Source organism: Pseudoalteromonas sp. LC2018020214, from assembly GCF_016598755.1.
Taxonomy (GTDB): domain Bacteria; phylum Pseudomonadota; class Gammaproteobacteria; order Enterobacterales; family Alteromonadaceae; genus Pseudoalteromonas; species Pseudoalteromonas distincta.
This window is the reverse complement of record NZ_CP066804.1, coordinates 3,574,890-3,690,232: the sequence shown is the minus strand read 5'-3', so window position 1 is coordinate 3,690,232 and position 115,343 is coordinate 3,574,890. Positions and strand designations below refer to the sequence as shown.

The following is a 115,343-nucleotide window of genomic DNA, read 5'->3' as shown; positions in this document are numbered from 1 at the left end:
TAGAAAATATTCAACGTGAAGACTTAAATGCCATGGAAGAAGCGGTTGCGTTAAATCGCTTACTCAATGAGTTTGAACTAACACATCAACAAGTAGCAGATGCGGTTGGCAAATCACGCACTACAGTAACTAACTTACTTCGTTTAAATAATTTAAACAGTGATGTAAAAATTCTGTTAGAGCATGGCGACATTGAAATGGGGCACGCTCGTTGTTTATTAGCCCTTGAGGGAGAAGCACAATCAGATGCTGCTCGTTTAGCTGTCGCTAAAGCACTAACTGTTCGTGAAACCGAAAAGTTAGTTCGTTCAATTTTAGAACCAGTGCCAGCTAAAGAAATAGCTGAAAAAGATCCAGATGTTAAACAGTTAGAGCAACAACTCGCTGAAAACCTAGGTGCCAAAGTAGAAATAAATTACAACAAAAAAGGCAAAGGTAAGCTTGTTATTTCTTATACTAATTTGGACGAACTTGACGGCATTTTAAATCGCATTAATCAAGACAATACCCACCATTAGTTTTCTACATGTCTAAAAAGGGACATTTGTAGCTATTTCGTGTTACAAAGCGTCTACTCAAGTTGCAAAACTGGCAGGATTAAGTATAATTTCGCCAGTTTTCACACCCTAACAATTAGAACGCAATAAAGGTTAACTAAACGTGACTGATAAGTTAGCGAGTCCATATCGACTTGCCGTATTAAAGTTAATTTGCCTTCAGGGTGTTGTAGCATTAGTTGCTGCTGTAATTATTTGTTTTAGTTCGGGAGTCAATGCCGCGCTTTCATCACTCGCTGGTGGAGTTGTCGCAGTACTTCCGCACTTTGTATTTGGTCTTTATGCATTCAGACATATGGGTGCAAGTCGAGCAAATCAAGCGTATGCCTCGTTGAAACGCGGCAACGGATTAAAATTTATGCTAACAATTGTATTGTTTGCGCTAGTACTGAAGCATTTTCCGGTAATTTTATTACCCTTTTTTAGTACTTATATACTGGCGCTCTTTACTGGATTGTTCGCACCCGTTTTTTTTAAACATTAACTTTGGGATATAACATGGCAGCAGAAGAAGTTACTCTATCTGGCCATATCCAGCACCATTTGACCAATGCTAAGATGTGTTCGACCGATACAGGTCTCGCCTTCAATAAAGCATGTACGGATAGTGGTTTCTGGACATGGCATATAGATACCCTCGCATGGTCTATCGGTTTAGGTCTTATATTTTTATGGATCTTTCGTAGTGCCGCTAAAAAATCAACACTAGGTGTACCTGGAAAATTTCAGTGTTTTATTGAAATAATCGTAGAATTTGTTGGCGACAACGTACGCGATACTTTCCATGGTAAAAGCAAACTTATTGCACCATTAGCCTTAACGATTTTCGTTTGGGTGTTCTTAATGAACTTAATGGATTTAATCCCAGTTGACTTTTTACCAGCATTTGCAGGTTTCGTTGGTGAAACAGCATTTGGTATGGATTCACATGATGTGTACATGAAAATTGTACCTACTACCGATATTAATATGACTTCAGCGCTAGCGCTGGGTGTATTTATACTAATGGTTGGCTTTTCAATCAAAATAAAAGGTATTGGCGGGTTTATTAAAGAGTTAACGCTTCATCCGTTCAGCTCAAATAACATGTTTGTTCAAATTATTTTGATACCATTTAACTTATTACTTGAACTGATTGCACTCGTTTCTAAACCGTTTTCATTAGCACTACGTTTGTTTGGTAACTTATATGCTGGTGAGTTGATTTTCATCTTGATCGGCGCTATCGGTTTTATGCAACTACCGTTGCACTTTGTTTGGGCAGTATTCCATATTCTAGTTATTACATTACAAGCATTCTTATTCATGATGCTTACGATTGTATACCTAAGCATGGCAAGTTCAGATAATCACTAATTTTTACAACCTTTAATATTTAACTTTAATTTACAATTGAAACTTTGGAGAAAAAAATGGAACTAGTATTAGGTCTTAAGTATATCGCAGTAGCTTTACTAATCGGTTTTGGTGCAATCGGCACTGCAATTGGTTTTGGTAACATGGGCGGTAAATTCCTTGAAGCATGTGCGCGTCAACCTGAGCTTGCACCTTCGCTACAAGTTAAGATGTTTATTCTTGCTGGTCTAATCGATGCTGTAGCAATGATTGGTGTTGGTATCGCTATGGTATTGTTGTTCGTACTTTAATTTTATTTTTTGAACAGCTTACTATTTAAGGAGGAGCGGTTGTGAATTTAAACGCCACTCTTATCGGTGAATTGATTGCGTTTACGGTGTTCGTATTATTTTGTATGAAATACGTATGGCCACCACTAAACGGTGCAATTGAAGCTCGCCAGAAAAAAATCGAAGATGGTTTAGCTGCCTCTGATAGAGCCGAAAAAGACTTAGAACTTGCGCAAAAGAAAGCTGCTGAACAGCTTAAAGATGCAAAAGCTCAAGCGGCTGATATCATTGATCAAGCTAAAAAGCGTGCAGTGCTAATTGTTGACGAAGAAACACTTCGTGGTCAGCAAGAGCGTGAAAGTATCATTGCTCAAGGGCACTCTGAAGTTGAGTCTGAACGTAATCGCATAACAGAAGAGCTACGTAAGCAAGTAGCAACTCTGGCAGTGATTGGTGCAGAACGTATTTTAGAGCGTGAAATTAATCAAGCCGCACATAGTGACATCGTTGAAAAACTTGTCGCTGAGCTGTAATTAGGAGGGTATGAGCATGTCTAATTTGACTACTATCGCTCGCCCATACGCTAAAGCGGCTTTTGAACTTGCCGTTGAGAAAGGCACTCTAGAAAGCTGGAATGATATGTTGTTCTTTGCAGGCCACGTAGCCAGCAATGAACAAGCATCATCTGCTTTAGCAGGTATGCCTACAGCTACTGCACAAGCTGAATTATTTATTCAACTTTGTGCTGAGCAGCTCAACGAACAAGGTCAGAACCTAGTTAAGGTGATGGCTGAAAATGGACGTTTGACAGCTCTACCTGACGTTGCTGAGTTATTTGCTGAATTTAAAGCAGAATACGATAAAGAAATCGAAGTAGATGTGATTTCTGCAACTCCTCTTGTTGCTGCGCAACAAGAGTCATTGGTAGCGGCACTTGAAAAACGTTTCGCACGCAAAGTTAAGCTGAATTGTAGTGAAGACGCGTCAGTGGTTGGTGGACTTATTATTAGGTCTGGCGACACTGTAATCGACGGTACTATTCGCGGTAAATTAAGCCGCTTAGCTACAACACTACAATCGTAATTGGGAAAAAGAGCATGCAACTTAATTCCACTGAAATTTCAGATCTGATCAAACAACGTATTGAGAAGTTCGAAGTTGTAAGTGAAGCTCGTAACGAAGGTACTATTGTATCTGTTACTGACGGTATCATCCGCATCCACGGTCTTGCTGACTGTATGCAAGGTGAAATGATTGAGCTTCCTGGCAGCCGTTATGCTATCGCACTAAACCTTGAGCGCGACTCAATTGGTGCAGTAGTAATGGGTCCGTACGCTGACCTTACTGAAGGCGTAAAAGTATATACAACTGGTCGTATTTTAGAAGTTCCTGTTGGTCCTGGTCTACTTGGTCGTGTTGTAAACACACTAGGTGCTCCAATCGATGGTAAAGGCGCTTTAGATAACGACGGGTTTGAACCTGTAGAAAAAATTGCACCAGGTGTAATCGAGCGTAAATCAGTAGATGAGCCAGTTCAAACTGGTTATAAATCTATCGATGCGATGATTCCAGTTGGTCGTGGTCAACGTGAACTAATCATCGGTGACCGTCAAACAGGTAAAACTGCACTAGCAATCGATGCAATCATCAATCAAAAAGACACAGGCGTTAAGTGTGTGTACGTTGCGATTGGTCAAAAAGCATCTACTATTGCAAACGTAGTTCGTAAATTAGAAGAGCATGGTGCACTAGCAAATACTATCGTAGTTGTTGCATCTGCTTCTGAATCTGCGGCACTGCAGTACTTAGCACCGTTCGCGGGCTGTACTATGGGTGAATACTTCCGTGACCGTGGTGAAAACGCATTAATCGTATATGATGATTTGTCTAAGCAAGCAGTTGCTTACCGTCAAATTTCATTACTACTTAAGCGTCCACCAGGCCGTGAAGCATACCCAGGTGACGTATTCTACCTTCACTCTCGTCTTTTAGAGCGTGCATCGCGTGTAAACGCAGATTACGTTGAAAAGTTCACTAATGGTGAAGTGAAAGGTAAAACTGGTTCATTGACGGCATTGCCAATCATTGAAACTCAAGGCGGCGACGTTTCTGCGTTCGTACCGACTAACGTTATCTCTATCACCGATGGTCAGATCTTCTTAGAAACTGACTTATTCAACTCAGGTATCCGTCCGGCAGTAAATGCTGGTATCTCGGTATCGCGTGTTGGTGGTGCTGCACAAACTAAAATCGTTAAGAAACTAGGTGGCGGTATTCGTCTAGCCCTAGCTCAGTACCGTGAATTAGCTGCGTTCTCGCAGTTCGCGTCTGACCTTGATGATGCTACTCGTGCTCAACTTGAGCATGGTGAGCGTGTAACAGAGCTAATGAAGCAGAAACAGTACGCGCCAATGTCTGTTGCTGAAATGTCTTTGTCGTTATTTGCTGCTGAAAAAGGCTTCCTTCAAGACATCGAAATTTCGAAAATCGGTGACTTTGAAGCAGCTTTACTTTCTTATGCAACTAGCACATACGCAGAGCTTGTGGCTCAAATCAATGAAACTGGTAACTTGAATGCCGAGATCGAAGCGCAGCTTAAAGAACTTCTTACGAAGTTCAAGTCTACGCAAACTTGGTAATTTAGTTATTAATGGTGCGCTTTAGGAAACTAAAGCACACCTTGATTCGGAGAGAGAGTCATGGCCAGCGGAAAAGAGATTAAAAGCAAGATCGGGAGTATTAAAAATACTCAAAAGATCACTAGCGCAATGGAAATGGTTGCTGCGTCTAAAATGAAAAGGGCGCAAGAACGCGTTGCTTCAAGCCGTCCATACGCTAATAAATTACGTGAAGTAATTGGTCGTGTTGCTCAAGCAAATCTTGATTTTACTCACCCGTTCTTAAAAGAACGTGAAGTGAAACGAGTTGGTTATATTGTTATCTCTACAGACCGTGGTCTGTGTGGCGGTCTAAACTCAAACGAGTTTAAGAAAGTTGCACTTGATGTTAAAGCGTGGAAAGAGAAAGGTGTTGATGCTGAATTTGCTACTTTAGGTAGTAAGGCAGCAGGCTTCTTTCAACGTTTTGGTGGTCAACTACTCGCTAAAAAAGCGGGCCTAGGAGATAAACCTTCAGTACAAGACGTTATTGGTCCTGTAAAAATTATGCTTGATGCATTTTCTGAAGGCAAAATAGACCGTTTATTCTTGGTATATAACAAATTCGTTAATACCATGAAGCAAGAGCCAATTATAGATCAGTTACTCCCTTTGCCAAAAGCTGAAGAAGAAGTATCTGCTCACACATGGGATTACTTATACGAGCCAAACCCAGAGGCTATTTTAGAGTCTTTGTTAGTACGCTTTATTGAGTCTCAAGCATACCAAGGTGTGGTAGAAAATGCTGCCTCAGAACAGGCTGCTCGTATGGTTGCAATGAAAGCTGCAACTGATAACGCAGGTGACCTTATGGACGAGCTACAGCTTGTTTATAACAAGGCTCGCCAAGCAGCAATCACACAAGAAATTAGTGAGATTTGTTCTGGCTCAGCAGCAGTTTAATGCTTCGGGTAAAGATTAACGAGAGGAATAGACATGAGTTTAGGTAAGGTCGTCCAAATTATCGGCGCCGTTGTGGATATTGAATTTCCACAAGATAGCGTGCCAGCGGTATACCACGCACTAAGAGTAACAGATGGCGATTTAGCTGGTTTGACTTTAGAAGTTCAACAACAGCTAGGTGGCGGTGTAGTGCGTACTATCGCTATGGGTACTACTGATGGTTTACGTCGTAGTGCTTTAGTTATGAATACAGGTGAATCGATTCAAGTTCCAGTTGGTAAAGCAACACTTGGTCGTATCATGAACGTACTTGGTGAGCCAATCGATGAAGCAGGTCCAATCGGCGAAGAAGACCGTATGTCTATTCACCGTGCAGCGCCTTCATACGAAGAGCAATCAAGTTCAGTTGAGCTTTTAGAAACTGGAATTAAGGTTATCGACCTTGTATGTCCGTTTGCTAAAGGTGGTAAAGTTGGTTTATTCGGTGGTGCCGGTGTTGGTAAAACTGTAAACATGATGGAACTTATCCGTAACATCGCAATCGAGCACAGCGGCTACTCAGTATTCGCAGGTGTTGGTGAGCGTACACGTGAGGGTAACGATTTCTACCATGAGATGAACGATTCAAACGTACTTGATAAAGTATCGCTTGTATACGGTCAGATGAACGAGCCTCCAGGTAACCGTTTACGCGTAGCGTTAACAGGCCTTACTATGGCTGAAAAGTTCCGTGATGAAGGTCGCGATGTACTTTTCTTCGTAGATAATATCTACCGTTATACACTTGCTGGTACAGAAGTATCTGCACTTCTTGGTCGTATGCCGTCAGCGGTAGGTTATCAGCCTACACTTGCTGAAGAAATGGGTGTGCTTCAAGAGCGTATCGCTTCAACTAAGACTGGTTCAATTACATCAATCCAAGCGGTATACGTACCTGCGGATGATTTAACAGATCCATCTCCAGCAACTACCTTTGCTCACTTAGACGCAACAGTAGTACTTTCACGTGATATCGCATCACTTGGTATCTACCCAGCGGTAGACCCACTTGATTCATCTTCACGTCAACTTGACCCACAAGTAATTGGTCAAGAGCATTACGATACAGCACGTGGCGTTCAAACAGTTCTTCAGCGTTACAAAGAACTTAAAGACATCATTGCAATCCTAGGTATGGACGAGCTTTCTGACGAAGATAAGCAACTTGTATCTCGTGCACGTAAAATCCAACGTTTCCTATCTCAGCCATTCTTCGTGGCAGAGGTATTTACAGGCGCGTCTGGTAAATACGTATCACTGAAAGATACAATTGCTGGCTTCAAAGGCATTTTAAACGGCGAGTTTGATGAGCTTCCAGAGCAAGCGTTTTACATGGTTGGCTCTATCGAAGAAGCTCAAGAAAAAGCCAAAGGCATGTAACTAGGAGGGTAGTATGACAGCTATGACTGTACATCTTGACGTAGTAAGCGCAGAGCAGAGCTTGTTCTCTGGTCTTGTTGAATCGATTCAAGTATCTGGTAGTGAAGGCGAGCTGGGTGTAAACCTAGGTCATGCTCCACTACTAACTGCCCTTAAACCTGGTATGGTACGTTTAGTTAAGCAATATGGTCACGAAGATGTGTTATATGTTGCTGGCGGTACATTAGAAGTTCAACCAAATCACATCACGATTCTTGCAGATACTGCGGTTCGTGGTGAAGATTTAGATGAAGATTCTGTACAAAAAGCTAAACGTGAAGCTGAAGAACATATGGCGAATTCGTCAGCTGTTGAGTTTGATTATCAACAAGCGGCTACGCGACTGGCAGAAGCAGTTGCTCAGTTACGCGTAATTCAGCAATTACGTCACAAGTAAGCCTATCCGGTTTTGAAAAGCCCACTTTATGTGGGCTTTTTTGTGTCTGTAATTTAAACATGGTGTATCGCTTATTTATAATTGTTAAATAACAGGTCTATCAGACTATTATCTGTGCTTTATCACTTATATCCTTCACCAATCCTCGCTACAATAACGTCATCCAATTAAGTGTGTTTTTCAGTCAAGATTCAGTACGAATAAACTAACCTACTGAGTATCTGCACAAGAAGTGATTTACGTAATCTTCTGCACAAACATAATACTTATTTAGCTAAAACAACGGAAAAAGGAAATTGTTTTAATGGCTCTAACAACTGTTATTCTTGCTGCGGGTAAAGGTACTCGTATGCGCTCTGCTCTACCTAAAGTTTTGCACAATGTTGCAGGTAAACCAATGGTACAGCACGTTATTGATAATGCGATGGCATTAGGTGCAACGACTACAAACTTAGTTTACGGACACGGCGGCGATCTATTACAACAACAACTTGCCGATAACGATGTAAATTGGGTACTTCAAGCAGAACAACTCGGTACTGGCCACGCAGTAGCGCAAGCCAACTCTCATATTAACGATGAAGACACAGTATTGATTTTATACGGCGATGTACCGCTAACAAAACAATCAACTCTAGAGCGTTTATTAGCTGCAACACCTAAAAATGGTTTAGCGGTATTAACGGTAAATTTGGTAAACCCAAATGGCTATGGTCGCATGCTTCGTGTTGGTGGTAAGTTAGTCGGTATTGTTGAGCAAAAAGATGCAAGCTCAGAGCAGTTACTTATTAACGAAGTAAATACAGGCATTATGGCTGTTAACGGTAAGCTATTAAAAACATGGTTAGGTAACTTATCTAACAATAATGCACAAGGCGAGTACTACTTAACAGATATCGTTGCAATGGCTCACAGTGAAGGCGTAGAGATCACTTCTGCGCAACCAGATCATGCAATGGAAGTTGAAGGCGCAAATAACCGTGTACAACTTGCAGGCTTAGAGCGCGCTTACCAAGCATGGCAAGCAGAAGAGTTAATGTTAAATGGCGCAACACTTGCCGACCCTGCCCGTATAGATGTGCGTGGCAATGTTAAAACAGGCGAAGACGTATTAGTTGATATAAACGTTATCTTTGAAGGTAATGTGACCCTTGGTAACAATATACAAATTGGCCCTAACTGTGTACTTAAAAACTGTACCATAGGCGATAACGTGGTAATAAAGGCGAATACCTTAATTGAAGATGCAAGCGTAGCTGCTAAATGTACGCTGGGCCCTTATGCTCGCCTTCGCCCTGGCGCTGTTATGGAAGAAGACTCACACATTGGTAACTTTGTTGAGATGAAAAAAACCCGTTTAGGCAAAGGCTCAAAAGCCAACCACTTAAGTTATTTAGGTGATGCTGAAATTGGAGAAAAAGTGAATATTGGCGCTGGTACTATTACCTGCAACTACGATGGTGTTAATAAATCAAAAACTATTATTGGCGATAATGCTTTTATTGGCTCTAATTCATCACTTGTTGCCCCAGTAAATATAGGTGCAACTGCAACAATTGGTGCAGGCTCTGTGATCACCAGTACCGTTGAAGATGACCAATTAGCAATAGCACGCTCTAAACAGCGTAATTTAACGGGTTGGAAACGCCCAGTTAAAAAATAACAATTAGAGGCTACTTAGGTAGCCTTTTTTATTTTAGTTGAAGTTTAAATTGCTCTTTATAGCGTCTAGATAGGTTTAGTACTTTACCTGTAGTTAATTTTATTTCACTGTCGCCACTGGATAGTGGTGTAATAGACTCCACTTTATCGAGTTTTACGCCATGGCTGCGGTGAATTCTACAAAACCCCTGCACTTCAAGTTGTTTACTTAATGCTGTAAGCGTTGCCCTTAACGGATATATACGTGAGCCTATATGTAGGTTTACATAATTACCCGACGATTCAAGCCAATCAACATCCTCTATTTTTATAATGAATTCTTTTCCGAGCTTTTTAACTAATAGGCGGTTTATGGTCGATGTTGTTTGCTGCTCACTTTCTTCAATTGAAGAAGCTTCACCTAGTAACTGCTGCACCACATATTGATATACTTTGATAAGTACGATGAAAAACACAAAGCTTATAGCGTCTTTCTGGTATTCATAAATAAGCTCAAACCAGCTAAGTCCAAAGTTGTAAGACCCATCATTCAACAAATATATGAATTTACGAACCCCTACCATAATACCAACGTGTAACACGCTAAATATAATAGAAGCAGCAAAGTACATACCTAATGAGGCCGTAATATTTTGCCAATTAAAAGATAAGTGTCTTAAAAACCAAATTAAAATAGGGAATATAAGCAAAGTACTCAAGGCACTTGAATACTCCCAAACAAATGGCTCCCACATTAAAAAAGTTAAAGCCCCTTCTCTTTGGGCTTCCATTATTTGGGTTGTAGCGTTTACTGTATTATTAATTAATACGTAAGCACACAGTAATACTGATGCGTAAATGCTTTGACAACGTTGAAAGTGCTGTAGGTTCATAAATGTATGCTTATTGCTGACGTGGCACGCTTATCCCTGTATACCACCTTTTATCACTATTGCTTGTAATATAAGCACTTGTAGATAGTTTTAGCGAGATCTTTAGGTATGAATAACGCATAAAATTCATAAAGTAATAAAAGCATGAGCACTCAAGTACAACAACTTTCATTAGTTAATTCGCGTAAATATTATCTTGATTGGCTTAGGGTAATCGCATTTGCGTCGCTAATTTTTTATCACATTGGCATGTTGTATAGCGAAAACTGGGGATTTCATTTTAAAAGTAATTACACATCACAGTATGTTGAATATTTAATGTTGGTGTTTTCACCTTGGCGTATGTTGCTCATTTGGTTTATATCGGGTGTAGCACTGCGTTTTATGATTGATAAAATAAGTGGCTTTAAGTCTTGGTTACATTTCACTTTATACCGCTCTATTTTTTTACTATTACCCTTGCTGGTGGGTTTATGGTTAATAGTGCCTTTACAGCTGTTTGCAGAAATGTCGCAGCACGATGTTATTGATATTAGTTATTGGCAATTCTATTTAGCTTTTATAGAGACTAACAATACGCTTTTTGATAATTATCAGTCTGGAGTGTGGCCGAATGTGGATGTAAATCACTTGTGGTATTTGCGCTCGTTGTGGCAATTTATGCTGATCATTATTGTTTTAACTCTTTTTACACGCTTGCCCTTTATTGCGCCTTTAAAAACATTTGTTAAGGGGGGTGTGTCATTTGGGTTTTTAATTACCTTGCTCACTATTGCCACACTATTTACAAGCCATTACTTAACTGGCGATTCAATTAGAGAGACTAACGGCTTAATACTGCTACTCGCAGGATACATACTTGCTAAAAACACTTACTTTTGGAACTGCTTAAATAAAAAATTAGTATTACTAGCTTTGAGTTTTGCGGTTTTGTTTGTACTTATAATATTAAGTTATCAGAAGGTGTTTAATCTTCCTCATTTTATTTTAAGCGCTAGCTACAATATTCAACGTGTTGTAGGTGTATTTTTTGTACTTGCGCTCGCTCACCGATTTTTAAATTTTAATACTTACTATTTAAAACAGCTCAATGTATGGGTGTTTCCCTTTTATTTATTGCATCAAAGCATTTTGATTATTTTGTGTTTTTTACTACAGCCTTTAAGTTTAGGGCCTGTTGCTGAACCATTCATCATTATTACAGGGACTTGGTCTTTTTGCGGCGTTATTACATGGGGTATTACACGTATTGATGTACTTAGACCTTTGCTAGGGGTTGCAATTAAACGAGATTATTCCCCGACTGTAAAAATGCTTGGTTATACGGCCGCTTTAATTTTAATTACTCCGCTAGCGTATAAGCTAATTACTTAGGCTAAGAGGCTGTATTAAAACTGCCATAATCTTGTCATGCCTGTGTGTTGATATTTAGCAAATACAATACTAAGGAAAATCACATGTTTAAAAAATCAATTATTGCGCTGTCACTTATATCTGTTCTTACTGGTTGCTCACTTGATGGTGACGATGGCCAAAACGGCTCTCAAGGATTACAGGGAGAACAAGGCGCAAATGGCATTAATGGGATAAATGGTGTAAATGCTAATTCAGTATTAAATATCAGCCTCGTAGGAAGAGGAGTATTAAATGCACAAAGTCCAGAAGGTGCCGCTGAAATAGTTGCTTACCAAGCATCTAAAAAATGGATTTACGCTATTAACAGTTCAGGCGATGACTCTGTTATTAATATTTTACCCGCCGACACCTTTGATACTGCCGCACTTGTTAAAGATAACGAAGGGGTTATCAGCGCCACAAATTTAACGTCCGTTATTACGTTGTCTTTAAACGAGCATACCCAAGGCGATGCAAACAGCATTGCTATTGATGAAAATAATAATTTACTAGCGGTCGCAATGGCTGCTAAAAGCACGGGTGATGCAGGTCAAATTGCTTTTTACGATATAAGCGGCGACTCACCTGTATTTATTAAAAATGTTACAGTCGGATTTTTACCAGACATGGTGACGTTCACCCATGATGGCGCAAAGGCAGTGGTTGCTAACGAAGGTGAACCAAGTGGCGACTACAGCGTAGATCCTGAAGGTTCTATTAGTATTATCGATATAACAAATAATGTAATAGCCGATACAGCACTAAATATTTATTTTAAAGCCTATAACAACAAACAAACCGAACTAGAAGCGCAAGGGGTCGTTTTTGCAAACCCCAATGGTCGTACTATTAACGGTAATCTGATAAATACCACAGTAGCTATGGATTTAGAGCCCGAGTACGTTAGCATTTCTAAAGATAACAAATACGCTTATGTATCTATTCAAGAAAACAATGCACTTGCAATAGTTAACCTACAAGACAACAGCCTTGAGCTAAAGGGCTTAGGCTTTAAAGATTGGTCAAGCTTACAACTTGATGCCTCAGATAAAGATGGCGGCGTTAATTTTAAATCATACCCAGGGCTCTATGGTATGTACCAGCCCGATACTATCTCAAGCTTTAGTTGGAAAGGCGCTAACTTTATAGTCACTGCCAACGAAGGTGACGCAAGAGAATACTTTTTTGATACAACGGATGAAGCAGACTGTATAGCAAAGGGCGGACTTGATTACGATAAAGACGACGGCTGCTTAGCATATATAGATGAGAGCCGCGTTGAAGACTTAACGCTTGCAGCTAATTTTGATTACTTAAATAACGACGATAACGATATTGGTCGCTTAAAAGTAACAACAATAAAAGGCGATACTAATAACGATGGTCAATACGAATCGCTTTATGCTTATGGTGCACGTTCGTTTACCATTTGGGACAGCAATGGGCTGGTGGTGTTTGATTCAGGCGATGATATAGGTCGTATTACTGCATCGGTTCATGGTGAAGCATTTAACAACAATGAAGATGAAAACAAAGGTGACTCACGCTCAGATGATAAAGGCGCAGAGCCAGAAGCGCTGACTATTGGTAAAATTGACGATCGTACATTTGCTTTTATAGGGCTTGAGCGTATGGGTGGGATTATGGTTTATGATATTACCAATCCATATAATGTGCAGTTTGAAGACTACTTCTATAATAGAGGCTTAATTAAAGACGCTAATATTACAGGCGATTTAGCGCCTGAAGGAATGGTATTCGTTCCAGCTGAGCAAAGTGCCACAGGAAACCCACTCTTAATCGTTGGAAATGAAATATCAGGCTCTATTGCCGTATGGGAAATAGCATCTAAATAAACCTTTAATTTAAAATAAAGCTGTGTGTTGTTTGTTTAACATACAGCTTAGTTTAAACCTTACTAATACCTCATCAATAGATACTTATATTGTGCGTGTTTTTTAAACTAAAAGTATCCTGTAGCCCTTTATTTGTATAGCTTTCATACTAAATTCATTTAATTGTCAAAAAGCTGAAATAAAACATTGACCCCCGCTCGAATCTCCCTATAATGCGACCCCACTGAGACGGGAAACGCCGAAGCATAGCGAGGCACGAACTACTCAGAGAGTTAAATAAAACTTCGGTTTTAAATTGTCGAAAGAAAGTTTAAAACAAAGTGTTGACTCGAAAAATAAAGGGTGTATTATTCGCATCCCTTGAGGCGCTAAAGCGACTCAAAACGTTCTTTAACAATATAAAGCAATCATCTGTGTGGGCACTCGTACAGATTGAGTTCTAACAGCCAAACTACTTAGGTAGCGAGGCAAACAAATTAGAGTCTCAATTGAAAACTGAGTGACCAACAGAATAGTTATTTCGGTAATTATTCGGCACAGTCAATTCAATATCGAAAGATATTAAAAAATTCAGAATTCATTGAGCTGTCGAAAGACATAAAACTTTTTAATTGAAGAGTTTGATCATGGCTCAGATTGAACGCTGGCGGCAGGCCTAACACATGCAAGTCGAGCGGTAACAGAAAGTAGCTTGCTACTTTGCTGACGAGCGGCGGACGGGTGAGTAATGCTTGGGAACATGCCTTGAGGTGGGGGACAACAGTTGGAAACGACTGCTAATACCGCATAATGTCTACGGACCAAAGGGGGCTTCGGCTCTCGCCTTTAGATTGGCCCAAGTGGGATTAGCTAGTTGGTGAGGTAATGGCTCACCAAGGCGACGATCCCTAGCTGGTTTGAGAGGATGATCAGCCACACTGGGACTGAGACACGGCCCAGACTCCTACGGGAGGCAGCAGTGGGGAATATTGCACAATGGGCGCAAGCCTGATGCAGCCATGCCGCGTGTGTGAAGAAGGCCTTCGGGTTGTAAAGCACTTTCAGTCAGGAGGAAAGGTTAGTAGTTAATACCTGCTAGCTGTGACGTTACTGACAGAAGAAGCACCGGCTAACTCCGTGCCAGCAGCCGCGGTAATACGGAGGGTGCGAGCGTTAATCGGAATTACTGGGCGTAAAGCGTACGCAGGCGGTTTGTTAAGCGAGATGTGAAAGCCCCGGGCTCAACCTGGGAACTGCATTTCGAACTGGCAAACTAGAGTGTGATAGAGGGTGGTAGAATTTCAGGTGTAGCGGTGAAATGCGTAGAGATCTGAAGGAATACCGATGGCGAAGGCAGCCACCTGGGTCAACACTGACGCTCATGTACGAAAGCGTGGGGAGCAAACGGGATTAGATACCCCGGTAGTCCACGCCGTAAACGATGTCTACTAGAAGCTCGGAGCCTCGGTTCTGTTTTTCAAAGCTAACGCATTAAGTAGACCGCCTGGGGAGTACGGCCGCAAGGTTAAAACTCAAATGAATTGACGGGGGCCCGCACAAGCGGTGGAGCATGTGGTTTAATTCGATGCAACGCGAAGAACCTTACCTACACTTGACATACAGAGAACTTACCAGAGATGGTTTGGTGCCTTCGGGAACTCTGATACAGGTGCTGCATGGCTGTCGTCAGCTCGTGTTGTGAGATGTTGGGTTAAGTCCCGCAACGAGCGCAACCCCTATCCTTAGTTGCTAGCAGGTAATGCTGAGAACTCTAAGGAGACTGCCGGTGATAAACCGGAGGAAGGTGGGGACGACGTCAAGTCATCATGGCCCTTACGTGTAGGGCTACACACGTGCTACAATGGCGCATACAGAGTGCTGCGAACTCGCGAGAGTAAGCGAATCACTTAAAGTGCGTCGTAGTCCGGATTGGAGTCTGCAACTCGACTCCATGAAGTCGGAATCGCTAGTAATCGCGTATCAGAATGACGCGGTGAATACGTTCCCGGGCCTTGTACACACCGCCCGTCACACCATGGGAGTGGGTTGCTCCAGAAGTAGATAGTCTAACCCTCGGGAGGACGTTTACCACGGAGTGATTCATGACTGGGGTGAAGTCGTAACAAGGTAGCCCTAGGGGAACCTGGGGCTGGATCACCTCCTTATACGATTTAGAACTTATTTGTTCGTAGTGTCCACACAGATGATTGTTAATTAGTGCTTGTTCTTCGGAATAACTAATTAATATGCTCTTTAAAAATTTGGAAAAGCTGATAATAAAATTCTGATAGATACATTGTATTTATCAAGAGTTTTCAAAAGTAAAAAAAGAATGGTAGCAGTACCATTCAGTGCCATTTAATTAACTCTTATGAGTTGATTGATTGGTATCTACTTTAGTATTCAATATTAACTTCTGGCGAAGTTAAACTGTCACAAAACAAAGACCCGTTTGGGTTGTATGGTTAAGTGACTAAGCGTACACGGTGGATGCCTTGGCAGTTGGAGGCGATGAAGGACGTATTAACTTGCGATAAGCCTAGTCAAGCTAGTAAAAAGCGCTTGAGACTAGGATTTCCGAATGGGGAAACCCACCTGCTTGCAGGTATCGTTAACTGAATACATAGGTTAACGAGGCGAACGCGGAGAACTGAAACATCTAAGTACCCGTAGGAAAAGAAATCAACCGAGATTCCGAAAGTAGCGGCGAGCGAAATCGGAACAGCCCTTAAGCTTATTATGTGTTAATGGAAGGCTCTGGAAAGTGCCACGATACAGGGTGATAGTCCCGTACATGAAAAGACATTTTAAGTGAAATCGAGTAGGTCGGAGCACGTGAAACTTTGACTGAATATAGGTGGACCATCATCTAAGGCTAAATACTCCCAACTGACCGATAGTGAACCAGTACCGTGAGGGAAAGGCGAAAAGAACCCCTGTGAGGGGAGTGAAATAGAACCTGAAACCGTGTACGTACAAGCAGTAGGAGCCCACTTGTTGGGTGACTGCGTACCTTTTGTATAATGGGTCAGCGACTTATATTTTGTAGCGAGGTTAACCGAATAGGGTAGCCGTAGGGAAACCGAGTCTTAACTGGGCGACTAGTTGCAAGGTATAGACCCGAAACCCGGTGATCTAGCCATGGGCAGGTTGAAGGTTGAGTAACATCAACTGGAGGACCGAACCCACTAACGTTGAAAAGTTAGGGGATGACCTGTGGCTAGGAGTGAAAGGCTAATCAAACCGGGAGATAGCTGGTTCTCCCCGAAATCTATTTAGGTAGAGCCTCGGACGAATACTTACGGGGGTAGAGCACTGTTAAGGCTAGGGGGTCATCCCGACTTACCAACCCTTTGCAAACTCCGAATACCGTAAAGTAATATCCGGGAGACACACGGCGGGTGCTAACGTCCGTCGTGAAGAGGGAAACAACCCAGACCGCCAGCTAAGGTCCCAAAGTCATAGTTAAGTGGGAAACGATGTGGAAAGGCCCAGACAGCCAGGAGGTTGGCTTAGAAGCAGCCATCCTTTAAAGAAAGCGTAATAGCTCACTGGTCGAGTCGGTCTGCGCGGAAGATGTAACGGGGCTAAACTATGCACCGAAGCTGCGGATTCATCTTAGGATGAGTGGTAGGGGAGCGTTCTGTAAGCGGTTGAAGGTGTACCGGGAGGTATGCTGGACGTATCAGAAGTGCGAATGCTGACATGAGTAACGATAATGGGAGTGAAAAACTCCCACGCCGGAAGACCAAGGGTTCCTATCCCATGTTAATCAGGGTAGGGTAAGTCGACCCCTAAGGCGAGGCCGAAAGGCGTAGTCGATGGGAAACAGATTAATATTTCTGTACTCGATATAATTGCGATGGGGGGACGGAGCAGGCTAAACAAGCATGGCGTTGGTAGTCCATGTGAAAGTGAGTAGGTTGGCGACTTAGGTAAATCCGGGTTGCTATTAAGACTGAGACACGAGACGAGTCACTACGGTGATGAAGTTGTTGATGCCATACTTCCAGGAAAAGCCTCTAAGCTTCAGATTATATGGAATCGTACCCCAAACCGACACAGGTGGTCAGGTAGAGAATACTAAGGCGCTTGAGAGAACTCGGGTGAAGGAACTAGGCAAAATCGTACCGTAACTTCGGGAGAAGGTACGCTCCTATCTGTGATGAGACTTGCTCTCTAAGCGGACGGGAGCCGCAGTGACCAGGTGGCTGGGACTGTTTATTAAAAACACAGCACTGTGCAAAATCGCAAGATGACGTATACGGTGTGACACCTGCCCGGTGCCGGAAGGTTAATTGATGGGGTTATCCTTAGGGAGAAGCTCTTGATCGAAGCCCCGGTAAACGGCGGCCGTAACTATAACGGTCCTAAGGTAGCGAAATTCCTTGTCGGGTAAGTTCCGACCTGCACGAATGGTGTAACCATGGCCACGCTGTCTCCACCCGAGACTCAGTGAAATTGAAATCGCAGTGAAGATGCTGTGTACCCGCGGCTAGACGGAAAGACCCCGTGAACCTTTACTACAGCTTGGCACTGAACATTGAACCTACATGTGTAGGATAGGTGGGAGACTTTGAAGCAGCGACGCTAGTTGTTGTGGAGTCAACCTTGAAATACCACCCTTGTAGTTTTGATGTTCTAACGTTGGCCCCTGAATCGGGGTTACGGACAGTGCCTGGTGGGTAGTTTGACTGGGGCGGTCTCCTCCTAAAGAGTAACGGAGGAGCACGAAGGTTGGCTAAGTACGGTCGGACATCGTACGGTTAGTGTAATGGTAGAAGCCAGCTTAACTGCGAGACAGACACGTCGAGCAGGTACGAAAGTAGGTCATAGTGATCCGGTGGTTCTGAATGGAAGGGCCATCGCTCAACGGATAAAAGGTACTCCGGGGATAACAGGCTGATACCGCCCAAGAGTTCATATCGACGGCGGTGTTTGGCACCTCGATGTCGGCTCATCACATCCTGGGGCTGAAGTCGGTCCCAAGGGTATGGCTGTTCGCCATTTAAAGTGGTACGCGAGCTGGGTTTAGAACGTCGTGAGACAGTTCGGTCCCTATCTGCCGTGGGCGTTTGAGAATTGAGAGGGGTTGCTCCTAGTACGAGAGGACCGGAGTGAACGAACCGCTGGTGTTCGGGTTGTCATGCCAATGGCATTGCCCGGTAGCTACGTTCGGAACTGATAAGCGCTGAAAGCATCTAAGCGCGAAGCAGGCCTCGAGATGAGTTCTCACTAGACTTTTAAAGTCTCTGAAGGGCCGTTGAAGACTACAACGTTGATAGGCAAGATGTGGAAGTGGTGTGAGCCATTAAGCTAACTTGTACTAATTACCCGTGAGGCTTAACCATACAACGCCAAACGCGTTTTATGCGACAGTTTAGACAGAAGTTAATATGACTAAAGTAGACATTACTTAGAAAGACTTAAAAAATATTATCAGATATTTTCCAAATTCAGTTAGTGCGTAGAAATACGAATTAACGCCCAAATTTGCTTGGTGACAATAGCGTTTTGGACCCACCTGACTCCATGCCGAACTCAGTAGTGAAACGAAACAGCGCCGATGATAGTGTAGCATTTGCTATGTGAAAGTAGGACATTACCAGGCTTCAAATTGTAGAGAGCCCGACTAGAAATAGTCGGGCTTTTTTACGTCTGCAGAAAAGTGAAATACGCGCAATTAATACACACTCATATCGCGACACAAAGAGAGTGTAGCATTTGCTATGTGGCTCTCCACCGCTGTGGGCACTACGACACTACCAGACTTCAAATTGTAGAGAGTCTGACTAGAAATAGTCGGGCTTTTTACGTCTGCAGAAAAGTAAGATACACACTCATTTAAACTCACCACGTAGGTCGGTCGAGCGTAGTGACTCCCGACGCTAACATCACATCGGTAATAACTATAGTGTTCTTATTTCACGAGCTGGATTACCCGCTACTACGGTATTAGCCATTACATTTTTAGTTACTACAGATCCTGCACCCACAATACTATTTTCGCCTATATTAACTCCAGCAAGAATAATAGCGCCTGCGCCAATCCATACGTTATTGCCTAACGCGATAGGTGCTGCAAAGTTTTCCTTATTAAGCCTTTCTGCTGGATTAGTAGCATGTGACACAGCTAAAAGCTGAACGTTCGGGCCTATTAAGCAGTCATCACCAATGGTGATTGAGTAATTGGCTAATGGCGAATCGAGAAGTGTGCAATTAACATTTATAAAAGTACGATCACCAATAACTATATGATTGCCGTAATCGCAATGAAAACCTGATTCTATAATTACCTCTTCACCGCATTGTGCGAACAGCTCTTTAATACGCTTTAAATTACCTTTGCTCGGGCTTTTATTGAATAATCGGCATATCTCGCCTGTTTGTTTTCTTTGCATTAAATATGGCTTAGTCACGCTATTAAATAATTTCATTGAGTTTGTTATTCATTTATATACATACATTATTAAGTATTATCTCATGCTTATATATTTTACTGAAAAGTTGTTATTACCTTTTTGTATGGGCTAAAAAGGTTTTAAACAAATTTTGACTTTTATTATATTCCTTTTTAAAAAAGCTTTAATAATGTAAAATTCATGTTACAAGGAGTAAGTAATGAAATTAAATAAACTAACTAAATTATTCTGTTTAACAATTATTTTAGCCGGTTGTGGGGGAGGGGGTAATGATGCCAGCCAACCTGCTAATAATGATTCTGGTTCTTCTGGAAAAACTAAATTTGTTAAGCCTGATTATCAAAATACGCCTACCTATGACGGTGAATTATCTTTATTCGAAATAACAGCAAGTAATGTAACTCAACTAACAACTCAGTACTCATATCTAATAGATAGCCTAAATTCCATAGTATTTGGAGAGGATTATCAAAATCTATTTCTCCACGACCCAGTGCTAGATAACCAATCTGATAATTTCGGTTGTGTTACTGGCTCTGCTGACATGAAAGAGGAAGAGGCTAATCAGCACTATATAATTACTTATAACAATTGCTCTGCTGCTGGGTGGGTTTTTAATGGGCAATCTGATATTTATATCGAAAACTCTAACGCTGAATTTGTTTTAGAATATGGGGTAGTACCTAGTTTAACAATTAGTAACGAAGTGCTTGGGGTTACCTATTTAACAGAAGGTTTTGCTATTGCTAATAGTCAGGGAGTAAATAGTGACAGTAGCGCTACTGTGAATATTCAATTTAAAGGTGCTGATGAAAATTCGCTTGATATTTTATTCTCTAATGTAAGGCTTGATGCTGTTTTAGATGCAACCAATGTTGGGTATGGTGTTGGTTTTAATGGTGAAGTTTATTTTAGTGATTTAGGAAAACTAACAATAAAAACTGATGAGTTTTATCCAACCAATGATATATCTCTGCCTTCAATAATAGGAGCAAAGTACACCCTAATATCACAAAATACTGCTAGTGTAGATCTCAAAGCTAATGGTATTTCGACCATACATCTATCTAATGAATTTTTGCCTCTAGAGTTTTATTTAACTGACTTAGATAATGTTTATAACAATACTGCCAACTCTATTCCTATAGCAAGTATTTCAGGCTCGAACAAAGCTCTACGACACTCTATTCTTACTCTTGATGCAACGCAGTCCAAGGACCCTGATTTTGAACCATTAGGTTATGAGTGGAAATTAATAACTTTTCCGCAGAATGCTAGTTGGCAACTTGGCACCGGTAGCAAAATTGACTTTATTGGAGACCTACCTGGCCTTTATCGTATTTCGTTAACAGTTGTAGACCCAAGTGGTGCAGAAAATACTGTGGAGCATGAGTTTAAATTAGAAAAACTGCCAGCAATTGTTTCTGACATTACTGCATATGATGAAATAGAATTAGGTGAACACTATACAGCCATTATTAACTTATCTAATGATGAGTTCGATGGTCCTTTTGAATACAAAATTGCTTATGGGCCAAGTAATATCTCGATTTCAGAACAGGGAGAGATTAATTGGTTAAGCAACGCGCCTGACTTTGGTAGTAATTTAAACGTAAATTTTGCTGTTGATATCTCAAACTCTGACAATCAAATAAGAATTAAGCACCAAATCAACCTTCAATCACTCGGTGGCGTAGATAATCGCTCAGTTGGTTATGTGAACAACTCAACATCCAGTGTAGCTTCAATTAAGCTTTCGAACCAAAAAAGGGGTGTATTACGCGGTAATGATAATTATATCTTAAGTCTCAGTGAGACAGGGTTGCTAGAATACAATAAATGGATACCTCCCTTACCTTCAAATGTTGAGCATGTAGGTGCATTTCTTAATCAGTCAGGGACGCAACTAAATTGGCTAAGTATTACTTACAACCAAGAGGCAGCTAAACATCAAATATTTTTAACTAATGAGGGTTCAAGTAGTTTGCTGATAGATGATGTTTCGGCTGAGAATTATAACTCTATGGTATTTGATTATAACGGCGATGGTATTGAAGATATTCTTCTTTCGGCGGGGCATTCGTATGATAGCTATCTTATTAATGGAAATGATCTTTCTATCACTACGCTTATTGTTGCGCCGGACCTTTCACTTAATTATTCAAATAGCTTGATTCAAGTTTGTGATTTGAATAACGACGGCTTTAAAGAGTTAATTGATAGGGAAAGTATATTTGATGTCAAACAGAACAAATACCTGATAGGACCCTACTCTGAATATAAATTTAAGGCATTTACCAGTGGTGATAATTGTCGTGTAACTAGATATAAGGCCTCCGAACATTATAGTGAACTAATATGGTGGGAAGATGGTGAACTGCAGGTGGGTAGTGAAAAGTTTGAGACTAATTTCAATGATGGTATTTCGATTAGCCTTGAAGTAGATAGTCCTTATAGTCATGTTTATTTTTCTAATTCAAAAGAGCTTTATTACTTTGATCAGCAGTGGCAATTGTTCTCTGTATCTATTGCTGAAAACCCCATTGGGAGAGTAATAGGAGCTGTTGATTTTGATAATGATGGAATACAGTCATTATTAGTAAGCAAAACAGATAGTTTAGAAGGAAGTTATTTATACGAAGAATATACGATGCAAAGCTTTAGCTATGAGAATGGGCTATGGCAGCTTGAGTATTCATCAGTGGCTCAAGGTCAACTTCCTAATCTTCATATTGTTGGTGCTGTTGATGATACGGTTAGCATTTCAGATTTTGGCCGTTCGGCTAAGGTAACGCACAATAATGCACCTGTTACTTTCACTGGAGAGATGCTGTTAACGCAAGATAATGAAAATCAAATTGAGTATTCATTAACTCAAATTAACAACGAGACATTTATTGTTAAACGCAATACAGGTTCAACCAGTGTAATTTGGCAAACTAGCGTTGCAGAAGTGACTTTTTCTAATTCGTATGATTTTGCTTTTACAGAGTCCGAAACACACTTGAGCTTTAAAAGTGATATTAGATATTACACAATCGCTAAACAAACAGGAGAAGTCGTATCAAGAGCCTACTTTCCTTACTTGCCGTCTGAGGAGTTGTCAAAAATAATAATAGGTTATTACGATTTAGGTATAGCTTTTTACGAAAATCCAAGCTTATCACCCATTTCAATTGACAGTAGCAATTGGCCTGTACCTTTAGATTTCTTACAAGAAACAACAAGTCATGTAGCGCATGTACACGCTACTCAGCTAGATTCAGATCCTCAACTAGAGCTAATAATTGATTATCGTACTTTTGGAAGTTTCGATGAAGAAGGTGGTTTAATAGTATTAGATACGAAAACGAAAGCATTAGAAATTTTGGACGAACAACAAATTAAGGGCTTTACAATTTACCACAAAGAGAAAATCCTCGATGAAACTATAGGTGGCGTTTATGGCCGAAACTATCTGGCGCATTACTCTATAGAAAAAACAATTAGCCTAGTGGATAAGTTATCAAATCAAGTTATTTGGGAGAGTCCACAAATCTCGAATAATTACCACGATGTATTAATTCAAAAAGATGAGCGTGATTCTTGGAGTTTATATATTTTAGGTAGTGAGTTTTTAATATATCCTTATTTGAACTAAAAAATAATAGCGTGCTCAGTAATCTAGTTTCTAGCTCACTGGGCAAGTTAGAATGTTTCACCACATCTACATGCTGTTAAATTAAAAAGCGCACATTGCGCTTTTTTTACTCATTCACTTGCCATTTAGGTTGTTTCGTTTAAAATCGCATAACTTTCGAAATGAAACTTAATTCACGAGCTTTATGACTAAACGAAACACACAGCAGCGTCGTCACAATATACTGGTTCAAGTTAATGAATTAGGTGAAGTAGCCGTTGAAAAGTTAGCACAGCAGTTTCAAACATCTGAAGTAACCATTCGAAAAGATTTAACCTCGCTTGAAAAAAGTGGCTTATTACTTCGCCGCTACGGTGGTGCTATTGCACTACCTAAAGAAATTGTTAGCGATGAAGTAGATTCAAAGCGCAAAGTCGCAATAGCTAAGGCTGCAGCAAAACTTATAAAAGATCATAACCGCATTATTATTGATAGCGGGCGTACTACTGCTGCGATGATCCCCGAGCTTGCTGATAAGCGTGGGCTAGTTGTAATGACAAACGCAATTAAAGTAGCGAGTCGTTTATTAGCACTTGAGAACGAGCCAACACTTTTGATGACCGGTGGGACGTGGGATCCGCATTCTGAGTCGTTTCAGGGGCAAGTTGCCGAAAATGTATTATGCTCTTACGACTTCGATCAGCTCTTTATTGGTGCGGATGGTATAGATGTAAAACGTGGCACAACAACCTTTAATGAGTTAGTTGGTTTGAGCCAAGTAATGGCAAAAGCGGCTCGTGAAGTAATTGTAATGGTTGAATCAGATAAGATTGGCCGAAAAATACCAAATTTAGAATTACCGTGGAAAATAGTAACCACATTAATAACCGATGATGGCTTGGCAGACGAAAAGCGCAAAGCAATTGAGGCGTGTGGTGTAAAACTAATTTGCGCAGAGATTATTGAATAGTAACTACAAAGTGAGTTACTAGAATTAAAAAATTAATGGAGACACTATGTGTGGAATAGTTGGGGCAGTTGCAGAACGTCCAGTAAACAAAATTTTAGTTGAAGGCCTTAAACGTCTTGAATACCGTGGTTATGACTCAGCAGGCGTAGCATTGCTTGATGGCAACACACTTAATACTGTTAAAGCAGTAGGTAAAGTAGTAAACGTAGAAGCTGCACTTAAGAAAGCAGGCGTTAGCGGTCATACAGGTATTGCACACACTCGCTGGGCAACACATGGTAGCGTTACAGAAGAAAACGCACACCCGCATGTATCAAACAACCAGCTAGCACTCGTGCACAACGGTATTATTGAAAACCACGCAAGCTTACGCGCATCGCTTAAAGAAGAAGGTTACGAGTTTCTATCTGAAACCGATACCGAAGTAATGGTGCACTTAATTCATAAGCTTCGTAAGCAGCACACTAGTTTACTTGCAGCAGTAAAGGCAGCTGTTAAGCAATTTGAAGGTGCGTTTGGTACAGTTGTATTTGATAAAGCAAACGACAACGAAATCATTGTAGCGCGCTCAGGTAGCCCTCTTGTTATTGGTTTAGGCCTTGGCGAAAACTTTATAGCTTCTGATCAGTTAGCACTATTACCTGTTACTCGTAGCTTCATCTTTTTAGAAGAAGGCGATGTAGCGCGTATTACACGTGATACAGTAGAAATTTTTGACGAAAACGGCGACGCAGTTGAGCGTGAAGTGATTGAGTCAAACATTACGCAAGATGCATCAGGCAAAGGCGATTACCGCCACTACATGCTAAAAGAAATCTACGAGCAGCCACTTGCAGTACGTAATACCCTTGAAGGGCGTTTAAACGACGACCGCGTAGCAATTGATGCGTTTGGCGAAAGCGCTCAGCAAATATTTAAAGACGTAAAACACGTGCAAATTATTGCCTGTGGCACGTCTTACCATTCAGGTATGGTTGCACGTTATTGGCTTGAGCAATTTGCAGGCGTTAGCTGTAATGTAGAAATAGCTTCTGAATTTAGATACCGTCAGTCGTTTGTTCATGAAAATAGCTTACTTGTTACTATTTCTCAATCAGGTGAAACTGCCGATACGCTAGCTGCATTACGCCTAGCTAAAGAGCAAGGTTACATGGCCTCAATGACCATTTGTAACGTACCTGGTTCATCGCTTGTACGCGAATCAGACCTTGCCTTTATGACCAAAGCTGGTGCTGAAATAGGCGTGGCTTCTACTAAAGCATTTACAACGCAATTAGTTGGTTTGTTAATGCTTACTGCGTCTATAGCTCAAGAAAAACAGCTTGACCAAAGTGCTATTGTAAATGCTATAAAAGTACTACCTGCTAAGCTTGAAGAAACATTACTGCTTGCAGATGGCATTGCAGACCTTGCAGAAGAATTTGCCGACAAGCATCACTCACTGTTTTTAGGTCGTGGCTCACAATATCCAATCGCAATGGAAGGTGCGCTTAAGCTTAAAGAAATTTCGTACATTCACGCAGAAGCCTACGCAGCGGGCGAGCTAAAACATGGCCCACTCGCACTTATTGATGCTGACATGCCAATTATTGTTGTAGCACCAAACAATGAGTTATTAGAAAAGCTTAAATCAAACGTAGAAGAAGTACGCGCACGTGGCGGCATTATTTACGTATTCGCAGATAAAGATTCACACTTTGAGTCAGACGATACAATGCGTGTTATCAACGTAAACCACACTGACGACATTATTGCGCCAATTGTTTACACACTGCCATTACAGTTACTGTCGTACTACGTAGCGGTAATTAAAGGTACCGACGTTGACCAACCTCGTAACTTAGCTAAATCTGTTACGGTTGAGTAAAATCAATAGGTTGGTAATTACCTGTTAAAGATAAAAAGGCGCTCAATGCGCCTTTTTTTGTACCTCAAAGCCTGTTAGATTAAATAACACACTATTTTCTAAAGGATTAGCTATGCGTTTATTCACTGCTATTTTTATATGTAGCTTATTTATAGTTTCTAATAACACACTTGCAGAGCCTGATTTAAAACAGCAAACCATTAGCTATACGCAACAAACGCATACTATCAATTCAGTAATTTTAAATGAGCTACGTACCGTTGTAGTTCAACTTCCAAAGAGTTACCAAGCTAATCCAAACAAAGTTTATCCAGTTATTTATCGCCTAGATGGCGCGGGTAACATACCGCTTATAAGTGCTGTAATGGATCGACTGCAAAATAATAATCGTGCGCCTGAGGTTATTATTGTCGCTATTGAAAACACCAATCGCTTAAGAGATTTATACCCCACAGTTAATAAAGAGCCACAAGGCCCGGTAGGTGAAGGCGGTGGTGCAGCAAAGTTTTTAGCATTTATTGAGCAAGAGCTTATGCCCTTAATTAATAAAAACTATCGTACGCATAACTTTAATGTGATTGCTGGGGGCTCAGCAGCAGGCGTGTTTGCACTTTATACTATGCAAGCTAACCCTGAGCTTTTCCAAGCGCATATTGCTTACAGCCCTGCCGTTTGGTGGAACTATGGCGCATCGGTAAAAAGTACAAAATCGTTTATAGCTAAAACGAAAGACCTGAATAACTACGTTTATATCAATATTGGCGAAGAAGCCGGGATAATGCGCGAAAGGTACGATGAATTGCAGCAATCACTGCAATCGTATAAAGTGCGAGAGCTACGCTTCTTTAGTGATGCGTTTGACGGTGTCTCGCATAACCTGACTTCCGTTGCTGGTGCATTTAATGCCTATCACAACTTATTTTTGCCTAAACAAATGCCCATAAGTGATTTAACTGACGATGTAGCCTCTATTGATGCTTATTATCAAAACTTATCTCAACAATGGGGCGAGCAGATTGCGCCACCGGATCGCGCTGTTAGATCGCTCGGTTATAACTTAACGGGCAGCAAGCAATTTACCCGTGCTATTGAGGTGTTTAAGTACAATATAAAAAACTACCCAAAATCAGTCGATGCGCTTTCAGCCTTATCTTATGGTTATGAAATGCAGGGTGATACTCGTCAAGCGCTTGAAAATATGGAATCTGCTCTAGCAATTGCAGATGACTCATACCCTTATATAAATTACTTAAAAGAAACAAAAGCTAGACTACAAATAGCTTTAGGCAAAGACGAAACATAACCACTTTTTAATCCAACTCGATTGTTATATATTTAAAGAGAAAAGGGAGTAACAGCTTTTCTCTTTTTCTAAAACCACATTAAAATCACTAACCCCTACTTAACGGGTAATAAATACGCTAAAATTGCAGGCTATTTTAGTAATGAGCCCGCAAATTTTATGACCTCAGCCGCAAATCCTAGTAATTTCAACGAACTTGGCCTAATTCCAGAGCTAATTGCTCGATTGTCTGATCTTGAATACACACAACCTACACCTATTCAGGCACAAGCAATTCCGAGTATTTTGACGGGAAGTGACTTAATTGCGGGGGCAAATACTGGCTCAGGTAAAACAGCGACGTTTGCTTTACCTATGCTACAAACCCTATTTTTAGAGCAGGGCGCTAAAAATACTGCCAGCAAAGGTAATTTTGTAACGGGGCTTATTTTAGTACCTACCCGTGAGCTTGCTACGCAGGTGGCCGATAGCGTTAAATCGTATTCTGCTAACTTTAATGGCGCAATTAAAACGGTGGCCGTGTTTGGTGGTGTGTCGGTTAATACACAAATGCAGGCACTGCGCGGCGGCGCCGATATTATTGTTGCAACGCCAGGTCGTTTGCTTGATTTAATCTCAAGCAATGCTATTAAGCTCGATAAAGTGACGACCTTAGTGCTTGATGAAGCCGACCGCATGTTAAGCCTTGGCTTTACCGAAGAGCTTGCACAGCTGTTAGCATTAATGCCTGCTAAAAAACAAACCATGTTGTTTTCAGCAACTTTCCCTGAGCAAGTTAAGCTATTAACGCAAGAGCTTTTAAACGACCCAGTTGAAATACAAGTACAAAACAAAGATGAAAGCACCTTAGTACAGCGTGTTTTTACCGTAAACAAAGGTGAAAAAACCACAGTTTTAGCACATTTAATTAAAACGCATAAATGGCGCCAAGTGCTGATTTTTGTGAACGCTAAAAAAGACTGTGAGCACTTGGCTAGTAAACTTGAAAAGCGCGGTGTTAATGCACAAGTTTTCCATGGTGATAAAGGCCAAAGTGAGCGTACTCGTGTAATAGAAAAATTTAAAGCCGGCGAAATAGAAATACTTATTGCAACCGACATTGCAGCGCGTGGTTTAGATATTGAAAAGCTGCCAGTGGTAATAAACTTTAACCTACCACGCAGCCCTTCTGATTATATGCACCGTATTGGCCGAAGCGGCCGTGCTGGTGAAGTTGGCTTAGCGCTTTCATTGGTTGATTATGAAGATTTGCATCACTTTAAAATAATCGAGAAGAAAAACAAGCTACGTTTAGAGCGTGAAGAAGTAACCGGTTTTGCTGTAAACCAAGCTAATCTTGATGCTGCTGATGCGCTTAAAAATGAAAAGCCAATGGCAAAACCAGAAGGTACAGGCAAGAAAAAGAAAAAAAATAAAGCCGATGATGTAGATGATGTATGGAGTGGTTGGCGAAACCGTTCTAAGTAAAGTTTTATAATCACTTTATACTAGGCAGCTACCTCTGTGAGGCGCTGCCTTTTTTGCTGTCTAGGCGCATATAAGTGTAGCTATAGTTTATAAAGGGAAATTAAGTGAAGTTACCAACCAAGCTGTTATTACTGCTTTGTGTATTAACTTGTTTTAAATTAAGTGCAAATACCCCATACGAAATCCCAAGAAGTAGCGTTATTCAACTAAGCGAACCTTCCAGTAAGCGTGTTTACTCTGTCTACATTCAATTGCCTAAGTCATATAAAAATAAGCCGAATAAAACATATCCAGTTATTTACTTAACCGATGCGCCGTACACGTTTCCTATAGTGGCAGGGGCAACACGATTTCCTATGAATACCGGAAAAATGCAGCAAGCAATTATTGTCGCCATTGGTTATGAAAAAGGGTCTATTGGATCAGCTAGTCGAATTAGAGACTACACACCTACCTTTGCAAAAGATTGGAAAAAACAAACAGGTAATGCGCAAGGACACATTAAGTTTATTAAAAATACTGTGTTTCCTTATATTGAGCAAAACTACCGTGCCAGTCATACACAAAAAACCTACATAGGTAACTCGCTTGGCGGCTTATTTGGTGCCACTATTTTATTTACAGAACCGAATTTATTTAGCCATTATATTATTGGTAGCCCGTCTATTTGGTTTAATAATAATGCATTGTTAAAGTTTAAGGCACACAGGCCAAAAACAGCTACTAAGGTTTATATTTCGGTGGGTGAAAAGGAAACACCAGCTTTTGGTGAAGGGCAAAATATGGTTGAGGGTGCCAAGCAATTGGTGCAAAAAATTAATGTACTTAACAGTGACAATATACAATTAAAAAGTGTTGTTATTGAAGGGGCTAGCCATGCAACAGCATTTCCTACTACAGCAATACAAGGACTTGATTGGGTGTATAGCACTGTAAGTGAGTAATACAGTAAAATTACTGACGTTAGAAAAATTGTTATTTAAAACCCATCATTAGCTTGGCTAATGATGGGTTTATTTTTTAATATGTAATTAAAGAGTGAGCTAGTTACTCAAGTTTTTATTAACTTAATGGTCGTGATCGTCTTCTTCCTCCTCTTGCGCAATACCCAACCAAGTAATTGCACTAGGAGCAAAAGTAAGCTCAACCTCACTTTCAATTTCTAAGTCTTCAAGGTGGACTTGCACAACGTGCTGAGCAATAGGGTCTGCTACATAAGCAAACTGACCATTTTGTGCCACTGTCATGCTAAAGCTCATACCCTCTGGCATGGTTGATACATCTTGCTCGGTAATATCAACTTGGCCTTCAAGCTCCCAATGCATTTCGACATCATGGTCGTGTGCGCTAAATACATTTAAAAAGCCTAAGCTGTCTAATATTAAAAAGTGCTCGCCATGGGCAGAGAAAGAGTACGACACAGCACTTGCGCCATCGGCTAGTTGCCACTCTAGTTCTTCCATTTGTGCTGTTGCTGGGTTAATAGTGACAATTACGGCTTCGCCGCCACCATGGCCAGACGCTACGCCAATAAAGGTCTCGCTATCCTCGTGGCCATAAATACTACCAATACGTAAATCGCCAACGGCTGCAATGTTCGCTATTTTTTCAGCTTCGTATTCATCATCGTGCTGGTGGGCTAATAACACACCATCGCTACAGCCAAATGCTACATAGTCGTGGTTTTGTGCTGCACCGTGTAAATCAGGGCACGTAAGCTCTAAGGTTTGTTCAAGCTCATATTCACCATCATGAAAATGATAAACACCTACTTGGTCTGGCAGTACTTTAGCAACCGATGTGCTTTCGCTGTCATCACGGCGAAGTGTTGATAATAAATGCTCACCGCGTGGCTCTGCTACACCGTGCATATTAATATCGTAGCTAATACCCGGTAGCGTTGCTGTTGCGCTGGTTATGTCGTTATCTGTTAATACTTCAACAGAGGCAACCGTGCCTGAGTCTGCATCACCATCATAAAAAACAGCTAATTGGCCGTCATGTTTTACAAGGTGAGTAGGGCGGCTGCCACTTGTTAGCTCATAACTGCTAGCCGCTGGGCTTTGCTCGTAGTCGTGTAAATGCTCACCATGGTCTTCACGCCATAAACCACCATCAATAAAGCCTAAGTAATCTTGTGCGCGGCTTGCAATAACGGCATAACGAAAATCAGGTGATGACGATAGCGTGTTTGAATCATTCGTCAGGGTAAATGTTTCAAGTAAAGTGTTGTCATCTAGGTCATAAAAGCTGGCTTCGTTGCTATCGCCTGCAAGCACAGCTAATCTGCCTAATGAGTCAATTGTATAGCCATCATCATGGTCGTGATCATTATCGTCATGATCGTGCTCGACTTCTACAACAATAGGGTCTTTTTCTACAATATTGGTCTCTGCATCGCCACAGGCTGTAATAAATGTAGTGCTAATAGCCAGTGCAATAAGCTTTAATTTGTATAGTTTTTTCATGTTTATTTCCTTTAATTATAATTTTTTAATGCTTAAAAATAACCGCGAATGCCTAGCGCCAAGCTACGTCCTGGACGTGGTGCTATATCTTTTACAAACGAGCTGTGCACGCGTGCTTCTGTATCTGTTAAGTTGGTACCTCGTAGGTACACAGACATATCTTGGTTTAATACTGAAAGGTCGTAAGAGATGCTTGCATCAACCAATGTGTAGCCGTCTGTTGCTGTTTCTTGTGGGGCTGTGCGGTCTTGCTTTTGATAGCGAGTAACGTGAATATGCGCACTTAATTTATCTGTTTGATAGCTTAACTCGCTGCCAAAACGAAGCGGTGGTGTACGGGGTAAATCGCCGCCGTCTTTAAGGCGTGCACGCACGTAATCAGAGAATAAATCTACTTTAAACTCATCGGTTAATTGCCACGCAATTTGCGCTTCAAACCCGTGTAAAATTACGTCGTCTGTTTTAAATAAATAAACCGGCAGTTCTGATGAATGGTCGTGTTCGTCAGCGCCTTCTTCTTCATCGCCATGGTCGTGGCCACTTTCGGCGTATAAACCAGTGTCTATTTGGTAATAGTAGTTATCTACTTGGTTGTAAAAGGCATTTAAAATAAAGCCAACATCGCCTTGAGTTTTACGTAGGGTTAAATCGATATTATTGGCTGTTTCTAGGTCTATTGCTTGATCAGATAAACCTAAATGGCCGTCTTCATCTAAATCAAATAGTGCGCCTACTTCGTAGGTGCCAGTACCAATATGCGGCCCAAACGATAACAACTCAGAGGCAGAGGGCGCACGTTCAGAGCGCGATACAGAAAGTCCTAAATTATAGTTAGGGGTAAAATCCCACACTACGCCTGCTGATAAACTGATTGGTGTAAATTCATGCTCTACGTCAAATACGCGAGTGGTTTCTGCGCTTTCTTCGTGGTCGTGATCATGCTCGTCGGCTTCTTCTGCTTCATCATGTGCGTGAGCGTCAATATTTGGCAGTAATACGTTGCCTGCTTCAATGGTTACACGCTCAATACGCCCACCTAACTGCACTAAAAAATCCCCAAAGTGCCTTTCTTCCATTAACGCTACAGCAAAGCTTTCGGTTTCTGATGGAGGAGTAAAAGCCTCTTCACCTTGTGCTTCAACATCGCTTTGTTTGTAATGAAAGCTAATGCCGCCATTCCACTCGCTAAACTGGTTATGTAGTAGGTCTATGCGTAATTCGTTTGTTTCGTTTTTAAAGGTAGTGCCTACAGCGCCACCTTCAATTTCAGCGTGTTCGTAGTCGGTATGGCCAGCGCGCAGGTTAACTTTGTTTAGCCATTTATTATCTAGGTTGTACTCACCTAATAATTGCACTTTAGTTTGCTCTAAATCGGCAAATACGCTTTCCTCGTCACTATGCTCACTTTCATCACCATGAGAATGACCAGGAATACCGTATTGACGATTAAATTGCTCTACTGCTAAGCCAATAAAGCCGTTATCCATTAAATAGCTAGCGCCAACAGTAAAACCGTCAGACTCTTCATTACTGTTTTCAACTTTGTAATCGCCACTATGCTCTTCACCGTCGCTATCTATATCAGCAGCTACCGGTACCTCGTAGTCATCGGCTTCACGCCAAAACGCATCGGCATAAAAAGCAAATGAATCGGTACCTGTGGTGGCATTAAACGAGGCCACTTTTTGATTATCAACAGAGTTATGTTCTACGTTCCATTCGCCGCGTGTTGTGCTGTCGGTTGGTACGCGGTTATCTACTACATTAACCACACCGCCAATTGCGCCACTGCCATAAAACAGTGTTGCAGGGCCGCGTAATACTTCAATTTGTTGTGCGGTAGACGCCTCCGATGCAACAGAGTGATCGGGGCCAACGCGCGATACATCACTTACATCAAGGCCATTTTGAGTAATGAGTACACGCGGGCCGCTTAAGCCACGAATAATAGGTGTGCTGGCTACTTTCCCGTGAAAATTTGTATTAACGCCTGGGAGTTTTTCAAGGCTATCGCCAAGGGTTGCGGCTTGTTGGCGCCTTAGTTGTTCGCCAGATAAAACACTAACAGGCGATGCAGATTCCATTGCCGACATATGAATAGGGGTTGCTTCAATATCAATAACTTCAATAGGCGAGCGCTTTAAATTAAAAGTAACCGATTGGTTTTCATCATTAGTTATTGTTATATCGCGATGAAGATGCGCATAACCAGGGGCTACAACGTGAAGCTCTTTTAAGCCATTTTTTAGTTCTGTTATAACAAATTTACCGTTTTCATCGGTGGTTACTTTAAGGTCTGAGCCTTCAACTTCTACCGTTGCATTGCTAACTGCTTTACCTTTGTTGTTTAAAACAACGCCTTCTATTGTGGATGCCAGCACACTAGCCGGCAATAAAGCTGCTATGAGAACAGCTAATTGTGATCTACGTTTCATTTGACTACCTTGTTAGATGTTATATTATATCAATTATGCGAGTAATGTTATAATATATCAACAGTAATTAACTTATGTTATTAAAAAGCCTCCTTAAAAGTAGCGTTTTTGAGTGGAGACACTGATTTAGTAGAGGAAATAATGAAGTCGAGTCAAAGTGTTATGGATCGTATGGCAATTGGGTTATCGGTAATGTGCACAGTGCACTGTTTTGCAACCCCGGTTATTTTAGCGTTATTACCAAGCTTTGCCGTACTGCAAATAGATAGTGAACAATTTCATTTATGGATTCTTGCGGCGGTACTGCCAACCAGTTTATTGGCATTAAGCTTAGGCTGTAAAAAGCATAAACGTTTACGTTATATGGCCTGCGGCGTTATTGGGCTAGCCTTTATGATATGCGCAGTATTACTAGGGCATGAAATAGCCGAAAAAGCACTAACCTTAATAGGTTCGGCTTTTATTGCTGTGGCCCATTGGTTTAATTATCAGCAATGCCTTAAGCAAAATGACGAAAAATGCCCGTGTTCAGGTAGCAAATTGGATCAAATGGTTTAACGCTTAGTTGTTGCTGGTGGTATGGCTCTCGTCGGCTAAATTAATACTGATTTATTTTAAATACTAAGGCTTCTTTGTTTTAAAAGGCGACCTCTTTCATGCTGTAGTAACATGCTCAGTAATAGTAAATAAGGCCTCATAATATGAGGCCTTAAAATGTTACTAATTCACTTTAACTGTTTCGGAATTTATACTTTCATATTGCTCAAGTGTTTTTATTTGATTCACACCCTTTAGCTGCATCATTAATTGCTTTACTAAAATCATGTAAATAAACATCATTGGCAGGCCAGCTACAACGCAGAGTGACTTAATGGTATCTATCCCACCACCGCATAAAAATACGCTAAAACTAATGAGTGCAATTGCACCAGCCCATAGGAGCTTAACTTTATGATCGGGGTCGCCATTTAGTTCTAGCTTATTAGTTGTCAACATAGCGGTGGCAACGCTTGCGCTTGACATAGTCGTTAGCATTAAAAAAAATTGAATAATCAAAAATAATACTAAGCCAATATTACCCGATGGTAGAGTTTGAATTAGTGAAACTACTGCAAACGTTAAACCGCCTTCGCTCATCCATTGTTGAACAGGTAAGCCACCAATTAATTGTGCCCATACTGCATAACCACCAAAGATTGATATAAAGAATGCACAGCCGAGTGAACCCATCGAGATAGTGTACAAAATAACTTCTTTAATAGTACGTCCACGCGAAATGCGGGTAATAAAAAGCCCCATCATAATTAAATAAGCGTAGTACCAAAACCAATAGTATTGAGTCCACGATTGCGAAAAACCACTTTTTTGAACTGGGTCGGTCCAAAGTGACATTCTAAAAAAGTTATCGAGCATGACACCTATTGAGTCGGTAAAGTTATTTAAAATAAACTGAGAGTCAGCTACAAGTAATACAAATAAGGCAAAGCATATTGCTGCTACAACCGTATAGTCGGACACTTTACTAATGCCTTTTTTAAAGCCAACAAGCATTACCGCAACAAGCATTAAAACAAATAATAAAATAATACTGCCTTGGAGTAATAAGCTGTTTTTAATTCCTAATAATGCAGAAACGCCAGTACTAAGCAACGATACAGTAAGTGCTAGTGAGCTTGCAAAAGCTGCGAGGGTGCCAAAAATTGCAAGTAAATCGATTGCTTTAGCAATAATAGGATTGTTGCCTACTACCGGTCCGCAAAGCGTTGAAAGTCTTAAAGTACGCTTTTTTTGTACATAAAATGCGTACGCAAACGGGATTGCCGGAAAGCAGTAAATGGCCCAGCCAGTCACGCCCCAATGAAAAATAGAATAAGTAACAGACCAAGCTGCTGCTGCGTAGCTATTTGGTTCGGCAAAAAGTGGTGGCGATTGCAAATAATACATCGGCTCGCCAATTCCCCAATATATAAGAGAAGCACCTACACCTGCGGTAAAAATCATACCGCCGTACGAAAAGTTAGAGTGCTCTTTTTTTTCTTCACCTAACCTAATAGATCCGTACTTTGAAAAAGCTAACCAAAATAAAAAACCAACTAAAGCCAAGCTCACAAGCTCTACTAACCAACCAAACCAGCCTGTTACAAAATGCATGGCGTTGCTTGCTAATAATTGTGATTGCTCTGGATATAAAGTTGAGATAACTAATAAGGTAATTACTAATGTAATTGCAGGAATAGCCAGCTCAAAGTTAAGGTTTTTCAATGGCGTTTCTCCATTGTACGAGTGCTTCGATATGGCTTGGATTAATTCCGCAGCAACCACCAATAATATTTGCGCCAAGGCTATGCCATTGTTTTGCAAATTCCAGATACTCGTCAGGAGATAAATCACGGTAGTCTTGCACTGCTTCATTTGCTTTGTGAGCATTTGAAATAGGAGTAAAGCTGTTAGCAAATGCGCCTAACGATACTTTTTTATTTTGCTTAATTAATACGTTATTAGTATCACGCAGTGCTTGCTCAATAACTTCAGGGATAGAGCAATTAAAGAAAATACCTGCAATGTTTTGCTGCTCAAGTAGTGCCGTTATGGCATCGGTTACCAGCTCTCCAGAACGAAGTGTTGCCTGCTCAGTTACTTCGTCACTTAGGGTAAATGCGTAATAACATGGCTTAGTTGAGCCTTTAAGTACGCTTGCCATTACTTGCGCTTCTTCAATACTCGATATTGTTTCGCCAAGCCATAAATCTACATGCTCGTCTTGCGCATTGTATAATGTATCTAAAATAGTAAAGGCACGTTTACTTTCAAATAAATCGGGACGGTATGAACCAAATGCAGGGGGTAGTGATCCTGCAACCAGTACGTTTTGCTTTGCATTATTTGCTGCTTTATTAGCAATAAGGGCAGCTTGCTCTGCGAGTAACGCGCCTTGGCTTTCGTAGCGTTCTTCACCTAAATGAAAGGGCACACAGGCATAACTATTAACCGTAATTATTTCAGCGCCTGCATCTATAAAGCCTTGGTGAGCTTGTGCTACAAAGTGTGGGGCTTCTATTAGTGCTTGTGCACTCCACAGTGGCTGTGAGAACGGTGCGCCAATGCGCTTAAGTTCACGTCCCATGCCGCCATCTAAAATTGTTACCTTTTTCACTTATGGACTTCTATATGTCTAAATAATATGGCGCTATTCAAACATATTTTTTAAAAAATCATAATGAAACTTCATCAGGTTGGGCATGAAAAAAGCTCAACCTATTAAAAGGGCACAAAAAAAGCGACTACCCAATATGGTGTCGCTTTTTTAGTAAGTAGTATTAGCTTACTTATAAAAGGCTTCAACAGTGCCTTTTCTTGTAAGTAAAAGTGGTTGTCCGCGACGATCAAGCCCTTTTGGAGATGCAAACTTTATCCAACCTTCGCTGATGCAGTACTCTTCAACATCAAAACGCTCTTTGCCGTTGAACGTGATACCAATATCGTGTTCAAAAACTTCTTCCACATGATGTGGGCTACGTGGATTAATAGAAAGGCGATCTGGTAAAGCAGGTTTTGCGGTAGTGTCGTTCATGGTCATATTCTATATTGAATGAAGTATGCGCTATTGTAGGCAATACAAAGCTTTCGCTCAAGAGAGATAGTCGTAAATGTGTTTAAAAATGTACTAATTAATGAGTTGTGTATACAAATGAGATTGAGCTTGAAAAATATTTACAGAGGAGGATTTTGAAGATATTTGACTAAATAATTATAAAGGTAAATATATTAATGGGCTATTGCTAACCCATTAAATTGTGTAGCAATTAGATGCTAACAATGTTCTCGGCTTGTGGGCCTTTTTGACCTTGAGTAACAGTAAACTGTACACGTTGGCCTTCAGCTAAAGTTTTAAAACCGTCGCCAGAGATTGCGCTAAAATGTGCGAACACGTCTGCGCCAGATTCTTGCTCGATAAAACCAAAACCTTTTGCTTCGTTAAACCATTTTACTGAACCAGTAGTTGTATTAGACATAATATGTATCCTAAAAAAATTAATATAAGTGTGCTTGAAAAGAGGCGATTGAGCCGGAAAAAATAGTTAACTTGAGGATATCGCGTAGGATTATTACTAAAACAACTCGGTACTAACAAATAAACAAAACTTCTTTCAAACTAGTATTCAAAATGGGTTATTGCTAACCCATTAAATTGTGTAGCAATTAGATGCTAACAATGTTCTCGGCTTGTGGGCCTTTTTGACCTTGAGTAACAGTAAACTGTACACGTTGGCCTTCAGCTAAAGTTTTGAAACCGTCGCCAGAGATCGCGCTGAAATGTGCGAACACGTCTGCGCCAGATTCTTGCTCGATAAAACCAAAACCTTTTGCTTCGTTAAACCATTTTACTGAACCAGTAGTTGTATTAGACATAATATGTATCCTAAAAAATTAATATAAGTGTGCCTGAAAAGAGGCGATTGAGCCGGAAAAAATAGTTAACTTGAGGATATCGTGCAGGATTATTACTAAAACAACTCGGTACTAACAAATAAAACAAAACTTCTTTCAAACTATTATTCAAAATGGGTTATTGCTAACCCATTTAACGAAAGCAATTAGATGCTAACGATGTTTTCAGCTTGTGGGCCTTTTTGACCTTGAGTAACAGTAAACTGTACACGTTGGCCTTCAGCTAAAGTTTTGAAACCGTCGCCAGAGATTGCGCTGAAATGTGCGAAAACATCAGGACCAGATTCTTGCTCGATGAAACCAAAACCTTTTGCTTCGTTGAAAAATTTAACTGTACCAGTTGTAGTTGTAGACATAATAGTATCCTAAGGATTAATAAAAGTGCGCCTTAAATTAGGCAATTTAACAGGAAGAAAACATACATTTAACTGAGGATAACGCGAAGGATTATTACTAAAACAACGTGGTACTTACAAATAAATAGGGTTTTCTGTCAACCCGATGCGAGGCAGGATAACAGTAAATTAAAGTATATACCAAGCCCTATTGTAAATTTATTTTAGAGTAAGTACTTTATTTGTTTGTTGTTTTTTTAACTAATTAGTTATGATTAAGATGATATTTTATACTTTTAAAATAAAGGTAAGCTTTTTTTAATCAATACGTTAAGCCTGTTTTTGTGCGTAGTTTTAAAGTAGGCAAAACACAGCTTTTAATTGGTTAAAACATGACCTAATTACCTACTAAATTTTTTTGAGATATACCCTAAATAATGTAATTCTTTAGCTCCAAATTACAAATCCAAGTATTAATAACGCAATCCAAAGTGTTTCAGCCACAATTAAAATAATGGGTTTCATACCTACTTCGGTTAGTTTTCCTAAATTAGTTTTCATACCGTTTGTACACAATATTCTTACTCTAAGTTTAATAAATAGAACCCTACTGAAAGGAGGGTACTTAATTATTTCAATAGGAATTTATCTCGAAGATGCGTTATGTAATAAGTGAATCATGCTGCGTTTACAGCAAAGCGGCTGATTAGTGGATGGAAAGCCTGCAGAAAGCCATCAAGGTAAGGCTTCATAGATTCTAATTGGAAGTGCACCACCTAATTCATTATGGTGCCTTTAAAAAATATTTAATGGTTACGCGCTAAGATTGCTAATTAGTAGTTTAAGTACGTTTAACTAGTCGAGCTCAATTTGGTAATGATAGTGATCGCTACGGCATTTACTTAGGCGGTATTCAATACGCTTACCTTCGATTGATTCGGTAATGCGCGATACTAACAGCAGTGGATCGCCTGCTTTTATAGCAAGCATTTTTGCATCATCTATTGTAGCAAGTACGGCTTTAATACTGTCTTGGGTTTTGTGTACCGTTTGGTTAAATTTACTCTGATAGTAATGATATAGAGTGTGCGGAATATCACTACTTTTATGTATATCAGGAAAGTAGCTTTGCGGTAGGTATATAGTTTCGCTCATGCAAAATTCGTTATCGAGAGTACGTCTGCGAACTAGCTTAGTAACCTTGTCTTTTTTATTTAGCTGCAAAGCCTTTATAGCTTCAGCAGGCGCTGCACAAAGCTCAACCGATAGCAGTTCTGCCTTTGGTGAGTTGTCACTTTTACCGTCGGCTTGTAAAGGAAAAAACCTGAATAAGGCATCTTGCGAGGTATGCTCAGATACAAATGTCCCAACGCCTTGGCGGCGAGTTACTATTTTATTGTCGGTTAATAAATTAAGCGCTTTACGAACAGTACCTTGGCTTACGTTAAATTCTTCAGCAAGGCGAAATTCGCTTGGTAAAGCCTCGCCGGGCAACCAATGCCGTTTAACAATGAGTTGTTTTATACTATCAGCCACTTGTAAGTAGAGTGGTTGAAAATCCAAGCTTGGGCTACTTAATTTGTGATCAAACATAGAGTTACTCATTGTTATTTACCATTAAATTTAATCCACTTGTAGTTATATCATAGGTGAAGCCTTTTACGCATATTTGCGTTTCTTGATTAAACGTGAGCTACCGCAGTAATTTCTTATTGAGGCAAACTGCATATTATGTTTAAAAAATCGTCCTTATTCATTTTAATCTCAGGTGGAGTAACCACATTACTTGATGGATTGTTTGTTCACTGGGTTTGCCACTCGTTTTTCAGTGTTATAAATACAATTACTCGATTAAATTTACCCGTAGTACCGGTGATACCACTTACACTAAAGCTGAAGTTGACGAATTTAACTGAACGGCAAAGGTAGTAGTGGTTTCATGTACAGGGGCTCTGGGTTAGATATAGCATTTTCGCCAGATTTTAAATAACTCCCTCGATAATTTCCCTTAAAAGCGCAACGTTTAACACGTTGCGCTTTTTTTGTGACTTATTTTTGTAATAGTTTAGTCACCTTACTTTCATCAAAATTACCTTTATCAGTCACATCTGTTTTCTATAGTGCAGCGGTTGATCTTTTTTGTGTTTACACATTTCAAAAAATAACCACTAAACAATGGGAATTACGGATGAAAATTAAAAAAGTCGCTGCGGCAATCGCGCTAACATTTGCGTTTAGCGCAGTTAGCCATGCTGATGTACTACCGCAAAGCCAAAAAGACAGCAGCTGGTATAGCGCTGCGCAAACTAAACTAACAACAAAAACAGCACAAGCGCAGGCTACACAAGCCACTAAAGCTAAAAACGTCATTTTATTTGTGGGCGATGGCATGGGTATTTCTACACTTACCGCCGCGCGTATTTTGCAAGGGCAGCGTAATAACCAATCTGGCGAAGAAGGTTATTTAAGCTTTGAAGAGTTCCCATACTCTGCACAAGTTAAAACGTATAACGTAGATGCGCAAACTCCCGACTCAGCAGGCACGATGACGGCTATTATTTCGGGTGTTAAAACCGATGTGGGCGTTATTGGTGTAGACGAAGATATTGAACGCGGCGTGTGTTCAACAGTGGCAGGTAACGAGCTAATTACCGCAACTGAATTGGCTGAAATTAAAGGACTATCTACCGGTATTATTTCTACAGCACGTATTACTCATGCAACCCCTGCTGCCACGTATGCTAAATCGGCTGACCGTAACTGGGAAGATGTATCCGATATGCCAGAAGATGCCGTAACGGGTGGCTGTGAAGACATTGCATCGCAACTGGTTAACTTTGAAAAAAACCTAGAAGCACGATTTGTAGGGACCGACGTAGACGGCCTTGATTTTGTAATGGGGGGCGGTCGTCGTCACTTTTTACCAAAAGACGAAACGGCTAACTCAACAGATGCAGTAAGTGCTATAGAAGGCGACCGTACTGACGAGCGTAACTTAGTGACTGAGTGGCAAACACAATACCCAGACGCTACGTACGTAATGGATCAAACGGGCTTTGATGCAATAGCAGACGACGCCACTAAAGTATTTGGTTTATTTAACGAATCCCACATGCAGTACGAAGCTGACCGCGCAAACGATGTAGCGGGCGAGCCTTCACTTACCGATATGACCACTAAAGCAATTGAAGTGCTTGGTAAAAACGATAATGGATTTTTCTTAACGGTTGAGTCGGGTCGAATTGACCACGCGCACCACGCGGGTAATGCATACAACGCGCTTAACGACACCATTGAGTTTGCTAAAGCCGTGCAAGCAGCGGTAGATAACACCAACCCAGAAGAAACCCTTATTTTAGTAACCGCCGATCACAGCCATGTATTTACTATTGCAGGCTACCCTAAGCGTGGTAATCCAATATTAGGTCAAGTAGTTGCAGTAGGTGCAACAACACCAAGCTTAGCCGCCGACGATATGCCGTACACCACAGTCGGTTACGCAAATGGTTTAGGCTTTAGAAATCTAGGCGACGAGACTGATGCCGATGCAAGTTATACAAGTGCTGCTGTAGCAGGGCGTGTTGAGCTAAATGGCGTTGATACAACAACCCCAGGTTTTCACCAAGAAGCAACTGTACCAATGGGTTCAGAAACACACGCAGGTGAAGACATATCTTTGCATGCTAAAGGTCCTGGTGCTCAGCTAGCACAGGGCGTAATTGAACAAAACGTTGTATTTCATTTAATTAATCAAGCTCTTGAACTAACTCAGCAATAATGGCGGCTAACATGAACAAATTAACGGTACTTTCTTTGGCAGTAATGGTCGCGCTAGCAGGTTGCTCGAGTGACGATAACAAAAATGAAAACAATATTATCGCAGTAGATAACGCTATTGCAGTGGGCTCTGAGCAGTGCATTAATGGCGGTGTAGAGACGCAAGTAGGCGCAGATACCAATAATAACGATGTGCTAGATAGCGACGAAGTTAACTCAACTAATTTAGTGTGTAATGCACCTGCAACGTCGTTAACAAGCGAGCAGTTAGCCTCGCTCACTAGTAATACTTGGTTTAGTGAAGCACAAACAAAATTGGGTGCTGCACAAACAGCCAGTAGCAACATTGTTACTGAATCAGGCAAAGCTAAAAACGTTATTTTATTTGTTGGCGATGGTATGGGTATTTCTACCATAACCGCAGCACGTATTTTAGCGGGTCAGTTAGAGGGTGAAATGGGTGAAGATCACCAGTTAAGCTTTGAAACTATGCCTTTTTCGGGCTTTGTAAAAACATACAACGTAGATGCGCAAACGCCAGATTCGGCAGGCACTATGACCGCAATGGCATCGGGCGTTAAAACCGACGCAGGCGTTATTGGTATTGATGAAGCAGTTGAACGTGGTAATTGTGCATCAGGCAAAGGGCACGAACTTGTTACCTCGTTAGAGCTTGCTGAAATTGCAGGTAAAGCAACAGGGATTATTTCTACAGCGCGTATTACTCACGCAACACCCGCTGCAACGTATGCTAAATCGGCAGAGCGTAACTGGGAAGATATCTCCGATATGCCAGAAAGTGCCGCAACGTGTGAAGATATTGCATCGCAACTGGTTAACTTTGAAGCCAACCTAGAAGCACGCTTTAGTGGTGTTGATGTAGACGGTATTGACGTAGTAATGGGCGGCGGTCGTCGTCACTTTTTACCAAAAGATGCCGCGTTTAATTCAACCGATGCAGTAAGTGCTGTTGAAGGGGATCGTACAGATAACCGCGACTTAACCGCAGAGTGGAAAACGCAATATCCAAATGGCACGTACGTAATGGATCAAACCGGTTTTGATGCAATAAGTGACGACGCCACTAAAGTGTTTGGCTTATTTAACGAATCCCACATGCAGTACGAAGCTGATCGGGCAAACGATGTAGCAGGCGAGCCTTCGCTTTCACAAATGACCGAAAAAGCAATAAACGTACTTGATAACAACGAGCAAGGTTTTTTCTTAACGGTTGAGTCGGGTCGAATTGACCACGCGCATCATGCGGGTAACGCTTATAACGCGTTAAACGACACTATTGAGCTGGCTAAAGCCGTTAAAGTGGCGATGGAAAACACCAACCCAGAAGAAACATTAATAGTTGTAACCGCCGATCACAGCCATGTATTTACCATTGCCGGTTACCCTAAACGTGGTAACCCAATTTTAGGTAAAGTTGTTGCAGTGGGCGCTACTGAGCCAAGCTTAGCCGCCGACGATATGCCTTATACAACGGTTGGTTACACCAATGGTGGTGGCTTTAGAAACCTAGGCAGCGAGACTGATGCCGATGCAGGTTACGCGTTTGCACCGGTTACAGGGCGTGTTGATTTAACAGATGTTGATACAACAACACCTGGCTTTCATCAAGAAGCACTTGTACCAATGGGCTCTGAAACACATGCCGGTGAAGACGTAGGCGTTTACGCAATGGGACCAGGCGCGCACTTAGTAACAGGCACAAACGAGCAAAGCTTTTTATTCCATGTAATGGACTTTGCCGCTGACTTTGTAAAAACAGCAGACGAAAAACTAGCGCAATAAATACCGGCTAGTTATAAATTTAGTTAAATATATCTAAATAAAAACCCCGCCTACTTTGCGGGGTTTTTGTCATTAAACTGACATTTATAATCGTTATGTTATTGCCATAAACTTGAAATATAAATAAGAGATAGCTAAATGAAAAAAGCGTTATTAATAATTGCCACGCTTGTAAGTACAAGTAGCTTTGCCTCGCAATGTGATATTGATGCCAAGCATTTAAAAGCCGATTATAAAATTACCAACAGCCATAAAGCGCAGCAAAGTAGCGAGTCACTTACCCTTTGGCGAAACAATCAGCAAGTAGCGCATCAAAGTGAAGTAATAACCGAGCTTTGGCAGCACTTAGCTAATAATCAAATACGCCCAATACGTTACTTTAATGCCCAGCAACGCGGCATTGAATACCAACCATCTGAAGTACGTGGTGTACAAAATTGGAGTGCTAAAAGTCAGCTGGTGGATAACCACCTAATCGAAAAAATGACCCTAGTAAGCACACAAGGCACAGGCTGCGATGAAGTAAAAAACTATACACTGAGCGAAAATGGCAACGACTTTAACCTTGCCTTTTATACGCATTCAAAATTAGTTAAAACATTTAGTATTAGTAATAAAAAAAGCCAAACAACTACCTTACTTAGCCTTAATAATGTAAGCACTGATGAGCCATTAATTACCGCTCAATTTGCACAGTGGGATCGCTTTCAAACCACCGATTACGCCGACATTGGCGATAACGAAAACGACCCGTTTTTAGCTAAAATGATAAACCTTGGTTTTATTGAGCACAGCGCAACAGGTTTTTATAACCAGCAGGGCGAGGCTATTCAAGGCGGGCACCACCACTAGGTTTTAGTTGAGTTTTAATGTGGCGTAGGACGAGCTTGCTGTGTTGGGGGTAAATTTATACTTCAGTCAGCAAGCTGTGCTGAGCTATCAACCGTCCTCTAAAATAAAGTGAATTTAAAATACTTCCGCCTAAATAATACTTCGAATAATCGCCTCATCTTATAAATAAGCACCGCCTGCTGCTAATTATTTATAGTTCGCAATAACTTACGCTATTTGATACTAATAGAAGTCCACGCAATAGGGACGCTTGAAAAAGTACTTATTAGCAAAGCTGTTATATTGGAACTTAAATGCGAGTACTTTTAGTTATATGTTTTTTATGGACTAGCTTATTATTTGCCTGCGGCAATGATGAACTAGGCCAATCAGCCTCTTTTGCAAAAATAAATGAAGACTATAGCGTAGGTAACTTTGTTGGCTATGATGTCTACGTACCTGAGATATTTAAAGACTATTATTTAACGTCATTTACAGTAGTGATAAAAGATACTTTATTAGCAGACTTGAATTTTACTGAAGCTAATAGTTATGAAGGTTATTACAAGGTATTTTTTCAAGTTAATCCTGAGAGATTAGATTCATTAAATATAGTACTTGGTTATTCAACAACAAAAGACAAAAAAGGAATTGTAATGTGTGGTGAAAGAATACAGCTAAATTTAAAAGAGTTACTCAGAGCAAATCAACCAGAAATGATCATCGCGCCCCCACCACCACTAAAATAGATCGAATTATTAAATTATTTTTAAACGTCGATCAAAGCGCTTGAAATAGTTTGTTCGGGTTTTGTTTGGTCTTATATTTATATAGCTTAAGTAGTTCGCTATGTTTAAACAAAGTTAGGATTCATTTTTTATGATCAAATCTATCACTGTTACTAAAAAGAATTATACCGACTATGCTGATTTTGCAATAAAAAGGCTGTGTACGCCTCAAGGTAAAAAAGACTCAGGAGTTATAAAAAATGTGATTGTTTGGTTTGTAATAACTGTTGTTTTTATGACTATCTTTCAGGTCGAGTCTATTCGCCTTTCTGACTTTCATTGGCCAAGTGGGTTAATTGTAGCAGTGCCATTTTTAATATTAATTATTGTATTTTTATACAATAATCATAAGTTAAAAGAGCAATCAATCCCCAATGAAAATGGCGTAATGATTGGCAATAAAACAATTGAATTTCAAGCTGATGGCATTCGCGAGACTAATCATCTTGGAAGTTACTTTTATAAATGGCAAGCCGTTGAAGCAATGGAAGAAAATAAAGGCGATTTATATATATTTGTAGACAAGTTATTGGCTTTAATAATCCCAGCTAGTACATTTACAAACGAAGCCGAAAAAGAAGAACTAAAAGCATTTCTTAAAGCTCATATTTAGTCATGCGTCATTTTATAAATATTTACACCGTCTTAGTGTTTATTTTAATGCTTATACCTATTTCATCAATGGGAAGTGAAAAACCAGCTAACACTACCGATGAAAAATGGGGCAAGTATCTAGAGCATAGAGCTGCTTGGAATAAAATGCTTAAAGAGCGTTATGAAAATAAGTTAAAGCATACTCCGCCAAAACCGCCTTGGATTAAATTTCCAAATTATCATCCGAGCGATATATTTTGGAGAATGGGTGACGGCGAAAGCTACATAAGTGACTATTTCTCTATCTATTTTCAGTACGCTTCTAAGGCTGAAATAAATGCTTATAAGATTAAATATCCTGAACACTCAGATTGGCGTGGAACATATAAGCGCTTTGAACACTAACTAAAAAGTACAGCTATGCTTTCAGATAACTTATTTGATTGTGGCACTTATTCACAGTGCTATTAACTCACGCTAATAGCACATATCAGTTTTTAGATGCTACTCAAGATGAGGATCATCAGGCTTTTTAGGTCTATCAGCGAGCTCTGTTAAGCCGTTTTCGCAATCGCCGCTGTCGCAGGTATTTAAATTGCTTTGTGCTTGTTTATCTTGTTGCAGCACTTGTTTTAAATCTTCCATACGTTGGCGCACGGCTACTCCGTAACTAGCGTCGTCGCCCCATAATGCAGCAAGTTGCAGTACTGCAGCGCGGTCGTGGTCTCTAAACAGCTTTCCGGCGCGCTCGGCATCTTGCTTAGTGTTACCTAGTAACTCGAGTGCTTCTACGGCAAGGTTAATAGCTGAGTCGACGGTTTCGCGGTTAAACGCATCTACTTTTAAATTAAGTAACTGATACGCATGGCGGCGGTCGATTGCGCGAGCAACTATTTTAAGTTGCGGGTAGTTTTTATGCGCGAGCTTAATTATCTCAATAGTTTTATCGGGGTTATCAATTGCAATTACCAGCATTTGCGCGGTGTGTGCGCCTGCGGCTTCAAGGAGTTCTTGGCGTGCGGCATCGCCATAAAATACGGTATTACCAAAACGGCGTAGTAATTCTATTTGGCTAGGGCTGTGATCAAGTACGGTAATTTCGTAGCCTTGCGCGTGCAGTAAACGCCCCATAATTTGACCAAAACGTCCGTAGCCCGCAATAATTACGTGCTTAGCGGTGCTAATTTGCTCTGGCTTATCAAACTCAGGTAAAGCACTGCTGCTGCGTTTTTGTATTTGCTCATAAACCATAAGTAGTAACGGCGCTATTAGCATTGATACCGCTACAACTAAGGTAACAAGGCTGGTTTGCTCGGGCGTTAAAATACTTAAGGTGGTGGTTACGCTTAAAAGTACAAAGGCAAACTCACCCCCTTGGGCAAGGGCTAGGGCAAATAATAACTGCTGTTTACTGTTAATTTTAAAGGTAACGGCAAGGGCAAATAAAATGCAGGCTTTAACTACTATGAGTAAAACCACTAAGCCTATAACGGTACTAAACTCGTTAAATAGCAGCTCAAAGTTAATTGATGCGCCAACCGTTATAAAAAACAATCCTAAAAGTAAGCCTTTAAAGGGCTCTATATCGGCTTCTAATTCGTGTCTAAATTCACTCTCGGCAAGTACAACGCCCGCTAAAAAAGTCCCCAGCGCAGGCGATAAACCAATACTTTGCATAACCAGCGCGATAGCGACCACTAAAAAGAGTGCAAAAATAGTAAATATTTCACGCATGTGCGTTTGGGCAATGTATCTAAATAACGGCGCTGATACATATTTACCGCCGGCAATAATAGCGGCAATAACCGCAACCGATACACATACTTGTTGCCATACAGGCCAGCTTGCAATAATCGAATCGCTGATTTCTTTTGTGCTAGTTTGCGGGGCAAATGCAAGCAGTGGCAATAGGGCTAAAATAGGAATAATTGCGATGTCTTGAAACAGCAATACCGAAAAAGCGTTTTGTCCGGCTTCTTGCTTTAGCCAGCCTTTTTCTTCAAGGCTTTGCAGTACAATAGCGGTAGAGGAGAGTGCGAGCATTAAACCAATGGCGAGTGCGGTTTGCCAATGCATGGCAAAAAACCAATAACAAAATGCAAATATAGCCGCTGCCGATAACACAACCTGTAAGCCGCCAAGCCCTAAAATAGAGTGGCGTAATGTCCATAAACGCGAAGGTTGTAGTTCAAGGCCCACTAAAAACAGCATCATTACTACGCCAAATTCAGCGAAGTGCATTACATCGGTTTGATCGCCCACAACACCCAGCGCATAAGGGCCAATGAGTATGCCGGCAATTAAATAACCTAACACAGAGCCAAGTCCGACTCGTTTAGCAATAGGGACAGCTACAATGGCTGCTGCTAAGTAAATTAAAGCAATTTCTAACACGCGTTTATCCTAAGTCATTCTATTTATGCTCAAGGTATTTGAGCATAAATAGAATGACTTAGGTTCTTATAAAATACAATAATTCATGTGGCTGAAAATACGTTATTTTTAGCTCATACTGTTAGGGCGTGTTGATTTTTTGGTGGGTTAATTTGCAGCAGTATGTTTGGTTTTTAGGCAAGGCGGAGCCTATGTAGTGTGGTTATTCCCCATAAATAGGCGATAACGCAGCATAAATACCAAACATGCGCTGCCCGTTGGGTTCTTTCTAGGGACGATTAACTCTTTGTTGCTCGGTTTTTACTTAGCCCACTAGGTTACAAACCTCGCGCCGCGATTAAATCGCCCCTAGATTGAACAAATTTCAATCCACAAAGATCAGCACGCCCTAGTCAGCTACTTTTACTGAACCGCTAATATTATCGATACTTACATCGCCCGAGCCCGACTCAGTAATGCTCAGCCCCTTTGCATGATTAACGCGAATATCACCCGAACCGTCTTCAATTGTTACGTTTGAACCAATATGCTCAATGACCATGTCGCCAGAGTTATCATCTACATTAACAGCACCGCTTATATGGCTTATCACTAAATCACCCGATCCATCTTCAACGTTTAGCGAACCGGTTATGTTGCTGACGTGCATTTCGCCAGAACCATCGTCAATAGTTGCATTGCCGCTTACGTTGTTTATATGAATACTGCCAGAGCCGTCGGTTAATTCTAAATTACCTGCGATGTTTTCAAAGTTAACTTCACCTGAACCATCGTCAACAGTTAGGTTTTTAGCCCCACTTATCGTTAAATTCCCCGAGCCGTCTTTTACATCAATATTGCTTTGCATAGCATTTATTAAAATGTCGCCAGAGCCATCATCAATATCTAAATTTAGATTACTTGGCACAGTAACCACTAAATTAATACTTGGAGATTGGCCACTGTAAAAGCTAATACCATTACGACTTTTATTTTGGGCAACAAGCTTTGCTTGTTTACCGTCTTGCTCCAGCGTTAGTTCGTATTCGTCTTCAATGTCGGCTGTGTAAATAGTGGCATCAACACTGATGCTGGTGGCCGTTTTTGAGCCTTTTATTTCAAGGCTACCTGCGCCGCTTAACACATTTAAATATTCAAGATTATTGCTTGGCAGTGATAGCTGTTGAGTTTGCTTTACTGAGGCAACGCTTGGCGATATATGAAATACACAGCCACTTAATAATAAAATGCCGCCAATAAGTGAAAGTGGTTTTGTAATGTTAGATACAGTTGATGAGCTCATGTTTAGTCCTTTGGTATTTATTGTTTGTATTTATATAAACAATATAGAGCAAAAATGAGGCCGAAATGTAAGCTGTTGTTTTATATAGGGTGGTGGTTTTTTATGAAAGTTGAAATACTAATAAGTGGTTAAAATAACTAATTATTAATATAAAAGGATGCGTGATGCATCCTTTTATAATTGCTCTGCTTTTATTAGTAAACTAATTAAAAGCTGTAAGTAATATTACCGTATAAGAAACGTCCGTCTAATCCGTAAGGTGCATACGGTGTGTACGGGAATATTTGACCAAAGTCAGAGTAACCAATGTTATCCACGGTTGCTTGTGGGTATTGATCAAATAAGTTGTTTGCGCCAACGGCAAATTTCCAATATTCGTCTGGACGGTATGCCACTTCTAGGTCGGTGATCCATTTAGGGTCTAGGTATTCATCGCGATCAGCTGTAGTTGATATATCAGCGACTTCACCATAACGTGTGGCACGAAGCGTTGTTTGCCATTCGTTAAAGTTCCACACTGCTGATAGGTTCCATTTGCTATCTGGCGTGCCTTCTTCAAAGCGACCTACTTCACGACGGGCAAATACTACGTAGTCGTCACCTAGTGAGTTAAGTTCGCTTGGGTTGTCGTTTACGTGTGTTACTTCGGTATCGTTAAAGTTAGCGGCTACGTTTAAACGTAAATCACCTAAGTTGTCTAAATCTAAGTTATAAGTGGCAACTATATCTACACCTTGCGTACGTGAGTCGATAGCGTTGGTAAAATAACGTACGCTTTCGGTGTTTAGCTCACCGGCATTTTGTAGTATTTCTACTACGGCATCGCCCTCTAGGTTTTCAGACAATACAATACGGTCATCAATATCAATACGGTATGCATCAACGGTTAAGCTAAAGCTCCCTTGCGTGTACATAAAGCCCGCAGTAACGTTTACTGACTCTTCAGCATCTAATGGCTGGGCACCTAGCGCTTGCGCTGCTGCAGAATCAGTTGGGAATAAACCAACTTCAAATGGTTGGTTGTTTTCAAGTACGGTTGATATTTGGCGGTACGAGCTTTGCGCTAAAGATGGCGCACGGAAACCGGTGCTAATTGCACCGCGCAGTGATAGGTTTTCAGTAATGCTGTAACGCGAAGCAAGCTTAGAAGTAAATGTGTCGCCAAAGTCGCTGTAATCTTCATAACGACCCGCTAAAACGACGTTCCATTTTTCTGTTAAGTAGGTATCAAACTCAACAAATAAAGCGATGTTATGACGGCTTTCGTCAGTCGCACTTTCTGGTCCAAAACCAGCAAGTACTTGCGCGCCACCGGCTGCAATTGGGTTGCCGTCGCTATCAAGTGCGGTGATGTAAGACGCTTCTTCGCCTTCTTCTATTTTGTAGCTTTCGTGACGGTATTCAGTACCTACGGTAAAAAATACGTCATCAGGTAAGCCTAAATCGAGTGTGGTATTGGCCGTTGCGTTTACTAAAAACTGATCGTAAACCAGTGCACCGTTGTCAAATTCGGTTGGGCTTTCGGCACCTAGTGATGTGTTAATACTATTTACAACACCGAAACCAAAGTCGTTGCGGCCGTAGTTGGTACTTACATCCCATGTCCAGTCGTTAGTTTCGCCTTTTAAGCCCAGTGCAAATGAGTAGTCTTGTACGTCTGTTTCAATTTGCGGCAAAAAGCCATCTGGGTACACTTCTAAAACATTACGGCTGTCTTTTGCTCGGCGGTAAAAACCACCTGAATTACCTTCACGCTTTGAGTAGCTACCAAATGAATAAAGGTTTAAGCCGTTATCTAAATCGTAACCCATGTTGTAAAACAACGCGTAATCTTCAAGGTCTGCTTTACCAAAACGGTGATTGTAACGATCGATAGTAAATTCGCGTGGGTCTAGGCTGCCATCATCAAGGCGGCTGTATTGTTCGCGTGGGTCAAAGCCTGAGCGCTGTGTTGAGTCGTTATCACGGTATTCAATTGATACGTTTACAAAGCCGTTATCAGATAACGCAAAACCAGAGTTTGCACTAACAGTGCGTGTTGCACCGTCGTTTACTTCTCTGTCGCCACCGGTATTAAACGCTAAGTCGCCGTTAGCATCTGCATAGGTGCTTTCTAGCTGAGGTACGCCAGCCATTTGAGTATCGTATTTACCGTACGTTACGCTAACGCTACCGCCTTCTGAGGCATCTTTAAGTACAATGTTAATTACCCCAGCAATTGCATCAGAACCGTACTGTGCGGCTGCGCCATCACGTAGTACTTCAACACGTTTAATTGCAGAGGTTGGGATCATGTTCAAATCAACAGCGGTAGAGCCTCGACCAACAACACCTGCTAAGTTTAATAGCGCACCGGCATGGCGGCGCTTACCGTTTATAAGCACTAGTGTGTGATCGGGTGCTAATCCACGTAAAACAGCTGGTTTTGCATGGTCAGTACCATCACCCATAGTGGCACTTGGGTAGTTAAAGCTAGGTACTTGGTTTGCTAGTATTTGGCTTATTTCTAGCTGACCCGTACTTTGCATATCACCGCTGGTAATAATATCTACAGGTACTGAGCTTTCGGCAATGCTGCGTAAGCTACGGCGAGTACCGGTAACCGAAATCACTTCGATATTCTTTTCTGCTTGATTATCTTGCTCTGCGGCAACGGCCATAGAGTAAGGTGTGCTAAGTGCAGTGGTAACGGCCAAGCTAAGTGCTAGTTTATTTGCAGATAAACGCTTAAAAGTCATTAATTGTTCCCCAAGAGCTGCTAGTCGAAAAGGAGCGCATCATATAGAAGCGACTACCCTAGTGCAAAGATAAAAACTATCTAAGATATTCTAAGTTGTTAACATATAAGGTCACTGTTTACGCGCGATATAGGCGTTTGGATCGTTGTAGTTGCAATCTTGTGTCGAATGGTTGCGAATTCAAGGGGATTTTAGATAAAAGTTAGTAAGACGTAAAAAGGCCAAGCAAATGCTTGGCCTTTCAATTTTTTAAATTTAGTAATTTAAATTATTCAGGGGCAACTTCAAGCGTTGTAAATAATGCATAACGTCCTGCATCTACGCCTTCTTCATTTACGGTAACCTTGTTAGAGGTTTCGATTAGGTATAGGCCTGGCTCTTTCCACGTAATTGTAAACATACCGTCTTTATCGGTCGTTACTTTTACTTCGCCACGCTCGTTACGGTAGCGTGTGTCGCCTTTTAAAATACTTACTTCAACGCCTTCACCAGCAGATTTACCATCTTGTAGTAACTGAAAACGTGCTTGTTCACCTACAAATAAATCGTTTGGATGCGTTGGACCGCTAAGCTCTAAGCCTAAACCTAGCTGTGCAGGTTTTGAGGTGCCATTTCGGCTTACAAATGTATCTACTGTTGAAACAACCTTCGTTGTCGTTACATCTTTTGCATTGCTAGGTAACTCGGCTTCTGTTTTTTTACCAAATACACGCTTGCGCTTACCTTCTTCGTTTTTATAGAAGGTCATGTACATTGGCTTTTGGGTCATTGCAATGTGGTAAGTGCCTTGCTCTGTTAAGCTTACCGCAGCTGAGCTTTTACGCTTTAAGTAATAAGCACGAATGGTGTCGCTTACTGGCTCACCATTAGGCGCAAGTGCCATTAATAATGTGTCGTCGTACTCGGCGCCTTTTTCTTTAGGTTTAAAGGCTTTGTCTGGTGCAAACATTTCGTTAGAGATACTAGCGTCAATCATTACGTAATGCGCTTTATCGCCTGATAAAGATGTATGCGAAGGTAGTAACCAACGTCCGTGTGCACTTGCTGAAGTTGACACTAAAGCAGATAAGCTCAATGCGCCGATTAATGCCGTTTTTAATAAATTAATTTTCATTGTATTTCCTTAAATTCAAATGATTAAGTAGCAGCTACTTAGTGCTTACAGTGACGAAGCTTTTAGAAAACTCGTTTTTACCATCAATTGTTAGTTTGCCTGATTTAGTTAAATCGAGCTCAACGCGGGTGTAGTCTCTGCCCCCTTCTTCGCGTACAACTTCAATATTTAGTAAGTATTTACCTGGTTTTACTGGGTTACCGTCTAAATCATTACCTTGCCAATTTATGGTGTAAGTACCTGCGCGTTTTGTTGCGCCGCTAATGCCGTCAAAGTTGGCATCGCTTTTACCGGCTTTACGCCACCATTGGCGTAAGTCTTTAAACCATTCTGCTTTTTGCACCCAAAGTGCAAGCGTTGTGACGTGTTTGCGCTCTGGTGTTTCAAGCCAAACTGCAACGTATGGGCGGTGATACGGTTGTACTTCTAAGTCAGGAAGCGTTAATTCAACCTCTAGCTGTGGTGTTTTTGCATGCGCCGTTGTTTGAAAAAACGCAGCTACGAGCAGTAATGCGGCGCTTATAAATAATTTAAATTTAACCATTAAGACACTCCTTTTATTTGTGGAACCCAACATAAATAAATAACCAGTGGAGTTGCCACTCCTAGTACGGTTATCCATATTCCTGCTAAGCGTTTTTTTCTATTTTGAAACAAAATAATCATGCCGGTGATGGCAAATAAAATCATTAGTACGGCAGATATATCAATTACCCAACTCCATACTTCACCGCTGTGGCGGCCTTTATGTAAGTCGCCAATGAGGCTTAAAAAGCCACCTGTTTGGTAATCAAGATTTAGTTCGCCAGTTGTAAAATCAAGCTCTGCGTAGGCAAACCCAGCAGGCAGTGGGTAGTCGAGCATGACAAGCGCGTCTTCTTTTTCCCACTCAATGCTTTTTACTTTTGTAAGTGCATATTGCTCGGCTAGGTAAGCTTCTATTTCAGGGTAAAGCGTTGGCAGCGTATTTAGCTGCTCATTGGCTTTGGTAACTAGCTCTGCTGGAATTATTGCAGTTACTTGACCGTTATTTTTATCGTTTTTAAGCCAATCAATATGGTTGAGCACAATGCCGCTAACGCAAAATAAAATAAGCAAAAAAAACAAAGCTGTAGAAATATAAATATGTAGAGCACGGCTTGTGCTATACAAAGCCCGCTTGTTAATAAACGACATAAAAACAGTAAATAAATTAAATTTACAACATGATAATGATTTGCATTAGCTATTACAAATTTACTTACTTATCTTTACATAAAAACTTTAAAACAAAGGCGGTAAGCAGGTAAAAAATGAATATTTAATGCTTAGGAGGGCTGGAAGGTCTTAAAATAAGGTAAATCATTACCAATACTTCTATTACTGCAACGAGATAAATAACCCAAATAGGGGCGGCTGAATACAGTAAAAATGTAAATCCAATTAACATGCCAATGGCGGCGTAGCATTTGGCTTTTACAGGCACTACTTTATGGGCTTGCCATTGCTGCAAAGTTACACCGTAACGAGGGTGGTTTAACAGCCATTGTTCAAGCGCGGGTGATGAGCGAGTAAAGCAGGTGAGCGCTAAAATAAAAAATATAGTGGTAGGCATGACCGGCAGCACAATGCCAATAATGCCCAAGGCTACAAGTATTAAGCCAAGTGCTTTAAACCATAAGTTTTTATAACAAATAAACACTGCTTTTATATTCACTTAGGCTCTTTGAGTTATGGCTGATACTTTGGATTGTAGGCCAAATAGTTATAAAATCGAAGTGTAAAAACATAAAAAAGGGCAAACTAAGTTTGCCCTTTTAAATTTATAAAATAGGTTTTACTTATCTAGAAGTAGTAACCCACGTTGATGTTAAAGCGACGCTCTGTATCGCCATCACCAATAATTGTTCCGCCAATAAATGGCTGGTTACGTGCTTGAATAAAGTCAAAGTACGTAAATAACGGGCCTGCTGATACGCTCATACCTGTTACGTTCATCCATGTATCTGCACTGTCGTCAGATTTGTCATAAATGATGCCGTAATCGTTGTAAAACTGTACGCCTGTTATAGGGCCTAAATCAACCGATAGGTCGTAAGCTACGTTAAAGTTAGTCATGGTAGCTTCGCTTGATACGGTGTCGTAGTAGTCAAACGCACCTACAACAAAGCGGTTGCTGTTGTCGTCTAGATCGTAGTCGTACTCACCGTGCTGAAATTGAATATTCCAGTTATTAATTTGGCTGTTTACGTGGAACGCCCATGCGCCGTAGTTACCTGCACGGTCGTTACCATCATGTAAGCCACCGCTTAATAGTGATACACCCACATCGGTTTTAGCGTTTTCGCCATGCTCAATTTGGTACACCGTACGAGCTGCAAATGTGTTGTATTCACCAAGGCGAGAGCCAGGTGCATCGTATGTGCCTTCGGTTGTTGCACGGCTACCAACTATATCAAAAGAGTAACGCTCGTTAACTTCAGAGCTGCCATCAACGCCGCCTACTTCATCATTTTTGAAAAAGCCTAGGTCTAGTTTCCAGTTGTCTTTTAGTTTACGGTTTACTGTTACACCCAAATCAAAGTCGTCTTCTAGGCCAACATAGTAGTTAGTACTAAAAAAATAGCTGTGTGAGTTGTATGGGCCATTACCAAAAGGGACAGGTGCAATACCAGCTTGTGCTTCCCAGCCATCAGTAAATTCGTAACCTAAGTATGCATACTTAACAATGGTCATGTAATCGTAAAAGCGAAAATCACCATTAACAGAAATATCGTTTATTTCGCCAGATAAGTTAATGCGAAATACTTCGAAATCTAAATCGCCGCTACGATCTTGAGTGTCTTCATCGTATGAATTAGTGCTGTAATTAAAACGCACTGCGCCACCAATTTTAACGCCTTCGTCTTTTTTCTCAGATTCGGCGGCAGCAACAACAACTTCTTTGTTATCAGCTTTTTTACTAATTTTTGCAACTTCTTGCTTGTGTTGCTCATTAATTTTTTGCTGTTTTGTTTTTTCATCAGCTAACTTATTTTCAAGCAGTTGCATTTGTTGCTTTAACTGCTTAAGTTGGCTTTGTAACGTGTCTAGATCATCAGACGCATAAGAAGTACTTGTAACACCACCTAGAACTAGTGCTAGTGTTAATTTTGAGAGTTTAGTCATAATTGCCGCTCAGATTTTGATTAAAAAATAAAAAATTCAAGACGTAAAAAAACGCCTTACGTTTAGGGTAAGTACAAAAACTATGTATTTTTTTTATTATTTATTCTTTAGGAGCTTGAGTAAGCGCACCAACTTCTAGAAGGGGCGATGCATCTAATTTATCTGCATCCATCATTGCGGCTACACGCTGCATTGATGAGAGTAAAAGGCTCTGTTCCCATTCAGCAAGTGCAGAAAACTTTTCAATAAAGTGTTCTTGCAATGGCTGAGGTGCTTTATCAAGTAACTCTTTTCCTTTATCGGTGAGGTATAAGCTCACTCTGCGTTTATCCATTTGACTGCGTACGCGTGTTACTAAGTTTCTGCTTTCTATTCTGTCGAGAATATTGGTGACCGTTGCTGGGCTTAAATTTACATTTTGAGCAATACGGCTCGCCGTTATTCCATCGGTTTTTTGCACTTCTTGCATTATAAGCAATTGTGGGCCAGTTAAACCCGAAGTTTTATTTAGCTGCTTAGAATGTAAGTCAATCGCGCGGATAACTTTACGTAAAGAAACCAATAACTCGTCATATTTTTGCATTTGCTTATCTCGTCGATGGGGCGGTAGTTTGCCGTAATCGCGAAATGTTACACATCAAATAAATTGAATTCAAATAATATATTGTACTTTAGCCCGCTTTTATTGGTTTTTAATAGTTAGAGCAGTAACTAATGTAAAATTATATTGTTTAAATTATAGTAAATTTTCTTAGCATCTTGTGTGCATTAAGTTGCGCACAGTACGTATGTTGTGAATAATTGGCAAGTCTTATTGTATAGACTTTAGTATTATTCATTTACAGCTGTTAGTACAAAGTAATTGTTTGTGAGTTTACTGTATATGTATTAATCGGCAATGAACAAATTCAGCAATCAATATTTAATATCAATAGCGTATACTTTAAGCATGCATTATTGTTTCTGCACAAACATTAAAAATCTTTAGTATCAGTATTATAGGGGAAGGTATGAAATTATCGCCATCAGTTAGCATTGAGCAAAGCGAAACCGGTCTTGAGTTTATTAAAATAGCTAGTGAAAAGTGCGACGCAAAAATATTTTTGCAAGGTGGGCAAATTACCGAGTTTATCCCTAAAAATAACAAGCCACTTATATGGGTATCACAAGACGAAACTTATCAAGAAGGGGCAAGTATTCGAGGTGGTATTCCTATTTGTTGGCCGTGGTTTGGCACACACGCTAATGATGGCTGGCCTGCCCATGGTTTTGCGCGCACAAGTGTGTGGCAAGCTGATGAAGTACACGAATCTGATGAGCAAATTACAGTTAGTTTAAAGCTCCCCATGAAACTTGTTAATACAACGTATTGGCCACATCAGTCAGCATTAAAAGTTGAGTTTGTATTAAGCGATAAATTACAGGTTCGCTTAACTACCACTAATTTAGGGAGTGTGCCATTTAGCTTTACTCAAGCGCTGCATACCTATTTTCCTACATCAGACATTACAAATACCCATGTAGATGGTTTACAAGGCGCGCAATATATTGAGTTTAGTGAAGGGCCATTTGTACAAAATGATGTTGTAAGCTTTAATCGCGAAACCGACATGGTTTATACACAAGCAAGTACAATACAAAGCATTAATACGCCAGAAGGTGTTATTAATGTGAGCCGCGAAAACTCAAGTTCGTGTGTGCTGTGGAATCCATGGATAGAAAAATCAAAACGCTTATCTAATTTTGCTGACGATGAGTATAAAACAATGCTCTGCTTAGAGGCTGCTAATGTACTGATAGATAAAGTAACGCTTGAGCCAAAACAAAGCCACACCTTAATAACCACCATTAGTTGGTAAGTAATTAAAGCAGGAATAGGGACAAATAGTGTTTAACAATCAACAAATAATGGATTTACCAAAGCATAGTGATATTAGCTTTAAGCCATTGGCTGATAAAGCCTTATTACATACACAGCTTAGCTCGCTTCTGTTTTATATACCGCTAATTGGAGCACTTATTGCTGTTTGTTATTTTAATGAAGCCTTTGCTAATAACGCACAAACATATTTGCTAATTGGTATGCCAATTTTGGTGGCCGTATCTATGGCGTACAACATAATAAGTGTGAGGTTGCGAGGTTTTGCAGTGCGAGATCATGACATTGCTTTTAAAAAAGGCGTTATTTGGCAACAAGTAACGGTATTACCTTTAGCGCGTGTACAGCATATGGAAATACACCAAGGGCCAATAGAGCGAAAACTTAGCCTTGCGAGCATTAAATTATTTAGCGCTGGCGGTGTAAGTGCCGATTTACAAATTAGCGGGCTAACCCATGATGATTGTAAAAACATGCGCCAATTTGTACAAAACTACCGCCAAGACGACGCAACTACTCAGGCAGCTTTAGTAGATGAGTAATACAACTATCGAAGATAAAGCCAGCCCTATTTACTGGCAAAAAGTATCGCCCTGGGCACTTTTATATTTTGTTGTGCACTTTAGTGTGCGCTTTGTAAAAGATGGCCTTTTAAACTTACTGCCCATGCTAGTCGTATTTGTTACTCAAGTAGAAAATAAATTGTTTTGGGCGCAGGTTGCAGGCGGTATTGCACTAATTTTGCTACTTGTTTACTCATTTTTATATTATTTAAATTTTAAGTTTAGTATTAGTAGCGACAACGAAATATTGCTTAACAAAGGTGTATTTAAAAAAGAGCGACTTACGCTTAAATTTGGCCGTGTGCAAAACGTTAATATTGCCGAGCCGTTTTATTTTACCCCCGTAAACTTAGTTAATTGTATTTTTGATGCAGCTGGTAGTGTGTCGCAAGAAGTTGTTTTACCTGGTGTCACTAAAGATTATGCACAGCAAATGCGGAAACAAATATTTGATTTTAAAGCGCAGCAACAGCAAGAAACACCAAATACTGAACAAAGCGAAACAGACACTATCGAAAACAGCCTAAGCATTAGCAATAAAGAAATAGCCAAATTTGGTTTAATGTCGAATATGGCCATTTTTGCAATGGCTGCTTTGGCCCCTTTTATAAACCTAATTGTTGATTTTTTAGAGAAGCAAATTATTGCGAAAGTAGAAGGCTTTTACCAACAAGAGCTTGGTATGCTGGCAAGTGCTGCTGCTTTTGCGATGATCACCTTAATTGTTTTGCTAGTTTTGGTCGCTGTGATGCTATCGGTGACTATGTCGCTTATTCGTTTTTATAACTTTGAGCTTTATTTTAAAGGTCAAAAGTTTAAACGTATTGCTGGCTTGTTAGAGCGCCATCAGCTTTCTATGAGTATGGATAAAGTACAATCTATTGTTATTAAGCAAAACCTAATGGGGCGATTACTAAAGCGATTTACCGTTGAGTGTTTACAAGCAAGTAGCGGCGGAATAGCAGCCGGTGTGGCGGCTAAAAAAAATAAACAAACGTTAGTATTACCTGTATTAAATAGCGAACAAGTTGATAGTGTATGCCAATGGATTTACCCGTGGTTTAATAGTAAAAAACTCGCTTTTAAGCGCGCAGAACGAGCGCTTTTGTATAAAAATTTAGGCTTTTATTCATTGCTACCCAGTGCATTAGTGTTTGGCTTTTGTTTTATTGCTGATATTAATACTTTGATAAGCCTTGGTGTTTTGGTGGTGTTTTCTGGCTTGGTAACTTTATCGTATCAGCGTTATGGTTATTACATGCATGAGGATAGTGGCCGATTTTATATGGTTGTACGCAAAGGTATGATTGGCGTTCATTACCGTGTTTTTGAGCTTTATAAAGCGCAAAGTGCACGCAGTATAAGTACGTACTTAATGAGAAAGTCAGGCTTAAAAAGCCTGTATATACAACTTGCTTCAGGCTTTGTATTTATGCCCTACATAAAGCAGCAAGATGCTGACTTTATTATTGATTTTACAATTAAGCAGATTGAGTCAGATACTCGCAGCTGGATGTAAACTCCCCTAATAAAACATGTGTAAATACACATTTGCACATGCTTTATTACACTTTCTTACTGCCCATGAAAGACATTTAATAATACCCTAGATGGTATTAAGGAATTCTTTTAGGGACGCTCATGAAAAAAACACTTATCGCATCGGCTTTATTACTAGCAGCACCGAGCTTTGCAGCCGATTGGCAAACTATTCATACCGAAAATTTCAACATTCACTACAGTGTTGAGCATGCTGATTTTGCTAAATCAACTGCAACAGAGCTTGAAATAGTACGCACCAAAGTGCTTGAGCAGCAAAACAGAGCACTTGATAAAACAGTTGATGTAGTGGTGTTTGATCCCCTAAATGCGGCAAATGGCTTTGCGCTACCTACCTCAAATAATCCTGTAATGGCACTTTTTACAACCCCACCACAATCCGACACCGTTATATCAAACAGCGCTGGCTGGCAGCAGTTACTTGTACTGCATGAATATATTCACTTAGTGCACTTAGCACAGCCTACACGCAATGACTGGCAGCAAAAAGTACGTGGCATATGGGATTTATACGACTTAACTTACAGTGATACACCGCGCTGGGTAGCCGAAGGTTATGCCACATTGATTGAGTCTAAAATGACGGGCCGTGGGCGTTTATTTGATAACTACTCAGAGTCAATACTGCGAGAATTTGCTCAGCAAGGTGCTTTGCCAACCTATGGGCAATTAAATGGCGAGCAGGGCTTTATGGGCGGCTCAATGGCGTATTTAATGGGTAGTCGCTTTTTAAATTGGTTAGAGCAAAATTATTCAGAACAAACACTCGATAGTGTTTGGACGCGAATGCAAGGCGTAAAAACGCGTGATTTTGATGAGGCATTTAGCGGTGTGTTTGGGCAAAGTGCAGCCAAGCTATATCGCCGATTTATAGCTGAATATACCTATAAAGCAATGCAAATAGAGCAAGGAGAGCTGTTACTTAATAGTGAACTTTGGCTTGAACTTAACTTATATGCAAGTAACCCAGTACTTTCAAAAGATGGTAGTAAAATTGCGATTGTTGAGCGAGATAAAGAGAGTAATACCAAGCTTATAATTTATAGCACGGATGACAACATTAAAGCGCAAGAAGAGTTTACTAAAGCGCAAAAAGAGCTACTCGAAAACGATGCACAAGACATCCCCGATACAGCGCCAAGTGTATTTAAGCGCGAACAAAAACAAGTGCTTAATCAAATTAACCGAGCTGGTATTGCAAACCCGCAATGGGTAAATAATACAACGTTGTATTTTAATGCGTACAGCAATGAAGAGTCGGGTATTTATAACAAAGTGTCTGACATATTTAGCTATAACACTGACACTGGAAATATTACACAGCTTACTGAACTTGCTGGTATACGACGATTTAGCGTAACCAGTAACGGTGAAACCTTGTATGGCGAGCAAATAAGAGATGGCTACTCTGAATTAGTAAAGGTTGATCTCAATACGCAGGCCATCACACCATTATTTACAAAAAGCCTTGAGACAACTTACGATTACCCAATACTCAGTCCTGATGAAACTAAATTAGCTTATTTATCAACGTCATTAAATGAAAACTGGCAATTGTATATACAAGATGTAGGTGGTAATAAGCAGCAATTAGCACCTATGCCAAACGGGTATCAATATTTAAGTCAGCCTAGCTTTAGCCATAATGGCGAGTCACTTTACTTTGTTGCAGGCTTAAATAGCGCTACTGATATTTATAACTACAACATAGAGAGTAAAACACTCAGCAAGTTAACTCAGGGGCAGGAAGCCGTTGCCCACCCGATTGAAATGGCTGATGGCTCGTTACTCTATTTTTCGATAACCGCAGATGGGCCAAATGTAAAAACATTGCCAAAAGCTATAAACAGCACTGTAGTTACTGAATTTTCGGCTAATAAAAAAGCACCGCAGCTCATTGTAAACGAACATACGCTTCCAAAAGCTAAAATATATATGCAGCAAACAACGCAGCAAACAAATTACAACGTGCTCGAACAGCACGCTACTTTTGCACTAGGAACGCAGTATTATTCGGCTTCTACCAGTTTGTTAGATTTAAGCATTAAAAGTAGCGATTTATTAAAACAGCTCGACTTGCAAGCAGGATATAGCACTGATTTACACGATGGAGCACTGCACGGTGGTTATGTGCAGGCAAAATATAATGCGCTTGATGTAAAACTGAAACTTGCACTGTTTGACTATAATTTAAATACATCGCGGCAGTATCAACAAAGCCTAAATGCAGATGTGGATGCTCGTGGTGGTTTTGCTGCAATAAGTTACCCTGTTAAATTTGGGCAGCTAAGTTTAACGCCAGAGCTTGCCTACAATTACACTGATTATAAACAAAGCCATAAAAATTGGACGCGTTTAGGCGTTGCCCAAAATTGGCAATATGATCGTCAAGACTTTGTAATAGGCCAAAGCCTTTATGCGAGTTGGTACGATGGCAGTAGTAAAAATAATAGTTGGCAAGGTTACGATTTAGCCGCCAAAATTTTTGGTAAAGCGTTTGGTATTCCTCTTTATGCAAACTTTTCTCAAAAACAACGTGATGACAATAGCCTTGCATTAGGTGGCTTTAGCTCAAATCTTATTAATCAGCAGCAAAATAGTGAATATGTACTTTCATCTGAGCTGCCTTTTTATAGCGCAACTGCAAAGCGCTATCAAAGTTACGGTGGCGGCTTTAGCTTTAAAGAGGGCATGCCGTGGCTTTATTATAAGCAACATCAACTCGACGGCACCGTATATGCACAAAGTTACGGAATAAAACACCAAGGTGATTTTAGTTTTGGAATGGGGCCTGCTGGTATAAATGACTTAACATTTAATATGGGGCTGTCGCGAGTAGAAGGCGACAGTTTTGAGGATGAAATGCGAGCGTGGCTGAGCTTTTATTATTCGCTATAAATACTAATTGGCTAAGTTACTTATCCATCTGCAAGGATAGTAACTTAGCTTGATATACATCGATTTTTTGGTTATCACGTTCTAGTTCGATAGCTTTCTCAAGCAAGGTTTGTGTTTGTTTAATATTACCTTGTTGATAGCGAACTTTTGCGAGTTCCAAGTATAACTCAGCAATGTAAGGCGCTTTAGTAATAGCTTGCTCAAGGTGTGCTTTAGCCTGATGAGCATGGCCAGCTTGTAAGTTGTTTTTAGCGATTACTAGTAATTCATATGGGTCTTTTTCTTTATTAACTAATTGTGAGGTGAGCTCTTTAACAAGCTCTTTGTCGCCTAATTTTTTAGCTAAAAGCTGATAGTTGCTGATTAAATTAATGCTTATTTCATTATTACTAAGTGCTGTTTGATAGATGTTTTTAGCGCTTTGTAAATCACCAGCCCGACGATGCAAAATGCCCGCTATATTAAATAATTCAGGATCATTGGGAGTGTATTTGTTTGCTTGTAGAATAAGTGAGTAAGCAATATCCAGCTGTTTGTCTGCTAGCGCTGTTGCAGCTAAATTACTGTAAAACTTAGAAACTAAATCGTTATAATCTGCACTGCTTGAATAAAAGCTGCGACGGGTAGGAAAGTAGTCGATTAAGGTGCCCGCTCTGAAAAATTCAACAATATTATCATCTTTTTTATCTACTTTTGGGGCGTATACTCTTGTTCTAAAGTGGCTTGCTACATAAACAACATTATTTTCTTTTGCGTATACAGGCTGACTTGTTACTTCTTGAAAGCTCGTTTCTAATCCGAGAGCTTGTGCATAGCTTTGTGTTAAAACAGCTAAGCTAATACAGTTGCCTTGCGAAAGTTTTAAGGCTTGGGCTGAAGTAAGTGTATCGCCGTGGTATTTAAAGTTAGCTAAGTTGCTTTCGAGGTAGTTGTAAATAATGCGGTCATGACGGATTTCAGACTGTTTTTGTTTTTCGGCGTAAGCTAAAAACGTTTCTTTTTCAGCATTTGGCAGCTCGAAAATGCTGTACTCAGAAGGAGTGTCGAGTTTATTAAACAAAGAATGGTTTAACAGTTGTTCAAGCTCTATTTGTTCTACTTGCTGAACCTTGGTTGTGTTACATCCAACTAAATATAAAAAAGTAATACAGACTGCTATTTTATAAAACATCATAAACCCACTCCATTGTTAAATTTTACATTACAATGTGGTGGGTTTTTAATCAAGCACTTGCTGTGCTGCGTTTACTTGAGCGATTTTTTTGTGATTGCTTTTTACGTTTACGGCGGGTAAACCACAAGTAAAAACCAGTACATGCTAGCCACACTGGGCTTAAACCAATTACGCACCACAGTATTTTACTTATTAGCCCTGCAAAGTAGCCAAAATGAAGTTTTCTAAAACTATCAATTACTTGCCAGCCAACGCCAACTTCGCGAATATCCCAGTTAGTTAAATGTTCGCCTGTTTGCTTATCGTAGCTAACCGTATTGGCATATTCGCTCGCAAGTGGGTTATTTGTATCGACTTCGCCGAATAAGGTGATATTTTCGTCAGGCTCGAGTGGCATAACTAAAAACGTACCATTAAAAGTGGGTATTTGCTTTTTACTGTCATCGAGTATGTGTTGAAACGAAATATCGCTACTGTGCAAGTTTTTGGTTAGTACAAAGTGCTCTTCCTCAGCGTGTTCAATAACTTCGTGATACCACACCGCCCAGTTAAAGTAGCCACCTGTGATAGCTAAAATAATAATGATGGGCGACCCTATCACCCCCGTCATTTTATGAATGTCGCTAAGTACAATTTGCAGTGTTGCACGCCAGCGCACACTAAATAGACGCTGCCAAAAATTACGATAAATAATAAGTCCTGTAATACCTAATACCAATAAAAACAGAGCAAAAAAGAAGCCTAGTACTGTACCTGTTTGCCCTGGCAGGTTTTTAAAGTCGTTAAGTAAAAAGGTGTAATGCAGTTCTAAAAACCAATCAGTAAAATAATGGCTGGTACCAACAGGCTCTGACAAAATGTCACCCGTATACTGGTTTAAATGAAACTTATACCATTGCTCTGTCCCGCGTTTAACTAAGTAAACCCGATCAGCAGTATCATCGTTAAATATCTCCCAACTACCTACTACATACTCAGGGTAAGCAAGCTCTGTTTTTGCGATTAATTTGTCGATTGGCATGCGCTCTGGCAGTGCTTTTACAACATAGTGACTGCTTGGCATAAGTAAGCCATCTATTTCACTTTTAAAAACTAATACGCTTCCTGTAATACTAATAACAATCAAGGGAATGAGAGCTATAAGAGCGATCCAACTGTGAATTTTAAAAAGAGTTTTTCTCATAGATAGTTTTATATATGGCAGCTAATGACTTGCGCATGATAACAACTATCATTTTCATTTGGTAGTTTGTGAGTAGGTTTCCCCTTAAATAGGTAAACCGTGAACTTAATTCTACGGTTTTTGTATACCTAGCTTGCCAGTACCTAAAATAAGAATATCTTATTTAGTTGAGTTAAATTTACGCGGCTCTACAATGCCGCGCTCATAGTAAAAGCCTTTTAAAACAGATGTTTATTAAATGTTTTTATTTCTGTTTTTAATTAACATTTATGTAACGAGCGAGGTTGCTTTGGCGCATTATTTGCCTATATTGTCTTCATTTATTTTGGTTTTTAGTTTTTTACCATTACTAAACAAAATTCGAAAAAATCGTAGTGTCTCTGGTTTGTCACTATTAATGATGACATTTGGATTAGCACAAAGCCTTTATTTTATAACCTACAATGTTTTCTTTGAGCGCTATTATATTGCGTTACCATTTATTGTAACCGGTGCGTTAAGCGGGCTTATTTTATATTTTTTTGCACGTTTCAACGCAGCTAAACGAGAACGTGTACAGCTGGTTACTATGCTAGGTTTTTCGTTACTGCCTTTTTCACTGCTTTTAAATTCAAGCCTTGATACTGCAACGGTATTAAGCGCTTTAACGTATGTTGGCCTTGTGATGAGTTCGGTACGTGTTATGCCGCAAACTTATAAAACATTGCGTACGGGTAATGTGAGTAATTTAAGCGCGCGCTACTTTAGCTTGCAGTTTATTGCTGGTATTTGCGGCTTAGTTGTTGAGCTTACAACAGTTGCTCCAAGCACGGCGCACTTACTTATGTTTATTATGCTATTGCTTACCAATGCTGTGCAATTTGGTTGTATGCAATACTATAGAATGCGACCTGTAATGGCTTAAAAACAAGCTACTTAAGTTCCTATTTAGCCTAATTTATGGCAAATTACTTTATCTAACAAAAGGATAAAGTATGAATTGGAATCAGTTTGGCTATATTTGCCGTGTTAATAGCTCTAAAACACTAAGTGCAGAGCAAAAAGATGAGCTAAGTACACAGTCCCATTTAAATATGTATGCCAATAGCGGGTCGCATAGTAAATTAGCGCATAATCTGGTGATGCAAATTGCATCTCAAGATGAAGCAACATCGCAAAAGCAAGCTGCGTATTATCAATGTTTACCGGAATTAGTTAACGAATTTAAGTTTGAGCACAAGGGCTGGCTTAGTTACTTAACCATTGTATTTGTTATTTATGTTTTATCCTCTTTGTTGTATCAGTCTTTTGTTGTGCCTACTTTTGTAGAGATATATAGCAAGCATACTATTTCTTTAAATCATGTATTTGATGATTATTTTACGTACTGGTATGTGCCAATTATTTTACTCGTTTTATTGCTGAGTGTTATTTTTACCGTTATTTTAAAGCTAAAAAATGTAAGTGCTCTCACAGAGCTAAAGCCTTTTTCGGGTTTATTTAAATTTCTTACTCCTCGTCAATTAATTAATGAGCATAACTCTTTAATTACCACGCTATTATTTCCAAGTAATCATAAAAAGGGTGTTAAAGCCTCTACACCTCAAACCCAGCACTTAGCTCAATGCGAGCTGCTAGGTTTAGAAACCCAAGAAGAATTTAAAGCGTTATTAAAGCAGCAGCTAAAGTTACTTAATACACATATTAAAAGCTTTATAAGTAAGCTCGTTATTGTTTATGGTTTGGTCATTGTTGTGTCTATTTGCTTATTTGTGAAAGCGGCTTATCAACCACTATTTATGCTAGGAGAAGTGCTATGAGAACAAAAGGATTTACGTTAATAGAGTTGATGGTGGTGGTGTCTATTATTGGTATTTTAGCTGCGGTTGCGCTACCTCAATACAGTAAGTATATACAGCGAGCAGAACTTGTTGACCCACTTGCAATGGCTGCTGCCATTAGAGAAGACGTTACGGTTTATTATGTTGAAAACAGGCGTTTTCCAGCAAGTAATGAACAAGCAGGTGTGCCTGCAAGTAAATTTTTGATTGGCAATCGGGTAACGGGTATTACAGTTGATAATGGTGCTATTCATATTAGCTTGGGTAATAAAGCTTCACAGCTTTTGAAAAATACAGTTTTAACATTCAGACCGGCTGTTGTAACGGGAAGCCCTACAAGCCCAATTGCGTGGTTATGTGGGTTTGACGAGCCGGTAACTGGCATGCAAGCGGTTGGCGAAAATAAAACAACAGTACCAAAAGAAATTTTACCTTCAGCGTGTATATAAAATAGTTTGGGGAATTAAAATGCAATTAACTATTCATCAAATTGATGCGTTTACGAATGAGTTATTTAAAGGTAACTATGCGGCAGTGATCCCATTGAAATCGTGGCTAAGTGACGATTTAATGCTAAAAATTGGTGCTGAGAATAACGTATCTGAAACTGCTTTTACCTGCCTGCAAGACGATGGAAGTTTTGTTATTCGTTGGTTTTCGCCTTTGATGGAAATCGACTTTTGTGGTCACGCCACACTTGCTGCAGCTTATGTTTTATGTGAAGAGCATAATATATCGCAAATTCACTTTATTGCTGATGCCGTAGGCGAGCTAATCGTTAATAAAAACGCTGATGGCAGCTTTGCAATGACCTTTCCTAAACAAGCACCTATTGAGGTACAAAATGTACCGCAGTCATTGCTTGATGGCCTGTCTATACAACCGAGCAAAGTGCTTAAAAATCGCCAAGCTTACTTTGCTATTTATGAAAATGCCGATCAAATACTTGAATTAAAAACTAACTCAGAGCTTTTAAAAATGCTTTATCCACTAGATGTAGTGGCTACAGCACCTAGTGATGATTACGATTTTATATCTCGTTATTTTTGGCCTGCAAGCGGTGGCGACGAAGATTATGTAACGGGCTCAATTCATACTGGCTTGGCACCTTACTGGGCGCAGCAATTGGGTAAAACTACGTTAAGTGCTTATCAGGCTTCAAGCAGAGGCGGGCATTTAATTTGCAAAGTGGATGATACAACCGTCACTTTGACTGGGCATGCTGTAAGGTATTTAAAAGGCACTATTTATATTTGAACTGTGAATTAAGTTATAAAAAAGGCCACGTAAATCGTGGCCTTGGTTTACTCAATTAGTAGAGGTGTTTTATGCTTCTAGCGCTTTTGCAATTAAGCGATCAATATATTTCTTATGCGCTTTAGTTGCTGTATCTGCACCCCAAGCAACACTGGTATCGGCTATTTGAGTTAGCTGATATAACGCTGCTGTTTTAGCTAAGTTATCGTATTTGCTTGCTTTACCAAGGCCTGCAATCGCGATTAGCTGGTTAACATACTCAATTTGTAAGTTGTGGCTAATAGAGTTTGCGTCTTTGCTTTTCACAAAAATGCTGGCGGTTAAATCTTCCATAAACTGAGTTAGGCTATATTCGTTACCGTACAGAGCTGTGTCAGAAATACGCAGTAATACCGCTGGGTGTAATAGCTGTGCAAGTACAGACTTTTGCATCCCTAAAATCATTTGGTGTGCTTTAGGGTCTTCATTTTTGCCAAAGTGATTAAAGCCACGACGTTGAAGCTGTAAGTAGCTATAAAGAGGTTGCATGTTTTGTAGTACATCTGGTGCAAATACAAACTTTGCTAGTATGTTCATTGCTTGTGTTTGACGCTCAAGCGATACCGGTGTAAATGGTTTATCTGCATTTGTATCACCCACTACAGCGCGCTCAACGTACACACCACCAATCTGGCGAGAAACAACACCTGCTTGAGCTCGGTACTGACCAAATAAGCTATTAGCAGAGGTAACAAGCTGTTGGTAAGACTCACCTTTAACCGTTGCTTTATCTTTTAGCTCAGTAAATAGTTTATTAATTAGTGCCATACGATCTGCGCCATAGGCAGCAGGGTTTGACGACAAATCACCAATCATTACACGTGGATCGATATGGCGACCTGGTGCGCGCATATCGTCTGCATCGTTACCAAAGGCAAGGGCATGTTCACTTGAACGAGCAAGTATTTTTTCAAGTCGAGCTTGCTCAGCAGCTTCATCTGCAAGCGCTACGCTGTAGCCATAGTTAATTGCCCAATCATCGTAAGGACCTGGTTTTGTTTGAAAAATATCACCTTGCTGCACACCAATTGGGGCAATGTTAGCGGGTGCATAATCCATAACAGAACCGGTTACTATGCCTTGGGTTTTGTTTTTATCGTGTACTTCTTTTTCATCCCACAAAATTGATGATTTCATATTATGGTTAAGACCTAAAGTATGGCCAACTTCGTGAAGTACCAATTGCGTTAGACCTTGGCGAAGCATTTCTTTATCTTCAATTTTGTCGCCGCTAGCAAGGCCTTTGGCAAGCATTAGATTTTGTTGAATCTCATGCCCAAGAGAGCAATTTAGCTCGCCGGTATTTGTTGTTTCACCGTGGCTCATTGTTCCTTGTGTGAAAAGTGTGTCGTAAATCCAGCGGTTTTTCATAAATACAAACTCAAGCATAATGTCTGAGCCCAGTATTTCGCCTGTTAATGGGTTAGCAAGTGCTGGCCCGTATCCGCCAAATGGAGGCTTAGGTGACGAAGTCCAACGCAGTACGTTGTAATTGATATCGCCCGCATCCCAGTCTGCATCGTCTGGTTGTACTTTTACCTCTAAGGCATTTTTAAAGCCGGCTTTTTCAAAAGAGGTATTCCACGTTAAAACAGCGTCACGAATAGTATCGCGCCATTCAATGGGTGTGGTGTTTTCTATCCACCAAGTAATTGGTTTTATTGGCTCTGAAAGCGCTGCACTTGGGTCTTTCTTTTGTAAGTCCCAGCGTTTTATAACATCTTGATAAGGTGCCCAATCGGTAGATGTCATTTGATCAAATTGATTTGTAAAATAACCAATGCGCGCATCATCCATACGTGGTGCGTAGTTATTGCTAGGTAGAGCGACAAACGAGTGCTGAACTTTTACCGATACGCTACGCGGGTCGCTTACTGCATTTGAGCCACGTACCGTTGGGCTTGGGTTAGTAAATACGTAATCAACAACCACGTCTAAGTTATTAGGGTATGGACGCTGTTTAATAATGCGTGATTTTTTATCGTCTAGTTTACCTACTTTAAAGCGTTTTTTAGCGTTTTTATCTGCTGGATTTGGCGTAGGAGATACTTTATGAAGTGCTTCGCTTAAAAATAACTTATTTACATTAAGTGCTATTTTACCGTCTTCTTCTTTTTCTATTTTAATGCTCGCAAGTACCGCTTCACTAATATTGGCATCACTTGCTTTTGAAATTGCACTACTTTCGTCAAATTTGTAGCGAGGTGTTTTGCTAATAATATCGATACGGTCAAAGTATTTTCTAAATTCAATTAACTTAGTTTCGCGGTAAGAACCACGATAATGGCCTGCATCTGTAACGCCATCGACAGTGTGCGCAAAATACACAAATGGCGTATTGAGTTGGGATTCGTCAATCACCATAAGGTGCTTACCGGTTTTTTCGTCTTGATAAAGGCTAAATATACCGGCAAATTCGGTTTGTCCTTTGATCATTTCGCTAAGTGTTTTTGACTCTTTTTCGTCTTTTTTATCGGCTGCAAATGCATGGCTGCCAAACGCTAAGCTAAGCGCAAGGGTGATGCTCGTTAATTTCATTTTGAGACTTTTAATATTTGTTAATTTAATTGGACTGTACGTAAATTAATTTAATTTCGCACATCTTCGCGATGAAATTTAAGTGTTTAACGTTAATTAACTGATATTAATGAATAAAAGTTTGTAACAAAATATAACGAATGAGGTGAGCTGCATGTAAAGTTATATTCTATAGCCCTAAATAGCAGTGGCATATATCCATTTGTAACAGTTGCTTACAAATGTCACCTTAATGTTTCATATGGCTCTGGTATTATGGCGTTAATAGAATTTTGGGGATAATAGGATATGCAAACAAATTCACTTAGATGGGTTTTTCCATTTGTGGCGCTCATTGTTGGTGTTGTTGGCTTTATGGGAATAAATGCCATTGCACAAGAGCCAGAAAAAAAAGAAGTAATTGATACTCGTCCAACAGTGCAAGTTGAGCCTGTGGCAGCAAATGATCACCAAGTTATTATTAATAGCTACGGTGAAGTAAAGCCTCTTGAAAATACACAGCTCTCGGCGCAGGTGTCGGGCGAGGTGTTAAGTTGGCATCCTAATTTTGTAGCCGGTGGCATAGTTGCTCGCGGTGAAACCTTATTCACTATCGAAAAAGACAACTATGAAGCAGCAGTACTTGTTGCAGAGGCCGAGCTTGCTCGCGCACAAGCGGGTTTAATAGAGGAACAAGCTCAAGCTCAAGTAGCCGAAGACGAAGCCAAGCGCTTTCCAAGTAAAGCGCGCACAGATTTATTTTTACGTAAACCTCAAGTGCTCAGTGCTCAAGCATCTGTTAAGTCGGCGCAAGCAGCATTAAAGCGCGCGCAACGTGATTTGGATAATTGTGATGTTACAGCCCCTTACGACGCATTGGTGATTAGCCGAAATATAGGTGTTGGACAGTTTGTCACTATGGGTTCGCAAGTTGCTGAACTCAATAATATTGAGACCGCTGAAGTGATTATTCCTATCGCAGGGTTCGATAGCGTTTTTTTGCCAGAACGTATTAAAGGTATTACCGCAACGATTATTCAAAAAGGCCTAAACAGCTTCACCCGTGAAGGTGTAATTGACCGCGACCTAGGGATTGTTGATAACGCTACGCGTATGAGTAGTTTAGTAGTGCGTATAGAAGACCCATACGGTCTTAAAAACATACAACCAGCCATTAAGTTTGGCAGCTACGTACAGGTAAATTTTGCAGGTGCAATGCTTAATAATATTTACCGCTTACCGCAAGCTTTAGTTAACAACCAAACTGTGTGGGTAGTAAACGAAAACCAAGAACTAGAGCCACGTAAAGTAACGGTTATTCGTGAAGAGGGTGAGTATTTTTACATTAGCAGTGGTTTAAATGCCGATGATAAACTTGTTATTACTCTACCTGAATACCCGCAAAAAGGAATGCAGGTTAAAATTGCAGGTGTAGCTACAAAACCTGAAAGCTCAGAAACGAGCACTTCAAACACGCAACAGCTGTAGGGTGTAATAGTTATGAGCGAGTCAATACAACAAAAACAAACAGGGCTAATTGCCTACTTTGCTAATAATTCAGTAGCCGCTAATTTAATGATGTTTTTTATCATTATTATGGGGGCTATAAGTTACTTTACGATTCAGCGTCAAATGTTTCCTAATGTAGAGATTAACTACATTAATATTGAGGCTAATTACCCAGGTGCCTCTCCTCAGGAAATAGAAGAAAGTATTCTTATAAAAGTTGAAGAGTCACTTAAAGATATAACCGAAATTAAAAAAGGCGTGTATCGCGCATTTAGAAATGGCGGTACAGCAAGTCTTGAAATAAACACCGATGCAAAACTTACTGATGTGCTTGATAAAGTAAAGTTGCGTGTTGATGGTATTGCGACTTTTCCGGCCGGTATGGAACCGGTCACCATAAGTCAGGTTGAGTTTAGGCAAGACGTAATAGGTATGACGCTCGTTGCTGACTTACCACTTACAGAGCTTAAGCCTATAGCAAACCAAATAGAGGATGAGTTACTACAGTTATCTAACGTGTCGTTAGTGGTAAACGATGTTCCTCTTGATGAAATAGCAATTGAAATAGAGCCTGATACGCTGCGCCAATATAATCTAACCCTTAGTGATGTAATGAATGCGGTACGCCGTTACTCAGCTAACTTTTCGGCGGGGCAGCTAAAAACAGACGCAGGTGTTATTTCTGTTCGCGTCGAGAATCAGTTTTACTCAGGTGAAGAGTTTAGGCAAATTCCGGTAAAAATTGGCGAGTATGGCGCTAAAGTTTTACTGCAAGATATTGCCGTGATTAAAGATCAATTTACCGAAGGTGAGCGCTACTTTAAGTTTAATGGCGAAAACGCGGTGTATTTATCGGTAAAAGCAACGCAAGAGCAAAACATGATTCCCGTTGCGGATTCGGTTAAAGCGTTTATTGATCAAAAAAATAAGCAGCTACCGCCAGGTATTCGATTAGAGCCATTAATGGATATGACCTACTACCTAAATGCTCGCCTTGATATGATGAAAGCTAACCTGTTTCAAGGTGCAATTTTGGTGGCAATTATGTTGTCGTTATTCTTGCGATTTAAACTAGCGCTTTGGGTAATGATTGGCTTACCTGTATGTTTTTTAGGGGCCATGATGATGATGCCGCTATTTGGCATTAGCATTAATATTATTTCGTTATTCGCTTTTATAATGGTGCTCGGCATCGTGGTGGATGATGCCATAGTGATAGGGGAAGCTGCCTACACCGAAGTTGAAAAAAGCGGCGGTGGTGTAGAAAATGTTGTGCGTGGCGCTAACCGAGTCGCGACCCCTGCAACCTTTGGTGTGTTAACAACGATTGCTGTATTTGCACCATTCACAATGTCGAGCGGGCCAGAAAGTGCCTTCTTTTATGGTATAGCTGTTGTAGTAATGCTGTGTTTAGTATTTAGTTTGATTGAATCAAAGCTGATACTGCCAGCTCACATTGCTCATACGCACTTTTCGCCGATTAAAAAAGGTGGCTGGCGCGATCGCTTCAATACACGCTTTTTTGGTTTCGTAAATGGCCCATACAAACGTTTTATTGCTAAGTGTGTTGATTGGCGCTGGACTGTTTTGTTTGCTTTTATTGCAATGTTTATAATCAGTATTGCACTTATTACGTCTAATAAAGTACGTACAGTTCCAACTCCTAAAGTGCCGCACGACTTTCCACAAATACAAGTTGAAATGAACGACAACGTTTCTGACTTACAAACCATTGCCGCTATTCGTGAAATAGAGGCTATGGTACTTAGAGTCGATGAAGAAACAGAACGTGAGTTTGGTCAAAAAATTATTCGTGATGTATTGGTATTTAATCAAGGCAGAACCGAGTCGCAGTTACTTGCGCCATTGGTTGACGAAGACTCACGTCCATACAATGCATTTGAGCTTTCGCGACGGTGGCGTGAGGCTATGCCGACTATTGCTGGTATTAAGTCGTTAACTATTCAAGACGATGTTGGTGGCGGCGGTGGTAATGGTGGCGGCGAGTTTGGCTATTTATTGTATGGTTCAGACATAGATACTTTAAATCAAGCGGGTCGTCGTTTTATTCAATTACTTCAACAGCAAAAAGGGTTGTTTGATATTAGTTCAACCATAGATCCTGCGAGCAAAGAAGTGCAAATGAGCCTTAAACCAGTTGCATACGATTTAGGCTTAGATTTGGCAGGTATTGCAAATCAAGTGGGTGCTAGTTTTTATGGTGGCGAAGCACAGCGCGTAATCCGAAACGGCGAAGAAGTACGCGTAATGGTACGTTATCCTAAACTGACTCGCGAAGCATTTTCATCGCTTAAACACACTGTAGTGACCACCCCACAAGGGCGAGAAGTACTTCTTGGTGATGTAGTAGAGCTAACTGAAACGCCAGGTATTAGCTATATACGCCGTGAAGGAGGTTATCGTACCGTGTATGTTTATGGCAATATTGATGAAGAGCAAATTGAGCCAGGCGAAGTGGTTACGCAAGTAAAAGAAAACTTACTGCCACAGCTAATTGAAGAATTCCCAAGTGTTAAATCAGAGCTTGGTGGCGCCATTGAAGAGCAGCAAGCTCAAGCTAATGAGCAAATAATGTTTTTTATTGGCGGAATGATTTTAGTATACATACTGCTGGCTGTTCCGCTTAAAAGCTATTCACAACCGCTTATTGTAATGTCGGTTATTCCGTTTAGCTTAACTGGCGCTATTTGGGGTCATTACTGGTTTGATTTAGATATGAGCTTAATGTCGGGCTTTGGCTTAATTGCTGCTGCAGGCGTTGTTATAAACGATTCCCTAGTAATGACCGATTACGTAAACCAAGTTCGCCGCGAGGGTGTTAGCGTTAAACATGCAGTAATAGAAGCAGGTTGTGCCCGCTTTAGAGCAATCTTATTAACATCAATCACTACCTTTGCTGGTGTATTGCCCATTATGTTTGAAACAAGCCTGCAGGCTAAGTTTGTAATACCTATGGCAGTAGCACTTGGCTTTGCTGTTATGTTTGCAACGTTAATAACGCTTATATTAGTACCGTGTTTATATATTATTCTAGGTGATATTGGTGCCGTATTTAAACGCCCATTTAAAAGCCGAGCTGTGAAAGTCTCGTAGATAAAAAGCATAAAAAAAGCACTGACCGTTATTAACGCTCAGTGCTTTTTATTATCTATTTATTGTTGTTAAACTGGCTACAACAATAATTAATCTTTAAATTGCTTATGGCAATCTTTACAGCCTTTAGCCCATGCGCCAAAAGCTTTACCAATTACGGCCTTATCGCCCGATTGAGCCGCTACTGCTAGCTCATCTGCGTATTGTTGGAATGCAGTTGCTTTTTTCATAAAAGTATCGTTTTCAGACCAAACAGCAGCAAGTGCAGCTGTGTCGCCTTTATCTGTTCCTTCGTAAAACGCTTCCCATGGCATTTTTGAAAGTGCAGCTGCGTTGTTAGCACGCTTTTTAAATTGCTCTGCGTCAAAAGGTACTTTACCTTTTAGCATTGCGCCCATGTCACCAATTTGTACTGAGATCATTGAAAACGCTGCTTGGCGGTATTCAATCGCGTCACTTGGCTCTTTAAATGCAGAATTTGCCGATACGCTAAATGCACACGTTGCCAGCGCTATTGTTGCTAATACTTTTTTTAATTTCATGTTTGCCCCTTTTAAAGTAATTGTTAATCCTGTTTTATATTAGCTTCTTTAAATGTTCAAGTTAATATATGTGCTTAATAATTGTTTCTTTAACTAAGCATACAATGATTACCCTATCGTTACATCTATTGTCTTTATTGTTAATGACTGTAAACGCCTCGTTGTTATTTTGATTGTTGTTGTGTAACGTCACGTCATCATAAAAATAACTAACAAAGAGAGTTTATGAAAAATAATATTTTTAAAATGTCAGCATTGTCTGCTGCAATAGTGGTATCACTTTCTGGTTGTGGAAGTAGTGATGACGATAATAAAAATAGCGTACCATTAGTTACTGACGTAGCGCCTAAAGCGAGCGATGTAGTTGTTGTAGATTTAAAACAATGGATCCCTGTTACTGCAGAATTTAAAGCCAGCGATAACGATGGCGATGCACTTACATTTAGCTTCACTGAAAATGGTGAAGAAGTGGTTGCAGAAGATGGCGTATTCACATTTAGTCACGGTACTCTAACTGTAGAGGGAACATCATTTACTTATGTTCCAATGACGGATGATGATGCAGTTATTGATTACACTGTAAACGCAAATGGTAAAACGGCTTCTGCACAAATAAACATTTCAGGAGTTGTTGGTGACCCATTAGCAAATCAACAATGGCACCTAAATAATACAGGCCAAAAAGCATACTCATTAAGCGATGAAATGAAGCAGGGCTTAGTTAATTTATATGTAAATCTATTTGGCGATACCGAAGAAGAAGCGCAAGCAAGTGTTGATACTAGTTTTGCTAATGCAGAAGCTACAGGTTTGGTTGCTGGTGAAGATATGAATGTAACAGCCGCTTATGCTCAAGGCGTTACAGGTGCTGGTGTAACTGCTGTTGTTGTTGACTCAGGTATGGAAATTCGCCACGAAGATTTAGTAGATAACGTATTACCAAATCGTTCTCTAAACCTTAACGCTGAAGCGCTAGACCGTACAGATCCTACAAGTACATCAAACAGTGGTGACCACGGAACAAGTGTAGCCGGCTTAATTGCAGCAAAAGGTTGGAATGGCAAAGGCGGCCGCGGTGTTGCACCTGATGCAGGCTTAATCGGTATGAACTACCTTGGTGGAGATAAAGTAGCACAAACTGATTTACTTGCTCATGGCTTCCCTGGTAGTGGTATTAGTACGTCTGAAAATATTTCAGCGTTTAACCGTAGTTATGGTATTACGTTCCCTACGTTTATCGGTTATTCAGAGCTAGATGAGGCAATTGAATCTTACCCTAACCTTAACCTTCGTGATGGTAAAGGTGCGCTAAATATGAAATCTAGCGGTAACTCATTTGAAGACGGTGGCGATGAAGGTTCTTTATGTGCTGACAATGGCGCAAATGACTTAGGTTTAACTTGTTATAATGGCGCCTTTGAGCCAAGCCAAGGCCACCCTTATTATTTAAGTGTTGCTGCAGTAAATGCTAATGGTAAACATACTAGCTATTCTACAGCGGGTGCTAACGTAATGGTGTCGGCTCCAGCGGGTGAGTTTGGTCGTTATGCTCCTGCAATGGTAACAACAGATCAAATGACTTGTATAAATGGTTATTCAGGTTTCAATGGTGGCTCTATTGCAGCATGGGCTGCTGCTTACGGTGAAGAGTTTGCTGCAAGTCAATATCCATTTAACTATCCAGGCCATGCAGATAATGCAAGCTGTAACTATACTTCAACGTTTAATGGTACATCATCTGCTGCGCCAAATGCATCGGGTGTGGTATCGTTAATTCTTTCGGCTAATCCTGATTTAACATGGCGTGACGTTCGCCATATCCTTGCATCAACTAGCACTTTAATTGATGCAGATAATGCTGCTGTTAAATTAACAGTTGGTGAAGGCGAGTTTGTTGCTCATGACGGTTGGATTGAAAACTCTGCCGGTTATAACTTCAATAACTTATATGGTTTTGGTCGTGCAGATGCTGGAGCTGCGGTTTCTATGGCTAAATCTTACGATGTTGCTTTAGGTGAACAAGTTATTACTCAGTGGAGTGGTGTTGGTTCAGCAGTTGCTGAAGACGCACTTGCACTTGAAATTCCAGATAACAATGCAACGGGTCTTACACAAGAAATTGAAGTGACTGAAGAGCTAAGCATTGAAGCAATGCAGTTTAAGTTCGATGTAAGTAACGCTGAAATGGGTTTTGGCTTAAGCGATGGTACACAAACTTCAGCCGGAACAGATTTAGCTATAGAAGTTACATCGCCAGCGGGTACACGAAGTGTATTACTGTCATCTAAGCAAGCTTTATTCTACCCAGCATATAGTTTCACTAGCAGTTGGAGTGTTGGCTATATACTAAAAGATGCAGTAATGCTTTCAAATGCGTTTTATGGTGAGTCGACTAAAGGCACTTGGACAGTTCGTTTACTAGACACGAGCGCAGATAGCTATGCACTTAGTAAAGGTGATGACAATGGTTTAGGTGTAGTAGGTATTAGCAATAATAGTTCAGCAAGTGTTTTAGAGGGTGTGTCTTTACGCGCATTCGGTCACGCAGGTCAAGAGTAAGGATTATGAAAATGAAAGTTAATAAATTAATCGTATTAAGTGCTGCTGCGTGTATTTCTTTTAGCGCTACGGCAAACACAAGCTTTGATAAAGAGCTTCAACTACCAAAGAAGCAAGCATCTAGCTTAAAGTATACTAAAGCTGATTTTGGTTCTTATAAAGTAGAGAAAAATTTACGCTTAGTGCCATCAAGTGTTGCTGCCGATGAGCATGTAGTTATGCAAAAAGGCGACATGGCGGTTGTTAATGTTGCAAGTACATCTGATGTAGTAACTAAAGGGTCATTAGTTCGTAATATTCTTACTAATAACTTAAGTTCTTTATCAGGTAATATTACGGTACTTTTAAAAGATGGTATTACTGCTAGCGACATTGCTGCAGCGGCTGGATTAAAAGTGGTGTCTGTATTTCCTGGTACTAAGATTGCCGTTTTAGCAGTGAATGATGGACAAGACATTTTAGTTGCAGCAGAGCAGTTAAATGCTTCAGGTTATGCTAAAGAAGCTAGAATTGAAGTGCTAGAGACGATTTATACTGCACAATAAGTTATTTTATTAAATAAGCTTATTTAATAAAAACCCCGAGTAACATTAGTTGCTCGGGGTTTTTTTATAAAAAAATTAATCGTTTATATCAATATCTGCAAATATCATCCCGCGACGCATGCTTCTAGTTGCTAAGAATACCTCACCAAGTAACGACATAAATGCACATATAAGCAAAGCCATTGCTGCTACAAAGCAACTTGCAATGGTAACGCCTAAGTTTATAGATTGAATGTGCGATAAAAATAACAACATAACCACAGCGCATACAAGTAATGCGCTTAATACACTTAAACTAAAAGCAATATGAATACATCGAGAACGCTTTAAAAGGGCGCGCAGCTCTGTAGCGAGTGATTTATTAAAGTCCTCGTCAGTACTTACTTTTAATCTGCGTTCTAACTGACGTGCCCTATCGGTAATTCGTGCCAAACGATTAGATAAAACACCTAAAGTAGCGGCAATACCCGTGATCAAGAATACTGGGGCAACAGCTGTTTGAATTACTTTAGCCATAGTTAAAATATTTATTACTTCGTTATTCATTCCTACCCTTAATCAGTTGAGCTTGAAAATGACTTATATATCTACAGAGTACCTGATGTAGGCTTATTAAGAAAAGAGGAATTACGTTGATTTACTTTACATAGCTTCACAAACTAAATCACAACACAGGTTATTTTTAGGTATATTTAATTACTTAATAAAAAATAAAAAACAACAAGGACTTTGACTGATGAAACGTACTCCATTCGCACTTGCTGCATTATCGCTAGCTATTTTAAGTGGCTGTAATCAAGCCCCTGAAGAAACCAAAAAAAATAATACACAAGTTAAAACGGTTCAAGTTGCACAAGCTGTTGCGCCGGTTGCTAAAAAAGTGCCTCATGAGATGACTATTCATGGTGACACACGTGTAGATAATTACTATTGGTTACGTGATGACGAACGTAAAGCGCCAGAGGTTATTAACTATTTAGAAGCTGAAAATACATACACAGATGCAATGCTTGCACATACTAAAACGCTGCAAAGTGAATTGTTTGAAGAGCTAAAAGGGCGTATCCAAAAAGACGATGATTCAGTCCCAGTTAAAAACGGTGATTATTTTTACTCAACGCAAACACGCGGCGATAACGAGTACACTACTTACTTACGCAGCAGCGATTTTGCAGGTACGGATCAGCAAGTTATTTTAGATGTAAATGAGCTTGCGAAAGGCCATGATTATTATGCAGTAAGTGGCTTAAATGTAAGCCCGAATGGCAATTTAATGGCTTATGGCGAAGATACTGTTAGCCGTCGTATTTATAGTATAAAAATAAAAGATTTAACAACCGGTAAATTACTCGAAGATACACTTGAGGGCACCAACGGCGGTATAGTTTGGGCAAACGATAATAAAACTGTTTATTACATTAAAAAAGATTTACAAACTTTATTAGGTTATCAAGTTTATCGTCATACATTAGGTACACCACAAGCTGATGATGAGCTAATTTACGAAGAAACTGATACCAGTTACTACATGGGTATGAGTAAAAGCAAAGATGAGTCAGAAATTTATATTTGGCACAGCAGCACGGCTGCATCAGGCGTATCGGTACTAAGTGCTGATGATACTAAGGCAATGCCTAAACGCTTAATTGAGCGCGAAGCAGGGCTTGAATATGAAATATCTAAACTAGGGAATACTTACTACATTGTAACTAACTTAGATGCTGTAAATTTTCAGCTGATGAAAGTGGATATTGATAAAGCTGGTGACAAAGCAAATTGGCAAAGTGTGATCCCAGCGCGCGATGATATTAAGCTCGAAGGCATTGATTTATTTAATGACTACTTAGTTTACCAAGAGCGTGAAATGGGCCAATCAAAGTTGATTGCGCGTGATTTAAAAACAGGTAAAGAGTTACCACTGAGCTTTAACGATAGCGCTTATACAATTGGTACTTATGGTAATAACGATATAGATAGCAGCACGTTACGAGTTTACTACACGAGCATGACTACACCTGGTTCATCGTACGATGTAGATTTAGCGACTGGCGATAAAAAGCTACTTAAACAGCAAGCTGTATTAGGTGATTTTGATGCTGATAATTACGCCTCAGAGCGTATTTTTGTAACAGCACGTGATGGTATAAAAGTACCGGTAAGCTTAGTTTACCGTAAAGATGCGTTTAAAAAAGATGGTACTAACCCACTACTGCAATATGGTTACGGCTCTTATGGCGCAACCATGGACCCTACTTTTTCAAGCACGCGTTTGAGTTTACTTGACCGTGGCTTTGTATTTGCAATTGCCCATGTACGTGGCTCGCAAATGCTAGGTCGTCCTTGGTACGAAGACGGCAAGCTACTCACTAAAAAGAATACGTTTAATGACTTTGTTGATGTAACTAAAGCATTGGTTTCTCAAAAGTATGGCGCAAAAGACGAAATATTTGCGTTAGGTGGCAGTGCTGGTGGCTTATTAATGGGCGCAGTAGCAAACCAAGCGCCTGAGCTTTATAAAGGCATGGTTGCTGCGGTACCGTTTGTAGACGTAGTAACCACGATGCTTGATGCGAGTATTCCGCTTACAACAAATGAATACGGCGAGTGGGGTAATCCGAACGAAAAAGCGTATTACGATTACATGCTGTCTTACTCGCCATACGACCAAGTATCTAAGCAAGCATATCCTAATATGCTAGTGACGACTGGCTTGCACGATTCACAAGTTCAATACTTTGAGCCTGCAAAATGGGTTGCTAAGCTGCGTGACTATAAAACTGATGATAATAAGTTACTGTTTAAAATAGATATGGAAGCAGGGCACGGCGGCGCATCGGGTCGCTTTAAACGCTTAGAAGATACCGCGCTAAACTATGCATTTATGCTTGATTTAGCGGGTATTAAAAAGTAGTTAATCTTTATATTTAAATAGATTTAACTCAATAAGGTGCTTTTTAAGAAAGCACCTTTTTTTGTGGTAAATTAAAGCTAAACATAGTGCCTTTACCAATTTCACTTTGTACGTAAATTTCACTATCCATCAGTTTTAATAACCCTCTGCAAATGGCCAATCCTAAACCACCTTGCTGGCGCCCCTCTTTATTAGAATTACTTGCTTGGTAGTGCGGGTCAAAAATAGCATTCAGCTCATCTTCTTTTATACCTACGCCTGTGTCTGATACATGCACAAATAGTTGATTATCGTCACTGCGCTTTACATGTACTGCAATGCTGCCACCGCGAGGGGTGTGCCTAATTGCATTGTCAATTAAGTTACTTAACACGCGCTCTAATTTAGCTATATCGGCAACCACAGGAAAATCACAAATCGCAGGTTCTACCGACAAACTAATGCCCTTTTTATCAACTGCTAAACTAAATTTTGCCATGCAATCGTAAATGAGTTCACCTAAATTAAAGGTTTCTTTGTTTATACTTATTTCGCCATTTTCTAAGTGAGCAAGTTCAAATATTTGCTCTATGAGTAGCTTTAATTGCCCACAATTATTAAGCGATACCTGTAAGTATTCTTGTTGTTCTTTTTGACTTAATTGCTCACCTGACTGATTTAATACTTCTAAAAATCCCTGCAGTGAAGCAAGTGGGGTACGTAGGTCGTGCGATAAGTGAGTTAGCAACTCTTTGCGTTGTTTATCGCCTTGTTCAAGCGCTTTAAACTGCTCGTTAATACGGGTAAGCATGGCTTGAATACTTCGCCCTAAACTATGCACTTCGTTACTTTTTTGCGTTGAATAGTTACTTAGCTTGGTGTCAGTAAGGCTGTAATTAGCGGCTTCAATATTGCTAACATCACGTGCTAAGCGCTGTATTGGGTTGGTAAAAAAGCGTAGCAAAATTAGCATCGCAATAAATAAAAAAGCGAGTGCAGAGCCAAGCCATAAAGCGGCCAGCCATAACTTATCATTATTTTTTACAGTGCTTAGTGAGGTATCGTAAGCCTCACCACCAATAATTACATATAAATAGCCTTGTAGCTTATCTTGATTAAATACTGGCGCGGCTGAAAATATTTTTTGTTGCTCTTTATTACGAGGATTATCACCATAAATAGGTGCAGCGCTTGGGTCGTTAATCAGCCTTTTTAAAGGCGTTAAACTAATGTGCGTGCGTTTAACTTTACCCGGCTTTGCTGAGTAAGTAAGAATTTTTCCGGTTTCGTCTACAAAATAAAATTCAAACGCAGGACCTAATAACATCAAGGTATGAAAGAGGTTCTCAAGCGCTTTATAGTCGTAAACACCTTCTTTTATTAGTGGATTATCTTGTACTAAATGCTCGGCAAGCGCCAAATGTAAATTTTGCTCAGCATGATGTTTTGAGGTGAGTTCTAATTGCTTGCTCCAGCCGTAAACTAGGGCGCAAATAAAGCAAAAAATCACGACTAGCGATATAGCTAATTTTTGATACAAAGATAATTTCATAATAGGTGTCTTAATTGAGTTGGCTAGGGTTTAGTTTGTAACCAACACCCCAAACTGTTTCGATGATAGGCGCTTGTTGGTGTTCTTCTAGCTTGGCACGTAAGCGGTTTATATGTGAATTAACCGTGTGCTCGTAACCACTGTGTTGGTAACCCCATACCTTATCGAGTAACTGCTGGCGGCTAAAAACATGATTAGGATGGCGTGCAAAGTAAACGAGTAAATCAAATTCGGTGGCGGTAAGGTTAAGGGCTTGTTTACCTAAATACACTTGGTGCGAACTAAATTCTATGTTGAGTGAGCCTACATTTAGTGTTTGTTCGCTATCAATGGGGGAGTTGTCGTTGTTTTGGCCAGCGAGTAGTTGTGCTCTGTGGCGTAATTGGGTTTTTACTCTGGCTTGTAATTCGCGTGCAAAAAAGGGTTTACAAATATAATCATCGGCGCCCATTTCAAGGCCAATAACTCTGTCCATATCGCTACTCAGCGCGGTGAGTAAAATAACGGAGGTAGTTGGGTAATGCTCTTTTATTTTTCGGCATAAGCTCAAACCATCCATTTGCGGTAAGTTTATATCGAGTAAAATAAGTCCGTAGGGATGCTTAGCTATTTTTTTTAAGGCTAGTTCTGCGCTTACAACATGATCAACATGTAAGTTAAGCGACGTTAGCTGCGTGGTAATTAATTTACCTATTTCTCTGTCATCTTCTACTACTAATATTTTTTCGTGACGCATGTATAACCTCGTAAAAAGGGGGGCATCCGTGCTCCCTTACTTCCCCATTACAAGCTGGAACGTTACTGCGTGCGCGTAATTACTATTTTCGATACTGGGTTATCAAACTTATGTTCAACACCAAGTGCTGATGTAGATAATCCATCTTGATTTGAAACAATGCCTGGATGCATCGTTATTATATCGGCTGTATCGTCACGTATTTCGTTAAACCCTTCGCCGCTAGCGGCAGGACCTGGCACAGTTTCAGCTGTTTCTGTATTTGCTTCCGTACCCGCATCATAAGCAGTCGTAGTGCGTGATAACGAACCGCCAACTTCTAATGTTGATACATCTAAAGAACTAAGACCGGTAAAAGCATCATTTGTATTCCCAAGCATGGCAGCAAATGACAAATTAAGCGTTTCTTGCTCTTCAACAGTAATGATCACTGTGGTGGTTTCACCAGGGCCAATAGCGCCTTCAGCTGAAACTGCAGCAAGTGCACTTTCGTAGCTGAGGTATTCTTCATTTGCACCGCTTTCTGCAAGCATTTCTAAGCCCACAGAAGCTGTTGTACCGAAGGTCCAAGGTGCTTCATCTTCAAAAGCAATGACAGAGAGTGGTGACAAAGGCTGTCCTGCAGTTAAGTTACTAAAAGTAATAGTAAACTCACTGATCACAGGTTCTACAACAATTGGCTCAACAACGACCGGCTCTTCAACAACTGGGTCGTTATCATTATCGCTACACGCTGCAAGTGTGGTTGCAAGTGCAAGCACTAGTAGACTTTTTTTAAGGTTGTTAGCAGATGACATAATCATGCTCCTACTTAACTGTAACGGTTAATTGCGCTACTGGGTTTAACCATCTGTGTACTGTATTACTTAAATCGCTATTACCCGCTTCTAAATCGTCATCACCTAAGCTACCCGGGTGAATATGAATGTTAGTATTTGTATCACCACTTAATACACCTGTACCGCCAGTGCCAGCGTCGCCACCTGGAGCCGCAGGAATACCCGGAGTGCCTGGTGCGCCAGAGCCTTCAACTACAAGCTCATTGTTTTGTTCTGTGCCTGCATCGTAAGCATTTAAATTAATTGTGTAAGTACCCGCTTCTGTTGGGATTTTCCAGCTGTTTAAGCCTACAAAGCCATCATTAGTTGGTAGCATCATTGCAGTTAAAGATAGGTACTCGTTACCGTCGGTAGTGGTAAGTGTTGCCGTTGTAGATGCGGCTGGTGCAAGTAAACCTTCAGCTGGATTTGCAGCCATATCACTGCCCGCTGCAGTTGCTTGTGCAACTAGCTCTGCAATATTGCCGCCTTCAGCCATTGTTTGTAGTGCTGTAGATGCCTCTGTTGCTACTTCAAACAGTGTGTCTTCGCTGTTGTGTGCTGTAATTAACAGTGGAGTAAAGTGAATACCTTTGGTTAGGTTAGTTACTTTTAGGTCTAATTCTGCGGCCATAGTCGATTGGCTAGCTGCCGCTAAAAGAATTGCGATTGTTAATGTAGAAGTTTTCATTATTATTTCCTGTAAGTGATGATTCGAGTTAAGTATTGAATAATCGTCTCCAGAAACTCTCACAAACTTATCACTTTTTTATCACAAGATTTCACGCTGTGATTTTTAAACATAAATACGTTGGTTGATTTGTAGACATTTGTTTAGTTAAGAGGCAACATACATAAAACAAAAAGGAGAGTGTTATGGAAGAAAATCAACAGGTTGAACCAGTTAATAAAGATGACCGTACGTGGGCTATGTTATGCCATTTAAGTGCGCTTGCTGGGTTTGTTGTGCCGTTTGGCTCAATAATTGGGCCATTAATTGTGTGGTTAATTAAAAGAGATGAAATGCCAGTTGTTGACGTGCACGGTAAAAAGGCGCTTAACTTTCAAATAACGATGGCAATTGCATATGTAGTTTGTTTTGTACTGATGTTTGTAGCAGTCGGCTTAATATTACTACCTATAGTGGCAATTTTTGGGTTTGTAATGGTTGTAATGGCAAGTATTAAAGCTAATGAAGGTAAAGAGTTTAATTACCCGTTTAGTTTAAATTTGATAAAATAAACACACAGTTTATTTTTATACCAATTGCATTAAATTAGTGATCTATTATAGCGATAAGAAAATAGCTCAATAACAAGGCTAAAATTATGATACATAGTTGTTCTATATAAATAATTTTTAACGTAGCTAGTGAGTTATTTGATACGCTAGAATGCTCATGTTTTTAATAAAATTGGTATTATAAACCCAGCTATAGGCTGGGTTTTTACGTTTAGCCATAAGGGCATTATGCTTTATCTCACGTTATTTATTAGCGCATTTATATCTGCGACATTACTGCCTAGCTCTTCTGAGGTGATAATGGTGGGAATGATTACTCAAGGTAAAGTTAATTTATGGCTTATGTGGTGCGTAGCAACAGTTGGAAATGTGTTAGGGAGCTGTGTTAATTACTGGTTAGGCACGCAGGTACTGCGTTTTAAAGATAAAAAATGGTTTCCTGTATCGCAAAAAGGGCTTGATAGCGCACAAAAGCAATTTAATAAATACGGTGTGTATAGTTTGTTGTTTGCTTGGCTGCCAGTAGTAGGCGATCCGCTAACTGTAATTGGGGGGATATTTAAAGTACGCTTTAGTATGTTTTTATTACTAGTAACACTAGGCAAAGGCGCTCGCTATTTAGCGGTTATCGCCCTTGCCGTAGGATTCGAAAAGCTTTTTTAAATAAGTTTTTAAGTGCTTATTTAGCCCAATCAAGCGTTAACGACACTGAGTCTGCAAAACGCAGTGCATGTGGTTTATCAACACGTGCTTTAGCGTAATGAACGCTTGGGTGTGCGTGACAAACGGCAAGAATTTCAGCAACTAATTTTTCGAGCAGTAAAAAGTGCCCTTGCTCTACTAAGCTAATAACTTCTTTGGTGATCACTTTATAATTAAGTGCTTGGTCAACTTCATCCGTTTTACACGCGTCATCAGCAGGGTAGTGAATCTCTAGATTGATCACTACATCTTGCTTTTTTTCACGCTCATCGGGGTTAAAGCCAATAAACGTACGCAGGCGTAAATTAGTAACGTTAATGATTGCATTAGCCATAGGGTTAACCTTTTATAAGCTGCAAAAATTCGTTGCGTGTTTTAGGATCGCTTCTAAAGTTACCTAACATTACTGATGTACGCATGCTTGAATTTTGCTTTTCTACACCACGCATCATCATACACATGTGTTTTGCCTCAACAATAACGCCTACGCCCTTAGCGCCAGTAACTTCTTCAACTGCTTTAGCGATTTGATGCGTTAGTTGTTCTTGAATTTGAAAACGGCGTGAAAACATATCAACAATACGGGCAAATTTAGACAAGCCTAATACTTTACCGTTTGGTATATAAGCAATATGGCAACGGCCAATAAAAGGCAGTAAATGATGCTCACACATAGAGTAGAGCTCTATGTCTTGTACTAACACCATGTCGTCAGCGTCAGATGTAAATACCGCTTTATTAGTTATTTCATCAAGCGTTTGACGATACCCTTGCGTTAAATATTCCATTGCTTTTGCAGCACGTTTTGGCGTATCAAGTAAGCCTTCGCGGTTAGCATCTTCGCCTACAGCGGTGATGATTTTTTCATAACTTTCTTTTAATTCATTGTGCATAAATATCTCAGTTTATTTATATTTACTTTAAATGACGACCGCCATCAATAGGCAAAGAGCGCCCTGTGATGTAGTGGCTTTGTAATAGTAAATCAATGCTATTGATAATTTCTTGGCATCCGGGTTCAATGCCCATTAATGATTTTTTAAGGGTCTTAGCTCGATATTGCTCATCGTCATGTTCATTAAAAATAATGAGCGATGGAGCAACCGAGTTCACTTTTATATTTGGCGCATATTTAGCGCTAAACGATTTGGTTAGGTTGTCGAGTGCTGCTTTACTTGCTGCATAAGCTAAGTGTTTAGGGCTGCCTGTTTCAACTACATAATCAGTAAGATGTATTATATCGGCAGGTACTTTTTCATTTTGCTGATAGTTTAAAAGCAGCTCTGCGCACATTAAATTAATTAAATACGGTGTTTTGGCATGTATACGCATCATATTATCAAACAGTGCTGCAAAGTCAGGGTTGTTAGCTTCGCAGTCCCAGCTTGATGCGTTATGAACAATAGCGCGCAGCGATGTTGTATGCTCTTTAAGCGTATTTATAAATGCACTAATACCTTCATCGGTACTAAAATCGGCATAAATACATACAGCGCCTTGTTGCTCTAATTTATCAACAGCGGCGTGACGAGTACGATACGTGATAATAATACTCTGCCCTTGGGCTATATAATGCTGAGCGAGTGCTAAACCAATACGTTGGCCTGCGCCGGTAATTAAAATGGGCGATGTCATATAAGGCAGTGTTCTCTTTGGCGGGTAGTTATACCAATATAATTAAAAATATCATCGTTCTATCGCTATTTCATAGGGCTATAATAGCTCACTAGTTTAATGCAATTGGTATTATAAAATTCAAAGCGTAAATTTATTAAAATATACGCAGCTTCTTAATCTGTCGATCAAAAAAGCAATTAATCCTCAAAGGCATTAATTGCTTTATTTTAGCTACTAAACCTTAATCGTAAATTGTCGGAATTGGTTGACGCTTATGTTGTGTACGCGTGTAAATGCTTACAAGCTTTTGTTCAACATCATTAGACACAGGTTTACCTTCTAAAAAGTCATCAATTTGCTCATAGCTCAAACCAAGTGCTTCTTCGTCTGTTAAACCTGGGCGGTCACTTTCTAAATCAGCTGTAGGTGCTTTATCTACCAATAAAGCTGGCGCACCTAGTGCAGTAGCAAGTGCACGAACTTGGCGTTTTGATAAACCAAACAGAGGGGCTAAATCGCAAGCGCCGTCACCAAATTTAGTATAAAAACCAGTAATGTTTTCAGCACTATGATCGGTACCCACTACTAAGCCTTGGCAAAAACCTGCAATTTCGTACTGAGCAACCATACGTTGGCGTGCTTTAACATTACCTTTAATAAAATCTATCTGAGCTTGCTCAGGCAGTGCTTCACCACAGCCAACTACGGCAGCTATCGCTTGCTCATGCAATGCATCAGCCGCAGGTTGTACGTTTACGGTCATACGTTTACTTGGCTGAATAAAATCAACCGCCATTTGTGCTTCATCTTCGTCAGCTTGTACACCATAAGGTAGGCGCACTGCAATAAACTGATACTTGTCAGTATCGTGTTCTTTATTTAGCTCGTTTACAGCAAGTTGACATAAGCGGCCGCAGGTTGATGAGTCAACACCACCGCTAATACCCAGTACTAACGAGCGTGAATGAGCTGCTACCAAACGTGTTTTAATAAAATTAACTCGGCGAGTTATCTCAGCATTTACATCAATCGTTGGCTGAACCTTCATTTCAGCCATAATTTCGGCGCGCATTGCCAGCTCCTTATGAAATTTAATATGTGATACGCAATAAACTTATTATGTGATTTAGTTTTAGTTAATTAAAGTTTTAAATGAGCTTTTATTTGGCGAAGCTCTGCTTTTAATTTTTCTACTTCTTCAAGTAAATCGCTTAATTCTTTGTCTTTAATTACTTCGCTTGGTAGAGCAACAAAGGCATCGGCGGGATTATTTTGTTGTTCGCCAAATAAATGAATATATCGGCTGTCACGTTTACCAGCTTCACGCTCTAGCTTTGTGACGTACTCGCTTTCAATCAGTTTATTGAGCGCTGCCTCTACTTCATTTACGTTATTAAAATCAGCAAGCCTAGCACTGCGGGTTCTTAATTCACCAGGGGTTTGAGCACCACGCAAAAGTAATAAACAAACAATGGCACGCTGCTGAGCAGAAAATTGCAGATTACTAAATTCAGTGTTGCAAAAGCGGTGATCGTATTTATTTACACGACCCGAAAGACCTTCATCTATTGTGACCAAACGCATTTCTATTAGTTCATCAAGTGCGTTTTGCACGTCTTCATCTGTAAGACTTAACACAGGATCGCGATTAGACTTTTGGTTACATGCGTTCACGAGAGCGTTTAACGATAGCGGATAATGCTCTGGCGTCGTGCTTTGTTTTTCTAATAGGCAACCAAGAATACGTTGTTGATTTGTTGATAACTGCATAAATAATCTCAAATTAGTAAGCGTATTTTATTAGCTTACACCTTTATTGAATGCCAAGCCATTGTTGAAGCTTTGGTTGTAATGCAGCTAAATCGAGAGGCTTACTTAAATAGTCGTTCATGCCTGCGGCTAGGCATTTTTCTTTATCGCCCTGCATGGCATTGGCTGTTAGCGCAATAATAGTAATATTTTCATTATCTTTACCTGCATCACCTTCTCTAATGGCTTTAGTGGCTTGGTAGCCATCCATTTCGGGCATTTGGCAATCCATTAAAACTAGCTTATATGGTTTACCTTGTTTTGCATTAAGCTTTACAATTGCCTCAAGCCCATTTTCGGCAATATCAAAAGTAACACCCGCCTGCTTTAATAGCGCAGAGGCAACCACTTGGTTTATTTTATTGTCTTCAACAAGCAATAGTTGTGGTTCTGATGAATCGAGTACTGGCGCTTTAGTTAGCTTGTTTTGCAGTTGTGCTTGTTGCTGCTGTTGTTCAATGTATTTATCGTTTGTGAGTGAGTCAAACAAATCAGACGGTGTGAGAGGTTTGAAAATCATACAGTCGACCTCCATACCTACTTTAGACTCCTCTGGTGAATAACTCATTGGCGCCATAATAACTAACTTACAACTATGCATATTTATAAAGTTTTTGAGCGCGGTGATATGCGTTTGTGGGGCTTTTTCAAAAAAGTAGTAATCAACTAAAATAGCACCAGGGTGGGTGGTTACATTACTTAAGTAATCATCAACCTCAAGATAGTTATGTATACAATTAACTTTTGCACCCCAAACAGTGAGCTGCTTATTAGCGGTGTTAGCATTTAACGAGCACTCATCAATAATTAAAATATGTTTGTTTTTAATTAAATGACTCGGTAAATCTTGTTCTTTACTTAAGCGCGGTTGTATTTGTACTGTGAAAGAAAATGTACTTCCTTCACCTTGCATACTGTTTACACTCACTTCACCGTTCATCAGTTCGCACAATTGTTTTACTATGGCAAGACCAAGCCCTGTGCCCCCAAATTGGCGTGTTGTTGAAGCATCGGCTTGTGTGAATGAGTCAAATAACGACGCTTGTTTTTTAGGGTCAATACCAATACCAGTATCAATAATCGAACACTGTAGGAACGAGCCATCCGTTGTTTCATCTATTCTGGCAGTAATGACTACTTCGCCATCAATAGTAAATTTAACCGCGTTGCCAATTAAGTTATTTAAAATTTGGCGCAAGCGGTTAGGGTCACTAATTATCTCGCTAACAGTTATTTGAGTAGCATCTAGAATAAGTTTTGTATTGTTTTGTTCTACCTTTAAAGCAAAGGATTCCACCACTTCGCCTAATAACCGAGGTAAATTAAATTGCACGTTTTCTATATCGAGCTTACCGGCTTCAATTTTAGAAAAGTCTAATATGTCATTAATTATATTAAGCAAAGATTGAGCTGATGATTGAGCAAGTTCAATATGATGTTTTTGCTGTAGGTCCAATTGAGTTTGCTTAATTATGTTAAGCATACCTAAAACACCGTTCATTGGGGTGCGAATTTCGTGGCTCATACTCGCTAAAAATTCACTTTTAGCTTCAACAGCTTGTTCGGCGGTTTCTTTGGCAGAAACTAGTTTTTGTTCGGTTTCAATTCGCTGTTGGCTTGAGTGCAAGCTGCCTATTAACGCAGCAACGGCAATTAAAAAGCTTTCTTCGTTTTTAGACCAGTAGCGTTTTGATTGGCATTGCTCTGCGCAGACGACTCCTATAGCGCCACTTCCTGCAGGGATTATTACGCACAGCATGGATTTAATCTCGAGAGTCATTAAATACTGTTCTTTAATTGGCTCGAGTATTGGGTGTTCTTGGGCGTCAGGCACATTAAATACAGGCTGGTGATCTATTGCATTAAAAAAGCCGGGAAGATTTTTTCTTAGCCAAATAGAGTCAATTTTATCACTAGACGAATGTTTACTATGTATGGCAAAAGGGCTTAGTTGGGATTTGTCTTCATTAAAAAACCAAATACTGGCACGTTTAATATCAAATGCTTGGCAGATTGCTTTAGTAATAATATCTTTTGATTGGCTCAGTTGCCCAGTTAATATTAATTTATTAACGGTAAGGGAGGCTAAAATTTCGTTGTGTAATGCTGTTTTATTATTTTCTAATTCAATCTTTTTACGGGTATCAATATTCTGTAATGAGCCAAAAATACGTGTGCATCGTCCATTTTTTCGTTCTGCTTCACCATGTACGAGTACCCAAACAGATTCACCTTCTTCATCCATTACTTCTAATTCAACTTCGTAGCTTTCACCATATTTTATAGCTCGTTCAATTAAAGGTTTAATTGTTTCTCTGCTAGTGCCTTTTTTAAAGTAATTTAAATCTTTAGGCCATTCTGGTTGGCTATTTAATGGGTATTTAAATAGTTTTTTGGTCATATCAGACCAATACACTTGTTTCGTTTCTAAATTAAATGACCATGCGCCTATTTGGGCTAGATCACTCATTGCCTCAAGCATTTTTTCATTTTGTTGCTGACGATTAAGCATTTTCAAAAAGAATAAAAAGGCCCAAATTAATAACCCGCAAATAATTATAATTGATAGCCTAAGTGGCCATACAGCTGAATTTGGTGGGCTCCAACCTATTTTAGGTGCTACGTAAAGTTGCCAATTGCCACCTTGAAAGCTTAACGTAAACTCAAGGGGGTCTTGCTCTATTATGTTTTGATTACCGTAAAAAAACTCCCCTTTACTGCCAAGTCCATGCCTGCCTTGTAAAGCGACGTTGTACTCTTTTTCTAGCTCATAAATACCTGAATTTTCATAGACTTTGTCAATGTTGAGAACAACTGAAAGTAATCCCCAAAAGCGATTATCTGGCGGTATGTAAACAGGAACTCGGGCTATAAGTGCTATATCACCTTGGATTAATTTTAATGGGCCAGCCATTACAATGGTATTTGTATCGCGAGCTCTAATAGCATCAGCGCGTTGGTTTTTTTCTTCTAAAAAGTTTAAACCGAGTGCTTTTTCATTACCTTTTAAGGGGTAAGTCATGCGAATTACCATATCGGGAGCGCCACCAATATTGCGAAGCTCATTTGAGGTTTTAAATAGTGGTTGGGCAATTTGTTCAAATTGTGTTTGCTGTAAATCAGGCTGCGCCGCTACGGCAACACCTAGACCTCGAACTAGTTGGATATTAGAAACTAAAATAGATTCTAATTGAGCTCGATATGTACTTACTTCAGAAAGAATTTGTAGGCGATGAGCATCTTTAACACGATTGTAGTTAATACGATCAAGAACGATACCAACTAGTACAGTTAGCGTAAGCGATAACCAAAAGGTCAACTTAAAGTTATGAACGTTCGTTTTTTTATTGTTAGTAGATGGTGGCATTAGCTACATCGTGGCGTTAATTTAGGCAAATTAACTATAGCTAATTTATTACACAAATGAAAACGGCGCATGAACAAATGCGCCGTTTATTTTTTATAATTAGTAGTTTAGCGAGTTACGAGTCGCTAACTTCACGCGCCCAGTGATTTTGCTTTGCTACATGTAGCTTGCGGTAACCATCAAGTAGCGCCGCATGCTTTTTAAAGCCTTCAAGCGATAAACCAGGGAAAGTTAAACCGTTAAACTGCTTTTTACCTTCGGCAATTTCTATAGCCAGCGCTACATTATTAGCACCAAACATTAAGCCTAATGCATCTTGGTAATCGGCGTATTCGCGCTCGTCATCGTATTTAATTTCAAGAACTGCTTTTAAACAGCGGAAGTGGCGCATTGCCTCTTCATTTACTTGGCCTGTATGAAGTATCCAGTCAACCCAATCAATGGCTTCTTCGCTGCCTGCAGCTAAACATAGGTGTGCTTTAAGCTCACCTATACGCAGTGTGTGCCATGGTGTGTCGGCATCGGTTGCAAGGCCGATAAATTCTGCGGCGCGGATAATATCGCTGTGGCCTGCTTCTTCAAGGCTGTCGTAAATTTCCATCCATTGCTCTGCATCGTACTGATCAAGCGATAGGAATGTTTCGCGGAATTTAGCGCCTTCGTTGTTGTTACGCCAAATAAGCTCATCAACAGGGTAAATGTCAGACATGCCAGGTACTAAAATACGACACGCGTATACGTTTAGGTGCGTGTAATCCATGATGTAGATATCATGATCCATGCTATGAATTAGATCAGTACAGAAGTTATATTCTTCTTCAGTTGTTCCGCTAAAGTCCCAGTGTACAAATTCAAAATCAGGTTTTGCACGGAAAAAATCATGCGAAATCAGACCGCTTGAATCAATAAAGTGCAGTTCAATGTTCTCTGGTGTTGCTACTTCATCGTTATCAAATGTTGCAGGTTGGAATACATCTAGCTGATCAAGACGACGACCTTGTAGTAACTCAGTCACGGTACGTTCAAGCGCAACTTCAAATGATGGGTGAGCACCAAAAGAAGCAAATACAGAGCCATCTGTTGGGTTAATAAGCGTTACGCTCATTACAGGGTATTTGCCCCCAAGTGATGCATCGGCAATACGTAAATGAAAGCCATGGCTGCGAAGTTCTTCACACGCTTCGTGAATTTTAGGGTATTGCTTAACAACGTCTTCAGGCACGATTGGTAAACAAATACCTTCGGCGATGATGCGGTTTTTAATAGCGCGCTCAAATACTTCTGATAAACCTTGTACGCGAGCTTCAAATTTGGTGTTACCTGCGCTCATACCGTTAGATACAAAAATATTACCGATAACGTTTACCGGAATGTATACGTCTTGGTTATCGCGTTGGCGTGTGTATGGCAGGGTACAAATACCACGATCGATATTGCCTGAGTTAAAATCAAAAAGGTGTGATGCGTTTAGTTCGCGCTCAGGGTCAAAGTAATCCCATAAGCTTTCATCCATAATGCCCTCTGGCACTTCATCGCCTTCAACTTTAAACCATTTTTCGCTTGGGTAATGAGTAAACTCGCCATTAGCAAATTCTTCACCTAGATAAAAGTCTGCAAAAAAGTAGTTACAGCTTAAACGTTCAAAGTATTCACCTAGTGCTGAAGCAATAGATGCTTTGTCGGTTGCGCCTTTACCATTGGTAAACATAACACCGCAGTCGCTGTCTTTTATATGAACCGAATAACAGTTAGCTACAGGGTTAAGCCAAAGCGCTTCTTCAACATTAATGTTTAGGGCTTTAAGCTTGTTTTGCATGGTAGAGATTGACGATTCTAGGTCGCGGTCTTTACCTTTGATAAATGTTTTTTCAGTCATATTGATCTCAACTAGTTCTGCACGATGTGTGGAGCTGACATTATCGTGGATTTTGATGTTTATTTCACCCTTTGCGAGCAAGAACATTATTATTTAATAAAACTGTGGTTATTATATGTGCTTAACGCTTGGTCAAAACGTGCAAAGGAAACGGTGATGTTTAAAGTAATCAAACGCTTGTTGTTATTAATTGTGATATTAGGGCTGGCAAGTACCGCTGTTGTTTATGGGGTACTTAGTTTAAGTTTACCCGCCCTTGATGGAAACGGACGCAGTAACGCGGTAGTAGAGCCTGTAAAAATTTCGCGCGATGCACTAGGGCAAGCAGTAATAAATGCAGATAGCCGAAACGACGCTGCCTATGGTTTAGGTTATGCGCATGGGCAAGATCGATTTTTTCAAATGGATTTACTAAGGCGTAATGCCGCAGGTGAGTTAAGTGAATTATTTGGCGAAGCAGCGTTGGGGCTCGATAAAAAAATGCGTTTTCATCAATTACGTAAACGCAGCCAAATTATTTTACAAACCTTACCTGAGGCAGATAAGCAATTACTTAAAAGTTACGCTCAAGGTGTAAACGAAGGCTTAGCGCAAGTAGGGTATTCAAGCTTTGAATATTTACTAACAGGTGCAGCGCAAAAGCCATGGCAAAGTGAAGACAGCCTACTTGTGATATTTAGCATGTACCTTGATTTACAAAGCGCCACATTTGAGCGCGACCAAGCACTTATTCAAATTGAGCAAGCGTACACAAAGCAAATGGTTGATTTTTTAACGCAACCAAGTAAGTACCAAGCCGCGCTTGATGGCAGCAAATTAGCGCCTTATAGCGACGGCATACCTACCTTTCCAACTCAAACAGAGCATATAGTTAAAAGCATTGAAGCCAACCAAGAGCGCGGCAGTAATAACTGGGCTGTTACGGGAGCGCTTACTAAAACAGGGGCTGGTATGGTGTCGGATGATATGCATTTATCGATGGCAGTACCTGTAATTTGGTACAGGGCACAATTAAATTACATGCACAGTGGTGAGCAGACTCAGGTGACCGGTGTATCGCTGCCCGGCGCACCTGCCATTGTTGTTGGCACTAACAACAATGTTGCATGGGGATTTACTAACGGTTATTTAGATACAGCCGATTGGATTGCATTAAACGATGATAGTAAAACATGGCAAGTTGATGAATCGATTGCATTACCCGATGGGGAGGTTGAAAACTATTCATTAATACTCAGTGAATACGGACCTGTAAAATATATTAACGAAAAACCTTATGCGTTGAGCTGGGCTGCCCATCAGCCTTATGCCGTTAATATGCAGTTATTAAAATTAGAGCAAGCCAAAACAGTAGATGATGCACTTGCTGTAGCAAGTGATGTGGGAATACCGGTACAAAACCTAATGGTGGTAGATAGCCAAGGTAACGCAGCGTGGAAAAATATGGGCGGTATACCTGCTCGTAAAACGCCAAGTGAGCTCGGTGTAAATGCCGGTGACTACTCAGCGCTTTGGCAGCAAACCGAATTAGAACGCCCCTTTATTAAAAACCCACAAAACGGTCGATTATGGACTGGTAATTCTCGCGTGGTATCGGCTGAAGATAACGCCCGCTTTGGCAATGGTGGCTATGCACTCGGTGCACGTTCGAGCCAAATCCGCGATAGATTATTTGAAAAACAAACATTTGCAGAGAGCGACTTTTACGCACTACAGCTCGATAACCAAGCTCGCTTTTTAATGCCTTGGCATGCTTTGCTATTAAAGCAATTAAAAACAGATCAAACCAAAAATCAGCAATATATAACAGCGCTTGAAAATTGGCAGCAATGTGCATGTTCAACCTCCACAGGGTACACCTTAGTTAAGCGCTACCGCGATGAAGTGATTAATATTTTATTTAGTAATATGGAAGATGAATTAAATAAACAACAAGGCACACTTAAATACGTAAAACGAGATTTAGAGCCCGCTGTTTGGCAGCTTATTGACAACAAGCCCGACACATGGATAAACCCACAATTTAAAAGCTGGGATGAGCAGTTACAAGGAGCATTTAGCCAAACTATTACCAAGCTTACAGAACAATTTGGTAATAACGTACAAAACTGGCAGTGGGGCAAGGTAAATGAGTTAGTGATAGAGCATCCGTTTGCAAAGCAAATGCCGTTACTTGCTAAGTTATTAAATATGCCCACAGCAGCGGGTTTTGGAGATAGTTATATGCCCGCCGTACAAGGGCGTAGTTTTGGCGCATCACAGCGTTTTATTGCTCAACCTGGGCATCTAGAGCATGCAATTTTAGCTATTCCTGGTGGGCAATCGGGGCACCCTCTTTCTGAATTTTACAGAGCGGGATTTAGTGATTACGTAGAAGGTAAACATACGCCTTTATTGCCTCAACAATTAATACATCAAATAGTAATAAAGCCGACACGATGAACTAAAGTATAGCTAAACACGTTCTATATAATTACCAATAAAACAACAGAGAACAAAAATGAAAAAAATACTACCCGCATTAATAACAGGTTTATTACTAAGTACAGCAGCGCAAGCAGACGAGGGCCCAGTAACAGCACAAAAACTAAGTGAGCATGTATACGTACTATTTGGGCAAGGCGGTAATATTGCAGCAAGTGTAGGCGATGATGGCATTTATATTATTGATGATCAGTTTGCCAAACTCTCAGATGATATTAAAAAAACCATTAGTGATTTAAAACCAGGCAGTGCAGAGTTTGTTATTAATACTCACCATCATGGCGATCATACCGGTGGCAACGAGAACTTTGCTAAAGCGGGTGCGCATGTTATAGCGCACGACAATGTACACAAACGTTTAGAAGAGCAGCACGGCGAAGGGTCAGACTTTTTACCGCGCATTAGTTTTGGTCACGACTTAAAACTACATTTTAATAACGAACACGCCCATGTAGTGCATTACGAACATGCACACACCGATGGCGATTCGGTTATCTTTTTTAGTAACGACAACATAGTGCACATGGGCGACATCTACTTTAATTTTGGCAGCTTACCGTTTGTTGATGTAGATAGCGGCGGCAGCGTTGATGGTATTTTAGCGGCAGTAAACGATGTAGTTAATCAAATTGACGACAACACTAAAGTAATACCAGGACACGGCAAGGTAAGTGACCGTTCAGGACTGATAGCGTATGGTAAGCTAGTTCAAAACGCGAAAGACGTAATGCTAAAAGCAATGCAAAATAATGCAAGCTTAGAGCAAGTACTTAAAGCCGATCCATTGGCTGAGCTGAATCTTGAATACGCAGGCTGGTTACCAAAAGAGAAAGTAACCACACTTTTTTATCGCAGTTTAAAGTAGTACGCGTAACGTAAAAAACATGATACAAAGCTGAGTGTACTTTAACGTACATTCGGCTTTTATTTTCTTATGCCCAAAGGAGTTGTGTATGTCGGCAGAAAAAACCCATCTTGAAATTTGTAACTTAACCAGAGAGCAATATCCGCAAATTAAAACCTTGATGGATCAAGCGTATCCCGACTTAGGCGGTGCGTGGCCAAGTCATACCATTTTTAGATTAATAGACCAATTTCCTGAAGGGCAAATAGGTATTGTGGATGACGGCGTGCTGGTGGGCTTAGCATTAAGCGTGCAAGTTGATTACACGCGTTTTTCAAACCCGCATACATACGAAGATATTGCAGACGGTCACGACCGTGTATTTAGCGATACCGACGGCGATGCGCTATACGGCTTAGATGTTGCTATTAGCGAAAGTCACAGAGGCATGCGTTTAGGTCGTCGCCTTTATGATGCCCGTAAAGAATTGTGCCGCCAATATAACTTACGCGCTATTTTAGCAGGTGGGCGTATTCCGCGTTATTACAATCACAGTAGTGAAATGACGCCAATGGAATACATTGCAAAAGTAGATCAAAAAGAATTATACGATCCTATTTTAAGTTTTCAGTTATCTAACGATTTTCAGGTAAAACGCTTACTTAAAAAGTATTTACCGGAGGATCAAGAGTCTGTTGGTTACGCCACTTTACTTGAGTGGAATAACATCATGTATGAGCCAACCGACACGGTACTTGAGTCAACTAAATCAATCGTGCGAGTAGGTGCTGTGCAATGGCAAATGCGTTGTGTTGAATCGGTTGAAGAAATGCTAAAGCAGGTTGAATACTTTGTAGATACCGTATCTGACTACAAAAGTGACTTTATATTATTCCCTGAATTTTTTAATGCGCCACTAATGGGCTTAGGAAATCAAAGTAATCAAACAGAAGCGATTCGCTATTTAGCGGAATATACCGAAACATTTAAAAACGCCATGTCGCGTATGGCAATAGAATACAACGCTAATATTATTACCGGCTCTATGCCACTTGCCGAAGATGATAAAATTTATAACGTAAGTTACCTATGCCATCGTAGCGGTAAAATAGACGAGCAACGTAAAATACACATAACCCCGCATGAGCAAAACGATTGGGTTATTCAAGGCGGCGATAAAATTGCCGTGTTTGATACCGATGCCGGTCGTGTGGGTATTCAAATTTGTTATGATGTAGAGTTTCCAGAGCTTTCACGCATATTGGCCAAACAAGGGTTAGATATTCTGTTTGTGCCATTTTGGACTGATACCAAAAACAGTTATTTACGTGTGCGCCACTGTGCACAAGCGCGTGCAATAGAAAACGAATGTTATGTGGTTATTGCAGGTTCAGTAGGTAACTTACCTGAGGTAGAAAGCCTTGATGTGCAGTACTCACAATCGGCGGTATTAACGCCATCGGACTTTTCGTTCCCGCACGATGCAACACTTAACGAAGCCACACCAAACACCGAAATGCTGCTATTTAGTGACCTTGATATGGATAAGCTTAAAATACTTCACAGCGAAGGCACAGTGCGTAACTTAAAAGATCGCCGCGAAGATTTATATGAAGTGATTGTTAAAAAGAGAGACGTTTAATGGCGTGGGTGTACTTAATTATTGCTGGGTTACTTGAAATTGGCTGGCCGATTGGCTTAAAAATTTCGCAAAACGCTGATACACGCTGGCAAGGCATAGCAATAGCGGTGGTATTTTTAGTCGCTAGTGGTTTTATGTTGTGGCTTGCACAAAGGCAAATATCAATGGGCACCTCATACGCCGTATGGACAGGTATTGGCGCCGCCGGTACGTTTTTAGTGGGTATATTGTTTTATAACGATGCAGCTACATTTGGTCGTATTGCAGGAGTATTAATGATTATTAGTGGCGTGATAACACTAAAAATCAGCTCTTAGAACCAGTTCTTAAAGCTATAAAAATTATAACAGCGCAGGTATAAAAGCCTGCGCTTTTTTATGCCCTTAATTCGGCAACATAACCAAAACAGCAGCAATGGCTATGAGTATTAAGCCAGCAGTATCTTGTTTCTTAAGTGGCTGCTTTAACCAAAGAACGGCAATTAGCATGGTAAAAAAAACTTCAACCTGTCCAAGTGTTTTAACGTAAGCAACGTGCTGTAAGCTCATTGCACTAAACCAGCCAATAGAACCGACACAACTAAAAACACTAATTGCGGCTGTAGTACCTTTGTATTGCCACAGTTTACTAAGTGTTTGCGGCTCTTTTAATAATAAATAGCCCAGTAGTATTAGTGTTTGTAAGCTAATTACAAACAGCAAAACCCAAGCTGCTGAGTGAGGAAATAATAATCCTGAATTTAAGCTCGCTTCTCGTACCCACAGCGATGTAAGTGCAAAGCAAGTACCACAAACCAGTCCTAGTAATGCTGTTTTAGCATTAAAGTGTTTAACGCTTGTTATGCCACTGAGTAGCAATACGGCGATAGCGCCAAAAAACACACCAAGCCAACCGAGTAAAGAAAGTGCCGAGCCAAAAAATAATACACCTAAAATGGCAGCTACTAATGCCTCGCTTTTGGCAAGACCAGAACCTACAGCGTAATTATTCATTTTAAATAACTTAACCATTAAACCAGTGGCAAGTATTTGCATAACACTTGCGCCTACAATAAATCCCCAAAAGGCATTATTAAACGTAGGCATGGCGGTATCTTGATATTGATACAAACCATATAAATACACGGCAGCAATAGGGCCTGCAATAATAAAGCGAGAGAGTGTTACGCCAGCCACACTCACATCGTTACTTAATTTACTTTGCAGGGCATTACGCCATGCTTGCATGAAGGCGGCTAAAAAAGTGAAAAATATCCAGGTCATGGTCGTCATCGTTAAAATGTAAGGCAGTAAAGTTAACACGCCCTAGTAAAGCGATGCATTAACTATAATGTTGAATATTTATCATCTGCGACATTATGTCGCATGGGTTTGAGGATAAATTTAGCTATAGTAGGTCTGATGTTATTGTTAGCCGCCAGCGTTTGTCATAAAACGTATCTGGCGGCTTTTTTATTACGCTTATGCTAAATTATCCGAAACATCAAAAGGATAAATTATGACAACATTAGTTGTATGTGCATTACTTGCGGTATTAATGCCTTACTTTGCAAAAGTGCCGGTTGCTATAGCAATGGCAAAATTAGGTCGATACGACAATAAACATCCAAGGGCGCAACAAACAAAATTAACCGGCTTTGGTGCACGGGCGCTCGCTGCTCATCAAAACTGTTTTGAATCGCTTGCTGTTTTTGCTGTCGCTATTGCAGTTGTACTGGGCACTAACTCTGTAGGTGCAGTGACCGAAACGCTAGCGGTTACGCATATTGTGTCGCGTATTTTGTATTGCGTATTTTACTATATGAACCTAGATATAATTCGCTCATTAGTGTGGTTTATTGGTTTGGGTACAGCCATTGCCATGATTGTGGTGAGTTTGTAGGTTTATAGCGTAAAACCACAAAGCAAGCAGCCTAAAAGGGCGCTTGCTTTGTAGTCTTGAACAACTCGTGGCGTTAATGCGATACTTTAATTCGCTCAATTAAATCGGTAGGCGCCACTTCACTATTAATCGCAAAATCTAGTTGCACAAGTACATCTTCAAAACCTGAATCTGATGCTTTATATTTCCATTTTGCTAGTGCCTCTTTCGCTGATTTATCAAAAACATCTTTAGGTTTTGATTGAATAACACTAATGTTTTTTGTTTTACCGTTTGCTGCAATATCGTATTTTAATACAACAGAGCCGCTGATCCCTTGTTGGGCTGCTTGTATTGGGTAAGCAGGTTCAATGCGTATTGTTGGTGAAATGTGATCCTCTTTAGTCATTGCCTCTGGTTGCTTTGCAATCGCTAAGCCGCTTAGCATGCTTGCGGCTACAAGTAATAAGCCACCTTTAGCAAACTTTGAACGCTCCCCGCTGTGTTTTATATTAGTAAGTCGTTGTAACATGGTTTTTTTATCTCCGTAGTGTGAATAAGCCATAAGTCCTGTGGGCGCATTTGCCGCGCAGTTTATTAAGGCTTTGCTATATAAAATATGTTGTTGTGTGGTTTTATTGGCAAGTACCCGTTCATCACAAGTCAACTCTTGTAGTCGGCGCATGCTTGCGTAACAAAACCAAGCTAGTGGGTTAAACCAAAGTAAAATAGTAGGTAGTAACATAAGTGCGTTTGTTAGGTTGTCTTTGCGTTTTATGTGTACGTTTTCGTGCTCTAAAATAAGCGCTAATGTGGCTTTATCAAACTGGGTATTGTAGTTACTCGGTAACACCAGCTTGCTGTTTAAAATACCGACCACCATTGGCGTGGCTACATGTTGGCTGGTATAAGTTTTAACATCAGCGGTAAGAGTGCTTTCAAATTGGGTTAACTCAGTTAACTGCAGGCTTTTAATAAAGCGGGTATGCGTAATAAAGCTAGCTATTAATAACCCTGCGGTAATAAGTACATACATGAGCGCCCAGCTAATACCCATTTCATGTATAAAAGGCTGGTTAGGGGTGATTAAGTAATGGCTAATATTGCTATTTTGCAGTGGTTTAATCGCATTTGGTAAATTAGCAATAACCAATGCCGCAGGTAATAGCCATGCTAATTTATATACAAACCGCGAGCCAAGGGCTTTTAAACCAAATCGCTCGAGTAAAATAAATCCACAAAACAAAATGCTTAATAGTAATTGCTGCTCAATCAACCAATTAAAACCAGTTTGAATAGCCATGTTAATCCCTTACTTTTGGTTTTTTTCCCAGTCATCTATAACTTTTTTAAGCTCGTTTATATCTTGCTGAGAAAGCTGCTCCGATTTAGCAAAGCCACTCACAAGTGGCGCAATACGCCCACTAAAAAATCGCTCAATAAAGTTTTGGCTTTCTTTTAAGGTGTAGTCGGCGCGCTCCATACAGGGAGTATAAATATACTGGCGACCTTCTTTTTCAAATGTAAGTGCGCCTTTTTTTACTAGTCGACCTAGCAGGGTTTTAATGGTTTTTTCGTGCCATTGCTTATCGTCACTTAAGCGCTCAATTATTTGGCTCGCGGTGGCGGGGTAGTTAATCCAAAGTGCGTCGAGCACGTCAAACTCTGCTTTTGATAATTCAATCATTTTATCGCCTACAAGTGTAATCTTTAATTTAAGACTACACCTGTAATCTATTTTTGCAAGTTTATTTTTTAACTTTTTGAGATGTAGTTAAGTGATTTGGTATTAGATTTTTGAAATATCGGTTTTATTAATTTGTATATATTGGTTTTCAGGTAGGTTTAGCTTTGAAAGGGTGAGGTCACTAAATTGCACTCTAAATAAATCAATTACTTTGTATCCGCAGTAATGCGCCATTTTACGTATTTGTCTGTTTAGCCCTTGTTTTAAAACAATACTAAACTGATTACTGGCTATTTTATTTACCTCACAAGGCAGGGTTATGTGTTTATCAACGGGTACGCCTGCTGCCATTTTTTTACAAAAAGCATCGTCTAAAGGCTTATTTACGGTGACTAAATAATGTTTAGGCTGGTGGAAGTCAGGATGTATTAGTTGATTACAAAAATCTCCATCGTTGGTCAAAATAAGCAAACCACGAGAGTCTTTATCTAATCGACCAATAGGGTAAACACGGGTGAGTGTGGGCAAATGGTGAATAAGGCTGGCTGGGTCATCAATATTTAATTTGCAGTCAATACCTACTGGTTTGTGGTACGCAAAATAAACTAAATCGGCAGCACCTTTAATTTCTTTTTCGTTCACTATTATTGTGTCTTGCTCATCAACGTGATCTATATGATTCGCTGGGCGATTATTTACAGTCACTACACCTTCATCAATTAAACGCGATGCTTGTTTACGAGAACAAATACCTGCATGGGCAATATATTTAGCGAGTCGGATTTTTGTGCTCATAACGTGTGACGCCAGCGGCTAATAAAAATTTGATCGTGATTATAGCAAAGCTGCGTATCGATAATGTTAAATAACCAGAACTCAGGTTAAATATAAAAAGGTAGCCAAGATGGGTATTAAATTTTCACAGTTAAAAAAGCACGAGCCGCTACAAAAAGTTATTGTTCACTCGTTAGATATGGCGCTTTATCAAGTATCGGTAATGATTAATAACGTTGAATACTATGTAACAGAAGACAGCGGTGAGTTTTTAAGAGCGCTAAGCCCACTGCATGTTCAAAAGCGTTTTGAAAAAATAGCGTACGCACAAATGATGTTAAGGCAAACAAGCGCTTACGACGAAATGTGCGGTCAGCCGGATAAAACCAGCAGCAATATGCTTGAAGTACCTTACGGTAAAAATAATCTTTATTGATTGAGCTAATTTGCTAGTATCTGCTTTTTAAGGGCGATAAATGTATCAATTAAAAGTAGATAATACCGATGCGTTAAACTCAGCGCTCCGCGAACAAATGGTTGAATTTAACGCCCAGCATTTTGATGCGCAAAGAGTGCCATTAGGCTATAAATTTACTGATGAGCAGGGCGAGCTTGTTGCCGGTATTAGTGGGTGTGTGTTTGGAAACTGGCTGATGATTAGTTGGCTTTGGTGTAGCAATATTGCACGAGGTAAAGGGCTTGCAGATAAATTGCTAACGGCACTTGAGCAAGCTGCTATTGAGCTAGGTGCTACAACTGCTCAGCTTGATACACTTGATTTTCAAGCAAAACCCTTTTATGAAAAGCGCGGTTATAGTGTTAAGTATCAACTTAATAATTACCCACGCTCAGGTACGCGTTATTTTATGGAAAAACCACTTTAATTTTTGCTGGCTATTTTGCTTTTAGTGGCTCGCCTTCAAAGGTAATACCTAAAAAAGGTGTTGCCTCTGGTGCTAACATAAACGTGCGAATGTTCATATGATCATCCCCTTTAGGGTTTTGCAGCACGTCTTCTCGGTAAAACTTACCAAAACAATCCAACGTATTTTGTTTACTTAAATCGTTTAATTTAGCAAACGCAAAAATTTTACATGAGCCGTTGTTCTCACTCGCAGCGCTAAGTAATCCATGGTTATTAAAGCCACATGCAGTAAAGTCGTAATTTGCTTCTATCACGGCCATTGTATCGGTAAATTGAATGCTTTTTGGGTTTTCAGCAAGTGCTTTTAAATAGTTATTTAGTGTCATGTGTTACCTTTGGGTTTTTAATTATTTAGCGCTCAACTCTAGCTCATCTGTTTGCTGATTTATATTGAATTTAAATCGCGATAAAAAATTCATTCCTAGCAAACCTTGCCCACGGGTGTTTTCAATACTCAACACTTCAAAACCATAAATAATTTGCGAGCCCACTTTAAACGATTCAATTTGATAACGCTTTACAACAATTTGACCGTTAGCTGTGTTTACCGTTACATCACCTAAATATAAAGGTTGTGGCGAAATTTGCTCAATTATACTTGTAGGTAGTGAGGTTACGCTTGCGCCTGTATCAATCATTAGTTCGGTCGATAGGTTATTATTTATTTCGGTGTTTATTAAGTAATGCGCGCCGTAAGGCGTTAAAGCAACGAAGTCGTCTTGCGATTGTGCTTTATTGATCATCGCTTGCAGTGTTTGCACTTGGCTTTTTAGATTGTGCTGGTTTGGCATTCGATCAAGGGTTGCTTGTGCGCTAATTAAATCGCCTTGCTGAAAGTAGGCGTACGCAAGCGGATATAAAAACTGCGCGTTATCGCTTTTATAATCAAGCCAAATTTGTGTTTGCTCAATAATAGCTTGCCAATTTTGTTGCTCAGTTAATGTGTGTAATTCGTTTTGAGTGAGCGTATTTAAACGTGTATTTACATTACTTTGCTGATCAGCAGGCAGTAATGAATTAAGCTCAAATAAAGCAATAATGGCATTTTGTGTTTGCTCGCTATTTATTAAATACTCAACCTGTAAATTAAGTAACTCTACGTTATAAGGGCTGTTATTTAATAGCGCATTGAGAAATGATTCGCTGAGTAATAAATTGCTATTTAGCCATGTTTTAAGCTGTATCAGCCACGATGAATAAAGGTTTTTTGCGATTTCTGGATTGCTGTTTTTGAGTTGTTGATAGCTACTAAGTGCGGCTTCAAATTGGTGTTTTTTAAACTGCTGCTTTGCCGTATTTAATAGCGTATTTTGTTGTTTAGGCGATATGCTTTTTTCAGCACCTTGCGTTTTTTGTACTTTGGTTGGCGCGGGCTGCGGCCACAATAAATAAGCGTTAAGGCTAAGTGAGCCAATTAATAGCAAGGTAATTAGCTTGGTATAGTGGCTCATTGTGACCTCTTATTTAATGCAATTGGTATTATTTAATAAAGTGCGTTAAGGCATGAATATTGGCTATTTCAATATCAGCCAGCCCTTTATAAGCATAATTAACGCCTTGGTCGTTTAACCATACCGATTGGCAACCGGCATTATTTGCGCCTTGTACGTCGGTATCTAGGCTATCGCCAATGTGTAAAATTTCACTTTTAGCAACGTTTAAGTGCTCGGCGGCTTTATCAAATAAGGTGCTGTGAGGTTTTGCTTTACCGTGCATACCGGCTTGTAACACGAGCGAAAATTTATTGTGTAAGTTAAAGCGTTCAATTTCAACATTACCATTAGTTATAGCAACCAGCGTAAAGTGCTGGGCTAAGTTATCTAGCAGCTTTAGTACGTCGTCGGTTACCACTATTTTACTGCGCGCATCGGCAAAGGCGTTGTAGGCAGCATCGGCATGGTACTCTACCTCTTGCTCATTCAAATCTAGTTTAGAAAGGGCTAAGCGCAATGTATGTTGGCGCCATTTAGTGACGTTATCAGCAAGTTCAGGTAACTGTAATACGGCTTCATTGCGGCATTGTTGCCAGTATTTTGGGCCATGGGCTAAGTAGCTAGGGAGCGCGTTTAAATAATCTTGCTGCGCTTTAACCGCTGCTTTTATAATGGGGTGATTGTTGTAAAGAGTGTCGTCTAAATCAAAGCTCATGACAGAAAATGGCTTAATAGCACGATTAAATCGGATCATATTTATTTACCTAATCAGTTCGTTTTTTTGCACGAGGGTGAGTGTTGTCGTACACCTTGGCTAGATGTTGAAAATCTAAATGCGTATACACTTGTGTAGCCGACAAACTGCTGTGCCCTAGTAACTCTTGCACGGCGCGTAAATCACCAGATGATTCTAAAATATGTGACGCAAACGAGTGGCGTAGCTTATGCGGATGAACCTGCGAGCTAATGCCTTGTTTTATTCCCCACTCTTGCATGCGTAGGCGCACTTGGCGAATCGAAATACGGTTTTTTTGGCTACTTAAAAATACTGCTATTTCATCGGGCTTTGCAAACTGAGGGCGTATTGTGAGCCATTTTTTTAATGCGTCTAACGCTTTTTTGCCCACCGGAATTAATCGCTCTTTATTACCTTTACCACGCACTAAAATTTCACCATTGGCAGCGCTAATATCTTGCATGTTAGCGCCAACTAACTCGCTTATACGCAGCCCTGATGAATACATTAACTCCATCATTGCTTTATCTCTAATTGCGAGAGGTTCGTCGTCGGGTATTTCGAGCAAGCGTGCCATTTGATCTACATCGAGATTCTTAGGTAGGGGCTTTGCAAACTTAGGGCCTTTTATACCTATAGCCGGATTATGGTAATGCGATTGCTCGGCAATATTTTTTGCTTTTAAAAACTTATATAAGCTGCGAATACAACTGAGCTTTAAGCTAATTGTACGGCCACTTAATTGTTTTGATCGCAGTGCCATGCTGTAGCGGCGAATATGTTCGCCTTGTACGCCAAACCAGTCATCACATAGTTTGCTAAAATATAGGGCTGCAAAGCCTAGTTGGCTTACGTATTGATTAACTGTGTGCGCTGAATATTGTTTTTCAAACTTTAAATAATCGCTAAATAGCGTTATGGGTGTACGCCAGTGGTCGCTTAGCGCGGTAATATTAGGCGCATCGTCACTCATGCTAGTTTTTGTAACCGCAGGTGTAATGCGTTTATAAAGTCGAGCACAAACAGGTTATCTTGCGCGGGCTCAAAATGGTTTACGTTATTGCTACCAAACGCCAAAATAGCGATAGGGTGCTTGGTGTCGCCAATTAAATAAATAGCGACAGATTGTGTATCTTCACTAAATAATTGTTCGCGCTCTTGTTTATTAATTCGCCCTAAATAATGCCCAGAATGGGTAAGGCGATGCGCAATAAGCTCGTCGTACTCGGGATTATATTTTACTAATTTGCAGTCGTTAACATCTTCACTTGAGCAGATTATATTGCGTAGATTATTTGCAAGAGTGTCAAAATCGTCATGATTCCAAAGCTGGTGATGACATTGGCTAAACAAACGATATACAAGCTCGTTTTGCGTTGCATGCTTGCTCATAGCATCTATTTGGCTTTTTAAAAGCGTGTTGTGCTCGCGTAATTGACGTTGCTGAATATGTACTAGTGACGTTGCACCTTGAGCTTGCTGTTGCAGCTCAAGTTGTGCGAGTAGCTCAGGGTGATGAACTAAAAAGTCAGGATGTTGCTGTAAGTAATCAATAACCTGCTCTGTACTTAGCTCGCTCATAGCGCTACTTGTCCGTCGAAAACATGCTCTGCGGGACCAGTCATGCGTACCGGATGACCTTCACCACTCCAGCGCACTTGCAAAGTACCGCCCGGCAAATCTACTTGAACGGTTGTTGATAATTTATTTTGCATATGACCAATCACCATTGCTGCACACGCACCTGTGCCACAGGCTAGGGTTTCGTTAACGCCGCGCTCCCACACTCTTAGCTTAATGTGTTCTTGCGATACAACCTGCATAAAGCCAATGTTCGCTTTTTGCGGAAAGCGTTCATGGTTTTCAAGTAATGGACCCAATATATCAACTTGCGCGGTGGTTACGTCGTCAACCTCTAGCACGCAATGCGGGTTACCCATAGATACCGCGCCACTAAATACAGTGTGTTCTTGCGTTCTAATAATATAAGTAAGCTCGCGTTTGCTGGCTTTTAACGGAATTTTACTTGGCTCAAAATTAGGATGGCCCATGTTAACAGTTACTTGACCGTCTTTTTCTATGTAGAGCGTTAAGTTGCCCGACTTAGTCGATACACTAATTTTGTGCTTGTTAGTAAGGCCTTTCATGCGTACAAAGCGGGCAAAACAGCGTGCGCCGTTACCGCATTGTTCTACTTCGGTACCATCGGCATTAAAAATTCGATAATGAAAGTCGAGATCAGGTGAATATGGTGCTTCAACCATCAGCAATTGGTCAAAGCCAATGCCAAAGTGGCGATCTGCCAGTTTTTTGATTTGATCTCGCGACAAAAAAACATTTTGTGTAATGTTATCAATCACAACAAAGTCGTTACCTAAGCCGTGCATTTTGGAAAAATTTACTAACATAGCGCTCTAATTCGGTTTTGCTCTGTGCTAATCATGCCACAGAGCAGCTAGTAGACAAAAACGTTTATGGTAAAACTTTCTCACCTTGATAAAGGCTTTCAATAGTTTCGCGTTCGCGAATAAGGTGATGCTGCTGACCATCTACCATAATTTCTGCAACACGCGGGCGCGAGTTGTAGTTTGAGCTCATTGTAAAGCCATATGCACCCGCACTTCGTTGTGCGAGTAAATCGCCTTGTTTAAGCGCAAGTTCGCGGTCTTTTCCTAAAAAGTCGCCGGTTTCGCACACCGGACCCACAATATCAAAGTTGTGAGTAGGTGTTTCGTCGTCGCGAACGGATACCGGAATAATTTTTTGCCACGCTTGATAAAGCGCAGGGCGAAGCATGTCGTTCATACCTGCATCTACAATTGCAAAAAACTTGTCTTGGTTTTGTTTAATAAATTCAACTTGAGTAACCAAAATACCTGCGTTAGCTGCAATAGCACGCCCTGGTTCAAAAATTAGTTCAAGATGTTTGTAGTTAGCTAAGCGTTCGGTAACTTGCGCTGCATATTCACTTGGGTGTGGTGGTTGCTCGTTGTCGTATGGCACACCTAAACCGCCGCCAATATCTAAATGAGTTAGCTCAATACCGTTAGTTTTTAGCTCATCAATAAGCGCCATTAATTTATCAAGGGCTTCTAAAAAAGGTCTAACTTGCGTTAATTGAGAGCCAATATGGCAATCGACACCAATTACTTTTAAACCAGGTAAAGCCGCTGCTTGTTGATAAACACTCACTGCTGTTTGAATATCAATACCAAATTTATTTTCTTTTAAACCGGTAGAAATATACGGATGTGTTTTTGCATCTATGTCTGGGTTTACGCGAATAGAAATAGGCGCTTCTAGGTTAAGCTCGCAAGCCACTTCAGAAATACGCTCAAGCTCAGACGCCGACTCTACATTAAAACATTTAATGCCCAGTTTTAATGCGTAAGCTATTTCGTCAGACGTTTTCGCCACGCCTGAAAAAACCACTTTAGAAGCATCGCCTCCCGCTTTAATTACACGCGCTAGTTCACCTTTAGATACAATATCGAAACCCGATCCTAAGCGCGCTAATATATTAAGTACGGCAATATTTGAGTTTGCTTTTACAGCGTAACATACCAAGCTTTTATGATTTTTAGTGGCGTTAGCAAATGCTAAGTAATGGCGCTCAAATGTAGCACGCGAGTATACATAACACGGCGTGCCGTATTGCTGCGCTATGCTTGCTACGCTGACGTCTTCGGCAAATAATTGGTTGTTTTTGTAGTTAAAATAATCCATTTATTGCTCCTGACGTTGCGATGTTTTAGCTTGCTCAGCGGTAGTGGCTGGTTTAGCTGTATTTTGAGGTTGGTTTTGCTCTGTTTGTTGCTCTGGTAAATATAACGGACCGCTTTGTCCGCAGCCAGCTAAGGCGCTTAACAGTACAGTGCTTATTAATAGTCTTTTTAATTGTAAGGTATGTGTCGCTTTCATTAGATTAATACGGTTGCTGGCTTTATAATCGCAGAGTAACAGAATATCTAAAAAATGCAGCTATTCGCGGATGATTTTATTCCTGTTACACTAGCTGCACATTTTTAAAGCTAAAACGTACCCAATATTAGGCGGCTCGCCTGCAAAGGAAATAACAATGACTGAACACGAATATCACCAATTAGCCGAAGCTCTTATGTTCACTATTGAAGAGCAGGTTGATGATTGCGAAGCTGATTTAGATTATGAATCGGCACAAGGTATTTTAGAAATTATTTTTCCTGATAAAAGTAAAATAGTGATCAATAAGCAAGCACCTCTTCATCAAGTATGGGTTGCGACTAAGTTTAATGGACATCATTTTGAAATGCGTGATGGGTTATGGATTGATAACCGCTCTGGCGCTGAATTTTGGGCGTTTATAAATGAAGCCTCAACTCGTCAAGCAGGCCAAGAAGTTAAGTGGCAATCATCACTATGAGTTTAGAATTTGTAGAATATGCAGCCCAAAGTGAACACAAAGCAACGGTTATTTGGTTACATGGTTTAGGTGACTCTGGGGATGGTTTTGCGCCAGTAGCCCCGCAGCTAAATTTACCAAGCGAGCTTGGTATACGGTTTATTTTTCCGCATGCGCCAGTGCAACCGGTCACCATAAATGGTGGCATGGAAATGCGCTCTTGGTACGATATTAAGTCTATAGAATTAGATAAGCGTGCCGATGAACAAGGCGTAAGAGATTCTGCTGCAAAGGTAGAAGAGTTAATTAATAAAGAAATTGCTAATGGCATTCCTGCTAATAAAATAATTTTAGCTGGTTTTTCTCAAGGTGGTGTTGTGTCTTTGCATTTAGCGCCGCGCTTTGAGCAAAAGCTTGGGGGTGTTATGGCGCTTTCTACTTATATGTGTGTGCCACACAAATTTGCTGATGAAGCAAAGCATTCTGATTTAAACGTATTTATGGCTCATGGTAGCCAAGATAACGTTGTACCGCACAGTGCGGGTAGAAATGCGTTTGAAGTATTAACAGCACATAACATGGATGTAAGCTGGCAAGAATATCCAATGGCTCATCAAGTTTGCGCAGAAGAATTGCAAGCTATTCGCCAATGGTTAATTGCTCGTTTAAGCTAATTTTGGAACCGCTGAGGTCAATATGAGTCAAAAAATAGTTATAAAAGCAAATGTTAAACGCGAATTACAACAGAGCGTACCAACGGTAAGCTACGAGTGGAATTGGCGTCGTATTGTGAGTATTGCTATGTTGGTATTAATGACCTCTGCAGCAGTTGTTTATGGCTTAACCACCTCTGTTAATGCAGAGCAAGGTGAGCACCCAAATGAGCAGGAGCAATTCTTAAGTTTTAGCAGTAACGCTGAAAACCAAACAAGCGATGAGGTAATGGATGTTGAGCCTCAATCATCAGTAAACAATACCTCAGCTGCGTCTGCAGAGGTAACTCAAGCGAGTATTGAACCTTTGTTAGCTGAGCAAAATGAGACACAACTAAACATTTCAAGTAATACACCTGCCGAAGTAGACCTTGTAAATAATCCCCCGGCTTTGTTGGCTAACAACGATATTGTTACTGATCAAAGCGAAAGTATTAATACAGAGTTAAACTCAAACCTTGATAATGATGTGCAAGAAGAAACCGCAGAAGCCCAAAACGTAACTGAGCCTGCTAGTCAAAGTGACTTACTTTTAGAGTTAGAAAGTGATGATGGCGCATTGAGTGGCACTGAAGGTTTTTCCTCTACAGCACATGTGGCAAGTGTGGCATTGGGCGCACAAATAGACACGGGTAAAATTAGTCGTGCGGTACTTACTCGTAAAGTAAGTAAGCGTGAGCCTACTAATGTGTTTGCTGCTGATATTAGGTTAAGCCAGTTTGAGGAAGGGTTATCGTTTTTTAGCGAGATTAAAAACCTTCAAGGCCAGCAAGTTAAGCATGTTTGGTCGTTTGAAGGTGAAACGATGGCTGAAATTACACTTAATGTTACTTCGCCTCGTTACAGAACGTATTCAACAAAAAATATCATGAACACACAAACAGGTCATTGGCGTGTTGATGTAGTTGATGAGCAAGGTAATTTAATTGCCC

99 protein-coding genes, 3 rRNA genes and 1 pseudogene (2 of these 103 cut by a window edge) are annotated in these 115,343 nt (G+C 40.3%); 54 read left to right on the top strand and 49 right to left on the bottom strand.

What is annotated here, in order from left to right:
• From JG479_RS16510 to glmU, 11 genes are all read left to right on the top strand, one after another.
• A protein-coding gene (locus tag JG479_RS16510; RefSeq protein WP_039488567.1) for a ParB/RepB/Spo0J family partition protein crosses the window boundary here: on the top strand, window positions 1-518 show its 3' portion. Its footprint begins 409 nt before the window's first position; only the last 518 of its 927 coding nucleotides appear in the window; its start codon lies beyond the left edge, outside the window; the stop codon is at window positions 516-518.
• Between the two features lie 142 nt (window positions 519-660).
• Window positions 661-1,041 carry an ATP synthase subunit I gene (locus JG479_RS16505; protein WP_004335240.1) on the top strand — a complete coding sequence of 127 codons (381 nt, stop codon included), beginning with the start codon at window positions 661-663 and terminating at the stop codon, window positions 1,039-1,041.
• Between the two features lie 14 nt (window positions 1,042-1,055).
• Window positions 1,056-1,913 carry a F0F1 ATP synthase subunit A gene (gene atpB, locus JG479_RS16500; protein ID WP_004335244.1) on the top strand — a complete coding sequence of 286 codons (858 nt, stop codon included), beginning with the start codon at window positions 1,056-1,058 and terminating at the stop codon, window positions 1,911-1,913.
• Between the two features lie 56 nt (window positions 1,914-1,969).
• A complete protein-coding gene (gene atpE / locus JG479_RS16495) occupies window positions 1,970-2,203 on the top strand; it encodes a F0F1 ATP synthase subunit C (protein WP_004335261.1) in 234 nt (77 codons plus the stop codon).
• A 41-nt stretch (window positions 2,204-2,244) separates the two neighbouring features.
• On the top strand, window positions 2,245-2,715 hold the full coding sequence (gene atpF / locus JG479_RS16490) for a F0F1 ATP synthase subunit B (RefSeq protein WP_004335264.1): 471 nt from the start codon (window positions 2,245-2,247) through the stop codon (window positions 2,713-2,715).
• A gap of 16 nt (window positions 2,716-2,731) precedes the next feature.
• Window positions 2,732-3,265 carry a F0F1 ATP synthase subunit delta gene (gene atpH / locus JG479_RS16485; RefSeq protein WP_004335267.1) on the top strand — a complete coding sequence of 178 codons (534 nt, stop codon included), beginning with the start codon at window positions 2,732-2,734 and terminating at the stop codon, window positions 3,263-3,265.
• Window positions 3,266-3,279: 14 nt separating this feature from the next.
• Entirely contained in the window at window positions 3,280-4,821 is a 1,542-nt protein-coding gene (atpA, locus tag JG479_RS16480; protein ID WP_024597177.1) for a F0F1 ATP synthase subunit alpha, read from the top strand.
• A gap of 60 nt (window positions 4,822-4,881) precedes the next feature.
• Window positions 4,882-5,742: a F0F1 ATP synthase subunit gamma gene (gene atpG / locus JG479_RS16475; RefSeq protein WP_024597176.1), complete on the top strand. Its 861-nt coding sequence runs from the start codon at window positions 4,882-4,884 to the stop codon at window positions 5,740-5,742.
• 33 nt (window positions 5,743-5,775) lie between these two features.
• Complete coding sequence (gene atpD, locus JG479_RS16470) at window positions 5,776-7,161, top strand: F0F1 ATP synthase subunit beta (RefSeq protein WP_004335274.1); 1,386 nt, start codon at window positions 5,776-5,778, stop codon at window positions 7,159-7,161.
• Window positions 7,162-7,174: 13 nt separating this feature from the next.
• Window positions 7,175-7,597: a F0F1 ATP synthase subunit epsilon gene (locus JG479_RS16465; protein ID WP_004335277.1), complete on the top strand. Its 423-nt coding sequence runs from the start codon at window positions 7,175-7,177 to the stop codon at window positions 7,595-7,597.
• A gap of 304 nt (window positions 7,598-7,901) precedes the next feature.
• The gene (gene glmU / locus JG479_RS16460; RefSeq protein WP_200219686.1) at window positions 7,902-9,260 is read left to right on the top strand and encodes a bifunctional UDP-N-acetylglucosamine diphosphorylase/glucosamine-1-phosphate N-acetyltransferase GlmU; all 1,359 of its coding nucleotides are present in this window, start codon (window positions 7,902-7,904) and stop codon (window positions 9,258-9,260) included.
• Between the two features lie 28 nt (window positions 9,261-9,288).
• Here glmU and JG479_RS16455 read toward each other — a convergent pair whose 3' ends face one another.
• A complete protein-coding gene (locus JG479_RS16455; protein WP_200219685.1) occupies window positions 9,289-10,131 on the bottom strand; it encodes a LytR/AlgR family response regulator transcription factor in 843 nt (280 codons plus the stop codon).
• 144 nt (window positions 10,132-10,275) lie between these two features.
• Here JG479_RS16455 and JG479_RS16450 point away from each other — a divergent pair, with 144 nt between their 5' ends.
• The 5 genes from JG479_RS16450 (at window position 10,276) to rrf (ending at window position 18,972) form a co-directional block, all read left to right on the top strand.
• Entirely contained in the window at window positions 10,276-11,505 is a 1,230-nt protein-coding gene (locus tag JG479_RS16450; RefSeq protein WP_200219684.1) for an acyltransferase family protein, read from the top strand.
• An 83-nt stretch (window positions 11,506-11,588) separates the two neighbouring features.
• A complete protein-coding gene (locus tag JG479_RS16445) occupies window positions 11,589-13,382 on the top strand; it encodes a choice-of-anchor I family protein (protein ID WP_200219683.1) in 1,794 nt (597 codons plus the stop codon).
• Between the two features lie 608 nt (window positions 13,383-13,990).
• Window positions 13,991-15,526 (top strand): 16S ribosomal RNA (locus tag JG479_RS16440).
• Window positions 15,527-15,824: 298 nt separating this feature from the next.
• Window positions 15,825-18,712: ribosomal RNA gene (locus tag JG479_RS16435) — 23S ribosomal RNA — on the top strand.
• A gap of 145 nt (window positions 18,713-18,857) precedes the next feature.
• A 5S ribosomal RNA gene (gene rrf / locus JG479_RS16430) occupies window positions 18,858-18,972 on the top strand.
• Together the 16S, 23S and 5S rRNA genes form the textbook arrangement of a ribosomal RNA operon.
• A 298-nt stretch (window positions 18,973-19,270) precedes the next feature.
• Here rrf and JG479_RS16425 read toward each other — a convergent pair.
• Window positions 19,271-19,798 carry a sugar O-acetyltransferase gene (locus JG479_RS16425; protein WP_149603403.1) on the bottom strand — a complete coding sequence of 176 codons (528 nt, stop codon included), beginning with the start codon at window positions 19,796-19,798 and terminating at the stop codon, window positions 19,271-19,273.
• A 184-nt stretch (window positions 19,799-19,982) separates the two neighbouring features.
• Here JG479_RS16425 and JG479_RS16420 point away from each other — a divergent pair, with 184 nt between their 5' ends.
• The 6 genes from JG479_RS16420 (at window position 19,983) to JG479_RS16395 (ending at window position 29,953) form a co-directional block, all read left to right on the top strand.
• Entirely contained in the window at window positions 19,983-23,423 is a 3,441-nt protein-coding gene (locus tag JG479_RS16420; RefSeq protein WP_200219682.1) for a VCBS repeat-containing protein, read from the top strand.
• A 184-nt stretch (window positions 23,424-23,607) separates the two neighbouring features.
• The gene (locus JG479_RS16415) at window positions 23,608-24,372 is read left to right on the top strand and encodes a DeoR/GlpR family DNA-binding transcription regulator (RefSeq protein WP_149603401.1); all 765 of its coding nucleotides are present in this window, start codon (window positions 23,608-23,610) and stop codon (window positions 24,370-24,372) included.
• Between the two features lie 46 nt (window positions 24,373-24,418).
• Window positions 24,419-26,239, top strand: a complete 1,821-nt coding sequence (glmS, locus tag JG479_RS16410; protein WP_200219681.1) for a glutamine--fructose-6-phosphate transaminase (isomerizing) — start codon at window positions 24,419-24,421, stop codon at window positions 26,237-26,239.
• Window positions 26,240-26,351: 112 nt separating this feature from the next.
• Window positions 26,352-27,542, top strand: coding sequence for an alpha/beta hydrolase-fold protein (locus JG479_RS16405; RefSeq protein WP_200219680.1), 1,191 nt, complete (start codon window positions 26,352-26,354; stop codon window positions 27,540-27,542).
• A gap of 159 nt (window positions 27,543-27,701) precedes the next feature.
• Window positions 27,702-29,009, top strand: coding sequence for a DEAD/DEAH box helicase (locus JG479_RS16400; protein WP_200219679.1), 1,308 nt, complete (start codon window positions 27,702-27,704; stop codon window positions 29,007-29,009).
• A 104-nt stretch (window positions 29,010-29,113) separates the two neighbouring features.
• The gene (locus tag JG479_RS16395; RefSeq protein ID WP_200219678.1) at window positions 29,114-29,953 is read left to right on the top strand and encodes an alpha/beta hydrolase; all 840 of its coding nucleotides are present in this window, start codon (window positions 29,114-29,116) and stop codon (window positions 29,951-29,953) included.
• A gap of 123 nt (window positions 29,954-30,076) precedes the next feature.
• Here JG479_RS16395 and JG479_RS16390 read toward each other — a convergent pair whose 3' ends face one another.
• Window positions 30,077-31,477, bottom strand: a complete 1,401-nt coding sequence (locus JG479_RS16390; protein ID WP_200219677.1) for a 5-methyltetrahydrofolate--homocysteine methyltransferase — start codon at window positions 31,475-31,477, stop codon at window positions 30,077-30,079.
• Window positions 31,478-31,509: 32 nt separating this feature from the next.
• A complete protein-coding gene (locus JG479_RS16385; protein ID WP_200219676.1) occupies window positions 31,510-33,912 on the bottom strand; it encodes a TonB-dependent receptor in 2,403 nt (800 codons plus the stop codon).
• 141 nt (window positions 33,913-34,053) lie between these two features.
• On the opposite strand from JG479_RS16385, the gene JG479_RS16380 reads away from it, so the two are divergent.
• Window positions 34,054-34,470 carry a MerC domain-containing protein gene (locus tag JG479_RS16380; protein ID WP_200220347.1) on the top strand — a complete coding sequence of 139 codons (417 nt, stop codon included), beginning with the start codon at window positions 34,054-34,056 and terminating at the stop codon, window positions 34,468-34,470.
• 162 nt (window positions 34,471-34,632) lie between these two features.
• Here the strand turns inward: JG479_RS16380 and JG479_RS16375 are convergent, their stop codons facing one another.
• The 8 genes and pseudogenes from JG479_RS16375 to JG479_RS16340 form a co-directional block, all read right to left on the bottom strand.
• On the bottom strand, window positions 34,633-36,174 hold the full coding sequence (locus tag JG479_RS16375; RefSeq protein ID WP_200219675.1) for a BCCT family transporter: 1,542 nt from the start codon (window positions 36,172-36,174) through the stop codon (window positions 34,633-34,635).
• A complete protein-coding gene (locus tag JG479_RS16370; protein ID WP_200219674.1) occupies window positions 36,161-37,066 on the bottom strand; it encodes a homocysteine S-methyltransferase family protein in 906 nt (301 codons plus the stop codon). The genes JG479_RS16375 and JG479_RS16370 overlap by 14 nt, the downstream gene beginning before the upstream one ends.
• A 168-nt stretch (window positions 37,067-37,234) precedes the next feature.
• Window positions 37,235-37,483, bottom strand: coding sequence for a DUF3297 family protein (locus JG479_RS16365; protein WP_002963088.1), 249 nt, complete (start codon window positions 37,481-37,483; stop codon window positions 37,235-37,237).
• A gap of 232 nt (window positions 37,484-37,715) precedes the next feature.
• Window positions 37,716-37,925 (bottom strand): cold-shock protein, encoded by a 210-nt coding sequence (locus JG479_RS16360; protein WP_007580429.1) that lies wholly within the window; start codon window positions 37,923-37,925, stop codon window positions 37,716-37,718.
• A gap of 187 nt (window positions 37,926-38,112) precedes the next feature.
• A complete protein-coding gene (locus tag JG479_RS16355) occupies window positions 38,113-38,322 on the bottom strand; it encodes a cold-shock protein (protein ID WP_007580429.1) in 210 nt (69 codons plus the stop codon).
• 185 nt (window positions 38,323-38,507) lie between these two features.
• Window positions 38,508-38,717: a cold-shock protein gene (locus JG479_RS16350; RefSeq protein ID WP_024595869.1), complete on the bottom strand. Its 210-nt coding sequence runs from the start codon at window positions 38,715-38,717 to the stop codon at window positions 38,508-38,510.
• A 426-nt stretch (window positions 38,718-39,143) separates the two neighbouring features.
• Window positions 39,144-39,260, bottom strand: a pseudogene (locus tag JG479_RS16345) (putative sulfate exporter family transporter); the annotation flags it as partial.
• Window positions 39,261-39,551: 291 nt separating this feature from the next.
• Window positions 39,552-40,301 carry a GntR family transcriptional regulator gene (locus tag JG479_RS16340; RefSeq protein ID WP_200219673.1) on the bottom strand — a complete coding sequence of 250 codons (750 nt, stop codon included), beginning with the start codon at window positions 40,299-40,301 and terminating at the stop codon, window positions 39,552-39,554.
• 583 nt (window positions 40,302-40,884) lie between these two features.
• On the opposite strand from JG479_RS16340, the gene JG479_RS16335 reads away from it, so the two are divergent.
• The 6 genes from JG479_RS16335 to JG479_RS16310 all read left to right on the top strand — a co-directional run bounded on the left by JG479_RS16335 (window position 40,885) and on the right by JG479_RS16310 (window position 46,894).
• Window positions 40,885-42,474, top strand: a complete 1,590-nt coding sequence (locus JG479_RS16335) for an alkaline phosphatase (protein WP_007580433.1) — start codon at window positions 40,885-40,887, stop codon at window positions 42,472-42,474.
• Window positions 42,475-42,485: 11 nt separating this feature from the next.
• Entirely contained in the window at window positions 42,486-44,276 is a 1,791-nt protein-coding gene (locus JG479_RS16330) for an alkaline phosphatase (protein ID WP_200219672.1), read from the top strand.
• A 138-nt stretch (window positions 44,277-44,414) separates the two neighbouring features.
• Window positions 44,415-45,128: a hypothetical protein gene (locus tag JG479_RS16325; RefSeq protein WP_200219671.1), complete on the top strand. Its 714-nt coding sequence runs from the start codon at window positions 44,415-44,417 to the stop codon at window positions 45,126-45,128.
• A 293-nt stretch (window positions 45,129-45,421) separates the two neighbouring features.
• On the top strand, window positions 45,422-45,856 hold the full coding sequence (locus tag JG479_RS16320) for a hypothetical protein (RefSeq protein WP_002960203.1): 435 nt from the start codon (window positions 45,422-45,424) through the stop codon (window positions 45,854-45,856).
• Between the two features lie 130 nt (window positions 45,857-45,986).
• Window positions 45,987-46,508, top strand: coding sequence for a YcxB family protein (locus JG479_RS16315; protein ID WP_200219670.1), 522 nt, complete (start codon window positions 45,987-45,989; stop codon window positions 46,506-46,508).
• 2 nt (window positions 46,509-46,510) lie between these two features.
• Window positions 46,511-46,894 (top strand): hypothetical protein, encoded by a 384-nt coding sequence (locus tag JG479_RS16310; RefSeq protein WP_002960201.1) that lies wholly within the window; start codon window positions 46,511-46,513, stop codon window positions 46,892-46,894.
• A 99-nt stretch (window positions 46,895-46,993) separates the two neighbouring features.
• On the opposite strand, the gene JG479_RS16305 is transcribed toward JG479_RS16310, so the two are convergent.
• The 9 genes from JG479_RS16305 to JG479_RS16265 all read right to left on the bottom strand — a co-directional run bounded on the left by JG479_RS16305 (window position 46,994) and on the right by JG479_RS16265 (window position 57,747).
• Complete coding sequence (locus JG479_RS16305; RefSeq protein WP_002960200.1) at window positions 46,994-48,883, bottom strand: monovalent cation:proton antiporter-2 (CPA2) family protein; 1,890 nt, start codon at window positions 48,881-48,883, stop codon at window positions 46,994-46,996.
• A gap of 388 nt (window positions 48,884-49,271) precedes the next feature.
• A complete protein-coding gene (locus JG479_RS16300) occupies window positions 49,272-50,165 on the bottom strand; it encodes a hypothetical protein (RefSeq protein ID WP_200219669.1) in 894 nt (297 codons plus the stop codon).
• 206 nt (window positions 50,166-50,371) lie between these two features.
• Entirely contained in the window at window positions 50,372-52,903 is a 2,532-nt protein-coding gene (locus JG479_RS16295; protein ID WP_200219668.1) for a TonB-dependent receptor plug domain-containing protein, read from the bottom strand.
• A gap of 268 nt (window positions 52,904-53,171) precedes the next feature.
• Entirely contained in the window at window positions 53,172-54,017 is an 846-nt protein-coding gene (locus JG479_RS16290; RefSeq protein ID WP_002960196.1) for a DUF4198 domain-containing protein, read from the bottom strand.
• A 34-nt stretch (window positions 54,018-54,051) separates the two neighbouring features.
• Entirely contained in the window at window positions 54,052-54,561 is a 510-nt protein-coding gene (locus JG479_RS16285) for a DUF2271 domain-containing protein (protein ID WP_024596098.1), read from the bottom strand.
• Entirely contained in the window at window positions 54,561-55,193 is a 633-nt protein-coding gene (locus JG479_RS16280; protein WP_039486959.1) for a PepSY-associated TM helix domain-containing protein, read from the bottom strand. The genes JG479_RS16285 and JG479_RS16280 overlap by 1 nt, the downstream gene beginning before the upstream one ends.
• Window positions 55,194-55,317: 124 nt before the next feature.
• Window positions 55,318-55,713 carry a YbaN family protein gene (locus JG479_RS16275; protein WP_002960192.1) on the bottom strand — a complete coding sequence of 132 codons (396 nt, stop codon included), beginning with the start codon at window positions 55,711-55,713 and terminating at the stop codon, window positions 55,318-55,320.
• A gap of 128 nt (window positions 55,714-55,841) precedes the next feature.
• Window positions 55,842-57,164 (bottom strand): hypothetical protein, encoded by a 1,323-nt coding sequence (locus JG479_RS16270; protein ID WP_002960190.1) that lies wholly within the window; start codon window positions 57,162-57,164, stop codon window positions 55,842-55,844.
• Window positions 57,165-57,264: 100 nt separating this feature from the next.
• Complete coding sequence (locus JG479_RS16265) at window positions 57,265-57,747, bottom strand: MarR family winged helix-turn-helix transcriptional regulator (RefSeq protein WP_002960189.1); 483 nt, start codon at window positions 57,745-57,747, stop codon at window positions 57,265-57,267.
• A gap of 427 nt (window positions 57,748-58,174) precedes the next feature.
• Here JG479_RS16265 and JG479_RS16260 point away from each other — a divergent pair, with 427 nt between their 5' ends.
• The 4 genes from JG479_RS16260 (at window position 58,175) to JG479_RS16245 (ending at window position 64,064) form a co-directional block, all read left to right on the top strand.
• Window positions 58,175-59,023, top strand: coding sequence for a D-hexose-6-phosphate mutarotase (locus JG479_RS16260; protein ID WP_200219667.1), 849 nt, complete (start codon window positions 58,175-58,177; stop codon window positions 59,021-59,023).
• Between the two features lie 28 nt (window positions 59,024-59,051).
• Window positions 59,052-59,585 carry a PH domain-containing protein gene (locus JG479_RS16255; protein WP_033021154.1) on the top strand — a complete coding sequence of 178 codons (534 nt, stop codon included), beginning with the start codon at window positions 59,052-59,054 and terminating at the stop codon, window positions 59,583-59,585.
• On the top strand, window positions 59,578-61,125 hold the full coding sequence (locus tag JG479_RS16250; RefSeq protein WP_200219666.1) for a PH domain-containing protein: 1,548 nt from the start codon (window positions 59,578-59,580) through the stop codon (window positions 61,123-61,125). The genes JG479_RS16255 and JG479_RS16250 overlap by 8 nt, the downstream gene beginning before the upstream one ends.
• A gap of 122 nt (window positions 61,126-61,247) precedes the next feature.
• Window positions 61,248-64,064 carry a TolB family protein gene (locus JG479_RS16245; protein WP_200219665.1) on the top strand — a complete coding sequence of 939 codons (2,817 nt, stop codon included), beginning with the start codon at window positions 61,248-61,250 and terminating at the stop codon, window positions 64,062-64,064.
• A 16-nt stretch (window positions 64,065-64,080) separates the two neighbouring features.
• Here the strand turns inward: JG479_RS16245 and JG479_RS16240 are convergent, their stop codons facing one another.
• Window positions 64,081-65,238 carry a tetratricopeptide repeat protein gene (locus JG479_RS16240; RefSeq protein WP_200219664.1) on the bottom strand — a complete coding sequence of 386 codons (1,158 nt, stop codon included), beginning with the start codon at window positions 65,236-65,238 and terminating at the stop codon, window positions 64,081-64,083.
• A gap of 49 nt (window positions 65,239-65,287) precedes the next feature.
• On the bottom strand, window positions 65,288-66,421 hold the full coding sequence (locus tag JG479_RS16235) for a PepSY-associated TM helix domain-containing protein (RefSeq protein ID WP_200219663.1): 1,134 nt from the start codon (window positions 66,419-66,421) through the stop codon (window positions 65,288-65,290).
• Window positions 66,422-66,710: 289 nt separating this feature from the next.
• Here JG479_RS16235 and JG479_RS16230 point away from each other — a divergent pair, with 289 nt between their 5' ends.
• From JG479_RS16230 to JG479_RS16215, 4 genes are all read left to right on the top strand, one after another.
• Entirely contained in the window at window positions 66,711-67,325 is a 615-nt protein-coding gene (locus JG479_RS16230; protein ID WP_200220346.1) for a PQ-loop repeat-containing protein, read from the top strand.
• Between the two features lie 70 nt (window positions 67,326-67,395).
• Window positions 67,396-68,220: a hypothetical protein gene (locus JG479_RS16225; RefSeq protein WP_200219662.1), complete on the top strand. Its 825-nt coding sequence runs from the start codon at window positions 67,396-67,398 to the stop codon at window positions 68,218-68,220.
• Window positions 68,217-68,690, top strand: coding sequence for a pilin (locus JG479_RS16220; RefSeq protein WP_200219661.1), 474 nt, complete (start codon window positions 68,217-68,219; stop codon window positions 68,688-68,690). Before JG479_RS16225 ends, JG479_RS16220 begins: the two co-directional genes overlap by 4 nt.
• A gap of 19 nt (window positions 68,691-68,709) precedes the next feature.
• Complete coding sequence (locus tag JG479_RS16215; protein WP_200219660.1) at window positions 68,710-69,498, top strand: PhzF family phenazine biosynthesis protein; 789 nt, start codon at window positions 68,710-68,712, stop codon at window positions 69,496-69,498.
• Window positions 69,499-69,567: 69 nt separating this feature from the next.
• Here JG479_RS16215 and JG479_RS16210 read toward each other — a convergent pair whose 3' ends face one another.
• Window positions 69,568-72,075, bottom strand: a complete 2,508-nt coding sequence (locus tag JG479_RS16210) for a zinc-dependent metalloprotease (RefSeq protein WP_200219659.1) — start codon at window positions 72,073-72,075, stop codon at window positions 69,568-69,570.
• 288 nt (window positions 72,076-72,363) lie between these two features.
• On the opposite strand from JG479_RS16210, the gene JG479_RS16205 reads away from it, so the two are divergent.
• Together JG479_RS16205 and JG479_RS16200 are read left to right on the top strand one after the other, a co-directional pair.
• Entirely contained in the window at window positions 72,364-73,542 is a 1,179-nt protein-coding gene (locus JG479_RS16205; RefSeq protein WP_149603378.1) for an efflux RND transporter periplasmic adaptor subunit, read from the top strand.
• A 12-nt stretch (window positions 73,543-73,554) separates the two neighbouring features.
• Window positions 73,555-76,677 carry an efflux RND transporter permease subunit gene (locus JG479_RS16200; RefSeq protein WP_200219658.1) on the top strand — a complete coding sequence of 1,041 codons (3,123 nt, stop codon included), beginning with the start codon at window positions 73,555-73,557 and terminating at the stop codon, window positions 76,675-76,677.
• Between the two features lie 89 nt (window positions 76,678-76,766).
• On the opposite strand, the gene JG479_RS16195 is transcribed toward JG479_RS16200, so the two are convergent.
• Entirely contained in the window at window positions 76,767-77,219 is a 453-nt protein-coding gene (locus JG479_RS16195) for a c-type cytochrome (RefSeq protein WP_024595584.1), read from the bottom strand.
• 225 nt (window positions 77,220-77,444) lie between these two features.
• Between JG479_RS16195 and JG479_RS16190 the strand changes: the two genes are divergently transcribed.
• Entirely contained in the window at window positions 77,445-79,778 is a 2,334-nt protein-coding gene (locus JG479_RS16190; RefSeq protein ID WP_200219657.1) for a S8 family serine peptidase, read from the top strand.
• An 11-nt stretch (window positions 79,779-79,789) separates the two neighbouring features.
• Window positions 79,790-80,323, top strand: a complete 534-nt coding sequence (locus JG479_RS16185) for a S8 family serine peptidase (RefSeq protein WP_197121519.1) — start codon at window positions 79,790-79,792, stop codon at window positions 80,321-80,323.
• Window positions 80,324-80,398: 75 nt separating this feature from the next.
• Here the strand turns inward: JG479_RS16185 and JG479_RS16180 are convergent, their stop codons facing one another.
• The gene (locus tag JG479_RS16180; protein WP_002960170.1) at window positions 80,399-80,869 is read right to left on the bottom strand and encodes a DUF2721 domain-containing protein; all 471 of its coding nucleotides are present in this window, start codon (window positions 80,867-80,869) and stop codon (window positions 80,399-80,401) included.
• A 190-nt stretch (window positions 80,870-81,059) separates the two neighbouring features.
• Between JG479_RS16180 and JG479_RS16175 the strand changes: the two genes are divergently transcribed.
• Window positions 81,060-83,234 (top strand): S9 family peptidase, encoded by a 2,175-nt coding sequence (locus tag JG479_RS16175; protein ID WP_200219656.1) that lies wholly within the window; start codon window positions 81,060-81,062, stop codon window positions 83,232-83,234.
• A gap of 43 nt (window positions 83,235-83,277) precedes the next feature.
• On the opposite strand, the gene JG479_RS16170 is transcribed toward JG479_RS16175, so the two are convergent.
• The 4 genes from JG479_RS16170 to JG479_RS16155 all read right to left on the bottom strand — a co-directional run bounded on the left by JG479_RS16170 (window position 83,278) and on the right by JG479_RS16155 (window position 87,010).
• Window positions 83,278-84,765, bottom strand: a complete 1,488-nt coding sequence (locus tag JG479_RS16170) for a sensor histidine kinase (protein ID WP_033021861.1) — start codon at window positions 84,763-84,765, stop codon at window positions 83,278-83,280.
• A 10-nt stretch (window positions 84,766-84,775) separates the two neighbouring features.
• Window positions 84,776-85,501 carry a response regulator transcription factor gene (locus JG479_RS16165; RefSeq protein WP_200219655.1) on the bottom strand — a complete coding sequence of 242 codons (726 nt, stop codon included), beginning with the start codon at window positions 85,499-85,501 and terminating at the stop codon, window positions 84,776-84,778.
• 62 nt (window positions 85,502-85,563) lie between these two features.
• Window positions 85,564-86,298: a spondin domain-containing protein gene (locus tag JG479_RS16160; RefSeq protein WP_024607274.1), complete on the bottom strand. Its 735-nt coding sequence runs from the start codon at window positions 86,296-86,298 to the stop codon at window positions 85,564-85,566.
• Between the two features lie 10 nt (window positions 86,299-86,308).
• The gene (locus JG479_RS16155) at window positions 86,309-87,010 is read right to left on the bottom strand and encodes a spondin domain-containing protein (RefSeq protein WP_002962336.1); all 702 of its coding nucleotides are present in this window, start codon (window positions 87,008-87,010) and stop codon (window positions 86,309-86,311) included.
• A 185-nt stretch (window positions 87,011-87,195) separates the two neighbouring features.
• Between JG479_RS16155 and JG479_RS16150 the strand changes: the two genes are divergently transcribed.
• Window positions 87,196-87,561: a DUF4870 domain-containing protein gene (locus tag JG479_RS16150; protein WP_002962338.1), complete on the top strand. Its 366-nt coding sequence runs from the start codon at window positions 87,196-87,198 to the stop codon at window positions 87,559-87,561.
• Window positions 87,562-87,789: 228 nt separating this feature from the next.
• Window positions 87,790-88,224, top strand: coding sequence for a YqaA family protein (locus tag JG479_RS16145; protein WP_033021866.1), 435 nt, complete (start codon window positions 87,790-87,792; stop codon window positions 88,222-88,224).
• Between the two features lie 16 nt (window positions 88,225-88,240).
• Here JG479_RS16145 and folX read toward each other — a convergent pair whose 3' ends face one another.
• The 7 genes from folX to ycaO all read right to left on the bottom strand — a co-directional run bounded on the left by folX (window position 88,241) and on the right by ycaO (window position 96,932).
• Window positions 88,241-88,597 (bottom strand): dihydroneopterin triphosphate 2'-epimerase, encoded by a 357-nt coding sequence (gene folX / locus JG479_RS16140; RefSeq protein WP_002962340.1) that lies wholly within the window; start codon window positions 88,595-88,597, stop codon window positions 88,241-88,243.
• A 4-nt stretch (window positions 88,598-88,601) separates the two neighbouring features.
• Window positions 88,602-89,156, bottom strand: a complete 555-nt coding sequence (gene folE / locus JG479_RS16135) for a GTP cyclohydrolase I FolE (RefSeq protein ID WP_002962341.1) — start codon at window positions 89,154-89,156, stop codon at window positions 88,602-88,604.
• 22 nt (window positions 89,157-89,178) lie between these two features.
• On the bottom strand, window positions 89,179-89,898 hold the full coding sequence (folM, locus tag JG479_RS16130; RefSeq protein ID WP_039486916.1) for a dihydromonapterin reductase: 720 nt from the start codon (window positions 89,896-89,898) through the stop codon (window positions 89,179-89,181).
• Between the two features lie 223 nt (window positions 89,899-90,121).
• Window positions 90,122-90,952, bottom strand: coding sequence for an ammonia-dependent NAD(+) synthetase (gene nadE, locus JG479_RS16125; RefSeq protein ID WP_024589633.1), 831 nt, complete (start codon window positions 90,950-90,952; stop codon window positions 90,122-90,124).
• Window positions 90,953-91,020: 68 nt separating this feature from the next.
• Entirely contained in the window at window positions 91,021-91,650 is a 630-nt protein-coding gene (locus JG479_RS16120; RefSeq protein ID WP_002962344.1) for a YceH family protein, read from the bottom strand.
• 43 nt (window positions 91,651-91,693) lie between these two features.
• Entirely contained in the window at window positions 91,694-95,056 is a 3,363-nt protein-coding gene (locus tag JG479_RS16115; RefSeq protein ID WP_138489822.1) for an ATP-binding protein, read from the bottom strand.
• A gap of 115 nt (window positions 95,057-95,171) precedes the next feature.
• A complete protein-coding gene (ycaO, locus tag JG479_RS16110; RefSeq protein WP_024595461.1) occupies window positions 95,172-96,932 on the bottom strand; it encodes a 30S ribosomal protein S12 methylthiotransferase accessory factor YcaO in 1,761 nt (586 codons plus the stop codon).
• Window positions 96,933-97,088: 156 nt separating this feature from the next.
• Between ycaO and JG479_RS16105 the strand changes: the two genes are divergently transcribed.
• The 4 genes from JG479_RS16105 (at window position 97,089) to JG479_RS16090 (ending at window position 102,219) form a co-directional block, all read left to right on the top strand.
• Complete coding sequence (locus tag JG479_RS16105) at window positions 97,089-99,374, top strand: penicillin acylase family protein (RefSeq protein ID WP_200219654.1); 2,286 nt, start codon at window positions 97,089-97,091, stop codon at window positions 99,372-99,374.
• 58 nt (window positions 99,375-99,432) lie between these two features.
• A complete protein-coding gene (locus JG479_RS16100) occupies window positions 99,433-100,281 on the top strand; it encodes an MBL fold metallo-hydrolase (RefSeq protein ID WP_193226766.1) in 849 nt (282 codons plus the stop codon).
• Window positions 100,282-100,369: 88 nt separating this feature from the next.
• Window positions 100,370-101,902: a bifunctional GNAT family N-acetyltransferase/carbon-nitrogen hydrolase family protein gene (locus JG479_RS16095; protein ID WP_024595458.1), complete on the top strand. Its 1,533-nt coding sequence runs from the start codon at window positions 100,370-100,372 to the stop codon at window positions 101,900-101,902.
• On the top strand, window positions 101,902-102,219 hold the full coding sequence (locus tag JG479_RS16090) for a DMT family transporter (RefSeq protein ID WP_002962354.1): 318 nt from the start codon (window positions 101,902-101,904) through the stop codon (window positions 102,217-102,219). Before JG479_RS16095 ends, JG479_RS16090 begins: the two co-directional genes overlap by 1 nt.
• 66 nt (window positions 102,220-102,285) lie before the next feature.
• On the opposite strand, the gene JG479_RS16085 is transcribed toward JG479_RS16090, so the two are convergent.
• Complete coding sequence (locus JG479_RS16085; protein ID WP_200219653.1) at window positions 102,286-103,164, bottom strand: DMT family transporter; 879 nt, start codon at window positions 103,162-103,164, stop codon at window positions 102,286-102,288.
• Between the two features lie 235 nt (window positions 103,165-103,399).
• Between JG479_RS16085 and JG479_RS16080 the strand changes: the two genes are divergently transcribed.
• Complete coding sequence (locus JG479_RS16080) at window positions 103,400-103,783, top strand: MAPEG family protein (protein WP_024605945.1); 384 nt, start codon at window positions 103,400-103,402, stop codon at window positions 103,781-103,783.
• A gap of 73 nt (window positions 103,784-103,856) precedes the next feature.
• On the opposite strand, the gene JG479_RS16075 is transcribed toward JG479_RS16080, so the two are convergent.
• The 3 genes from JG479_RS16075 to JG479_RS16065 form a co-directional block, all read right to left on the bottom strand.
• Window positions 103,857-105,065, bottom strand: a complete 1,209-nt coding sequence (locus JG479_RS16075; RefSeq protein WP_197121530.1) for a M56 family metallopeptidase — start codon at window positions 105,063-105,065, stop codon at window positions 103,857-103,859.
• Between the two features lie 9 nt (window positions 105,066-105,074).
• Complete coding sequence (locus JG479_RS16070) at window positions 105,075-105,449, bottom strand: BlaI/MecI/CopY family transcriptional regulator (protein WP_007377323.1); 375 nt, start codon at window positions 105,447-105,449, stop codon at window positions 105,075-105,077.
• Between the two features lie 102 nt (window positions 105,450-105,551).
• A complete protein-coding gene (locus JG479_RS16065) occupies window positions 105,552-106,244 on the bottom strand; it encodes a pseudouridine synthase (RefSeq protein WP_002961005.1) in 693 nt (230 codons plus the stop codon).
• 109 nt (window positions 106,245-106,353) lie between these two features.
• Between JG479_RS16065 and JG479_RS16060 the strand changes: the two genes are divergently transcribed.
• Window positions 106,354-106,659 carry a DUF6482 family protein gene (locus JG479_RS16060; protein WP_002961002.1) on the top strand — a complete coding sequence of 102 codons (306 nt, stop codon included), beginning with the start codon at window positions 106,354-106,356 and terminating at the stop codon, window positions 106,657-106,659.
• A 40-nt stretch (window positions 106,660-106,699) separates the two neighbouring features.
• The gene (locus JG479_RS16055; RefSeq protein ID WP_200219652.1) at window positions 106,700-107,107 is read left to right on the top strand and encodes a GNAT family N-acetyltransferase; all 408 of its coding nucleotides are present in this window, start codon (window positions 106,700-106,702) and stop codon (window positions 107,105-107,107) included.
• Window positions 107,108-107,117: 10 nt separating this feature from the next.
• Here the strand turns inward: JG479_RS16055 and JG479_RS16050 are convergent, their stop codons facing one another.
• The 8 genes from JG479_RS16050 to lptM all read right to left on the bottom strand — a co-directional run bounded on the left by JG479_RS16050 (window position 107,118) and on the right by lptM (window position 113,238).
• On the bottom strand, window positions 107,118-107,474 hold the full coding sequence (locus JG479_RS16050) for a HopJ type III effector protein (RefSeq protein ID WP_002960998.1): 357 nt from the start codon (window positions 107,472-107,474) through the stop codon (window positions 107,118-107,120).
• A gap of 21 nt (window positions 107,475-107,495) precedes the next feature.
• The gene (locus JG479_RS16045; protein ID WP_200219651.1) at window positions 107,496-108,599 is read right to left on the bottom strand and encodes a retroviral-like aspartic protease family protein; all 1,104 of its coding nucleotides are present in this window, start codon (window positions 108,597-108,599) and stop codon (window positions 107,496-107,498) included.
• 28 nt (window positions 108,600-108,627) lie between these two features.
• Window positions 108,628-109,335, bottom strand: a complete 708-nt coding sequence (locus JG479_RS16040) for an HAD-IA family hydrolase (protein WP_149603364.1) — start codon at window positions 109,333-109,335, stop codon at window positions 108,628-108,630.
• Window positions 109,336-109,345: 10 nt separating this feature from the next.
• Window positions 109,346-110,290 (bottom strand): tyrosine recombinase XerC, encoded by a 945-nt coding sequence (locus JG479_RS16035; protein WP_024594613.1) that lies wholly within the window; start codon window positions 110,288-110,290, stop codon window positions 109,346-109,348.
• Complete coding sequence (locus JG479_RS16030) at window positions 110,287-110,898, bottom strand: DUF484 family protein (protein WP_138489814.1); 612 nt, start codon at window positions 110,896-110,898, stop codon at window positions 110,287-110,289. Before JG479_RS16030 ends, JG479_RS16035 begins: the two co-directional genes overlap by 4 nt.
• On the bottom strand, window positions 110,895-111,725 hold the full coding sequence (dapF, locus tag JG479_RS16025; protein ID WP_002960987.1) for a diaminopimelate epimerase: 831 nt from the start codon (window positions 111,723-111,725) through the stop codon (window positions 110,895-110,897). The genes JG479_RS16030 and dapF overlap by 4 nt, the downstream gene beginning before the upstream one ends.
• A 64-nt stretch (window positions 111,726-111,789) precedes the next feature.
• A complete protein-coding gene (lysA, locus tag JG479_RS16020; RefSeq protein ID WP_002960983.1) occupies window positions 111,790-113,043 on the bottom strand; it encodes a diaminopimelate decarboxylase in 1,254 nt (417 codons plus the stop codon).
• Window positions 113,044-113,238, bottom strand: a complete 195-nt coding sequence (gene lptM, locus JG479_RS16015) for an LPS translocon maturation chaperone LptM (RefSeq protein ID WP_138489813.1) — start codon at window positions 113,236-113,238, stop codon at window positions 113,044-113,046.
• 157 nt (window positions 113,239-113,395) lie between these two features.
• On the opposite strand from lptM, the gene cyaY reads away from it, so the two are divergent.
• The 3 genes in view from cyaY to JG479_RS16000 are tightly spaced (at most 22 nt apart) and all read left to right on the top strand, a layout consistent with a single transcriptional unit that may run on beyond the window.
• Window positions 113,396-113,719, top strand: coding sequence for an iron donor protein CyaY (gene cyaY, locus JG479_RS16010; protein WP_002960979.1), 324 nt, complete (start codon window positions 113,396-113,398; stop codon window positions 113,717-113,719).
• The gene (locus JG479_RS16005) at window positions 113,716-114,372 is read left to right on the top strand and encodes an alpha/beta hydrolase (protein ID WP_039486876.1); all 657 of its coding nucleotides are present in this window, start codon (window positions 113,716-113,718) and stop codon (window positions 114,370-114,372) included. Before cyaY ends, JG479_RS16005 begins: the two co-directional genes overlap by 4 nt.
• 22 nt (window positions 114,373-114,394) lie before the next feature.
• A protein-coding gene (locus JG479_RS16000) for a DUF2914 domain-containing protein (RefSeq protein WP_200219650.1) crosses the window boundary here: on the top strand, window positions 114,395-115,343 show its 5' portion. The gene runs 29 nt beyond the window's last position; only the first 949 of its 978 coding nucleotides appear in the window; it begins with the start codon at window positions 114,395-114,397; the stop codon falls past the right edge of the window.

Excerpts from the sequence above, each read along its gene's own strand:
- atpB (WP_004335244.1), top strand. The coding sequence starts at position 1,056 with ATGGCAGCAGAAGAAGTTACTCTATCTGGCCATATCCAGCACCATTTG.
- atpE (WP_004335261.1), top strand. The coding sequence starts at position 1,970 with ATGGAACTAGTATTAGGTCTTAAGTATATCGCAGTAGCTTTACTAATC.
- atpH (WP_004335267.1), top strand. The coding sequence starts at position 2,732 with ATGTCTAATTTGACTACTATCGCTCGCCCATACGCTAAAGCGGCTTTT.
- atpA (WP_024597177.1), top strand. The coding sequence starts at position 3,280 with ATGCAACTTAATTCCACTGAAATTTCAGATCTGATCAAACAACGTATT.
- atpG (WP_024597176.1), top strand. The coding sequence starts at position 4,882 with ATGGCCAGCGGAAAAGAGATTAAAAGCAAGATCGGGAGTATTAAAAAT.
- atpD (WP_004335274.1), top strand. The coding sequence starts at position 5,776 with ATGAGTTTAGGTAAGGTCGTCCAAATTATCGGCGCCGTTGTGGATATT.
- JG479_RS16465 (WP_004335277.1), top strand. The coding sequence starts at position 7,175 with ATGACAGCTATGACTGTACATCTTGACGTAGTAAGCGCAGAGCAGAGC.
- glmU (WP_200219686.1), top strand. The coding sequence starts at position 7,902 with ATGGCTCTAACAACTGTTATTCTTGCTGCGGGTAAAGGTACTCGTATG.
- JG479_RS16455 (WP_200219685.1), bottom strand. The coding sequence starts at position 10,131 with ATGAACCTACAGCACTTTCAACGTTGTCAAAGCATTTACGCATCAGTA.
- JG479_RS16450 (WP_200219684.1), top strand. The coding sequence starts at position 10,276 with ATGAGCACTCAAGTACAACAACTTTCATTAGTTAATTCGCGTAAATAT.
- JG479_RS16445 (WP_200219683.1), top strand. The coding sequence starts at position 11,589 with ATGTTTAAAAAATCAATTATTGCGCTGTCACTTATATCTGTTCTTACT.
- JG479_RS16425 (WP_149603403.1), bottom strand. The coding sequence starts at position 19,798 with ATGAAATTATTTAATAGCGTGACTAAGCCATATTTAATGCAAAGAAAA.
- JG479_RS16420 (WP_200219682.1), top strand. The coding sequence starts at position 19,983 with ATGAAATTAAATAAACTAACTAAATTATTCTGTTTAACAATTATTTTA.
- JG479_RS16415 (WP_149603401.1), top strand. The coding sequence starts at position 23,608 with ATGACTAAACGAAACACACAGCAGCGTCGTCACAATATACTGGTTCAA.
- glmS (WP_200219681.1), top strand. The coding sequence starts at position 24,419 with ATGTGTGGAATAGTTGGGGCAGTTGCAGAACGTCCAGTAAACAAAATT.
- JG479_RS16405 (WP_200219680.1), top strand. The coding sequence starts at position 26,352 with ATGCGTTTATTCACTGCTATTTTTATATGTAGCTTATTTATAGTTTCT.
- JG479_RS16400 (WP_200219679.1), top strand. The coding sequence starts at position 27,702 with ATGACCTCAGCCGCAAATCCTAGTAATTTCAACGAACTTGGCCTAATT.
- JG479_RS16390 (WP_200219677.1), bottom strand. The coding sequence starts at position 31,477 with ATGAAAAAACTATACAAATTAAAGCTTATTGCACTGGCTATTAGCACT.
- JG479_RS16385 (WP_200219676.1), bottom strand. The coding sequence starts at position 33,912 with ATGAAACGTAGATCACAATTAGCTGTTCTCATAGCAGCTTTATTGCCG.
- JG479_RS16380 (WP_200220347.1), top strand. The coding sequence starts at position 34,054 with ATGAAGTCGAGTCAAAGTGTTATGGATCGTATGGCAATTGGGTTATCG.
- JG479_RS16365 (WP_002963088.1), bottom strand. The coding sequence starts at position 37,483 with ATGAACGACACTACCGCAAAACCTGCTTTACCAGATCGCCTTTCTATT.
- JG479_RS16360 (WP_007580429.1), bottom strand. The coding sequence starts at position 37,925 with ATGTCTAATACAACTACTGGTTCAGTAAAATGGTTTAACGAAGCAAAA.
- JG479_RS16355 (WP_007580429.1), bottom strand. The coding sequence starts at position 38,322 with ATGTCTAATACAACTACTGGTTCAGTAAAATGGTTTAACGAAGCAAAA.
- JG479_RS16350 (WP_024595869.1), bottom strand. The coding sequence starts at position 38,717 with ATGTCTACAACTACAACTGGTACAGTTAAATTTTTCAACGAAGCAAAA.
- JG479_RS16340 (WP_200219673.1), bottom strand. The coding sequence starts at position 40,301 with ATGAGTAACTCTATGTTTGATCACAAATTAAGTAGCCCAAGCTTGGAT.
- JG479_RS16335 (WP_007580433.1), top strand. The coding sequence starts at position 40,885 with ATGAAAATTAAAAAAGTCGCTGCGGCAATCGCGCTAACATTTGCGTTT.
- JG479_RS16330 (WP_200219672.1), top strand. The coding sequence starts at position 42,486 with ATGAACAAATTAACGGTACTTTCTTTGGCAGTAATGGTCGCGCTAGCA.
- JG479_RS16325 (WP_200219671.1), top strand. The coding sequence starts at position 44,415 with ATGAAAAAAGCGTTATTAATAATTGCCACGCTTGTAAGTACAAGTAGC.
- JG479_RS16320 (WP_002960203.1), top strand. The coding sequence starts at position 45,422 with ATGCGAGTACTTTTAGTTATATGTTTTTTATGGACTAGCTTATTATTT.
- JG479_RS16315 (WP_200219670.1), top strand. The coding sequence starts at position 45,987 with ATGATCAAATCTATCACTGTTACTAAAAAGAATTATACCGACTATGCT.
- JG479_RS16310 (WP_002960201.1), top strand. The coding sequence starts at position 46,511 with ATGCGTCATTTTATAAATATTTACACCGTCTTAGTGTTTATTTTAATG.
- JG479_RS16300 (WP_200219669.1), bottom strand. The coding sequence starts at position 50,165 with ATGAGCTCATCAACTGTATCTAACATTACAAAACCACTTTCACTTATT.
- JG479_RS16295 (WP_200219668.1), bottom strand. The coding sequence starts at position 52,903 with ATGACTTTTAAGCGTTTATCTGCAAATAAACTAGCACTTAGCTTGGCC.
- JG479_RS16290 (WP_002960196.1), bottom strand. The coding sequence starts at position 54,017 with ATGAAAATTAATTTATTAAAAACGGCATTAATCGGCGCATTGAGCTTA.
- JG479_RS16285 (WP_024596098.1), bottom strand. The coding sequence starts at position 54,561 with ATGGTTAAATTTAAATTATTTATAAGCGCCGCATTACTGCTCGTAGCT.
- JG479_RS16280 (WP_039486959.1), bottom strand. The coding sequence starts at position 55,193 with ATGTCGTTTATTAACAAGCGGGCTTTGTATAGCACAAGCCGTGCTCTA.
- JG479_RS16270 (WP_002960190.1), bottom strand. The coding sequence starts at position 57,164 with ATGACTAAACTCTCAAAATTAACACTAGCACTAGTTCTAGGTGGTGTT.
- JG479_RS16265 (WP_002960189.1), bottom strand. The coding sequence starts at position 57,747 with ATGCAAAAATATGACGAGTTATTGGTTTCTTTACGTAAAGTTATCCGC.
- JG479_RS16260 (WP_200219667.1), top strand. The coding sequence starts at position 58,175 with ATGAAATTATCGCCATCAGTTAGCATTGAGCAAAGCGAAACCGGTCTT.
- JG479_RS16250 (WP_200219666.1), top strand. The coding sequence starts at position 59,578 with ATGAGTAATACAACTATCGAAGATAAAGCCAGCCCTATTTACTGGCAA.
- JG479_RS16245 (WP_200219665.1), top strand. The coding sequence starts at position 61,248 with ATGAAAAAAACACTTATCGCATCGGCTTTATTACTAGCAGCACCGAGC.
- JG479_RS16240 (WP_200219664.1), bottom strand. The coding sequence starts at position 65,238 with ATGATGTTTTATAAAATAGCAGTCTGTATTACTTTTTTATATTTAGTT.
- JG479_RS16235 (WP_200219663.1), bottom strand. The coding sequence starts at position 66,421 with ATGAGAAAAACTCTTTTTAAAATTCACAGTTGGATCGCTCTTATAGCT.
- JG479_RS16225 (WP_200219662.1), top strand. The coding sequence starts at position 67,396 with ATGAATTGGAATCAGTTTGGCTATATTTGCCGTGTTAATAGCTCTAAA.
- JG479_RS16220 (WP_200219661.1), top strand. The coding sequence starts at position 68,217 with ATGAGAACAAAAGGATTTACGTTAATAGAGTTGATGGTGGTGGTGTCT.
- JG479_RS16215 (WP_200219660.1), top strand. The coding sequence starts at position 68,710 with ATGCAATTAACTATTCATCAAATTGATGCGTTTACGAATGAGTTATTT.
- JG479_RS16210 (WP_200219659.1), bottom strand. The coding sequence starts at position 72,075 with ATGAAATTAACGAGCATCACCCTTGCGCTTAGCTTAGCGTTTGGCAGC.
- JG479_RS16205 (WP_149603378.1), top strand. The coding sequence starts at position 72,364 with ATGCAAACAAATTCACTTAGATGGGTTTTTCCATTTGTGGCGCTCATT.
- JG479_RS16200 (WP_200219658.1), top strand. The coding sequence starts at position 73,555 with ATGAGCGAGTCAATACAACAAAAACAAACAGGGCTAATTGCCTACTTT.
- JG479_RS16195 (WP_024595584.1), bottom strand. The coding sequence starts at position 77,219 with ATGAAATTAAAAAAAGTATTAGCAACAATAGCGCTGGCAACGTGTGCA.
- JG479_RS16190 (WP_200219657.1), top strand. The coding sequence starts at position 77,445 with ATGAAAAATAATATTTTTAAAATGTCAGCATTGTCTGCTGCAATAGTG.
- JG479_RS16185 (WP_197121519.1), top strand. The coding sequence starts at position 79,790 with ATGAAAGTTAATAAATTAATCGTATTAAGTGCTGCTGCGTGTATTTCT.
- JG479_RS16180 (WP_002960170.1), bottom strand. The coding sequence starts at position 80,869 with ATGAATAACGAAGTAATAAATATTTTAACTATGGCTAAAGTAATTCAA.
- JG479_RS16175 (WP_200219656.1), top strand. The coding sequence starts at position 81,060 with ATGAAACGTACTCCATTCGCACTTGCTGCATTATCGCTAGCTATTTTA.
- JG479_RS16170 (WP_033021861.1), bottom strand. The coding sequence starts at position 84,765 with ATGAAATTATCTTTGTATCAAAAATTAGCTATATCGCTAGTCGTGATT.
- JG479_RS16165 (WP_200219655.1), bottom strand. The coding sequence starts at position 85,501 with ATGCGTCACGAAAAAATATTAGTAGTAGAAGATGACAGAGAAATAGGT.
- JG479_RS16160 (WP_024607274.1), bottom strand. The coding sequence starts at position 86,298 with ATGTCATCTGCTAACAACCTTAAAAAAAGTCTACTAGTGCTTGCACTT.
- JG479_RS16155 (WP_002962336.1), bottom strand. The coding sequence starts at position 87,010 with ATGAAAACTTCTACATTAACAATCGCAATTCTTTTAGCGGCAGCTAGC.
- JG479_RS16150 (WP_002962338.1), top strand. The coding sequence starts at position 87,196 with ATGGAAGAAAATCAACAGGTTGAACCAGTTAATAAAGATGACCGTACG.
- JG479_RS16145 (WP_033021866.1), top strand. The coding sequence starts at position 87,790 with ATGCTTTATCTCACGTTATTTATTAGCGCATTTATATCTGCGACATTA.
- folX (WP_002962340.1), bottom strand. The coding sequence starts at position 88,597 with ATGGCTAATGCAATCATTAACGTTACTAATTTACGCCTGCGTACGTTT.
- folE (WP_002962341.1), bottom strand. The coding sequence starts at position 89,156 with ATGCACAATGAATTAAAAGAAAGTTATGAAAAAATCATCACCGCTGTA.
- folM (WP_039486916.1), bottom strand. The coding sequence starts at position 89,898 with ATGACATCGCCCATTTTAATTACCGGCGCAGGCCAACGTATTGGTTTA.
- nadE (WP_024589633.1), bottom strand. The coding sequence starts at position 90,952 with ATGCGCGCCGAAATTATGGCTGAAATGAAGGTTCAGCCAACGATTGAT.
- JG479_RS16120 (WP_002962344.1), bottom strand. The coding sequence starts at position 91,650 with ATGCAGTTATCAACAAATCAACAACGTATTCTTGGTTGCCTATTAGAA.
- JG479_RS16115 (WP_138489822.1), bottom strand. The coding sequence starts at position 95,056 with ATGCCACCATCTACTAACAATAAAAAAACGAACGTTCATAACTTTAAG.
- ycaO (WP_024595461.1), bottom strand. The coding sequence starts at position 96,932 with ATGACTGAAAAAACATTTATCAAAGGTAAAGACCGCGACCTAGAATCG.
- JG479_RS16105 (WP_200219654.1), top strand. The coding sequence starts at position 97,089 with ATGTTTAAAGTAATCAAACGCTTGTTGTTATTAATTGTGATATTAGGG.
- JG479_RS16100 (WP_193226766.1), top strand. The coding sequence starts at position 99,433 with ATGAAAAAAATACTACCCGCATTAATAACAGGTTTATTACTAAGTACA.
- JG479_RS16095 (WP_024595458.1), top strand. The coding sequence starts at position 100,370 with ATGTCGGCAGAAAAAACCCATCTTGAAATTTGTAACTTAACCAGAGAG.
- JG479_RS16090 (WP_002962354.1), top strand. The coding sequence starts at position 101,902 with ATGGCGTGGGTGTACTTAATTATTGCTGGGTTACTTGAAATTGGCTGG.
- JG479_RS16085 (WP_200219653.1), bottom strand. The coding sequence starts at position 103,164 with ATGACCTGGATATTTTTCACTTTTTTAGCCGCCTTCATGCAAGCATGG.
- JG479_RS16080 (WP_024605945.1), top strand. The coding sequence starts at position 103,400 with ATGACAACATTAGTTGTATGTGCATTACTTGCGGTATTAATGCCTTAC.
- JG479_RS16075 (WP_197121530.1), bottom strand. The coding sequence starts at position 105,065 with ATGGCTATTCAAACTGGTTTTAATTGGTTGATTGAGCAGCAATTACTA.
- JG479_RS16070 (WP_007377323.1), bottom strand. The coding sequence starts at position 105,449 with ATGATTGAATTATCAAAAGCAGAGTTTGACGTGCTCGACGCACTTTGG.
- JG479_RS16065 (WP_002961005.1), bottom strand. The coding sequence starts at position 106,244 with ATGAGCACAAAAATCCGACTCGCTAAATATATTGCCCATGCAGGTATT.
- JG479_RS16060 (WP_002961002.1), top strand. The coding sequence starts at position 106,354 with ATGGGTATTAAATTTTCACAGTTAAAAAAGCACGAGCCGCTACAAAAA.
- JG479_RS16055 (WP_200219652.1), top strand. The coding sequence starts at position 106,700 with ATGTATCAATTAAAAGTAGATAATACCGATGCGTTAAACTCAGCGCTC.
- JG479_RS16050 (WP_002960998.1), bottom strand. The coding sequence starts at position 107,474 with ATGACACTAAATAACTATTTAAAAGCACTTGCTGAAAACCCAAAAAGC.
- JG479_RS16045 (WP_200219651.1), bottom strand. The coding sequence starts at position 108,599 with ATGAGCCACTATACCAAGCTAATTACCTTGCTATTAATTGGCTCACTT.
- JG479_RS16040 (WP_149603364.1), bottom strand. The coding sequence starts at position 109,335 with ATGATCCGATTTAATCGTGCTATTAAGCCATTTTCTGTCATGAGCTTT.
- JG479_RS16035 (WP_024594613.1), bottom strand. The coding sequence starts at position 110,290 with ATGAGTGACGATGCGCCTAATATTACCGCGCTAAGCGACCACTGGCGT.
- JG479_RS16030 (WP_138489814.1), bottom strand. The coding sequence starts at position 110,898 with ATGAGCGAGCTAAGTACAGAGCAGGTTATTGATTACTTACAGCAACAT.
- dapF (WP_002960987.1), bottom strand. The coding sequence starts at position 111,725 with ATGTTAGTAAATTTTTCCAAAATGCACGGCTTAGGTAACGACTTTGTT.
- lysA (WP_002960983.1), bottom strand. The coding sequence starts at position 113,043 with ATGGATTATTTTAACTACAAAAACAACCAATTATTTGCCGAAGACGTC.
- lptM (WP_138489813.1), bottom strand. The coding sequence starts at position 113,238 with ATGAAAGCGACACATACCTTACAATTAAAAAGACTATTAATAAGCACT.
- cyaY (WP_002960979.1), top strand. The coding sequence starts at position 113,396 with ATGACTGAACACGAATATCACCAATTAGCCGAAGCTCTTATGTTCACT.
- JG479_RS16005 (WP_039486876.1), top strand. The coding sequence starts at position 113,716 with ATGAGTTTAGAATTTGTAGAATATGCAGCCCAAAGTGAACACAAAGCA.